Here is a 115,343-nt window from a genome sequence, read left to right on the forward strand (position 1 = left end):
GCGGTGGACTCGCTCGACGGCGAGCCGCTCGAGGTGCTCGCGCGCCTGCACGAGCGCTGGGCGACCCCGCGCATCCCCGGCACGCCGCCGCTCGTCGGCGGCACCGTCGGGTTCATCGGCTGGGAGGCCGTGCGCCAGCTCGAGCACCTGCCGAACGTGCCGCCGGCCGACTTCGACGTGCCGGGGCAGGCGCTCGCGTTCGTGTCCGAGCTCGCCGCGCTCGACCACCGCACCGGGCTCGTCCTGCTCGTCGCCAGCGTGCTGAACGACGGGACCGACGACTCCGACACCATGTGGGCGGACGCGCAGGCCCGGCTCGACCGCATGCAGGGCGATCTCGTCCGGCCCTCGGTCGCGACGGTCGCCGAGGCGTTCGACATCGCCGAGCCGACCCCGACGCACCGCTCCACCCCCGAGGACTACATGGCCGCGGTCGAGCGGTCGAAGGGCTTCATCCGCGACGGCGACGTCTTCCAGGTCGTCATCTCGCAGCGGTTCGACCACGAGGTCACCGCCGACCCGCTCGACGTCTACCGCGTGCTGCGGACGCTCAACCCGAGCCCGTACATGTACTTCCTGTCGCTCGCGGACACCGCCGACGAGCGATTCTGGATCGTCGGCGCATCACCAGAAGCCCTCGTGAAGGTGCAGGCCGGTCGTGCCATCACCCACCCGATCGCCGGGTCGCGTCCGCGCGGTGCGACGCCCGAGTCGGACGTCCGCCTCGGCGAGGAGCTGCTCGAGGATCCCAAGGAGCGCGCCGAGCACCTGATGCTCGTCGACCTCGCGCGGAACGACCTGCAGAAGGTCTGCGAGCCCGGCACGGTCGCCGTGACCGAGTTCATGACGGTGGAACGGTTCAGCCACATCATGCACCTGGTGTCGAGCGTCGAGGGTGCCGTGCGACCGGATGCGTCGGCGATCGACGTGTTCCGCGCGACGTTCCCGGCCGGCACCCTGTCCGGGGCGCCGAAGCCGCGGGCGCTGGAGATCATCGACGAGCTCGAGCCCGCCACGCGCGGCGCGTACGCCGGGGTCGTCGGGTACTTCGACTTCGCCGGCGACGCCGACCTCGCGATCGCCATCCGCAGCGCCCTCATCAAGGACGGCATGGCACGGGTGCAGGCCGGGGCCGGGCTCGTGGCCGACTCCGACCCGGAGACCGAGCACATCGAGGCCGTGAACAAGGCCGCCGCGCCGCTGCGTGCCATCGCGACCGCGAACCGGATGCGCGGGGTGCACTCGTGAGGGCGCGGCGCTCCCGGCCGCTCGTCGTCGTCGCCGGCCTCGCCGTGGCCGGCATCATCATGCTCTCGTGGACCCAGACGTGGTTCACCGTGCACCTGCACCCGGGTGCCGCCGTCGCCGCGAAGGTCGACGCCGACGGTGCCGCGGCGGTGCCGCAGTACACCGCCCTGGCGATCGCCAGCCTCGCGCTCTTCCTCGCGATGACCATCGCCGGACGCGTCGTCCGGATCGTGCTGGCCGCCGTCGAGATCCTGCTCGGCGCCGGCGTCGTGGTGTCCGGGATCACCGCGCTGGCCGACCCGGTCGCCGCGGCCAAGGGTGCCGTGGGCGAGGTCGCCGGCGTGGCCGACCTGTCCGCCGTGCGCCGTGTCGTGTCGACCGTCGACGTGTCGGCGTGGCCGGCCGTCGGCATCGCGGGCGGCGTGCTCGCGGTGCTCCTCGGCGTCGTGGTGCTGGTCGTGCAGCGGTCCTGGCCGGGACCGAGCCGCAAGTACGGCGCCGCGACCGCCGGAGCCGCGGCCGACGCGCGTGCCGCAGCACCCGTCGAACGGGACGCGGTCGTGGACTGGGACGACCTGAGCGCCGGTGTCGACCCGACGTCGGAACCGGTCGCCGGGCCGGACGACACGGCCGGGGCAGCAGCGGACGACACGGTAGGATCGAGGGGACGCCGGTCGAACGACGGCGCCGAAGCAGAACGAGGAGCACCGTGAGCAACACTGAGCCCGCAGAACTCGGCGAAGGCCACTCGCCGGCAGCCTGGACCGCCGTCGTGATCATGTTGATCGGATTCGCGGCCGGCACGCTGTTCTTCTGGTTCGACCAGCCGTGGGGCGTCTGGGCCTCCGCCGGCGTGGTGCTCATCGGCCTCATCGTCGGTGGCGTCATGAAGAAGGCGGGCTACGGCGTCGACGGTCCGAAGTTCGTCCCCAAGCACCACGCGGAGTAGGTCCGGCATGCCGAACGTGCTCGAGACCCTCGTCGCGGGCGCGCTCGAGGACGCCGCGGCCCGTCGCGTCGACCGTCCCTACTCGGACGTCGAACGTGACCTGGACCGCGTCGCGTCCCCGCTCGACGCCCTTGCGTTCCTGGCGCCCGGTGACCGGGTGAAGATCCTCGCCGAGGTCAAGCGCGCCAGCCCGTCCCGCGGGTCCATGGCCACCATCGAGGACCCCGCGGCCCTCGCTGCCGACTACGAACGCGGCGGCGCGTCGACCATCAGCGTGCTGACCGAGGGGCGCAAGTTCCTCGGCTCCCTCGCAGACCTCGAAGCGGTCAAGGCCCGCGTGGGCGTCCCCGTCCTCCGCAAGGACTTCATCGCCGATCCCTACCAGGTGATCGAGGCGCGAGCCGCCGGAGCGGACGTCGTGCTCCTGATCGTCGCGGCGCTCGAGCAGCAGCAGCTGGTCGAGCTCCACACCCTGGCTGAGGAACTCGGCATGCGGGTCCTGGTCGAGGCGCACTCGGCGGACGAGGTCGCACGCGGCCTGGACGCCGGCGCCCGGATCCTGGGGGTGAACGCCCGCGACCTCACCGACTTCTCGCTCGACCGCGACCTGTTCGGCTCGCTCGCCGACCGCATCCCCGACGGGGTCGTGCGCGTCGCCGAGTCCGCGGTCGCCGGCCCCGCCGACATGGCGCACTACCGCGCCGCCGGAGCCGACGTCGTCCTCGTGGGGGAGGCGCTCGTGACGGGCGACGACCCCGCCGCCACACTCGCGTCGTTCATCCGAGCCGCCGACCGCGACTGACGACGACGACCGTCCCCGCCCGGCACCTCCGAGCACCCCGCCCGGCACTGCCGAGCACCCCGCCCGGCACTGCCGGGCATCCCGCCCGGTTCGCCGGGCCCGTCCCAGCCCGGTTCGCCGGGCGTGTCCCGGGAGACCCATCGTGACCTCACTCCGCGACCTGCACGGACCGTACTTCGGCGACTTCGGCGGGCGGTTCGTCCCCGAGTCGCTCGTCCTCGCGCTCGACGAACTCGAAGCGGCGTTCCGCGACGCCTGGGCGGACCCGGCGTTCCGGAAGGAACTCGACGACCTCCAGCGCGACTACACCGGACGTCCGTCGATCATCACCGAGGTGCCCCGGTTCGCCAGGCACGCCGGCGGTGCCCGGGTCATCCTCAAGCGTGAGGACCTCAACCACACCGGCTCGCACAAGATCAACAACGTGCTCGGGCAGGCGCTCGTGGCGAAGCGGCTCGGCAAGACGCGCCTCATCGCCGAGACCGGCGCCGGCCAGCACGGGGTCGCGACGGCCACCGCGGCGGCGCTGTTCGGGATGGACTGCGTCGTGTACATGGGCGCCGTCGACACCGAGCGACAGGCGCTGAACGTCGCCCGCATGCGACTGCTCGGCGCCGAGGTGGTCCCGGTCGAGACCGGCTCGCGCACCCTCAAGGACGCCATCAACGACGCGCTGCGCGACTGGGTCGCGAACGTCGACTCGACGCACTACCTGCTCGGGACCGTCGCCGGGCCGCACCCGTTCCCCGAGATGGTGCGCGAGTTCCACAAGGTGATCGGCGAAGAGGCACGGCAGCAGGTCCTCGACCTCGTCGGACGCCTGCCCGACGCCGTCGCCGCGTGCGTCGGCGGCGGCTCGAACGCGATGGGGATCTTCGAGGCCTTCCTCGACGACGAGTCCGTGGCGCTGCACGGCTTCGAGGCCGGTGGCGAGGGCGTCGAGACCGGTCGGCACGCCGCCAGCATCACGCTCGGCCGCGAGGGTGTCCTGCAGGGCACGAAGTCCTACCTCATGCAGGACGAGGACGGCCAGACCATCGAGAGCCACAGCATCTCCGCCGGGCTCGACTACCCGAGCGTCGGACCGGAGCACGCCTACCTGGCCTCGATCGGGCGGGCCAAGTACTCGCCGATCACCGACACCGAGGCGATGGAGGCGTTCCGGCTGCTCAGCCAGACCGAGGGCATCATCCCGGCGATCGAGTCGTCGCACGCCCTCGCCGGCGCGATGCAGCTCGGCAAGGAGCTCGGCCCCGAGGGCGTCATCCTCGTGAACCTGTCCGGCCGGGGTGACAAGGACGTCGCGTCCGCCAGTCGCTACTTCGGCATCCTCGACGAGAACGCGGTGCAGCTGTGACCACGACCAAGACCGTCGCGACGACGATCGACACCGCCAACGCCGAAGGCGCCGGAGCCGTCGTCGGCTACCTGCCGGCCGGCTACCCCGACCTGCAGACGAGCGTCGACGCCGCCGTGGCCCTGGCCGAGAACGGCGTCGACGTCATCGAGCTCGGGCTGCCGTACTCCGACCCGGTGATGGACGGTCCGGTCATCCAGCGCGCGGCGGAGGAGAGCCTCGCCGGCGGCTTCCGCGTGGCGCAGGTGTTCGATGCCGTGCAGCAGATCACCGAACGTGCCGACGTGCCCGTCCTCGTGATGACCTACTGGAACCCGGTGCTCCGGTACGGCGTGGAGCGGTTCGCCGACGACCTCGTCGCCTCCGGTGCCTCCGGGCTCATCACCCCGGACCTCCTCCCCGACGAGGGCCGCACCTGGATCGACGCGTCCGAGCGCACCGGCCTCGACCGCGTGTTCCTCGCCGCGCCGTCCTCGACCGACCACCGGATGCGGCAGGCCGTCGAGGCGAGCCGCGGGTTCGTCTACGCCGTGTCGACGATGGGCGTGACCGGCGCCCGCGTCGGCGTCGACGTCGCCGCCCGCACCGTCGTGTCCCGGCTCCGCGAGGCCGGCGTCGACCGCACCTGCGTCGGCCTCGGCATCTCGACGGCGGAGCAGGTCCGCGAGGTCCTCGAGTACGCCGACGGCGCGATCATCGGGTCCGCCTTCGTGCGGGCCCTCGCCGACCTCGGGGTGCAGGGCGTCGCCGACCGGGCGGCCGACCTCACCTCCGGCGCGACGCGCCGCTGACCGTCCAGGAGGCGCGGTGCCGGCCGTCCCGTCGGCCCACCCGCACCGCGGTGCGGGGACCTGACGTGTCCGGCCCGCACCGCGCCTCCCGACGGTCACAGTTTCCACAGGACCGCTCCCTCGGTTCCTGCCGCACGCACGTCCCGCGCTACAGTGAGCGGGGCCGACGGCACGTCGGTACCGCGCCCAGCCAGCACCGAAAGGCGACAGCACCTCCATGCCCCTCCTGAGCATCCCGAGCCCGAGCACCGCGTGGCAGTACTTCGACCTGACCGCCTGGCTGCGCGACGTGTTCGGCTGGTCGCTGCCGCTCGACTTCCGCATCCACGCGTACGCGATCTGCATCCTGCTCGGCATCGTCGCCGCCGTGGTCCTCGCGAACCGCCGGCTCAACGCGCGCGGCGTCGAACGCTGGATCATCATCGACATCGCGATCTGGGCGGTCCCGGCCGGCATCATCGGCGGACGGCTGTTCCACGTGTTCACGCACGTCAGCGACTACTTCGGCCCCGGGCGCGACCCGCTCTCCTTCCTCTACGTCTGGGAAGGCGGGCTCGCCATCTTCGGTGCGCTCATCCTCGGGTCGGTCGGCGCCTGGATCGGCTGCCGCCAGGTCGGGCTCCGCTTCACCGCCTTCATCGACGCCGTCGTCCCGGGCGTGCTGCTCGCCCAGGCGTTCGGGCGGCTCGGCAACTACTTCAACCACGAGCTGTTCGGCATGCCGACCAGCCTGCCGTGGGGGCTCCAGATCGAGTCGTCGAACGCGGCGTTCCCGAAGGGGCTGCCCGAGGGCACGCTGTTCCACCCGACGTTCCTCTACGAGATCATCTGGAACGTCGTCGGCGTCGTCGTCATCCTCCTGCTCGACAAGAAGTTCCGTCTGCAGTGGGGCAAGGTCCTGTCGCTCTACCTCATCTGGTACGGCATCGGCCGTTCGGTGCTCGAGTCCATCCGCGTCGACACGAGCGAGACGTTCTTCGGCATCCGGACGAACGTGTGGATGTCCTTCGCAGCGATCCTGCTCGGCATCATCATCTTCCTCGTGCAGTCGCGGCGGCACCTCGGCCAGGAGCCGAGCCCGTACCTGCCCGGTCGCGAGCCGCGCGCGAAGTCCGGGGTAGACTCGGACGACACCTGGTCGGAGCACGACGACGACGCTCCGGCGGCCGTCACCGAATCCGATCCGGTCACCAGCAGCACCGCTGGCCGCGCGTAGGAAGCACCCCTCCTGCGTGACCGATCCCGGATCGGTACCGCGTGCCAGCAGCACCACCCTGGACCCGCCACGAGCTGGTCCGACTCCTCGCACGCCGCCAGGGCAACTCACTGTCGGCGGGCACGGGCACCAGTCCCGCCCACTGCGGGCGGAACGCACCACCGGGCCACCGCTGTCCCTGTTCCACTTCCTCGTGAGGACGGTTCCCCATGGCGCTCCAGCCACCCCAGTCCCCGGCGGCACTCCAGCCGCCGCACCGTCGGTTCTCCGCGATCCCGGACGCCGCCGGCATGTACGACCCGGCGAACGAGAAGGACGCGTGCGGCCTGGCCATGGTCGCCACGCTCCGCGGCACCGCGGGGCACGACATCGTCGACGCCGCCCTCGGTGCGCTGCGCAACCTCGAACACCGCGGTGCGGTGGGTTCGGACGCCGGGACCGGTGACGGCGCGGGCATCCTCTGCCAGGTGCCGGACGACTTCTTCCGTGCCGTGGCGCCGTTCGAGCTGCCGGCCGCGGGGGAGTACGCGGTGGGGACCGCCTACCTGCCGGTCGACGAGGACGACCGTCACGCGGCGAAGGGCGCCGTGGAGCGCCTGGCCCGTGAAGAGGGCCTGCGTGTCATCGGCTGGCGCGAGGTGCCCGTCCGTCCCGAGGTGCTCGGCACCCTGGCACGTGCGGCGATGCCCGCGTTCGAGCAGCTCTTCGTCGCCTCGATCCGCCACGACGTGCACGGCGCGTCCTGGAGCGGTGTCGCGCTCGACCGTCAGGCCTTCCGCCTCCGCAAGCGTGCCGAGCACGACAGCGAGGTGTACTTCATGTCGCTGTCGAGCCGGACCATGGTCTACAAGGGCATGGTCACGACGCTCCAGCTCGAGCCGTTCTACCCGGACCTCAGCGACGACCGCTTCGCGTCGAAGCTCGCCATCGTGCACTCCCGGTACTCGACGAACACGTTCCCGTCGTGGCCGCTCGCCCAGCCGTTCCGGACGCTCGCGCACAACGGTGAGATCAACACCGTCCGCGGCAACCGGAACTGGATGCGGGCCCGCCAGTCCCAGCTGCAGAGCGAGCTCCTCGGGGACATGGCACCGCTGCTGCCGATCGTCAGCCCCGGTGCGAGCGACTCGGCGTCCTTCGACGAGGTGCTCGAGCTCCTGACGCTCACCGGCCGGTCGCTGCCGCACGCGGTCTCGATGATGGTGCCGGAAGCGTGGGAGAACCAGACGGGGATGGACCCCGAGCTCCGCGCGTTCTACGAGTACCACTCGATGCTCATGGAGCCGTGGGACGGACCCGCTGCCATCACGTTCACGGACGGCACGCTGGTCGGCGCGACGCTCGACCGCAACGGCCTGCGTCCCGGCCGCTTCCTCGTGACCGACGACGGCCTCATCGTGATGGGGTCCGAGACCGGTGTCATCGACGTGCCCGCCGACAAGGTGGTCCGCAAGGGCCGTCTGCGTCCCGGCCGGATGTTCCTCGTCGACACCGAGGCGGGCCGCATCATCGAGGACGACGAGGTCAAGCGCGAGCTGGCGACCTCCGGCCCGTGGGGCGAGTGGCTCGACGGCGGGCGGATCAACCTCGCCGACCTGCCCGACCGCGAGCACATCGTGCACACGCCGGCGTCCGTGACCCGTCGTCAGCGCGCCTTCGGCTACACCGAGGAAGAGGTCCGCATCCTGCTGCGTCCGATGGCGCAGACCGGGGCGGAGCCGCTCGGTGCGATGGGTTCGGACACGCCGATCGCGGTGCTGTCCCAGCGTCCCCGCCTGCTCTTCGACTACTTCACGCAGCAGTTCGCGCAGGTGACGAACCCGCCGCTCGACTCGATCCGCGAGCAGGTCATCACCTCGATGGGCATGGGCCTCGGGCCGGAGCGCAACCTGCTCACCGCCGGTCCCGAGCACGCGAAGCAGATCACGCTCGACTTCCCGGTGATCGACAACGACGAGCTCGCGAAGATCCAGCACTTCGAGACCGAGTCCGGTCGGCACCTGACCGTCACGATCAAGGGCCTGTACCGCGTCGACGCCGGCAAGAAGGCCATGCAGAAGCGCATCGCCGCCGTCTGCGACGAGGTCGACGCCGCGATCGAGTCGGGCAAGCAGTTCATCGTGCTGTCCGACCGTGACGGCAACGCCGAGCAGGCCCCGGTTCCGAGCCTGCTGCTGCTCGCCGCGGTCCACCACCACCTCATCCGCACCGAGCAGCGCATGAAGGTCGGGCTCATCGTCGAGGCCGGCGACGTGCGCGAGGTCCACCACGTCGCGACCCTCATCGGCTACGGCGCCTCGGCGATCAACCCGTACCTGGCGATGGAGACCTGCGAGATCCTGGTCCGTCAGGGCATGATCACCGGCATCACCCCGGAGCAGGCCGTCAAGAACGTGATCAAGGCGCTCGGCAAGGGCGTCCTGAAGATCATGTCGAAGATGGGCATCTCGACGGTGTCGAGCTACGCCGGAGCGCAGGCCTTCGAGGCCGTCGGGCTCAGCCAGGAGTTCGTCGACCGCTACTTCACGGGGACGTCCTCGATCCTCGGCGGTGTCGGCATCGAGGTCATCGCCAAGGAGAACGCCGAGCGGCACGCCCAGGCCTACCCGCAGGACGGCGCGGTGCTCTCCCACGAGCGCCTGCAGACCGGCGGCGAGTACCAGTGGCGTCGCGAAGGCCCGCCGCACCTCTTCAACCCGGACACGGTGTTCCGACTGCAGCACGCCACGCGCTCGCGCCGGTACGACATCTTCCGCGAGTACTCGCAGGCCGTCGACGACCAGTCCGAGCAGCTCATGACCCTCCGCGGCCTGTTCCGGTTCGCGCAGGGCGCCCGCAAGCCCGTCCCGCTCGACGAGGTCGAGCCGATCGAGTCGATCGTGAAGCGGTTCAACACCGGCGCGATGTCCTACGGGTCGATCTCGAAGGAAGCGCACGAGACCCTCGCGATCGCGATGAACCGGCTGGGCGGTCGGTCCAACACGGGTGAGGGCGGCGAGGACGTCGACCGTCTGCTCGACCCCGAGCGTCGCAGTGCGATCAAGCAGGTCGCGTCCGGGCGCTTCGGCGTCACGAGCATGTACCTGACGCACGCGACCGACATCCAGCTGAAGATGGCGCAGGGTGCGAAGCCTGGCGAGGGCGGGCAGCTGCCCCCGACCAAGGTCTACCCGTGGGTGGCCCGCACCCGGCACGCGACCGCCGGTGTCGGCTTGATCTCGCCACCGCCGCACCACGACATCTACTCGATCGAGGACCTCAAGCAGCTGATCTTCGACGTGAAGCGGGCGAACCCGTCCGCACGCGTCCACGTGAAGCTCGTCAGCCAGTCGGGCATCGGCGCCGTCGCCGCCGGTGTCACGAAGGCCCTCGCCGACGTCGTCCTGGTATCCGGGCACGACGGTGGTACGGGCGCGTCGCCGCTGAACTCGCTCAAGCACGCCGGCACCCCGTGGGAGATCGGCCTCGCCGAGACGCAGCAGACGCTCATGCTGAACGGCATGCGCGACCGCGTCGTCGTGCAGGTGGACGGGCAGATGAAGACCGGCCGTGACGTCGTCGTGGCCGCGCTGCTCGGCGCCGAGGAGTACGGCTTCGCGACCGCACCGCTCGTGGTCGAGGGCTGCATCCTCATGCGCGTCTGCCACCTCGACACCTGCCCGGTGGGCGTCGCGACCCAGAACCCGGAGCTCCGCAAGCGGTTCAGCGGCAAGCCCGAGTTCGTCGTGAACTTCTTCGAGTTCATCGCCCAAGAGGTGCGCGAGCTCCTCGCCGAGCTCGGCTTCCGGTCCCTCGAAGAGGCCATCGGGCACGCCGACGCCCTCGACGTCGACCGCGCGGTGGAGCACTGGAAGGCCGCCGGCCTCGACCTCGAGCCCGTCCTCAAGGGGCCGCACTTCGACGCCGACGAGCCCCGTCGGCACCTGCGCGACCAGGACCACGAGCTCGAGCAGCACTTCGACGTGCAGCTCATCCAGCAGACGTCCGACGTGCTCGAGCACGGCGGGACGATCGCGCTCGACCTGCCGATCCGGAACACCGAGCGCGCGGTCGGCACCATGCTCGGGCACGAGGTCACGCTGCGGCACGGCGAGAACGGACTCCCGTCGGGCTCGATCGACGTGACGCTGCGCGGGTCCGCCGGACAGTCGCTCGGTGCGTTCCTGCCCGCCGGGATCACGCTCCGGCTCGTCGGCGACAGCAACGACTACGTCGGCAAGGGGCTGTCCGGCGGCGAGATCGTCGTGCGTCCCGACGCCGGCAGCGGGTTCGACCCCGCGCAGAACGTCATCGCCGGCAACGTCATCGGCTACGGCGCCACCCAGGGCAGCATGTTCATCCGCGGCATCGTGGGTGAGCGGTTCCTGGTGCGCAACTCCGGTGCCACCGCGGTCGTCGAGGGGGTGGGGGACCACGCGCTCGAGTACATGACCGGTGGGCTCGCGCTCATCCTGGGCGAGACCGGCCGGAACCTCGGTGCCGGCATGTCCGGCGGGACCGCCTACGTCCGTGGACTCCGCGACGAGCACGTGAACACCGACGCACTCGCGTCCGGCGAGCTCCGGCTCGAGCCGCTCGACAGCGCCGACGTCGAGATCGTGAACGACCTGCTCGCGCGGCACGCCGCCGAGACCGGGTCGACCCTCGCGAGCGAACTGCTCGAAGCCGGTGACCTGAGCGACTTCGTCAAGGTGCTGCCGCGGGACTACGCGGCCGTGCTCGAGACCCGACAACAGGCCGTCGACGAGGGGCTCGACCCCGACGGCGACGTGGTGTGGAACCGCATTCTGGAGGTGACCGGTGGCTGACCCGAAGGGCTTCCTCAAGGTGCAGGAGCGCGAGCTCCCCGCCCGACGACCCGTGCCCGTGCGACTCATGGACTGGAAAGAGGTCTACGAGCAGCAGGAGTCCGGCGCGCTCAAGCGGCAGGCCGGACGCTGCATGGACTGCGGCGTCCCGTTCTGCCACCAGGGGTGCCCGCTCGGCAACCTCATCCCCGAGTGGAACGACCTCACCTGGCGCGGCGAGGGCCGACAGGCGATCGAGCGGCTGCACGCCACGAACAACTTCCCGGAGTTCACGGGTCGGCTCTGCCCGGCACCGTGCGAGGCGTCCTGCGTGCTCGGCATCAACCAGCCCCCGGTGACGATCAAGCAGGTCGAGGTCTCGATCATCGACGAGGCGTTCCAGAACGGCTGGGTCACCCCGCACCCGCCGGAGCGCCTGACCGGCAAGACGGTCGCGGTCGTCGGGTCCGGCCCCGCCGGCCTCGCCGCCGCCCAGCAGCTGACGCGCGCCGGCCACACCGTCGCGGTCTACGAGCGTGACGACCGGATCGGCGGTCTGCTCCGCTACGGCATCCCGGACTTCAAGATGGAGAAGCGCCAGATCGACATGCGCCTCGCCCAGATGCAGGCCGAGGGCACCCGCTTCCGCGCGGGTGTCGAGATCGGGCGCGACATCACGTGGGACGACCTGAAGTCCCGCTACGACGCGGTCGTCGTCGCGACCGGCGCCACGGTGCCGCGCGACCTGCCGATCCCCGGGCGCGACCTGGCGGGTGTGCACTTCGCCATGGACTACCTCGTGCAGCAGAACAAGGCGAACGCCGGCACGACCGTGGACAACCAGGTCACCGCCGAGGGCAAGCACGTCGTCGTCATCGGTGGCGGCGACACCGGAGCCGACTGCATCGGCACCGCGCACCGGCAGGGCGCGCTGAGCGTGACGAACCTGGCGATCGGGAAGCAGCCGCCGCTGGAGCGTCCGTCCGACCAGCCGTGGCCGATGTTCCCGACCGTGTTCGAGGTCACCAGCGCCCACGAGGAGGGCGGTGAGCGGCACTACCTCGCGTCCACCGTCGAGTTCCTCGCGAACGAGGCCGGCGAGGTCCGGGCGCTCCGCGTCGCCGAGACCGAGTACCTGGACGGCCGTCGTGTCCCGAAGTCCGGCACCGAGCGCGAGATCCCCGCTGACCTCGTCCTCGTCGCGATGGGCTTCACCGGTCCCGAGACCGACACGCTCGAGCCGCAGCTCGGGCTGCCGGTGACGGCGTCCGGCGCCGTGGCGCGCCAGGCCGACTACACCACGAACGAGCCGGGCGTCTTCGTCGCCGGTGACGCCGGCCGTGGGCAGTCGCTCATCGTGTGGGCGATCGCCGAGGGCCGCGCCGCCGCCGCGAAGGTGGACGAGTACCTCGAGGGCTCGACGATCCTGCCGGCCCCCGTCAAGGCCACCGACCGTGCCATCTCCGTCTGACGTGGGCGCGCACGTGATGCTCACCCACTCGTGAGCGACCGGCCACCAGCACTCGATAGGGTGCTGGTGGCCTCGCTTCGTTCCGCGCGGCCCCACAGCGCGGAGCCCCAAGCACCATCCACCACCACGAAGGAATCCATTGAGACGCGCAAAGATCGTTTCGACGCTCGGACCGGCTACGTCGGAGTACGAGACCGTCAAGGAGATCATCGAAGCGGGCGTCGACGTCGCCCGCCTCAACCTCAGCCACGGTGACTACAGCGTCCACGAGGCCAACTACGAGAACGTCCGTCGCGCCGCCGAGGAGCTCGGCAAGCCCGTCGCGATCCTCGTCGACCTGCAGGGTCCGAAGATCCGCCTCGCGAAGTTCGCCGACGGCCCGCACGACCTCGCGGTCGGCGACGTGTTCACCATCACCACCGAGGACGTCCCCGGCTCGAAGGAGATCTGCGGCACGACGTTCAAGGGCCTCCCGCAGGACGTCAAGCCCGGCGACCCGCTGCTCATCGACGACGGCCGTGTCCACCTCCGCGTGCTCGACACCGACGGCGTGCGCGTCCGCACCGAGGTCGTCGTCGGCGGCACGGTGTCGAACAACAAGGGCATCAACCTGCCCGGCGTCGCCGTGAACGTCCCCGCGCTCAGCGAGAAGGACGAGGCGGACCTCCGCTGGGGCATCCGTCAGGGCGCCGACCTCATCGCGCTGTCGTTCGTGCGGAACGCCGCCGACGTCCAGCGCGCGCACGAGATCATGGACGAAGAGGGCAAGCGCCTCCCCGTCATCGCGAAGATCGAGAAGCCGCAGGCGGTCGACGCGCTCGAGGAGATCATCGACGCCTTCGACAGCATCATGGTCGCCCGCGGTGACCTCGGTGTCGAACTCCCGCTCGAGGCGGTCCCGATCGTGCAGAAGCGTGCCGTCGAGCTCGCCCGCCGCATGGCGAAGCCCGTCATCGTCGCGACGCAGATGCTCGAGTCGATGATCTCGTCCCCGATCCCGACCCGCGCCGAGACCTCCGACGTCGCGAACGCCGTGCTCGACGGCGCGGACGCCGTCATGCTGTCCGGCGAGACCAGCGTCGGCGAGTACCCGGTGCAGACCGTCCGGACCATGGCGCGCATCGTCGAGTCCACCGAGGACCACGGCCTCGAGCGCATCGCGCCGCTCGGCACGAAGCCGCGCACCCTCGGCGGCGCGATCACGCTCGCCGCGGTCGAGATCGCCGAGTTCACCGAGGCCTCGTACCTCTGCGTGTTCACCGAGTCCGGCGACTCGGCCCGCCGCATGTCGCGTCTGCGTCACGGTCTGCCGATCATCGCCTTCACCCCGAACGAGGCGACCCGTCGCCGCATGGCGCTCACCTGGGGCGTCCGTTCGTTCCTCGTCGAGCGCAAGACCCACACCGACGAGCTCTTCTCGCAGGTGGACGACGTCCTCCTCGAGAACGGTCTCGTCGCGCCCGGCGACCGCGTCATCGTGACGGCCGGTTCGCCTCCCGGCATCGAGGGGTCGACGAACGACCTGCGCGTCCACCGCGTGGGCGACGCCCACGCCGAGGCCGCTCCGGCCTACGTGCGCGACTGACGTCCGTCGCGTCCCGACAGGGCGCGGACGGGAGGCACGGTGCGGCGACGCACGCAGCCTCCGGTCCGCGCCCTGTCGCGTCCCGCCCCGCGGCCGCCGCGACCACGCGGCTCCGTGAGCGGGCAAGATGGCCGGTGTGAGCCTCCAGTCCCGACCCACCGCCCAGCGCGCCGACGTCCGACGCTGGCGCCGGTACCTGGCCGACGAGCGGGCGGAAGCCGCCGTCTACCGCAACCTCGCCGCCAGGCGCGACGGCGAGGAGCGCGAGATCCTGTCCGCCCTGGCCGAGGCCGAGGGGCGGCACGAGCAGCACTGGCTCGACCTGCTCGGTGACGACGTGGGCCGCCCGCAGCGCGGCAGTCTCCGTACCCGCGTGCTCGCCTCGCTCGCGAAGCGGTTCGGGTCGGTGTTCGTCCTCGCCCTCATGCAGCGTGCCGAGGACCGATCGCCGTACGCCGACGACGCCGACGCCACCGCGACCATGGCGGCGGACGAGCGGATCCACGGCGAGGTCGTGCGCGGGCTCGCGAACCGCGGGCGGATGCGCCTGTCCGGCACGTTCCGCGCCGCCGTGTTCGGCGCGAACGACGGCCTCGTGTCGAACCTGGCGCTCATCATCGGTGTCAGCGCGTCCGGGGCCGACCGGCACTTCGTCCTGCTGAGCGGCATCGCCGGCCTCCTCGCCGGGGCGCTTTCGATGGGCGCGGGGGAGTACGTCTCGGTCCGGTCCCAGCGGGAGCTGCTCACCGCCTCCGCCCCGCACCCCGAGGCCGGCCGGGCCGTCGCGGACCTCGACGTCGACGCCAACGAGCTCGCCCTCGTCTACCGGGCCCGGGGGATGTCCGAGACCGAGGCGCAGCAGCACGCCGACGACGTCCTCGGCGGTGCCACGGTGACGGGGACCGCGTCGGTCGACGACCACGAGGCGATCGGCAACGGCATGAGCGCGGCGATCTCGAGCTTCTGCTTCTTCGCGTCGGGGGCGATCATCCCCGTGCTGCCGTACCTGTTCGGGCTCGAGGGGTGGGCGGCGATCGCGGTGGCGGCGGTCCTCGTCGGGATCGCGCTGCTCGGCACCGGTGCCGTCGTGGGGGTGCTCAGCGGGGCGTCGCCGCTCCGGCGGGCGCTCCGGCAGCTCGCGATCGGGTTCGGTGCCGCTGCGGTCACGTACGGGCTCGGCCTGCTGTTCGGGACGGGGAGCGCCTAGCCGACCGGCGCACACGGCCCCCGGCGTACACGACCCCCGGACCGTGCAGCCTCGGATCCCGCGGCCCCGGACCGTGCGGGGCCTGACAGGTGCCCGCTACCGGCGGAGGGCTGCCCGGGGCGGGAGCAGCAGCAGGGCCGCGGCGCCGACGACGATCAGCGCGATCCCGGAGAAGACCATGAAGACGGTCAACGCCAGGCCCGGCGCGACGAGCACGACCACGCCACCGAGGATCGACAGCACGCCGCTGACGACCGACGGGATCCGCGAGGACCCGGGGTGTCCGACGAACGCGCCCACCAGCGACGCGATCCCCTCGACGATGAAGCCGACGCCCGCGAGCACCGCGTAGACGAGGAGCGGGACGGCGGGGTCGAGCAGCGTCACGAGCCCGGCGACGCCGACGAGTCCGCCGACGATGCCGGACGTCCACCGCCACACCGACGGGGTCCCGTGGCCGCGCACGGCGGCGAACACGCGGAGGGCACCGGCGACCACGAGGTACACGCCGAAGAGCAGCGCCACCACGACGAGGGACGGCCTCGGCCAGACGATCGCGACGACGCCGAGCACGACGGCGACGATGGCGGTGACGACGACGAACACCCGGAACGTGCGGACGGCACGAGAATCCACGAGCACTCCTCCCTGTCAGGTCTGCTCGCAACGACGCTACCTCGACCGGCCGGGGTCCGTTCGGGCCGCCGGGTGCAACCGGGATGCAACCGGATGCAACCCCGACGGTCGTAGCGTTCGGGCAGGCGCGGATCCAGCGCCCCGACAGCGTCGTCGAAAGGTGTCCACCATGACCATCGCACCGTCCCCCTCCACCTACGCCGCACCCGGCGAGGAGGGCTCACTCGTCTCGTTCCGCTCCCGGTACGACCACTACATCGGCGGCGCGTACGTCCCGCCGGCCGGGGGTCAGTACTTCGAGAACCCCACTCCCGTCACCGGCAAGGTCTTCACCGAGATCGCCCGCGGGGACTCCACCGACGTCGACCGGGCGGTCGAGGCCGCGTGGAAGGCCTTCCCCGCCTGGGGCCGGACGAGTGTCGCCGAACGCGCCGCGATCCTCAACCGCATCGCCGACCGGATGGAGCAGAACCTCGAGTCCCTGGCCGTCGCCGAGACGTGGGAGAACGGCAAGCCCATCCGCGAGACGATCGGCGCGGACATCCCGCTGGCCATCGACCACTTCCGCTACTTCGCCGGGGCGATCCGAGCGCAGGAGGGGTCGACGGGGGAGATCGACCACGACACCGTGGCGTACCACTTCCACGAGCCACTCGGGGTCGTCGGCCAGATCATCCCGTGGAACTTCCCGATCCTGATGGCGGTGTGGAAGCTCGCACCCGCCCTGGCCGCGGGCAACTGCGTGGTCCTGAAGCCCGCCGAGCAGACGCCGGCGTCCATCCACGTCCTCATCGACCTGATCGGTGACCTGCTCCCCGCCGGTGTGCTCAACGTCGTGAACGGCTTCGGCATCGAGGTCGGCGCACCGCTCGCGCAGCACCCGGACATCCGCAAGGTCGCGTTCACCGGTGAGACGACCACGGGCCGGCTGATCATGCAGTACGCCTCGCAGAACCTCATCCCGGTGACGCTCGAACTCGGCGGCAAGAGCCCGAACCTCTTCTTCGCCGACGTGGCCCAGGAGAAGGACGCCTTCTACGACAAGGCGCTCGAGGGCTTCGCCTTCTTCAACCTCAACCAGGGCGAGGTCTGCACGTGTCCGTCCCGAGCCCTCGTGGCGAAGGAGATCTACGACGGCTTCGTCGCCGACGGCCTCGACCGGGTCCGTGCGGTCAAGCAGGGACACCCGCTCGACCTCGCCACGATGATCGGGGCGCAGGCGTCGAACGACCAGCTCGAGAAGATCCTGAGCTACATCGACATCGGCAAGCAGGAGGGCGCGAAGCTCCTCACCGGCGGCGAGCGGGCCGACCTCGGTGGCGAGCTGTCGGGTGGCTACTACGTCCAGCCGACCGTGTTCGAGGGCGACAACTCGATGCGGATCTTCCAGGAGGAGATCTTCGGCCCCGTCCTCGCACTGACGTCGTTCAGCGGCTACGACGACGCGATCTCGATCGCCAACGACACGCTCTACGGCCTCGGCGCCGGGGTGTGGAGCCGCGAGGCCACCACGCTCTACCGCGCCGGCCGCGACATCCAGGCGGGTCGTGTGTGGGAGAACACGTACCACCAGTACCCGGCGGGCGCGGCGTTCGGCGGGTACAAGCAGTCCGGCATCGGGCGGGAGAACCACAAGATGATGCTGGAGCACTACCAGCAGACGAAGAACCTCCTCGTGTCCTACGCCGAGGGTCCGATGGGCTTCTTCTGATGCCGCACACCGACGACCGGCCCACGACCGCCCGGGTGGCCGTGACACCGGCGGCGGCGGCGCTCCTGGGCTCCCTCGCCGCCCGGCACGGCCCGCTGATGTTCCACCAGTCGGGCGGGTGCTGCGACGGCTCCAGCCCGATGTGCTACCCGGTCGGCATGTTCACCACCGGCTCCGGCGACGTGCTGCTCGGCGCGCTCGAGGTCGACGGCATCGCGCCCGTCGAGGTCTACATGTCCCGCTCGCAGTTCGAGTACTGGAAGTACACCCACCTCACGATCGACGTCGTGGACGGCCGAGGCGCCGGGTTCTCCCTCGAGGTGCCGGATGGCAAGCGGTTCCTCACCCGGTCCCGGATGCTCGACGACGGCGAACTCGCGGATCTCGGCCTCGTCGGCCCTGGCCCGCGCGCGGCACCCGACGTAGGCTGACCGCACCGGTCGCGACGACGCGACGGGGACCGGACAGGAGGGCGCATGCGCGAACCGTCCGGTCTCCGTCCGCTCGTCGCCGCGTCCTGGCGCCGCTCCGCCCGCGTCGACCCGGACGCCGTGCCGACGCCCTCCCTCGGCGAGGACGAGCTCGACGCGCTCCGCCGCGCGGGCCCGCTCGGCACGGCACTGCCGGTCGTCCGTCGGCTCCTGCTCGACGACGTCCGCTCGGCCGGGTGCGTCGTCGCGGTCGCCGACGCGACGGGTCGGCTCGTCTGGGTGGACGGCGCACGGTCCGCCCGGCGCGCGGCGGAGGGCATGGGGTTCGTCCCCGGCGCCGACTGGGCCGAGGACCGAGCCGGGACGAGCGCCCCCGGGACGGCGCTCCGGCTCGGGCGCGCGGTCCAGATCCACGCCGAGGAGCACTACGCGACCGCGGTGAAGGGGTTCTCGTGCACGGCCGTCCCGCTCCGCGACGCCGCCGGCACGGTCGTCGGCGCGCTCGACATCACGGGCGACGACCGCGCGGTCGAGCGCCACACCCTCCCGCTCCTGACCGCGACGGCTGCGGCGGCCGAGGCGGAGCTCGCGCTGGCGGCCCTCTCGGCACGGACCACCCGTCCGGGACCCGTCGCGTCGGCGGAGCTCACCCTGCTCGGCGCCGACACCGCCACGCTGCACGTCGGCACGCGGTCGACCAGGCTGTCCGAGCGGCACTCGGAGATCCTGGCGGTGCTCGCAGCGAGCCCCGAGGGGCTGGCGGCCGCGGACCTCGCGGTCGCGGTCTACGGCGATGCCCGCGCCGTCCAGACGCTGCGCGCCGAGGTGGTGCGCCTCCGGCGCGTCCTCGCGCACCACGGGCTCGACGCGCGGCTCACGTCCAGGCCGTACCGCCTGCAGGGCATCCGCACCGACGTCGAGACGGTGCTGTCCGCGCTCGACCGCGGGGCGCGCCTCCAGGCCGTCGACCGCTACACGGGACCGGTCCTGCCGGGTTCCGCGTCGCCGGGTGTCGACGACCTGCGCGACCGGGTCCGGTCACGGTTCCGTGAGTCGCTCCTGCAGGACGGCGGCGTCGACGCGCTGCAGGCGTGGGCGCGCACCGCGGACGGTGCAGCCGACGAGCAGGTGCTGCTGGCGCTGCTCGCGGCACTGCCGCGTCGATCGCCGCGGCGCGCGAGCGTGGTGGCGGCGATCGAGGCGATCGAGCGTCCCTGAGGGCTCCGCCGGTCGGGAGGCGCGGCACGCGTCGGTCCGTCGGCCGACGGCACGCGCCTCCCGCGGCGGGTGCGGGGTGCTCAGGACCCGGTCGTCGGTTCCGGCGTCGAGGTGGCGTCGGACCCGGGAGCGGCGGGCGGGGTCGGTGCCGTCCCGTCCTTCGGCGGGGTGGGTGCCGTGCCGTCCTTCGGCGGGGTGGGCGCCTTCCCGTCGGCGAGCGGGCCGGCGACGCATCCGGGGGCGGAGCCCGCGGCGCCGTCCTTCGTGCCGGGGCCGGCGGCGGGACCGTCCGTCGGGGCTCCGGTCGGGGCGCCGCTCGGGCCGGCGGTCGGCGCGCCGGTCGCGGCCGAGCTCGGTGCGGCGGGGGCGGCCATCGCCGCGCTGACCCCGATCCCGCCGAGGACCAGCACGGCCGCCGCGGCGGAACCGATGCCGACCGCCCGGAGGGTCCGGCGACGCGTGGTGGGCTGTTCGTCCTGCATGGTGATCTCCTGTTCGTCCGTCGGTCGACCGGGGCGGTCCGCCGACGAGGACGACGGTCGGGTTCGAATCTGAAGCAGGACTGAAGCATCTGCTGCGCACAGGGGTTCTCCAGCTCGTTCCATGCTCCGTGCTGGCGGAACCGCCCTACCGTGGCCGCCGTGAACGCACCCGCACGCATCCTGGTGGTCGAGGACGACGACTCCCTCCGCACCGCCGTCGTGACGACCCTCCGCGCCGAGGGCTTCGCCGTCGCCGAGGTCGCCGACGGCCGCTCCATCGCGGCCGACCTGGACCGCACCGCCCCGGACCTCGTCCTGCTGGACTGGATGCTCCCCGGGCCGAGCGGCATCCTGCTGGCCGCCCGCATCCGCGCCCGCTCGGACGCCGCGGTCGTGATGACCACCGCGCGCGACGAGCTCGACGACCGACTCCGCGGCTTCGCCGAGGGTGCCGACGACTACGTGGTGAAGCCGTTCGCGATGGCGGAGCTCGTCGCCCGCGTCACGGCCGTGCTGCGGCGGCGCGGGCGGGTGCCGTCCGTGATCGAGGTGGGCGACCTCGTCCTCGACCCCGACGGGTCGACGGTCCGGCGTGGCGGCGTGCTGCTCGACCTGACCGCGACCGAGTTCCGGCTGCTCCGGTTCCTCGCTGAGAGCCGGGGGCGGACCGTGTCGAAGGGGCAGATCACGACGCAGGTCTGGGGCTACGAGGACATCGCGCCGAACCTGGTCGAGGTCCACCTGAGCGCGCTGCGGCGGAAGATGGAGGCGCACGGTCCGCGGCTCGTGCACACCGTCCGGGGCCTCGGGTACCGGCTCGCCGTCGACCGGGGTGCAGCGTGATGCGCGACGGTCGGCTGCGCACCACCTCGCTGCGCCTGCGGACGGTGATCGCCATCCTCGTGCTCCTCACCGTCCTGCTCACGGCCCTCGTCGTCGCGGTCGAGGCCGTGCTCGGCGCCCGTCTGACCGCCCAGGTCGAGGACCGTCTGCGCGACCGCGCCTCGGCCGCCGCCGCGCTCGTCGGGGTGCTCGACGCGAGCGACCTCGCCGACCGGTTGTCCGCCCAGGGACTCTCGGTGCGGATCGTCGAGCCCGACGGCGCCGCGGTCGAGGCGGGGCCCAGCCCGGAGCAGCTCCGGAAGGGTCCGCCCGACCCGGGCACACTGCCGGGTCCGGCACCGCGGTCGGCGGGGACGAGCGCGTCGGGGTCGAGCGGCACGGGGTCGTCCGGCTCGGGGTCTTCCGGCACGGCGTCGTCCGGCTCGGGGTCTTCCGGCACGGCGTCGTCCGCCACCGCCGGGGCCACCATCGCGTCGTCGTCGGTGCACGAGGACGACGGGGTGCTCACGCTCCGCTCCGACCTCGCCGACGGAACCCGCATCACCCTGACCGCGGGGACCCGCGACGTGCAGGAGACCCTGACGCAGCTCGGCTGGGTCATGGGCGGGGCGTCGGCCGCATTCCTCGGGGTCGCCGTCGTGGGTGTCGTGCTCGTCGTCCGCCGCTCCCTGAGGCCGCTCGACGAGATGACCCGGGCGGCCCGCTCCATCACCGCGGGCGACCGGGGACGGCGGCTCCGCCCGTCACGCACCGACACCGAGATCGGCCGCGTCGCACTCGCCCTCGACGAGATGCTCGACGCGGTCGAGGGCGCCGAGGCGCAGGCGGTCGCCGCCGAGGAACGGGTCCGCGCGTTCCTCTCCGACGCGGCCCACGAGCTCCGCACCCCCGTCGCCGGCGTCCGCGCGGCCGCGGACACCCTCGTCCGGAACGGACCGGACGACCCCGCGACGAACGAGGTCCTGGCCGTGCACGTCGTCCGGCAGGCCGACCGCGCGGCACGCCTCGTCGACGACATGCTCACGATGGCGCGCCTCGACCGGGGCATCGCCCTCGACCGACGCCGCACCGACCTCGTCGACTGGCTGCGTGCCGAGGCCGATCGGCTCCGGATCCGGCTCCCCGGCGTGGAGCTCGACCTCGACGTCCCGGACCACGCGGTCGACGCCGACGTGGACCCGGACCGGCTCGCGCAGGTCCTCGGCAACCTGGTCGACAACGCCGCGCGGGCGACCGGTGGGACGGGCAGCGTCCGGCTGACGCTCCGCGCGGGGCCGGACGACGCGGTGCTCCGGGTCGAGGACGACGGCCCGGGCATCCCGGCAGCCGACCGCGAGCGCGTCTTCGACCGGCTGGTCCGGCTCGAGGACGCCCGGGACGTCCGCTCCGGTGGGGCGGGGCTCGGGCTCCCCATCGCCCGGGGCATCGCACTCGCGCACGGCGGGTCGCTCGTCCACGGGCCCGACGGGGACCTCGGTGGCGCGGTCTTCGAGTTGCGCCTCGCGACGAGCCCGACGGTGCCGGAGGGTGCGCGTCCGAGGGCGGGCGCCCTGCTAGCCTGATGTCCGCCAGCGAGTGTGGTGGAACGGTAGACACGGGGCACTCAAAATGCTCTGCCTCACGGCGTGCGGGTTCGAGTCCCGCCACTCGTACAACGCGGCTCACGGCGTGCGGGACAGTCCCAGTCCGACCGTCCCGCCACTCGTACAACGCGGCATCCGCCGCCTGACGAACGCGCGTTCCGGTGTCTAGTAGGCTCTTGCGTGTGAGTGACACAGAAGCAACTGCAACAGCACCCCGTCGCGTCGTCGTCGCCGAGGACGAGTCGCTCATCCGCCTCGACATCGTCGAGATCCTCCGCGACAACGGGTTCGACGTCGTCGGCGAAGCGGGTGACGGCGAGACCGCCGTGCAGCTCGCCACCGACCTCCGTCCCGACCTCGTCGTGATGGACGTCAAGATGCCGCAGCTCGACGGCATCTCCGCCGCCGAGAAGCTCTCGAAGAACCACATCGCCCCCGTGGTCCTCCTCACGGCCTTCAGCCAGAAGGACCTCGTCGAGCGTGCGACCGAGGCCGGCGCCCTCGCCTACGTCGTCAAGCCGTTCACGCCGAACGACCTGCTCCCCGCGATCGAGATCGCCCTCTCGCGGCACCAGCAGATCATCACGCTCGAGGCCGAGGTCGCCGACCTCGTCGAGCGCTTCGAGACCCGCAAGCTCGTCGACCGCGCCAAGGGCCTGCTCAACGAGAAGATGGGCCTCACCGAGCCCGAGGCGTTCCGTTGGATCCAGAAGGCCTCGATGGACCGTCGGCTGACCATGCACGACGTCGCCAAGGCGATCATCGAGCAGCTCAGCGCCAAGAAGTAGCGACACCGTCGCTCGCACGAGAGCGCCGTCTCCCCTCGGGGAGGCGGCGCTCTCGTCGTCCGTCGACGGACCGGGTGCGGCGACCGGGCGGCCCGCGGCGGTGGACCCGACCACCTGGCAGGGTGGAACGATGGACGACGTGGTGATCCGTGCCTCCAGGCCCGACGACATGCCGGCGGTGGCCGACCTGCGCTGGCGGTGGAGCGTCGACGAGGACGGCGCCGCTCCGGCGGTCACGCCGGAGGCGTACCGCGAGGCGATGACCGCGTTCGCCGCCGAGCACGCCGACTCGCACCGGTGCGTGGTGGCCGAGCGGGACGGGCGCGTGCTCGGGATGGCGTGGCTCGCCCTGAACCCCCGGCCGCCGGCACCGCACCGCCCCAGGGGCCGGGTGGCCGCCGAACTGCAGACGGTCTACGTGCACCCGGAGCTCCGGGGCGCCGGTGTCGCAGGACGCCTCGTCGAACGGCTGCTCGTCGAGGCGGACGACGCCGGCGCCGAACGCGTCGTCGTGCACTCGAGCGTGGTCGGCGAGACGCTCTACCGCCGCCTCGGTTTCGGCGATGCGCGACTGCTGCTGCAGCGGCCGCCCGAGGACTGACCCGTCACCCGCGCGACGGCAGCTCCTGCAGGGTCCAGGCGTTCCGGTCGGGGTCGGTGAAGAAGACGAAGCGACCCCAGGCCAGCTCGTCCACGCCGATCGCGTCGACGCCGAGCCCCTGCAGGTGCGCGAGCGCCTCGTCGGCGTCCGGCACGACGACCTGGATCGACTTGAGCGAACCCGGGACGACGTCCGGCGACATGATGCCCTCGCCGAACGCGATGGAGCAGGCCGACCCGGGCGGGGTGGCCTGCACGAAGCGGAGCTCGTCGGAGACACGCTGGTCGTGGTCGATCGAGAAGCCGATGCGTTCGTAGAATGCGCGGGATCGGTCGACGTCGCTGACGGGGACGAGGATCAGTTCGATCCTCCAGTCGGTGGCGGGCACGGATCACTCCTTCGTGACGCCCGCCGGGATCAGCGGGCTTCGCGGATCATGTTGGTGATGCGCACGGTGGAGCAGCGCCGCCCCTGGTCGTCGGTGAGGACGATCTCGTGCGTGGTGAGCGTGTTCCCCAGGTGCAGCGCCGTGCAGGTGCCGGTCACCAGGCCGCTCGTGGCGCTCCGGGAGTGCGAGGCGTTCAGCTCGATGCCGACGGCGTACCGGCCGGGACCAGCGTGCACGTTCGCGGCCATCGACCCGAGGCTCTCGGCGAGCACGACGTACGCGCCGCCGTGCAGCAGCCCGACCGGCTGCCGGTTGCCCTCGACCGGGATCGTCCCCACGGCGCGCTCGGCGGAGAGCTCCGTGATGACCATGCCCATCTTCTCGGCGAGCTCGCCCATGCCGCGGTCGGCGAGCCGTCCGTCGACGCCCTTCGTGGAGGTGGCTTCGTCGGTCACGCTGGCGGACTCCCGTGTCGGATGGCGTCGGTAGGCTGTCCGGGTGTCGGACTCCGCAAAGCCTACCCTCATGGTCATCGACGGCCACTCGCTCGCCTTCCGGGCCTTCTACGCGCTGCCGGTCGACAGCTTCGTGAACCGCGAGGGGCAGCACACGAACGCCATCCACGGCTTCATCTCGATGCTGCTGATGCTGCTCCAGCGGGAGAAGCCGACCCACCTCGCGGTCGCGTTCGACATCTCGCGGTTCTCGTTCCGCACCCGCGAGTACGAGGACTACAAGGGCACCCGTTCCGAGACCCCGGCCGAGTTCAAGGGGCAGATCCCGCTGCTGCAGCAGGCGCTCGAGGCGATGGGCATCACGACCGTGACGAAGGAGGACTACGAGGCCGACGACATCCTCGCCACCTTCGCCCGCCAGGGCGCCGAGCAGGGCTACCAGGTGTACGTGGTGTCCGGCGACCGCGACTCCATCCAGCTCGTGAACGACGACGTCACGCTGCTGTACCCGTCCGTCCGCGGCGTCTCCGAGCTCACCCGCTACGACCGCGACAAGGTCTACGAGCGCTACGGCATCGAGCCGCACCAGTACCCCGACATCGCCGCGCTCGTGGGGGAGACCAGCGACAACCTCATCGGCATCGACAAGGTCGGCGAGAAGACCGCCGTCAAGTGGATCACCCAGTACGGTTCGCTCGACGGGGTGCTCGAGCACGCCGACGAGATCAAGGGCGTCGTCGGCAACAACCTCCGCGAGCAGCGGGACCGCGCGATCCGCAACCGCAAGCTGAACCGTCTCGTCAACGACGTCGAGCTCCCCGTGGGTCCGGCCGACGTCGCGCTGCGGCCCCTCGACGAGACCGCGGTGCGCGAGCTCTTCGCCAAGCTGCAGTTCCGCACGTTGCTCGACCGCGTGTTCAAGGTCGCGGGCACCGGCGAGCCGTCCGACGCCACCGAGACCGCGGGGTCGGTCGACAGCGGGGCGCCGACGCCGCCGTCCGTCAAGACCCTCATCGACGAGGAACTCGGCTACTGGCTCGAGCGTCGCAACGCGGCTGAGGCGGCGAACGGCTACGGCGTCGCCGTCGAGGTCATCGACGGACGCCTCAGCGCCATCGGCATCGCGACGCACGACGACGCGGTCCTCGTCCCGGGCGGCAGCGGCGCGAAGGACTACGAGCAGCTCTCAGCGTGGTTCGCGTCCGACGCCCCGAAGCACTTCCACGACGCCAAGACCGCGATCAAGGCGCTGGCCACGGCCGGGTTCGAGGTGAACGGCATCGCCGGGGACGCCCGCCTGATCGGGTGGCTCGCACAGCCGGGCAAGCAGGGACAGCCGCTCGCCGACCTCGTCTACCAGGAGCTCGGCGAAGAGCTGCCGACGGCCGACCCGAACCAGCTCGTCCCCGAGACCGACCCGGTGAACGTCGGCGTGCACGCGTGGTTCGTGCTGCGGGTCACGACGGCGCTGCGTGCCCGCCTCGACGAGTCGTCGCTGCGGGTCCTCGACGACATCGAGCTCCCGCTCGTGCCGGTCCTCGCCGGCATGGAGACCACCGGCGTCGCGATCGACCGCCCCGTGCTCACCGGGCTCTCGCACGACCTCGGGGAGCGCGCGGCCGAACTCGCGCAGCAGGCCTTCGCCGAGATCGGGCACGAGGTGAACCTCGGGTCGCCCAAGCAGCTGCAGGAAGTGCTCTTCACCGAGCTCGCGATGCCGAAGACCCGCAAGACCAAGACCGGGTTCTCGACCGACGCCGCCAGCCTCACCGACCTGCAGGAGCAGCACCCGCACCCGTTCCTCGGCCTGCTGCTGCAGCACCGTGACGCCACGAAGCTCCGTCAGATCGTCGACACGCTGGACGCCGCGGTCGTCGACGGTCGCATCCACACCCGGTACGAGCAGACCGGCAGCAGCACCGGCCGGATCTCGTCGACCGACCCGAACCTGCAGAACATCCCGGTGAAGACCGCGGTCGGGCGTCGCGTGCGCTCGGCGTTCGCCGTCGCCGAGCCCTACACGACGCTCATCACCGCCGACTACTCGCAGATCGAGATGCGCATCATGGCGCACCTGTCCGGTGACCCGGGTCTGATCCAGGCCTTCAACGAGGGCGAGGACCTGCACCGTTTCGTCGGCGCCCGGGTGTTCTCGGTCGAACCCGCCGACGTCACGCCCGAGATGCGCACGAAGGTCAAGGCGATGTCCTACGGCCTCGCGTACGGCCTCAGCCCGTTCGGTCTGTCGAAGCAGCTCCGCATCGAGCAGTCCGAGGCGCGCACGCTCATGAACGAGTACTTCGCCCGGTTCGGCTCGGTCCGCGACTACCTGCGCGGCGTCGTCGAGCAGGCGCGCGAGGACGGCTACACCGAGACGATCTTCGGCCGTCGTCGTCCGTTCCCGGACCTGAAGAGCCCGAACCGCGTCCTCCGCGAGAACGCCGAGCGCGCCGCCCTGAACGCGCCGATCCAGGGATCGGCGGCCGACATCATGAAGATCGCGATGCTCGGCGTGGCCGCCGACCTCCGCGACGGCGGGCTGGACTCCCACCTGCTCCTGCAGGTGCACGACGAGCTCATCCTCGAGGTCGCTCCCGGCGAGCAGGAGCGGGTCGAGGACATCCTCCGCACCCGCATGGGCGGTGCGGCCGAGCTCAGCGTCCCGCTGGACGTGTCCGTCGGCGTCGGCCCGAACTGGGAGGCGGCGGCGCACTGACGCGCGACCGCCTGTCGGCCCGCGAGCTGGGCCCCATCAGCCGGTACCGGCGCGACGCGCCGACGGCGTGACGGCCGTGCCCGGAGGGACGGTGCGGGCTCGCACCGCGCCTCCCGTCCCACGGGTTCCACGTCGTGCGCCGACGTGGATAGGGTCGAGGACATGACCGATGACCGTCCCGTCCGCCAGCCCTCCGCCGTCGACCGGGTCGCCGAGGACTGGGTGGCCACCCTCGTCGACCTCGACCCGACCGTCGCCACGTACATCGGGGTCTCGGGGCGGACGGGGGAGTACGGCGACACGTCGCCCGCCGGTGCTGCGGCCCTCGCCGAGGCGGCCCGGTCCGCGAAGCGCGCGCTGGACGCCGCCGACGCGGTGGACGCCGTCGACCGGGTGACGAAGACGGACCTCGGGGCCGAGCTGGACCTCGTCCAGGAGTCGTTCGACCGGAAGCTGCACCTCCGCGACCTCAACGTCATCGCCAGCCCGGCGCAGTCGGTGCGCGACGTCCTCGACCTCATGCCGACCGCGACCGAGTCCGACTGGCAGGACATCGCGAGCCGTCTGCACGCCCTTCCCGACGCGATCGAGGGCATCCGCGAGACCCTGCTCGAGGGCACGCGTGAGGACGTGACGCCGGCGCGCCGCCAGGTGGCGCTCATCGCCGAACAGGCCACCCGCACCGGCGCCGAGGACGGTGTCTTCCGACAGCTCGTCGACGGTGCCGCGTTCGACGACGGCGGGTCCGTGCCCGAGGCGCTCCGCGCCGAGCTGGCCCGCGGGGCCGAGGTCGCCGCGGCCGCCTACCGGTCGTTCGGGCAGTTCCTCGAGCACGAGCTCATGCCGCTCGCGACGCCCGTGGACGCCGTCGGTCGCGAGGCGTACGAGCTGCACTCCCGACGCTTCCTGGGCGCGGTCGTCGACCTGGACGAGACGTACCAGTGGGGCATCGAGGAGCTCGCCCGGATGCGTGCGGAGCAGGAGCGCATCGCCGACCGCATCGAGTCCGGTGCGAGCGTCGCCCGGGCGATCGAGGTCCTCGACGCCGACCCCGCCCGCGTGCTGCACGGCACCGACGCCCTGCAGCGGTGGATGCAGGAGACCAGTGACGAGTCGATCCGTGCGATGGACGGCAGGTACTTCGACATCGCCGACCCGATCAAGCGCCTCGAGTGCCGGATCGCGCCGACGCAGGAGGGTGGGATCTACTACACCGGCCCGTCCGACGACTTCTCGCGCGCCGGCCGCATGTGGTGGTCCGTGCCGCAGGGCGTCACCGAGTTCGGCACCTGGCGCGAGAAGACGACGGTGTACCACGAGGGCGTCCCCGGTCACCACCTGCAGATCAGCCAGGGCGTCTACAACCGGGGCGAGCTGAACACGTGGCGGCGGCAACTGGCCGGGTCCTCGGGCCACGTCGAGGGCTGGGCGCTCTACGCCGAGCGCCTCATGGAGCAGCTCGGCTTCCTGGACGACGACGGCGACCGGCTCGGCATGCTCGACGGGCAGCGGATGCGTGCGGCTCGTGTGGTGCTCGACATCGGCGTCCACCTGCAGAAGACGAACCCCGACGGCGGGGCGTGGACGTGGGAGTACGCGCTCGACTTCATGCGGCAGAACGTGAACATGTCCGACGAGTTCGTCCAGTTCGAGGTCGCCCGATACTTCGGGTGGCCCGGGCAGGCGCCGTCGTACAAGGTCGGGCAGCGCGTCTGGGAGTCGATCCGCGACGAGGTGGCGGCCCGCGAGGGTGCCGCCTTCGACCTGAAGGCGTTCCACCACCGCGCGCTCGCGCTCGGCAGCATCGGGCTCGACACGCTCCGGAGTGCCCTGCTCGACTGATCCGCCGGGCGTCGTCACGAACCGACACGCCCGGTTGTGGGCGCTCGCCCGCTGCGGTTAGACTTGTGCGGCGCAATCCGCGCTCATCAAACACATCGCCAGGACGGCTCGAACCGGCATCCGGTTCGGACCAGGGGGTCGCTCCCTCGCCGTCTGGCCCGACTCATGTCCGTTCGGAGCAATCTCTACATGACAACCACCACGACCAAGGCTCCCAAGCAGGTCGCCATCAACGACATCGGCTCGGCTGATGACTTCCTGGCCGAGGTCGAGAAGACCCTGAAGTTCTTCAACGACGGAGACCTCATCTCCGGCACCGTCGTGAAGATCGACCGCGACGAGGTCCTCCTCGACGTCGGTTACAAGACCGAGGGTGTCATCCCCTCGCGCGAGCTCTCCATCAAGCACGACGTCGACCCCAACGAGGTCGTCGAGGTCGGCGACGAGGTCGAGGCCCTGGTTCTCCAGAAGGAGGACAAGGAAGGTCGCCTCATCCTGTCGAAGAAGCGTGCGCAGTACGAGCGCGCCTGGGGCGACGTCGAGAAGATCAAGGAGTCCGACGGCGTCGTGACCGGTACGGTCATCGAGGTCGTCAAGGGCGGCCTGATCGTCGACATCGGTCTCCGCGGCTTCCTCCCGGCCTCGCTCATCGAGCTGCGTCGCGTCCGCGACCTGACGCCGTACCTCGGCCAGGAGCTCGAGGCGAAGATCCTCGAGCTCGACAAGAACCGGAACAATGTCGTCCTCTCGCGCCGCGCGCTGCTCGAGCAGACGCAGTCCGAGTCCCGGACCACGTTCCTCAACAACCTCCACAAGGGCCAGGTCCGCAAGGGCATCGTGTCGTCGATCGTCAACTTCGGTGCGTTCGTCGACCTCGGCGGCGTCGATGGTCTCGTCCACGTCTCCGAGCTCAGCTGGAAGCACATCGAGCACGCCAGCGAGGTCGTCGAGGTCGGTCAGGAAGTCACCGTCGAGATCCTCGAGGTGGACCTGGACCGCGAGCGCGTGTCGCTCTCGCTCAAGGCCACGCAGGAAGACCCGTGGCAGGTCTTCGCCCGCACCCACGCGATCGGTCAGATCGCGCCGGGCAAGGTCACGAAGCTCGTGCCGTTCGGTGCCTTCGTCCGCGTTGCCGACGGCATCGAGGGCCTCGTGCACATCTCGGAGCTCTCGAACAAGCACGTCGAGCTCGCCGAGCAGGTCGTCTCGGTCAACGACGAGGTCTTCGTCAAGATCATCGACATCGACCTCGACCGTCGCCGCATCTCGCTCAGCCTCAAGCAGGCGAACGAGGGCGTGGACCCCGAGGGCACCGAGTTCGACCCGGCGCTCTACGGCATGCCGACCGAGTACGACGACAAGGGCGACTACAAGTACCCGGACGGCTTCGACCCGGAGACGAACGAGTGGCTCGAGGGCTACGACACCCAGCGCACCGAGTGGGAGGGCCAGTACGCCGCCGCCCAGGCGCGTTGGGAAGCCCACAAGGCGCAGGTCGCGAAGACCATCGCCGACGAGGCGCAGGGTGGCTTCGACCTCCCGGCGACCGCTTCGTCGTCGTCGTCGACGTTCGCGACCGAGTCGAACGGTCAGGGAACCCTGGCCGACGACGCGTCGCTCGCAGCGCTCCGCGAGAAGCTCAGCTCGACCAACTGATCGAGCAGCGCTCCCGCACCGGAAGCCCGGCATCCCTGAGAAGGGGTGCCGGGCTTCCGGCCGTTCGTGCGGCGTGGGTCGGTACCCTGTCGCTGTGCGCATCATCGGTCTCACGGGCGGCATCGCCGCGGGCAAGTCGACCGTCTCCGGACGGTGGGCCGAGCACGGTGCGGTCGTCGTCGACGCCGACCGGCTCGCCCGGGACGCCGTCGCCCCCGGCAGTCCCGGCCTCGCGCAGGTCGCCGAGCGGTTCGGCCCCGGCGTGATCGCGGCCGACGGGTCGCTCGACCGGCCGGCGCTCGGCGCGATCGTGTTCGCCGACGCCGCAGCGCGGAAGGACCTCGAGGGGATCACCCACCCCGAGGTGTGGCGTCTCGCCCAGGCGGCCTTCGACGCCGCCGAACGCGCGGACCCCGACGCCGTCGTGGTCTACGACGTGCCCCTCCTCGCCGAGGCCCGGGGGAGCCGGCCGCTGCGGTTCGACGCCGTCGTCGTGGTCGACGCCCCCGCGGCCCAGCGCATCGAGCGCCTCGTGGAGCACCGCGGGATGCCCCGGGACGAGGCCGAGCGCCGAGTGGCCGCGCAGGCGAGCGACGCCGAGCGGCTGGCACTCGCCGACCACGTGGTGGACGCCACGGGGAGCCTCGCGGACACGCTCCGCTCCGCCGACGCGGTCTGGGACCGTATCGGCCGATGAAGCACCGGCTGCTCCTCGTCATCGCCGCCGTCGTCCTCGTCGTCATCGGTGCCGCGTCGCTCGTCGCGGCGAACGTCCTCGGCGGGGAACGCGTGGCCGAGCACGGCCGGGTCGCCGCAGCCGATCGACCACGCGGTGACGAGCACGGTCCGGCGGGGGAGTTCCACCGCTTCCGACTCGGCACCATCAACGGGCAGCGGCTCGAGCCGAACCGTGACGACTTCGCGGCACGGACCGACTCGGGTGGCCCGCTGCTGCTCTTCCTGCCGGCGACCCGAGCCCGTCCCGCCGACTACCAGCTGTTCCTGTCCACGGCGCTGCGCGACGGCTACCACGTGCTCGGCCTCGACTACTGGAACCTCGGCAAGACCCTGTCGGGGACCTGCGAGGCGGACCCGAGCTGCTACGGCACGGTGCAGCGCAACCGGTTCGACGGCACCCGTCCGTCCCGGTTCAGTTCGGTGGAGCCGTCCGGGTCGATCGTCTCCCGGTTCCGCGACGCGATCGCGTACCTCGACGACCACGACCCCGAGGGCGGGTGGGGGCGCTTCGTGCAGGGTGACTCCGACATCGCGTGGGAGGACATCGTCGTGGCCGGGCACTCGCAGGGCGGCGGCGAAGCGGCGTACATCGCGCACATCCGCTCGGTCCGAGGAGCGCTGATGTTCTCGTCGCCCGTGGAGTCGCTCGGGAGCGAACACGCGGCCTGGATGGACCGCCCCGGCAGGACGCCGGTCGACCGGATGTACGCGATCGACGACGTCCGCGACGTGTTCGGGCCCCGGATCCGCGGGTCGTGGAAGGTGCTCGGCCTCGACGGCGACACCGGGCCGTTCCGGACCGACACCGCACCCCCGGGTGCCGGCCAAGACCCCCACGCGATCCTCACGGACATCCAGGTCGGTTCGCCGGGCGAGAGCCACTCGCGGACGATCAAGGACTCGACGCCGATCGGTCCGGACGGGCTCCCGCGGATGGAGGGGCTGTGGCAGTGGCTGCTCCACCGGTTCCCTTCGGACCCGTCATAGGATCCCGCAATACTCTGAGTCCGTGCAGCAAGCAGGTGAAGGACCCGACCTGCGCTCGACCATCCGTTCCCGGGCGGAGCAGGACGCCGAGCGCAACTACCTCGAGGACGCGCGCAGCGACCGCGTCCTGACCTACCGTGCGCTCGACGACGCGGTGTCCGCGTGGTCCTCGACGTTCGACGCGATCGGGGTCGCACCGTCCGGAGCGGTTCTCGTCGACCTCGGCGACCCGCTCTCCTTCGCCGTCGTGCACCTCGCCGCCCTCGCGACCGGGCGTCGGGCGATCCCCGTCGACACCGGGCAGCCGACCACGGAACCGGGCCGTCTCGCCGACCTGATCGGCGGCGCCTCAATCGTGGTGACCGACCGTGCCGTGGACGCGACCATCCCGGGCGCGCCCGCGAGCGGGATCGACGCGGCCACGTTCCTCCCGGCCGGCGTGCGCGACGGCGACCTACCGACGGTCAGCCCGGACGCACCCGGCGAGGGGTCGGTCGTGCTGTTCACCTCCGGCTCCACCGGGACCCCGAAGGGTGTCGAGCTGCCCGAGTCGCAGCTGCTGTTCGTCGCCCGCGCGGTCGCGCGGCACAACCGGCTCACCCCCGAGGACCGCGGGTTCAACTCGCTCCCGCTCTTCCACGTCAACGCCGAGGTCGTGGGGCTGCTCGCCACCCTCGTCGCCGGTGCGACCCTGGTGGTCGATCGACGGTTCCGCCGGACCGGGTTCTGGGAGCTCCTCGCCGAGCGTCGGATCACGTGGCTCAACGCCGTGCCCGCGATCCTCGCCGTCCTCGCGAAGACCGGTCCGCTCGACTTCCCCGCGGGGCTCCGGTTCGTCCGGAGTGCCTCCGCACCGCTGCCGGACCCGGTGCGGCAGGCCCTCGGGGACGTGCCGCTCGTCGTCAGCTGGGGGATGACCGAGGGGGCGTCGCAGATCACCGCGACCCCGCTCGACGCTCCGGCGCGGGTCGGGACCGTCGGTGTGCCCGTCGGGTCCGAGGTGCAGGTCCGGGGCGAGGACGGCTCCGTGCTGCCCGCCGACGAGGTCGGTGCTCTCTGGATCCGCGGCGCGGGCATCGTGCACCGGTACCTCTTCGGGCGCGCGGCCGAACGGTTCGACGCGGACGGCTGGCTGAGCACGGGCGACGTGGGCTCGGTCTCGGCGGACGGCTCGGTCTCGCTCGCCGGACGCTCCGACGACGTCATCAACCGTGGGGGCGAGAAGGTCTACCCGTCCGAGGTCGAGGACGTGCTGCTCGGGGACGACCGCGTGCTCGAGGCCGTGGTCGTCGGGCGGCCGCACGACGTCCTGGGCGCGGTGCCGATCGCGTACGTGATCCCGCAGCCGGACGAGGTCGTGGACGCCGATGCCCTGGTCGCCGACCTCACGGCGCGCGCCGAGGCCCGGCTCACCCGGTTCCGACGCCCGGTCGAGATCGTCGTGGTGCCCGACCTGCCGCGGGCGCCGACCGGCAAGGTCCAGCGGGCGAAGGTGCGGACGATGGCCGAGCAGCCGTGACCGGCAGTGCCTCTGTGCCGCGTGCTGCCGCTGTGTCCGGGGGCGCCGCCCCGGCGTCCTCGCGCGCCGTGCAGACGCCGACCCGCACCGCCGAGGGGAAGCCCCGGCACCTCTACGAGGTCGACGTCCTGCGGATCCTGACCTTCGCCTGCGTCATCGGCGTGCACACGACCAGCCACACGGTCGCCGCCGACGACGTGCCGCTGAACGCGCTGCTCGGCCTGCTCCACTTCACCCGGCTCGTGTTCTTCTCGCTCACGGCCTTCGTCCTCGTGTACAGCTACACGCTGCGCCCCCGGCCGATGGCGCAGTTCTGGCCCAAGCGCTTCCTGCTCGTCGGCGTGCCCTACCTGGCGTGGTCGTTCGTCTACGTGGCGGCGTCCTGGCTCCTGAGCGCCACCCGCCGCGGCGACGTCCCCGACCTCGTGCGCACCTACGCCGAGGGCATCGTCACCGGCGTCTCCTGGTACCACCTGTACTTCCTGCTCGTGACCATGCAGGTGTACCTGCTGCTGCCCGTGATCGCGTGGCTCGTGCGGCGGACGCGCGGGCACCACGTCGCCGTCCTCGTCGTGACGCTCGTTGTCCAGCTCGTCGTCTTCGCCGGGTACAAGTACTTCCCGGCCAGCGACGCGTGGATGCAGGGCTACCAGAAGCAGTTCTTCTTCTCGTACGTCTTCTTCATCGTCTCGGGGGCGATCGCCGCCGACCACGCCGACGCCTTCCTCCGGTTCATCCGGGTGCACCGCCGCGCCGTCCTCTGGGGCTTCGCGGGCGTCGGTGCCCTCACACTCGGCGTCTGGGCGCTGCAGGTCGGTCTCGGACAGTCGCTCTACGCCGCGGGGACCCCGCTGCAGCCGATCCAGGTGATCTGGAGCAGCGCCGTGTTCGTCGGGTTCCTGGCCATCGGCGCCCGGTGGGCTGATCGGCGTCGACCCGGCAGCCCGCTCGCGCGCGTGGTCGACTACGGCTCGGACCGGTCGTTCGGCATCTTCCTGAGTCACCCGTTCGCGATCTGGATCCTGCTCTACGGCGACAGCGTGCTCGAGCGGGTCGTCCCGAAGCCGTGGTTGACGCTCGTCACGTACGTGCTGGTGCTCCTGCTGTCGGTCCTCGTCACGGAGCTGTTCCGGTGGACGCCGCTGAGCGTGCCCCTGACCGGGCGGCCGTCGCTGGCGTCGCGTGGGCAGCGGGCGGCGCGGGCGCGGAGACGGGAGGCGGGTGCTCGGCGCGGGGTCGGAACCAGAGGGGGCGTTCCGGCCGCTGGCGGGTCGGGTTCGTCCGAGTCGGCCGTCCAGCAGGTGGAGCCGGTGGAGCCGGTGGAGCCGGTGGAGCCGGACGATGCGCTCGTGGGGGAGACGGACGACGTCGGGAGGCGTCCGACCCGCTGAGTGCGGCCTCGACGGCGACGCTGCCGGGCTGTGTTGCGCGCGGCGGGTGCGCGTGCGCACCGTGCTGGGTCCGCGGCGTGGTGCGGTGCTGCGCGCTGGGTGCGGCGTTGTTGCGGCGCACGGAGCGTGGAACGTCGCACGGGTTGACGGACGGCGCACCGTGCGCTGGCCGGTCGGCTGGCCGGACGGGAGGCGCGGGGCGGGCTGGCACCGCGGCTTCCGCCGGGCGGGTGGCGGTCGGGAGGGACGGGGCGGGCTGGCGCCGTGCCTCCCGTCCGCACGGTGCGGGCGTCGTGACCGTGTGCGGTGGTGTTTGCTGGGTGCGGGGTTGCAGTGGTGCACGGAGCGTGCAACGTCGCACGGGTTGACGGACGGCGCACCGTGCGCTGGCCGGTCGGCTGGCCGGACGCGACGCGCGGGGCGGGCTGGCGCCGCGGCTCCCGCCGTGCGGGTGGCGGTCGGGAGGGACGGGGCGGGCTGGCGCCGTGCCTCCCGTCCGCACCGTGCGGGTCTCGTGACCGGGTGCGGTGCGGCGCGCTGGGTGCGGGGTTGTGGCGGGGCACGGAGCGTGCAACGTCGCACGGGTTGACGGACGGCGCACCGTGCGCTGGCCGGTCGGCTTGCCGGACGGGAGGGGCGGGGCGGGCTGGCACCGCGGCTCCCGTCGTGCGTGGTGGCGGTCGGGAGGGACGGGGCGGGCTGGCATCGCGCGTCACGTCGTGCGTGCTGGCGGACGGGAGGGACGGGGCGGGCTGGCGCCGCGCCTCCCGTCCGCACCGTGCGGGTCTCGTGACCGCGTGCGGTGCTGCGCGCTGGGTGCGGGGTTGCAGTGGCGCACGGAGCGTGCAACGTCGCACGGGTTGACGGACGGCGCACCGTGCGCGGGCGGGGCCGCCCAGGGCGGGCCAGGCAGGGCGGGACCAGGCGGGGCGGGGTGGGGGCCCGCCCCTGCGGCGGTCAGGCGGTGTGCTGCTCGGCCTTCGGGACGCCGATCTCGAGGACGCCGTCCGTCATCGTGAGGCGCTTCGGCTTCATGTACCAGGCGACGACCGCCGCCGCGGCGAGGAGGGCGCAGGACAGCGCGAACGGGAGCTGCCACCCCGAGGCGTCGATCAGCGCGCCGAAGACGATCGGCGAGATCACGCCGGCGATGCCGAACCCGGTGTTCATGAACCCCGAGGCCGTCCCGGACCACTGCGGCGCGACGTCCATCGGGATCGCCCAGAGGTTGGCGTTGCAGAGCTCGAGGAAGAAGAACGACAGCGCGAGCGAGATCGTGGCGACGACGAGGCCCTGCCCGATGACCAGCGGGACGAGGCAGATGAGCGAGCCTCCGAGTCCGGTGACGAGGACGATCCTGCGGGCGTTCCGGCTGTCGCCGCCGCGGTGGATGATGCGGTCGCTGAGCATGCCGCCGACGGTGTCGCCGACGACCCCGGCGAGCAGCACGAGCGTGGTGAAGAGTGCGAACTGGCTGATCGGCAGACCGTAGGTGGAGCTGAGGAAGGTGGGGATCCAGGTGAGGAACACCCAGAGCACCCAGCCGTAGCCGAAGTCGACGAAGGTCACCGGCAGGATCTGGCGCGCGAGCGTGCGCCACGGGACGGGCGGGCGCGTGGCGCGGGTCTCGACGGGCGGGAGCTCGTCGAGTTCGACCTGCCGGATGCCGGCGGTGTCCTCGGGCTTGTCGCGGAACCAGACGAACCAGACGACGGCCCACGCGATGCTCAGCACGGCGGTCGCGAAGAACGCCCACCGCCAGCTGCCGGTCGCACCGATCACCCACGCGACCAGGAGCGGCGCGAGCGCGTTGCCGAGGCGGGCGGCCGAGTGCACGACGCCCTGCGCGAAGCCGTTGCGGTCGCGGGGGATCCACCGGCTCATCGCCTGGGTGGCGGCGGGGAACGCGGCGGCCTCGCTGAGACCGAGGAGCGCGCGGGCGGCGAAGAGGGTCCAGAACCCGACCGAGAAACCGGTCCACAGGGTCGCGACGCCCCAGACGACGGTGATGACGAAGAGGGCCTTCCGCGGTCCGAACTTCTCGGCGATCGTTCCGCCGAACACCTGGAGCAGTGCGTAGGGGAGCGCGAACGCCGAGACGATGAGTCCGGCGGTCGTCTCGTTGAAGCCGAAGTCCTCGGTGATGTGCGGGAGCGCGGTCGAGATGTTGGTGCGGTCGATGTACGAGATCGCGTACATGAAGCAGAGGAGGATGAGCACTCGTCCGCGGATGCGTCCGCGGAACGGGGTGCCCTTCGTCGGTGCGGCGGGGGTCGCCGTCGTCATGGGGCCTCTCCAGGGGAGTGAGAGCGATTCGGGTTGCTGAACGGATCGGAGGCTATGCCGGATCCCTATCAGCGGTCTTTGAGCCAGCCTGGCCTGGACGATACGCCGACGGCGAGCAGTCGGCTCCGGTGTCAGGGGTGCCGACTAGCGTTGTCGGCATGGCAGTGTCAATCGAGCCCACGCGCGCGGTCCGCCCGTTCGAGGTCATCAGCGAGTACTCGCCGAGCGGCGACCAGCCCGCGGCGATCGCCGAGCTCGCCGGCCGCATCAACGCCGGTGAGACGGACGTCGTGCTGCTCGGTGCGACCGGTACCGGCAAGTCGGCGACGACCGCCTGGCTCATCGAGCAGGTGCAGCGCCCGACGCTGGTTCTCGCACACAACAAGACCCTCGCGGCACAGCTCGCGAACGAGTTCCGGAGCCTGCTGCCGAACAACGCGGTCGAGTACTTCGTCTCGTACTACGACTACTACCAGCCCGAGGCGTACGTCCCGCAGACCGACACCTTCATCGAGAAGGACTCGTCCGTCAACGCCGAGGTCGAGCGGCTGCGACACTCGACGACCAACTCCCTGCTCAGCCGGCGCGACGTCGTCGTGGTGTCGACGGTGTCGTGCATCTACGGCCTCGGGACGCCGGAACAGTACATGAACGCCTCGGTCGCGCTCCACGTCGGCCAGACGATCTCGCGCGACCAGCTCGTCCGCAAGTTCGTCTCGATGCAGTACCAGCGCAACGACGTCGACTTCGCGCGCGGCACCTTCCGGGTCCGTGGCGACACCCTCGAGATCATCCCGATGTACGAGGAACACGCGATCCGCATCGAGATGTTCGGAGACGAGGTCGAGGCGCTCTCGTACCTGCACCCGCTGACCGGCAACGTGATCGAGGACATGCCCGCGGTGTCGATCTTCCCGGCGTCGCACTACGTCGCCGACACCGAGGTCATGCACCGCGCGATCGCCACGATCAAGGACGAGCTCGCCGAGCGGCTGACCGAGCTCGAGGGCCAGGGCAAGCTGCTCGAGGCCCAGCGCCTGCGGATGCGGACCACGTTCGACATCGAGATGATGGAGCAGATCGGCTTCTGCTCGGGCATCGAGAACTACTCCCGCCACATGGACGGCCGCGCCGCGGGGGAGCCGCCGCACTGCCTGCTCGACTTCTTCCCGGACGACCTGCTCATCGTGATCGACGAGTCGCACGTGACCGTGCCGCAGATCGGCGCGATGTACGAGGGCGACGCGTCACGCAAGCGCACCCTCGTCGAGCACGGCTTCCGACTGCCGAGCGCCCTCGACAACCGACCGCTTCGGTGGGAGGAGTTCCTCGAGCGCTCCGGCCAGAAGGTCTACCTGTCAGCGACGCCGGGTCGGTACGAACTCGGCGTGACCGACAGCGTGGTCGAGCAGATCATCCGCCCGACCGGCCTGGTCGACCCCGAGATCGTCGTGAAGCCGAGTGACGGCCAGATCGACGACCTGCTCGAGGAGATCAAGCAGCGCGTCGAGAAGGACGAGCGCGTCCTGGTCACCACGCTCACGAAGCGCATGGCCGAGGAGCTCACCGACTTCCTCGGCAACGCGGGGGTCCGCGTCCGGTACCTCCACTCCGACGTGGACACCCTGAAGCGCGTCGAACTGCTCACCGAGCTGCGCCAGGGCGTCTACGACGTGCTCGTCGGCATCAACCTGCTGCGCGAGGGGCTCGACCTGCCCGAGGTGTCGCTCGTCGCGATCCTCGACGCCGACAAGGAAGGCTTCCTGCGCTCGTCGACCTCGCTCATCCAGACGATCGGTCGCGCCGCCCGCAACGTGTCGGGTCAGGTGCTGATGTACGCCGACAAGATGACCGACTCGATGAAGACCGCGATCGAGGAGACCGACCGCCGCCGCGAGAAGCAGGTGGCGTACAACCTCGAGCGCGGCATCGACCCCCAGCCCCTGCGCAAGAAGATCGCCGACATCACGGAGATCCTGGCGCGGGAGAACGACGACACCAAGGCGCTGCTCGAGGGTCGGCCTGGTGCGGACGGTCGACGCTCCCCGACGCCGAACCTCAAGCGGACCGGCATCGCCGGCGAAGGGGCGACCCAGCTCGAGGCCACCATCGGGGACCTCAACGAGCAGATGCTGCAGGCCGCCGCCGAGCTGAAGTTCGAGCTGGCGGCGCGACTCCGCGACGAGGTCCAGGACCTCAAGAAGGCGCTGCGGCAGATGGAGTCCGCCGGACATGTCAACTGACGTCGGGGCGACGGTCCCGGGGCCGTCGCGGACCGTCGTCGTCACGGGGGCGAGCGCCGGCCTCGGGTACTTCGCGGCCGAGCAGCTCGCCGCGGCCGGACACCGCGTCGTGCTGGCGACCCGGGACAGCTCGCGCGCCGCAGCCGCCGAACGGAGCATCCGGCGACACGTGGACGGCGCCGACCTCGCGCACGTGCACCTCGACCTGGCGGACCTCGACAGCGTGCGTGCCGCAGCCGACGAGCTCGCGCACCTGCAGCCGGACGGCGTCGACGCGGTCGTCAACAACGCCGGCGTGGTCGGCGCGAGCACGATGCAGCGGACCGCGCAGGGGACCGAGCTCCAGGTGGGCACGAACCACCTCGGGCACTTCGCGTGGACGGCCCTGACCCTCCCGCTGCTGGAACGCCGTGCCGGACGGGTGGTGCACCTCGGCTCGATCGCGCACCGCTGGGCGCGATTCGATCCGACGGATCCACTCGGCGCGCGCCACTACTCGAGCTACCGCCAGTACGGCCGGAGCAAGCTCGCGGTCATGCTGTTCGGCTTCGAGCTGGCCGAGCGACTGGCGGATGCGGGCTCTTCGGTGGCAAGTGTCGTCGCGCACCCGGGCTTCTCGCTCGACCTGCTCTCGCCCGAGCGGCCGGACGTCGCGTCGTCCCGCTCCGAGCCGGCGTGGACCCGTCCGGCGCAGCGCCTGTACGCACAGGGCAAGGACGCCGGCGCCGACCCGCTCGTGCACGCTGCCGTGGCGGACGACGTCCGCTCCGGCGAGTACTGGGGACCGTCCGGCTGGATGCAGCTCCGGGGTGCGGCGACGGTCGTCCGCGCCGAGCCACGGGCCCACGACCGCACCGAGGCCGCCCGACTCTGGGCCGCCAGCGAGCGCGCCGCGGGGGTCGCGTTCGCTCTCGACGCACTCGTCTGACCGTCCATCGCGGCCGAATGTCGGTCCCGCTTCGTAGAATCGACGACGATGACCATCACCTCTGACCGCGGAACCTCGACGTCGGGCCGGAACGCCTTCGGCGAGCTCGCAGACCTCCACATCCCCGGCGGGACGGCCCCGCACAGTACCTCGACGCTCAGCGTCCGTGGTGCACGTGTGCACAACCTGCGCGACGTCGACCTCGAGATCCCACGCGATTCGCTCGTCGTGTTCACGGGCCTGTCCGGATCCGGCAAGTCGTCGCTCGCGTTCGACACGATCTTCGCCGAGGGGCAGCGCCGCTACGTCGAGTCGCTGTCCGCCTACGCCCGGCAGTTCCTCGGCCAGGTCGACCGGCCGGACGTCGACTTCATCGAGGGGCTCTCGCCCGCGGTGTCGATCGACCAGAAGTCGACGAACCGCAACCCGCGGTCGACCGTCGGCACCATCACCGAGGTCTACGACTACATGCGCCTGCTCTGGGCGCGCATCGGCGTGCCGCACTGCCCCGTGTGCGGCGAGGTCATCAGCAAGCAGAGCGTGCAGCAGATCGCCGATCAGCTCATGGAGTTCGAGTCGGGGACGCGCTTCCAGGTGCTCGCGCCCGTGATCTCGAAGAAGAAGGGCGAGTTCGTCGACCTCTTCCAGGAGCTCGCGGCGTCCGGCTACGCCCGCGCGATCGTCGACGGGGAGCGCATCCAGCTCAGCGACCCGCCCAAGCTCAAGAAGCAGGTCAAGCACGACATCTCGGTGATCGTGGACCGTCTCGTCGCCAACGAGGACATCCTCGGGCGTCTGACCGACTCGCTCGAGACCGCACTGCGGCTGACCGACGGTACGGTCGCGATCGACCTCGTCGACGTCGAGGGGCCCGGTGCGGTCCGGACGTACTCCGAGAACCTGTCCTGCCCGAACAACCACCCGCTGGCGCTCACCGAGATCGAGCCCCGGACCTTCTCGTTCAACGCGCCGTTCGGTGCGTGCCCCGAGTGCTCCGGCCTCGGGACCCGGATGTCGGTCGACCCGGACCTGGTCCTCGGCGACCCCGAGGCGTCCCTGCGCGACGGCGTGCTGCTGCCGTGGACCGGGACGAGCGGGCTCTACTCGTACTTCGAGAAGCTCCTCGCGGGCCTCGGCAAGGACCTCGGGTTCGACCTGGACACCCCGTGGAGCAGCCTCGACCCGTCGGTGCAGGCAGCGATCCTGACGGGCAAGGACTTCCAGGTGTCGGTCTCCTGGCGCAACCGGTTCGGCCGCGAGATGCGGTACACGAGCGGGTTCGAGGGCGTCATGCCGTACATCGAGCGCAAGTTCGCCGAGGCCGAGTCCGACTCGCAGCGGCAGCGCTTCCAGGGCTACCTGCGCGAGGTGCCCTGCCCGGTGTGCGACGGCACGCGACTGAAGCCCGAGGTCCTGGCGGTGACGGTCGACGGCCGTTCCATCGCTGACGTCACGGACATGTCGCTCGACAACGCCTACGGCTTCATGGAGAGCCTCACGTTGACCGAGCGCGAGGCGCACATCGCCGCGGCTGTCCTGCGCGAGATCCGAGCGCGGCTCGAGTTCCTGCTCGAGGTCGGTCTGAACTACCTGACGCTCTCCCGCGGGGCCGGTGGTCTTTCCGGTGGCGAGGCGCAGCGCATCCGCCTGGCGACCCAGATCGGCTCCGGTCTGACGGGCGTGCTCTACGTCCTCGACGAGCCGAGCATCGGGCTGCACCAGCGCGACAACCGCCGACTCATCGACACCCTGGTCAAGCTCAAGGACCTCGGCAACACGCTCATCGTCGTCGAGCACGACGAGGACACCATCCGCACGGCGGACTGGGTCGTCGACATCGGTCCGGGTGCCGGTGTGAACGGCGGCAACGTCGTGCACTCCGGTTCGTACGAGGGGATCATCGAGAACCGCGACTCGATCACCGGCGACTACCTCGCCGGTCGGCGCGCCATCGAGGTGCCGGCCGAGCGTCGGAAGGTCAACCTGAAGCGCACGATCAGCGTGCAGGGTGCGCGGGCGAACAACCTCAAGTCGATCGACGCGGACTTCCCGCTCGGTGTCTTCACCGCGGTCACGGGGGTGAGCGGCTCCGGCAAGTCGACGCTCGTCAACGACATCCTCTACAAGGTGCTCGCCAACCAGCTCAACGGCGCACGGCACATCGCAGGGAAGCACACGCGTGTGAAGGGGCTCGACCAGCTCGACAAGGTCGTGCACGTCGACCAGGCGCCGATCGGCCGGACCCCGCGGTCGAACCCGGCGACCTACACCGGTGTCTTCGACCGCATCCGGCAGCTCTTCGCCGAGACGCCCGAGGCGAAGGCGCGTGGCTACCAGCCCGGTCGCTTCAGCTTCAACGTGAAGGGCGGTCGCTGCGAGAACTGCTCCGGTGACGGCACGATCAAGATCGAGATGAACTTCCTGCCGGACGTCTACGTCGCGTGCGAGGTCTGTGGCGGTGCCCGCTACAACCGCGAGACGCTGCAGGTGCACTACAAGGGCAAGGACATCTCCGAGGTCCTCGACATGCCGATCAGCGAGGCGGCCGAGTTCTTCGAGCCGATCTCCGCCATCCACCGGTACATGGCGACGCTGGTCGATGTCGGGCTCGGGTACGTGCGCCTCGGCCAGAGTGCGACGACCCTGTCCGGCGGTGAGGCGCAGCGTGTGAAGCTCGCGACCGAGCTCCAGCGACGCTCGAACGGCCGCACCGTCTACGTGCTCGACGAACCGACCACCGGTCTGCACTTCGAGGACGTCCGGAAGCTCCTGCTCGTGCTGCAGAGCCTCGTCGACAAGGGCAACACCGTCATCACGATCGAGCACAACCTCGACGTCATCAAGTCGGCCGACTGGCTCATCGACATGGGGCCGGAAGGCGGTTCGGGCGGTGGCACGGTCCTCGCGACCGGGACGCCGGAGCACGTGGCGAACGTGCCCGAGAGCCACACCGGCGTGTTCCTCAAGGAGATCTTCGACGCGCAGGACGCGCGGGTCGGCAAGGAGCAGGCCGTCGGCGCCCGGACCGCGACGCAGAAGCGTCCGAAGGCGAAGCAGAAGGCGGGTGCGCGGTAGGTGGCGGACACCGTCTCCTGGCGACCGAAGGCGGGGGAGATCCCGACCGACCCGGGCGTCTACCGCTGGCGTGACGAAGCGGGTCGGGTGCTCTACGTCGGCAAGGCGAAGAACCTCCGTGCCCGGCTGAGCAACTACTTCGCCCCACTGCCGACGCTGCACGAGCGCACCCGGCGGATGGTGCTCACGGCACGCAGCGTCGAGTGGACCACCGTCGGCTCCGAGATCGAGGCGCTGCAGCTCGAGTACACGTGGATCAAGGAGTTCGATCCGCCGTTCAACGTCAAGTTCCGTGACGACAAGTCCTACCCGTACATGGCGATCACCCTCGGTGAGGAATCTCCTCGGGTGATGGTCACCCGGAACCGGAAGATCAAGGGCGCGAAGTACTTCGGGCCGTACCCGAAGATCTGGGCCGTGCACGACACGATCGACCTGATGATCAAGGTCTTCCCGATCCGCACCTGTTCGGACTCGTCCTACAAGAAGGCGATGCAGACCGGCAAGCCGTGCTTCCCGGGTCAGATCGGCAAGTGCGGCGGTCCGTGCTCGCAGAAGGTCACGATCGCCGAGCACCGTGCGATGGTCGAGGAGTTCGTCCGCTTCATGGCGAGCTACGACCGACGTGTCATCACCCAGCTCCGGCAGCGCATGGCCGCATCGGCCGACGCGATGCAGTACGAGCAGGCGGCGAAGTTCCGCGACCAGGTCGGCGCGCTCGAGGCAGTGCTCGAGAAGTCCGCGGTCGTGCTCCGCGACTCGGTCGACCTCGACCTGTTCGGCATCTCCGAGGACGAGCTCGCCGCGGCCGTGCAGCTGTTCTCGGTCCGCGGTGGGCGCATCCGCGGTGTACGCGGGTGGGTGGTGGACAAGGAGCTCGACATCTCGACCGGCGACCTCATCGAGCAGATCGTGCAGGGGCAGTACGCGACGGGCGACGAGCCTCCGCGCGAGGTGGTCGTGCCCGAGCTGCCCGAGGACGCCGACGCGCTGCAACAGTGGCTCAGCGAGCGCCGCGGTGGCCGTGGGACGAAGCTCAGCACCGCCCAGCGTGGCGACCGTGCCGGGCTCGCCCGGACGGCGGCGCAGAACGCGGCGCAGGCGCTGATGCTCTACAAGACCAAGCGGTCGGCCGACTACACGACCCGGTCGGCGGCGCTGGCGGACATCCAGGACGCCCTCGGGATGACCGAGGCACCGCTCCGCATGGAATGCTACGACATCTCGCACCTGCAGGGGACGAACGTCGTCGCGTCGATGGTCGTGTTCGAGGACGGCCTGCCACGCAAGGACCAGTACCGTCGGTACACGATCGCCGAGACCACGGACGACACCGACAGCATGTACCAGGTGCTGACCCGGCGACTCGCGCGCCTCGACGAGGACGCCGAACTGCCGGACGTGCCCGACGTCACGAGCGACGAGCTGGTCGAGGGCTCGAAGCCGACCAAGCGTTTCGCGTACCGGCCGCAGCTGCTGATCGTCGACGGCGGGCAACCGCAGGTGCAGGCGGCGAAGCGCGCGATGGACGAGGCTGGCGTGCGGGACATCGCCCTCGTCGGGATCGCGAAGCGGCTCGAGGAGCTCTGGCTGCCGGACGACGACTTCCCGGTGATCCTGCCGCGCAACTCCGAGGCGCTGTTCCTCATCCAACGGATCCGTGACGAGGCGCACCGCTTCGCGATCACGCACCAGCGGACCCGTCGCAAGCGCGACGTCCGGTCGCGGCTGTCCGAGATCCCCGGCCTCGGGCCCACCCGCGTGAACGCCCTGCTGAAGCACTTCGGATCGGTGGCGCGGCTCCGCGAGGCCACGGCGGCGGAGATCGGCGAGGTGAACGGCGTCGGCCCGGCGACGGCGGCGGCCGTGGTCAGCAAGCTCGCCCAGACCCCCACGAGCGCGCCGGAAGCGGCCGACGCCGGGTCGCCGACGAGCGCGCCGGAAGCGGCCGACGCCGGGTCGCCGACGAGCGCGCCGGCGACGAGCGCACCGGACGGAGTGGACGGAGACGCCATGGCGGACGCGCCGAGCGCACCCGGCACGGCGCGCCTGCCCGAAGTGACCGACGACGGCCCGCACCTGCCCGCATGAGGCGCACCGCGCCTCCCGGACGGACGACGCACGCACCGGACGGACCGGTCGGGCCCGACCAACGCCACGCACCGCACCGACCGGTCCGACGGCACGGACCGCACCGACCGCACGCATCGCACCGCACCGCACCGACCGCACCCGACCGGATGACGCACCCCGAGCCCCCCGTCCGGGCGGTACCCTTGTCCCGCAGCCGAGACCTCCCCGGGCGACGCGCCCGGGCCGCCACGACGGAGCCCACTCCCAGATGACCGACAGCGACCCAGCGCCGACCCGATCGCCGCAGCAGCACGACATCCTCATCGTCACCGGCATGTCCGGGGCCGGTCGTTCGACGGTGGGGAAGGCGCTCGAAGACCTCGGCTGGTACGTGGTCGACAACCTCCCGACGCAGATGCTCGCGCCGCTCACCGAGCTCGCGGACCGCGCCGGCGAGAAGATCCCGAAGATCGCCACGGTGGTCGACGTCCGCGGCGGGCGGTTCTTCACCGACCCCGAGCAGGCCGTCGAACAGGTGCGCAAGAGTGCGTCGGCACGGGTCCGGGTGCTCTTCCTCGAGGCCACCGACGCCGTTCTGGTGCGGCGCTTCGAGCAGGTCCGGCGACCCCACCCGCTCCAGGGCGAGGACACGCTCCTCGACGGCATCGGCCGCGAACGCAGTCGGCTCGCGGCACTGCGCGAGGCATCGGACCTCGTCATCGACACGTCCGACCTGAACATCCACCAACTCGCGAACGCCGTGACCGAGCAGTTCGCCGAGGACCACTTCACCGGCGTGCAGGTGACGCTGATGAGCTTCGGGTTCAAGTACGGACTGCCCGCGGACGCCGACATGGTGGCCGACGTCCGGTTCCTCCCGAACCCGTACTGGGTCCCGGAACTCCGCCCGCACACGGGCCTCGACCGACCCGTCTCCGACTACGTCCTGGCGCAGCCCGGAGCCCGCTCGTTCGTCGAGCGCTACGCCGACGTCCTCGAGCCGGTGTTCGAGGGGTACCAGCGCGAGAACAAAAGACACGCTACGATCGCCATCGGCTGTACCGGCGGCAAGCACCGCTCGGTCGCCATCGTCGCCGAGCTGGCGAACCTCCTCCGCGGGATGCCCGACGTCGCCGTGCGTGTGAAGAACCGAGACCTCGGCCGAGAGTGACCGTCCCTCCGGCCGCTCCACACGACGTGCGCCGGGCACGCGGACCCCACCAGAAGAAACGTTAGGAATGATGCTGTGCCGTTGACTGCCGAGGTCAAGGACGAACTGGCCCGGGTCGTCGTGAACCGGAACACGGTCCGCGCCGCCGAACTCGCGACCATCCTGCGGTTCGCGGGTGGCCTGCACGTCATCTCGGGCAGGATCGCGGTCGAGGTCGAACTCGACACCCGGATCATCGTGCACCGTGTGCGCAAGGACCTCGCCGAGCTGTACGGCGTGCGGAGCGAGGCGTCGGTGGGGTCGTCCGCGTCCGCCCGTCGTGGCACCCGGTACCTCGTGCGCGTGCTCGAGGCGGGGGAGACCCTCGCCCGGCAGACGGGGCTCATGGACGCCCGTCGCCGTCCGGTCCGCGGGCTGCCGAACCGCCTCACCACGGGCAACCGTGAGGACCTCGCCGCGATCTGGCGCGGGGCGTTCCTCGCCGCCGGTTCGCTGACCGACCCCGGTCGGGCGGCCGCGCTCGAGGTCACGTGCCCGGGCAACGAGGCCGCGATGGCGCTCGTCGGCGCCGCGTCGCGGCTCGGCATCGCCGCCAAGGGGCGCGAGGTCCGGGGCGTGCACCGCGTCGTCATCCGCGACGGCGAGGCCATCGGCCAGATGCTGACCGTGATGGGTGCCGCGCGCACCACCGCCGACTGGGAGGAGATGCGCCAGCGCCGCGAGGTCCGCGCGACCGCCAACCGGCTCGTCAACTTCGACGACGCGAACCTCCGCCGCTCGGCGCAGGCCGCCGTCGCCGCCTGCGCCCGGGTCGAGCGTGCGCTCGAGATCCTCGGCGACGAGGTCCCGGACCACCTCAAGTACGCCGGCTCGCTCCGTCTGGAGCACCGCGACGCGTCGCTCGACGAGCTCGGCCAGCACGCCGAGCCGCCGATGACGAAGGACGCCATCGCCGGCCGCATCCGCCGCCTGCTCGCGATGGCCGACAAGCGCGCGTCGGACCTCGGGATCCCCGGCACCGAGGCGAGTGTCCCCGAGGAGCTCGAAGGGGCCTGATCGCGGTCGCGAGACGTTCCGAGACGGGAGGCGGGGGGGCCCCGCGGCCCCCCCCCCCCCCCCCGGGCCCGGGGGGGGGCGGGGCGGGGGCCCCCGGCGGGGCCGGCCGGGGGCCGGCCCCGGCGCGGGCGGGGGGGGGGGGGGCCCCGGCCCCCCCCCCCCCTCCCGTCCGTCTCGCGGGTGGTCCAGGGCGGTCGTCACGACCGTCCGGACGGACCGTCATCGCGCGCAGGCGCGCAGTGTCCGACTGCTAGGGTCGTTACGGCGACGTTACGGGGCGTATCGTCCACCACACGTGGGCCCGAAGGGCCACACGACTCCGAAAGCAGCGCCCCCTGGGCGCTCCACACCCACCAGGAGATCCATTGACCGTCAAGATCGGTATCAACGGCTTCGGCCGCATCGGCCGTAACTTCTTCCGGGCGGCCCTCGCCAAGGGCTCCGACCTCGAGATCGTGGCCGTGAACGACCTCACCGACAACGCCGCCCTCGCGAACCTGCTCAAGTTCGACTCGATCACGGGTCGTCTCGGCAAGTCCGTCGAGCTCGACGGCGACAACATCGTCGTCGACGGCAAGGCGATCAAGGTCCTCGCGGAGCGCGACCCCGCCAACCTCCCCTGGGGCGAGCTGGGTGTCGACATCGTCATCGAGTCGACCGGCTTCTTCACCAAGGCCGCCGATGCGCAGAAGCACATCGACGCGGGTGCCAAGAAGGTCATCATCTCCGCCCCGGCCACGGGTGACGACGTCACCATCGTGCTCGGCGTGAACGAGGACCAGTACGACCCGGCGAACCACAACATCATCTCGAACGCGTCCTGCACCACGAACAGCCTCGCGCCGCTCGCCAAGGTGTTCAACGACAAGTTCGGCATCGAGCGTGGCCTCATGACGACGGTGCACGCCTACACCGCCGACCAGAACCTGCAGGACGGGCCGCACAAGGACCCGCGTCGTGCCCGTGCCGCCGCGCTGAACATCGTGCCGACCTCGACCGGTGCCGCCAAGGCCATCGGCCAGGTCATGCCCGAGCTCGCCGGCAAGCTCGACGGCTTCGCGCTCCGCGTCCCGGTCCCGACCGGTTCGATCACCGACCTCACCCTCGAGACCAAGTCCGAGGTCACGGTCGACGAGATCAACGCCGCCTACAGGGAGGCCGCCGAAGGCCCCCTCAAGGGCATCCTGCTCTACAGCGAGGACCCGCTGGTGTCGACCGACATCACCACGGACCCGCACTCCTCGATCTACGACTCCGGCCTGACCAAGGTCATCGGCGGCCTCGTGAAGATCACCTCGTGGTACGACAACGAGTGGGGCTACTCGAACCGCCTCGTCGACCTCACCGAGTACGTGGGCGAGCGCCTCTAACCCATGGCGCTCCGCACCCTCGAGGACCTCGGCGACCTCGCCGGCAAGCGCGTCGTCGTCCGCTGCGATCTCAACGTCCCGCTCAAGGACGGCGTGATCACGGACGACGGCCGCGTCCGGGCGTCGCTGACCACCCTGGACACCCTGATCACCGCGGGCGCCCGCGTCATCGTGATCTCCCACCTCGGTCGCCCGGACGGCGAACCGAAGCCGGAGTTCTCGCTGGCACCGGTCGGCCAGCGGCTGTCCGAGCTGCTCGGGAAGCCGGTCACGTTCGTCGGCGAGACCGTCGGCGACGAGGCGACCGCCGCCGCCGAGGACCTCGAGGACGGCGACGTCCTGCTGCTCGAGAACCTCCGGTTCAACCCGGAGGAGACCTCGAAGGACGCCGACGTGCGGAAGGCCTTCGCGGACCGCATCGCGGCCCTCGGCGACGCCTTCGTCTCCGACGGCTTCGGGGTCGTGCACCGCAAGCAGGCATCGGTCTACGAGCTCGCATCGGCACTGCCGTCGACCGCGGGATCGCTCATCGAGGCCGAGCTCGGCGTGCTCGAGCGCCTCACCACCTCCCCGGAGCGCCCGTACACGGTCGTCCTCGGCGGGTCCAAGGTGAGCGACAAGCTCGGCGTGATCGACCACCTCCTGCCCCAGGTCGACACCCTGTGCATCGGTGGCGGCATGCTCTTCACGTTCCTCGCGGCCCAGGGCCACGGGGTCGCGAAGTCGCTGCTCGAGCAAGACCAGCTCGACGTCGTCCGCGAGTACCTCTCGCGGGCGAAGGAGCTCGGCGTGACGATCGACCTGCCGACGGACGTCGTCGTGGCGTCCGGGTTCGCGGCCGACGCGTCGCACGAGACGGTGGCGGCCGACGCGATCGAGTCGTCGTCCTTCGGGGCGGACGGCATCGGCCTCGACATCGGCCCGGAGACGGCGGCGCGGTTCGCGTCCGCGGTGTCCTCGTCGAAGACCGTGTTCTGGAACGGCCCGATGGGCGTGTTCGAGTTCCCGGCGTTCGCCGCCGGCACGAAGACCGTCGCCACGGCCCTGACCGAGGTCGACGGCCTCGGTGTGGTCGGCGGTGGCGACTCCGCTGCGGCCGTCCGGTCGCTCGGGTTCTCGGACGACCAGTTCGGGCACATCTCGACCGGTGGCGGAGCGAGCCTCGAGTTCCTCGAGGGCAAGTCGCTGCCCGGTCTCGAAGCACTGGGGTGGTCCCGATGAGCCGTACTCCGCTGATCGCCGGCAACTCCGGGGAGGATGCAGCATGAACCGCACCCCCTTGATCGCCGGCAACTGGAAGATGAACCTGGACCACCTCCAGGCCATCGCCACGGTGCAGAAGCTCGCCTGGACGCTGAAGGACGCGCGTCACGACTTCGACGACGTCGAGGTCGCGGTGTTCCCGCCCTTCACCGACCTCCGCAGCGTGCAGACGCTCATCTCGGCCGACAAGCTCCCGATCCGCTTCGGCGCGCAGGACCTCTCGCAGCACGACTCCGGTGCCTACACCGGCGACGTGTCGGGTGCGTTCCTGGCTGCGCTCGACGCGCAGTACGTCATCGTCGGACACTCCGAGCGGCGCACCGTCCACGGTGAGACCGACGAGGTGGTCGCCGCGAAGACCGCCGCCGCCGTCAAGCACGGCCTCGTGCCGGTGGTCTGCGTCGGCGAGACGGGTGAGCAGCGCGAGGAGCGCGAGGAGCGCGGAGCCGGTGTCGTGCCGGTCGAGCAGCTGCAGGTCGTCCTCGACGCCGTGCAGCCGTCCGAGATCGTCGTGGCGTACGAGCCGGTCTGGGCGATCGGCTCCGGCCAGGCCGCGACCGCCGAGCAGGCGCAGGACGAGTGCGCGGCGATCCGCCGTGGCATCGCCGCCGCCTGGGGGGACGAGGCCGCTGCGGCGACCCGCGTCCTCTACGGCGGTTCGGTGAAGTCGGGCAACATCGCCGGCTTCCTGCGCGAGCCCGACATCGACGGCGCGCTCGTCGGCGGCGCCTCGCTCGACGTGCAGGAGTTCGCGGCCATCGCGCGCTTCCGGCAGCACGTCGGACTCTGATCCACCGGTCACAGGCCGGTCGCCACGGTGCGGCCGGCCTGTGCCACGCCCAGCCCGAGGCACCTCGGCCGACCACCTGGCCGGTATACTCGGATGGCTGACTGACACGAAAGGTACGTCGTGGCGATTCTCTCCGTCGTGCTGCAGGTCCTGCTCGCGATAACGAGCCTCCTGCTCACGCTCCTCATCCTGCTGCACAAGGGCCGCGGTGGCGGCCTCTCCGACATGTTCGGCGGCGGCGTGACGAGCAACCTCGGGGCGTCCGGCGTCGCCGAGCGAAACCTCAACCGCATCACGGTGATCCTCGGTCTCCTCTGGATCGTGTCGATCATCGTGCTCGGTCTCATCAACAAGTTCACGGCGGGGAGCTGATCCATGGCAACCGGAGGCAGTGCAATCCGGGGTTCGCGCGTCGGCGCGGGTCCGATGGGGGAGCAGGACCGCGGGGTCCAGGCCGAGCGTGTGGCGATCTCGTACTGGGACGCCCTCGGCAACGAGGTCGTGCGGTACTTCGCCGCCGGCCTGCCCGATGACGAGATCCCCGAGACGGTGGACTCGCCGTCGACCGGGCTCCCGGCCGGTCGCGACAAGGACAACCCTCCCGTCGTCGCGAAGACCGAGCCGTACAAGACGCACCTCGCGTACGTGAAGGAGCGCCGCACCGAAGAAGAGGCGGCCCAGCTCCTCGAGGACGCGCTGCAGCAGCTCCGCCAGCGTCGCGGTACCGCGAAGTAGTCGCACACGACGTCCGAAGGCTCCCGCACCGATCCGGTGCGGGGGCCTTCGTCGTGTGGGCAGCGGTGCGCGCCCACCGGCCCGGCGCCGACCGCGGGCGACCGAGGTCGCAGGACGTGCAGCGCGGGCGCCGAGCGGCGCCGCGCGGGCGCCGAGCGGGCGCCGACCGGCCCCCGAGCGGGCCCCGAGCGGGCCCCGAGCGGGCCCCGAGCGGGCAGGACACGCCGCGTGCGTTCCGTGAGCGGGCAGGATGCGCCGCCGGCGCACGCCGAACGGGACGTATTTCGCCCACTCGACCCCACGAGCCCCACGAGGCGGGCCGGCCGCACGGGCCGCACCCACGAACGGACGGGAGGCGGGGGGGCCGGCGGGCCGGCCCCCCCCCCCGGGGGGGTGGGGGTGGGCCGGGGGGCCCGCGGCCTCCCGTCCGTCAGGGGACCGCGTCTAGTACGTCGACGCGATGAGGTTCTCGGGGACGTCGCGAGCGGCGTCCTGGTCCACGAAGAACACCGTGCGCTTGCGACCCTGCACGCCACCGACCGGGACCTCGTCGACCGAGGCACCCGCGAGCGCGAGCCCGAGGACCGAGGCCTTCTCGGCTCCGGACAGGATGACCCAGACCCGCTGCGACGCGTTGATCGCCGGGTAGGTGAGGGTCAGGCGCTGCGGCGGCGGCTTGGGGGAGTCGTCGACCGGCAGCACGACGCGGTCGGTGACGGTGAGCTGCGGGAACTCCGGGAAGAGCGAGGCGGTGTGGCCGTCGGGGCCGACGCCGAGGAGCGTGATGTCGAACCGGGGCGCGATCGCGTCGTCCGGCGCGGCGGCGTGCAGTTCCTGCTCGTAGCGCGTCGCCGCCTCCTCGATCGAGAGTCCCTCGTCGGAGGCGGCGATCGGGTGGATGTTCGACGCCGGGATGTCGACGTGGTCGAAGAAGTCCGTCTGCGTGCCGGTGATGTTGCGATCGGCGTCACCCGCCGGTACCCAGCGCTCGTCGACCCACCACACGTGCACCTTCGACCAGTCGACGCTCTCACGCGCCGGCGACTGGCCGATCGCTGCGAGGACGAGCGACGAGACCGAGCCACCGCTGATGGCGATGTCCGCGCGCTCCTGCTCGTCGAGCACGTCGATGATCTTCGTGATGAAGCGTGCGGCGACCGAAGCGCCGAGGGCCTGCTTGTCCGGGTGCACCAGCACCCGCCGTTCGTTGGTCACGTGACTCCCGTGTTCGTGGTGGTCGAACGGTCGTGCGACCACCTTCGGTCCGGCCGTCCGGTCCGGCCGCCGCTCGCGCTGGACGAGCGACGGCCGGTCCGACCGGTCGTGTGGGGCTTGCTCAGCCGGCGATCGACTCGCGCAGCTGGGGGACCCCGTGCTTGACGACGTCTCCGAAGAGGACGTCCGGGTCGAGTCTACGGAGTTCCTCGGCCAGGCAGTCGCGCAGGTTGCGGCGCGGCAGCGACAGGTCGTGCGTCGGCTGTCCGGGCATCGAGAGCGTCGCGACGTCCACCAGGGACCGCTCGAGCTCGATCGCGCCGGACTCGCGGACGAGCTTGACGCCGTGGATGCCGCTCGAGCCGGTCGCACGCGGCGAGGTGACGACGGCGACCGGCACCTCGAGCTGCAGCTGCAGCCACGCGGCGAGCATGATCGTCGACGGGCTGTCGTACGCACCCGAGACCTCGACGGCGGTGATCGGCTCGTACGGCGGCTGGTCGAGCGCCGCGGCGAGCTGGTTCCGCCACAGGGTCAGGCGGGTCCACGCGAAGTCCGTGTCGCCCGGCACGTACGAGGCACCGAGGGCCTCGATCGCACCGTTCGGGTCCTTCTGCGCGGCCGCGTCGGTGATGCGGCGCTGGGCGATGCGGCCGAGGGCCGAGGCGGAGGGCTGCTCCGGAGCGGTCTGCGGCCACCACGCCACGACGGGCGCGTCCGGCAGCAGGAGCCCCGTGACGAGGCTCTCCTCGTCGGTCGCGGTCTCGCCGTAGGCGCGGAGGACGATGACCTCGCTCGCCCCGGCGTCGCTCCCGACCCGGATCTGCGCGTCGAGGCGACCCGGCGACTTGGTGTCACCGTCGTTCTTCGACACGATGATGACGCGCATCGGGTGCTCGCGCGACGCCTCGTTCGCGGCCTCGATCGCCTCTTCCTCGTGGCCGAGGGCCGTCGAGATGATGAGCGTCAGGACACGACCGAGGGCGACGGCGCCGCCCTCCTCGCGGATGTGGACGAGCTTCTTCTGGATCTTCGAGACCGTGGTGTTCGGCAGGTCGATCTTCATGGACGCCTCCAGGTCCGGCCGTCGCGGGCGAGCAGGGCGTCGGCGGACGCCGGACCCCACGTGCCGGGACGGTACTGCTCGGGCTGGCCCTGCGTGGCCCAGAACTCCTCGATCGGGTCGAGGATCTTCCACGACAGTTCCACCTCTTGGTGACGGGGGAACAGGGGCGGGTCGCCGAGGAGCACGTCGAGGATGAGTCGCTCGTACGCCTCGGGCGAGGCCTCGGTGAACGCGTGGCCGTACCCGAAGTCCATCGTCACGTCACGCACCTGGGTGCCGACGCCGGGGACCTTCGAGCCGAACCGGAGCGTGACGCCCTCGTCCGGCTGCACACGGATGACGAGCGCGTTCTGACCGAGCGGGGACTGCGAGTTGCCGTAGACGTCCTCGGGGACGCGCTTGAAGACGATCGCGATCTCGGTCACGCGGCGACCGAGCCGCTTGCCCGCGCGGAGGTAGAACGGGACGCCCTGCCACCGACGGGTCGCGATGTCGAGCTTGATCGCCGCGTACGTCTCGGTGCCGGACTCGGGGTCCATGCCCGCTTCCTCGAGGAAGCCGAGCACCTTCTCGCCGCCCTGCCAGCCGCCGGCGTACTGCCCGCGGGCGGTGGCGGTCGACAGGTCCTCGGGCAGGCGCACCGCCGAGAGCACCTTCTCCTTCTCGGCGCGGAGGTCCGCGGCCTTGAACGAGACCGGCTCCTCCATCGCGGTGAGCGCGAGGAGCTGCAGCAGGTGGTTCTGGATGACGTCGCGCGCCGCACCGATGCCGTCGTAGTACGCGGCACGCCCGGCGACGCCGATGTCCTCGGCCATCGTGATCTGCACGTGGTCGACGTAGTTCGAGTTCCAGATGGGTTCGTACATCTGGTTCGCGAACCGGAGCGTCAGGAGGTTCTGGACGGTCTCCTTGCCGAGGTAGTGGTCGATGCGGAACACGTCGTCCGGCGCGAAGACGCTCTCGACGATCGCGTTCAGCTCGCGGGCCGTGCGGAGGTCGGAGCCGAAGGGCTTCTCGACGACCACGCGGCTCCACGAGTCCTCGCGCCTCTCGGTCAGGCCGGACAGCTTGAGCTGCTCGGTGACCACGGGGAACATCTTCGGCGGGATGGACAGGTAGAACGCGTGGTTGCCGAGCGTCCCGCGCTCCGCGTCGAGCGTGTCGACGGTGCGCTTGAGCTCGCGGAACGCCTCGGGGTCGTCGAACGATCCCTGGACGAACCGGATGCCCTGTTCGAGCTGACGCCAGACGTCCTCGTCGAACGGGGTGCGCGAGTGCTCCTGGACCGCGTCGTGGACGAGCTGGGAGAAGTCTTGGTCCTCCCAGTCACGCCGAGCGAACCCGACGAGGGCGAACCCCGGGGGCAGGAGCCCTCGGTTCGCCAGGTCGTAGACCGCGGGCATCAGCTTCTTGCGGGACAGGTCGCCCGTCACGCCGAAGATGATGAGGGTGCTGGGTCCCGCGATCCGGTTCAGTCGACGATCCGTCGGCAGCCGGAGCGGGTTGTGCTCCGGGGTGATTGCCACCGGTGACATGAGTCGGTGAACTCCTTCGAGAGTCAGAGGGTGACGACGGCGGTCAGTGCTGCGGTGGCAGCGGCGACGTCCGTCGTCGTGAGGGTCAGGACCGGGCGGCCGTGCTGCGCGAGGACACTCGCGTCGCCGGCGGCCTGGGCCTGGATGAGCTGGCCGAACGTGAACGGACGGCCGGGGATGGCGAGGTCGTCGGGCTCGTCGGCCACGATCTGCAGGAACACACCGTTCGCCGGGCCGCCCTTGTGGTACTGGCCGGTCGAGTGCAGGAAGCGCGGTCCGTAGCCGAACGTGACCGGTCGGCCGGTGCGCGCCGCCAGGTCGTCGCGCAGCGACGCGAGGGCCGGGTTCGCGGTCCGGTCGACGTACGCCTGCACGGCCAGGTAGCCGGTCGGGCCGACGTGGTCCAGGAGGCGCGTCACGGCTTCGGCGAGCGTGGTCCCGACCGCCAGGCCCTCGGTCGCGTGGACGGCGGTGCCGTCCTCGGTGAACGCGGGCACGGTCGGGGCCGGACGGTCGTCCAGGAGCGCACGGGCGGCGGACTTCGCCGCTTCGACGTCGGGCTGGTCGAACGGGTCGATGCCGAGCAGTCGACCGGCGACGGCCACGGCGTACTCCCACACGAGGAACTGGCCGCCGAGCGTCCCGGTGATCTCCACCTCGCCGTCGGCGACGTGGCGCTCGTCCTCGCGGGACCCGACGAGTCGGATCACCTGCAGGTCGGGCAGACCGGCCGTCACCTCGGGGGAGTCGACGTCGAGCACGACGGGCAGCAGGCCGCGCCCGCTCTTGCCGGTCGACTCGGCGATCAGCTGCTCCACCCAGTCGCCGAAGCCGACGATGTGGGTGCCGTCCGCGACGATGCCGATCGTGGAGCGCAGCGGGGCGGTGCCACCGAGGACGGCGCCGAGCACGAGGCCCGGGTTCTCGTCGATGTCGACCGCGAGGAGCGCGGAGATCGCGTCGGCCTCGTCGAGGAGTTCCGCGATGTCGGCGCCCGCGAGGCCGGACGGCACGAGGCCGAACGCGGTCAGCGCGGAGTAGCGGCCGCCCACGTTCGGGTCGGCGGTGAACACGCGGTACCCGGCGTCGATGGCCGCGGCCTCGAGCGGAGAGCCCGGGTCGGTGACGACGACGATCCGCTTCGCCGGGTCGATGCCGGCGTCGCGGAAGGCCTGCTCGTACACACGGCGCTGCGAGTCGGTCTCGAGCGTCGAACCCGACTTCGAGGAGACGACGAGCACGGTGCGGTCCAGCTGGTGCTCCACAGCGGCCCGGACCTGTGCCGGGTCGGTGGAGTCGAGGACCGTGAGCGGCACACCGGCGGTCCGGGTGATGACCTCCGGTGCGAGCGACGAGCCGCCCATGCCGGCGAGGACGACGTGGTCGACCCCCTCGGCACGGAGCGACTCGCGGAGGGCAGCGACCTCGGCGACGAGCGGGCGGGAGACCGAGACGGCCTCCACCCAGCCGAGGCGCTTCGACGCCTCGGCCTCGGCGTCCGGACCCCAGAGCTCGGGGTCCTGGGCCGTGATGCCCGACGCCACCAGGTCGGTGACGAGACGCGGGACCACCTGGTCGATGGCCCGCGCCGCGTCACCGCTGGTGGCGATGGAGACCGTCACTCCTTGGCGCCCTCGAGCGCGGTCTTGACGGTGTCGACGAGCTCGCCCCACGAGACGATGAACTTGTCGACGCCCTCACGCTCGAGCAGCGCCACGACGTCGTCGTAGCTGATGCCCTGGGCGGCGATCTGGTCGAGGACCTGCTGCGCCTCGTCGAACGAGCCGGCGATGGCGTCGCCGTGGATCTCGCCGTGGTCGAACGTGGCGTCGAGGGTCTTGCCCGGCATGGTGTTGACGGTGCTCGGCGCGGCGAGCTCGGTCACGTAGAGCGTGTCCGGCAGCGACGGGTCCTTGACACCGGTCGACGCCCACAGCGGGCGCTGGGTGTTCGCGCCGGCCTCGAGCAGGCCGAGGGCGCGCTCGGAGGCGAACGCCTCGGTCCAGACCTGGTACGCGAGCTGGGCGTTCGCGATGCCGGCCTTCGACTTGAGGGCCTTCGCCTCGTCCGTGCCGACGGCGTCGAGACGCTTGTCGATCTCGGAGTCGACGCGCGACACGAAGAAGGACGCGACCGAGTGGATCTTCGAGAGGTCGTGGCCGGCGGCCTTGGCCTTCTCGAGACCACCGAGGTAGGCGTCGATGACGGCGCGGTAGCGCTCGAGCGAGAAGATCAGGGTGACGTTGACCGAGATGCCGGCGGCGATGACCTCGGTGATGGCCTCGAGGCCCTCGACGGTCGCCGGGATCTTGATGAGCACGTTCTCGCGGCCGACCTTGTCGAACAGGAACTTGGCCTGCTCGATGGTCTTCTGGGTGTCGTGCGCGAGGCCGGGCTCGACCTCGATCGACACGCGGCCGTCGAAGCCCTTGGTCGAGTCGTAGATCGGCTTGAAGATGTCGGACGCGTTCGCGACGTCCTGCGTGGTGATCTCGAAGATCGCGTCGGTCAGCTCGGTGCCGGCGGCCGCGAGCTCCTTGACCTGCGCGTCGTAGCGCTCGCCCTTGGCGAGGGCCGAGGCGAAGATCGTCGGGTTGGTCGTGACGCCGACGACGTTCTTCTCGGCGATGAGGGACTCGAGCTTGCCGGTCTCCAGCAGTTCGCGGGACAGGTCGTCGAGCCAGATGCTCACGCCGACCGCGGAGAGGGCGGCGGTGGGGGTGTTCTCAGCCATGTGTTTCTCTTCTTCTTTCATCGACTGGCCGTCGTCGCGGTGGCGACGGGGGCCGTGGTGTCGGGGTCTCGGGGAACCGGCAGGCGCGGGGCGGGGCCGAGCCGCGCCTCCCGGAAGAAGGGCCGGATCCGGCGAACCGGACCCGGCCCTGTCGGGTCAGGAAGCCGCGAGGGATTCCTTCGCGGCGGCCACGACGTGCTCCGTCGTGAAGCCGAACTCCTTGAAGAGCGTCTGGTAGTCGGCCGAGGCACCGAAGTGCTCGATCGAGACGCTGCGGCCCTTGTCGCCGACGATGTCGCGCCAGCTCATCGCGATGCCGGCCTCGACCGACACGCGAGCGGTGACGTCCTTCGGCAGGACCTGGTCCTGGTAGTTCTCGGACTGTGCGCGGAACCACTCGAGCGACGGGGCGCTCACGACGCGGGCGTTGATGCCCTCGCCCTTGAGCTGCTCGCGCGCGTCGACGGCGATCTGGACCTCGGAGCCGGTCGCGATGAGGATCACGTCCGGGGTGCCGTTCGGCGCCTCGGCCAGGATGTACGCGCCCTTGGCGACGTTCTTCGCCGAGGCGAAGGTCTCACCCGAGGCCTCGCCCTCGCCACGCTCGAAGACGGGGAGGTTCTGACGGCTCAGCGCGATGCCGGCCGGGCGGTCCTTGTGCTTGAGCATCTCGAGCCAGGCGTAGGCGACCTCGTTGGCGTCGGCCGGGCGGACGACGTCCAGACCCGGGATCGCGCGGAGGGCGCTGAGCTGCTCGATCGGCTGGTGCGTCGGGCCGTCCTCGCCGAGGGCGACGGAGTCGTGCGTCCAGACGTAGATCGCCGGCGCCTGCATGAGCGCGGCGAGACGGACTGCCGGACGCATGTAGTCGCTGAAGATGAGGAACGTGCCGCCGAAGGGGCGGGTGTTCCCGTGCAGGACGATGCCGGACAGGATCGAGCCCATCGCGTGCTCGCGGATGCCGAAGTGCAGCACGCGGCCGTACGGGTCGGTGCTCCACGTCTTGGTCGACGCCTCGGCCGGACCGAAGGACTTGGCGCCCTCGATCGTGGTCAGGTTCGACTCGGCGAGGTCGGCCGAACCGCCCCAGAACTCGGGCATGAGCGGCGCGATGGCGTTGATGACCTTGCCGGAGGCGGCGCGGGTCGAGACGGCCTTCTCGGTCGGGAAGACCGGGAGCGCCTCTTCGAGGCCCTCGGGGAGCTCGCCAGCGTTGATGCGGTCGAGGAGCGTCTTCTTCTCCGGGTTGGCCGCGGCCCACGCGTCGAAGGTCTGCTGCCACTCGGCGTGCTCGGCCTGGCCCTTGGCGACGGCGCCGCGGGTGTACTCGAGCACCTCGGGGTCGACGTGGAAGGTCTGCTCGGGGTCGAAGCCGAGCACCTCCTTGAGGCCCTTGAGCTCCTCGCCGCCGAGGGCGGAGCCGTGGATCTTGCCGGAGTTCTGCTTGGTCGGCGACGGCCAGCCGATGATCGTCTTGAGGACGATGAGCGACGGCTTGGTCGTCTCGGCCTTGGCGGCCTCGACGGCGCGGTACAGCTCCTCGACGTCCTCGGAGTACTCGCCGGTCTTCTTCCAGTCGACGTGCTGGACGTGCCAGCCGAGGGCCTCGTAGCGGGCCGCGACGTCCTCGGAGAACGCGATGTCGGTGTCGTCCTCGATCGAGATCTGGTTCGAGTCGTAGAAGACGACCAGGCGACCGAGCTGCTGGCGGCCGGCGAGGCTGGCGGCCTCGTTCGTGACGCCTTCCTGCATGTCGCCGTCACCGGCGATCACGTAGGTGAAGTGGTCGAACGGCGACTGGCCGTCGGCGGTCTCCGGGTCGAACAGACCGCGCTCGAAGCGCTGCGCGTAGCCGAAGCCCACGGCGGACGCGAGGCCCTGGCCGAGCGGGCCGGTGGTGATCTCGACACCGTCGGTGTGGCCGTACTCCGGGTGACCCGGGGTCTTCGAGCCCCACTTGCGCAGGTGCTGGAGGTCCTCGAGCTCGAGGCCGTAGCCGTGCAGGTAGAACTGCACGTACTGCAGGATCGAGGCGTGGCCCGCAGAGAGGATGAAGCGGTCGCGGCCGATCCAGGTGGAGTCGCTGGGGTCGCGACGCATCACCTTCTGGAAGAGGAGGTGGGCGACCGGCGCGAGGCTCATCGCGGTGCCGGGGTGACCGTTGCCGGCGGCCTCGACCGAGTCGGCGGCGAGTACGCGGGCCGTGTCGACGGCCTTCCTGTCGATGGCGTCCCAGGTGAATTCAGCCACTTGGATGTTGACCCTTCTTGATGCGACATGTGCGAGGGCTCGTGCCATCGCACGGACATGATCGCCATCCCGGGGCCTTCGTCAGGTCGCCGTCTCGCGGCGGCCGACCGGCTCTTCGCGGCCGACGTCATCGGGGCACGCACTGCGGGAGGGCGTCTCCAGCATAGTGACCATGCACTCAGAAGGGGTTCAGGTGACGCCGGTTGTTCACTCGTCGCCACGGGGACCCGCCGTCGGCCGGGCGTGTCGGTGGGCGACTTCGGTCCGGATGGCGGGGCGGGGCATCGTCGCAGCGCCTCGATCACGTAAACTGTCGGAGACCCGTGAGCATTCCGGGCCGACGCACGCCCCGACGACGACGGAGCCGTCCACCGAGCGTGCGAGCTGACGCGAACAGACTGAGGTTCCCTTGCCGACTGCCACCGTGACCCGGCCCGACACCGATCGACCCCGCTCGACGCTGTCCCGCAAGGTGCGCGCGTACGTCTCGCTGACGAAGCCGCGGGTCATGGAGCTGCTGCTCGTCACGACGGCACCGACGATGTTCCTCGCCGCGCGCGGGGTGCCGGACCTGTGGCTCGTGTTCTGGACGATGCTCGGTGGTGCCATGTCCGCCGGGTCCGCCTCGGCCTTCAACTGCTACATCGACCGCGACATCGACCGCCTCATGAAGCGGACGAGCACCCGCCCGCTCGTCACCGGTGAGCTCTCCGACCGCGAGGCCCTCGTGTTCTCGTGGGTGCTCGGCATCCTGTCGACGGCCGTCCTCGGCTTCCTGGTGAACTGGCTCGCCGCTGCGCTGAGCGTCATCGCGATCCTCATCTACGTGTTCCTCTACACGCTGTGGCTCAAGCGCCGCACGCCGCAGAACATCGTGTGGGGCGGCTCGGCCGGCTGCATGCCGGTGCTGATCGGCTGGGCGGGCGTCACCGGGTCGCTGAGCTGGGCGCCGGTCATCCTCTTCATGGTGATCTTCCTCTGGACGCCGCCGCACTACTGGCCGTTGTCGATGAAGTACCGCGACGACTACGACGCCGCCGACGTGCCGATGCTCGCCGTGGTCCGCGGGCGCACCGTCGTCGGGCTGCAGGTCGTCCTGTACGCGTGGGCGACGCTCGTCTGCTCGCTGCTGCTCGTCCCCGTGGCGCACATGGGACCGCTCTACACGGTCGTCGCGTTGGCCGGTGGCATCTGGTTCGTCGTCGAGTCGCACCGGCTGTACTCGCGGGCGATCCAGCACGTCGAGCACGTGCAGCCGATGCGGGTCTTCCACAGCTCGATCACGTACCTGACGCTGCTCTTCATCGCGGTGGGCATCGACCCGCTGCTCCCGCAGGTCTTCACCTTCTAGCCCGGGGCTGGCGGGGCGGGGCCGGGGCCGGACCCGGGGCGGGCGGGGGCCGGTCGCGCAGGCTCGGTCGCGCTAGCGCCGCTGCGGGTGCGCGCGCGGTGGTGTCGTCGTGCGGCCGACGTGGAGCGACGAGACCGCTGTCGTGCGACGTCGACGTTGTCGCTCGTTGCGCGCGCGCGGTGGTGTCGTCGTGCAGCCGACGTGGAGCGACAAGGCCGCTGTCGTACGACGTCGACGTTGTCGCTCGTTGCGCTCGCGCGGCGGTGTCGTCGTGCGGCCGACGTGGAGCGACAAGGCCGCTGTCGTACGACGTCGACGTTGTCGCTTCTTGCGTGCGCGCGCGGTGGTGTCGTCGTGCGGCCGACGTGGAGCGACGAGGTCGCTGTCGTACGACGTCGACGTTGTCGCTCGTTGCGTGCGTGCGCGGGCGGTGGTGTCGTCGTGCGGCCGACGTGGAGCGACAAGGTCGCTGTCGTACGACGTCGACGATGTCGCCCCGACTCGCCCCTGGCCGAGTCCGGCCCGGCAGGGCGCACGCCGCGACGTGCGGTGGTCGACGCGACCCACCGACGGCCGGGAGGCGCGGTGGGGCCCGCACCGCGCCTCCAGGCCGTCACGGGGTGACGATGACCGCACCGTGCTGCCCTGATCGGATGCGTGCGCAACGAACGACGCCCCACGAGTCGATCCGACTCGTGGGGCGTCATTGACCGCGTGCGGTGCGCTGCGCGTCAGCCCGCGAGCGGCTCGCGGACGGCCTGGCGACCGGCGGTGCCGCGCGTCGAGAGCGTGACGACGGTCATCGCGCCGACCAGCAGCCCCGCGAGGACCATGTGCGTCCCGACCAGGCCGACCGGCAGGCCCGTGCGCGCCTGGGTGAGCCCCACGGCGATCTGGACGAACTCGACGACGAGGAGCAGCAGCGCCCACTTGCTGGACAGGCGCAGGCGGACCGCACCGACGACGAGTACGAGCGTCAGCGCGAACAGGACGTAGGCGGGCACCGCGTGCAGGTGCTCCATCACGGCCGGGTCGAAGCCCGTACGGTGCAGCCGGCCGCCGTCGACGGCCTCGTCCGCTCCGGCGTGCGGGCCGCTGCCCGTGGTGAGGATTCCGACGAGCACCGTGACGACGACGGCCGCGATCGTGCCGCGGACGACGCCCGTGTACCAGCCGGGGACGAGTCGCTCGCCGGTGCGCGGGCCCCGCATCGCGCGGTAGACCAGTGCGGCGGTGACGGAGGTGAGCGCGGCCGAGACCACGAAGTGCAGTCCGACGACGAAGGGGTTGAGGTTCGTCCAGACGCTCATGCCGCCGATCACGGCCTGCACCGGGATCGCTGCGCCCTGGGCGAACGCGAGCCAGAACAGCTCGGGGCGGGTGCGGCGCATCCGGACGACGAGCAGGAACATCGCGATGGCGACGATGACGAGCACGAAGGTCAGCAGTCGGTTGCCGAACTCGATGACGCCGTGCACGCCCATCTCGGGCGTCGAGACGAGCGAGTCCGCCGTGCACTTCGGCCAGGTCGGGCAGCCGAGGCCGGACGCGGTGAGGCGCACGAGACCGCCGGTGCCGATCAGGATCACCTCGACGACGAACGACGCCCAGGCGAGGACGACGACGCGCTGGTCGACGACACGGGGGAGCGACCACCACCGCGCATCGCGGACGTCCTGGTCGGCGGGGGATGCGACGCGAGTCACGAGCGTGGTGCCTTCCTGTTGTTCCGTGCAGTGAACCTGTAGGATTCGAGGGTTCAGCAGCAGTCAAGTCTAGGCAGGCGCCGGCTCCGAAAGGTCCGAGATCGCCGCTCACGTCCAGGACTGCGTGGAACCATCGACGTTGCGAGGGAGCAACACCGTGGCCGCCTGTCGGCGGTCTGCGGTGGAATGGCGTCCAGACGCCACGGGTTGACACCCAGAACGCTGCCGCGAGAAGGAAACGAGGAGACCATGTCCGACGTGCTCATCGACCGTCCCGAGCTCGAAGGGCTCGGCCAATACGAGTTCGGCTGGTCCGACTCCGACTCGGCCGGCGCCTCCGCGCGCCGCGGCATCTCCGAGGAGGTCGTGACCGACATCTCGAACCTCAAGGGCGAGCCCGAGTGGATGCTCAAGAACCGCCTCAAGGGCCTGCAGCTGTTCGGTCGCAAGCCGATGCCGACGTGGGGTGCCGACCTGACCGGCATCGACTTCGACAACATCAAGTACTTCGTGCGCTCCACCGAGAAGCAGGCGCAGTCGTGGGAGGACCTCCCCGAGGACATCCGCGCCACGTACGAGAAGCTCGGCATCCCCGAGGCCGAGCGCCAGCGCCTCGTCGCCGGCGTCGCCGCGCAGTACGAGTCCGAGGTCGTCTACCACCAGATCCGTGAGGACCTCGAGCAGCAGGGTGTCATCTTCATGGACACCGACACCGCGCTCCGCGAGCACCCCGAGATCTTCGAGGAGTACTTCGGCACCGTGATCCCGGCCGGCGACAACAAGTTCGCCGCGCTGAACACGGCCGTGTGGTCGGGCGGCTCGTTCGTCTACGTCCCGAAGGGCGTGCACGTCGAGATCCCGCTGCAGGCGTACTTCCGCATCAACACCGAGAACATGGGGCAGTTCGAGCGGACGCTGATCATCGCGGACGAGGACTCCTACGTCCACTACATCGAGGGCTGCACGGCGCCGATCTACAAGTCGGACTCCCTGCACTCGGCCGTCGTCGAGATCATCGTGAAGAAGAACGCCCGCGTGCGCTACACGACGATCCAGAACTGGTCGAACAACGTCTACAACCTCGTGACCAAGCGTGCGATCGCCCACGAGGGCGCCACGATGGAGTGGATCGACGGCAACATCGGCTCCAAGGTGACGATGAAGTACCCGTCGATCTACCTCGCGGGCGAGCACGCCAAGGGCGAGACCCTGTCGGTCGCCTTCGCCGGTCCCGGTCAGCACCAGGACGCCGGCGCGAAGATGATCCACATGGCGCCGTACACGACGTCCTCGATCGTGTCGAAGTCGATCGCCCGCGGCGGCGGTCGTGCCGGGTACCGCGGCGAGGTCCGGGTCGACCCGAACGCGCACCACGCGGCGAACACCGTCCGGTGCGACGCGCTGCTCGTCGACACGATCAGCCGGTCGGACACCTACCCGGCGATCGACATCCGCGTCGACGACGTCCAGCTCGGCCACGAGGCCACCGTCTCCCGCGTGAGCGAGGAGCAGCTGTTCTACCTCATGTCGCGCGGCATGCCCGAGGACGAGGCGATGGCGATGATCGTCCGCGGCTTCATCGAGCCGATCGCCCGCGAGCTCCCGATGGAGTACGCACTCGAACTCAACAAGCTCATCGAGATGAGCATGGAAGGATCCGTCGGCTAGATGTCCAGCACCACCCCTCCCCACATCGACCAGCCGATCGAGCCGTCCGCGGCCGCCCAGGCTCCGGCCCAGCACGGCGCCGGCGCGCACACCGACGGCGGCTGGGACGCCCCGGACGCCAAGGTCCCCGTCCAGACCCGTTCGGAGCGCCCGCAGTCCGGCGACATCGACGCGTTCCCGACCGTCACCGGGCGTGAGGTGAACTGGAAGTTCGCACCCCTCACGAAGCTCCAGCCGCTGCTCGACGGCGGGCTCGACGGCTCCGCGTACCCGTTCCTCGCCCGCCAGTCCGACGGTGCCGACGTCGAGTGGGTCCGCAGCGACGACCCGCGTGTCGGCACGGCCGGCCTGCCCGAGGACCGCGCCGCGGCCGCAGCATGGACCGCGCGTGACGCCGTGCTCGCCGTCACGGTCACGGCGACCGAGGCGCACGAGTTCATCACGATCACCCGCTCGGACTTCGGCACGCAGCCCCGCGCGGCGCACACGGTCATCACGGCCGAGGCGCACGCACAGGGCATCGTCGTGCTCGACAACCGCGGTTCGGCACTCCTCAGCGAGAACGTCGAGATCGTCGCCCGCGACGGCGCGCGCCTGACCGTCGTCACCCTGCAGGACTGGGACGACGACGCCGTGCACGTGTCGACCCACTTCGCCGAGGTCGGCCGTGACGCCTTCCTCAAGCACGTCGTGGTGTCGCTCGGCGGCGCGGTCGTCCGCGTGAACCCGTCGACGCACCTCGGGGCGCAGGGCGCCGACACCGAGATGTACGGCGTCTACTTCGCCGACGCCGGCCAGTACATCGAGCAGCAGGTCTACGTGAACCACGACGCGCCCAACACGCGCGGTCGGGTCAACTACAAGGGCGCGCTGCAGGGCCAGGGCGCCCACACGGTGTGGATCGGCGACGTGCTCATCGGCCGTGCCGGTGACGGCACGGACTCGTACGAGCAGAACCGCAACCTCGTCCTCACCGACGGAACGCGCGCGGACAGCATCCCGAACCTCGAGATCGAGACGGGCAACATCGAGGGTGCCGGCCACGCGAGTGCGACCGGCCGCTTCGACGACGAGCAGCTGTTCTACCTGCAGTCCCGCGGGATCCCCGAGGAAGAGGCGCGTCGTCTCGTCGTGCTCGGCTTCCTCGTCGAGGTCATCCAGAAGATCGGCGCGCCCGAGCTCGAGGAACGCCTCATCGCCGCCGTCGAGCAGGAGCTCGCCGAGGGCCGCTCGGTCATCGCCGACGCGGCACCGGAGGCGTCCGCCTGATGTCGACGAAGGTCTGCTCCGAGGCGGACATCCAGGTGGACAGCCCGATGCGTGCCGTGGTCGACGGCACCGCGGTCGCCATCGTGAAGGACTCCGCCGGCACCGTGCACGCGATCGGCGACACCTGCACGCACGGGGACATCTCCCTGGCCGAGGGGTTCGTCGAGGGCGACACGCTCGAGTGCTGGGCCCACGGGTCCCGGTTCTCGCTGGCCACCGGCAAGCCGCAGAACTTCCCCGCCTACGAGCCCGTCCCGGTCTTCCGGGTCGAGGTCCGCGACGGCGACGTCTACGTCGACGTGCACGACCCCGTCCCGGTCGACTGAGCCGCTCCCGTCCCGGCCGACCCCGGCCCCACACACGTCCCGCGGCTGACGCCGCGCACCAGCTGCAACCGAAGGAACGCAATGTCCACTCTCGAAATCCGCGACCTCCAGGTCTCGATCGACACCGATCAGGGCACCAAGGAGATCCTGAAGGGCGTCGACCTCACCATCAACGAGGGCGAGATCCACGCGATTATGGGGCCGAACGGCTCCGGCAAGTCCACCCTCGCCTACACGATCGCCGGCCACCCGCGGTACAACGTCGTCGGCGGCTCCATCACGCTCGACGGCGAGGACGTCCTCGCGATGAGCGTTGACGAGCGTGCCCGCGCCGGCATGTTCCTCGCGATGCAGTACCCGGTCGAGATCCCGGGCGTCACGGTGTCGAACTTCCTCCGCACCGCGAAGACCGCGATCGACGGCGAGGCCCCCGCGCTCCGCAGCTGGGTCAAGGACCTCCGCCAGTCGATGGCCGACCTCAAGATGGACTCGGCCTTCGCCGAGCGCAACGTCAACGAAGGCTTCTCCGGTGGCGAGAAGAAGCGCCACGAGATCATGCAGCTCGAGCTCCTCAAGCCGAAGTTCGCCGTCCTCGACGAGACCGATTCCGGGCTCGACGTCGACGCGCTGAAGATCGTGTCCGAGGGCGTCAACCGCGCCAAGGCCGCGACCGGCCTCGGCGTGCTGCTCATCACGCACTACACGCGGATCCTCCGCTACATCAAGCCGGACTTCGTGCACGTGTTCGTCGCGGGCAAGGTCGCCGAGCAGGGTGGCCCGGAGCTCGCCGAGCGCCTCGAGAACGAGGGCTACGACCGCTACGTGCAGGCCGCGGCCGCCGAGGCGCAGGCCTGATGATCACCGCACTCGCACCGGAGAAGTTCGACGAGGTCGTCGAGGGCCTGAAGGAGGTCCAGGACCCGGAACTCGGCGTGAACATCGTCGACCTCGGGCTCATCTACGACCTCGCCTGGGACGACGAGGCGACCGCGCTCGTCATCAGCATGACGCTGACGAGTGCGGGCTGCCCGCTGACGGACGTCATCGAGGGCGACACGGCGAACGCGCTGGACGGCATCGTCGACGCGTTCCGGATCAACTGGGTCTGGATGCCGCCGTGGGGTCCGGAGCGGATCACCGACGACGGGCGAGAGATGATGCGCGCGCTCGGGTTCTCGATCTAGTCGCGACCCCCTGACGGGCGGGGGGGGGGGGGGCGGGGGGCCCCCCCGCCTCCCGTCCGTCTGTGGCCGGGTCCCGGGCGCGCCCCGAGCGGGCGAAGTACGTCACGCTCGGCGCTGTGGAGCGGCCGGTTCCGCCCGCTCGGCGCGCGGCGCGCGGCGTGTCCTGCCCGCTCGGCGGGCGGCGGACGGCGTGGTCTGCCGATCCGCGCGGGCGGCCGACGGCGTGTCCTGCCCGCTCGCACGCACCCCGCGGACGTCGAAGGGCCCCACACCGGACGGTGCGGGGCCCTTCGAGCAGCGGATTCAGCGGCGGCCGACCAGCTTCCACGCCAGCGGCAGGACGCCGGCGGCGATGAGGGCCTTGGCGATGCCGCCGACGATGAACGGGTACAGGCCGGCGGCGAGCACCGACTGCAGGTCGTTCGGCGCGCCGAGCTGACCCAGGACGACCGCGAGCCAGGGCAGGCCCGTCACGAAGGGGATCGCGCTCGCGAGGGTGAAGGCGACCGCAGCACGGCCGACCTTGCGGTCCCACTGGTGCTCGGCGAGGCGTCCGACGACGGCCGCGGCGATGACGAAGCCGATGACGTAGCCGAAGCTCGGCGTCGCGAGGGCCGCGAGACCGCCCGTGTGCTCGGCGAAGATCGGTGCGCCGGCGAGTCCCGCCACCGCGTACAGCAGCAGCGAGAGGAAGCCGCGGCGCGCGCCGAGGGTCGCCCCGACGAGCACGACGGCCAGGGTCTGGCCCGTGATCGGCACCGGCCACATGGGCACCTGGAGCTGCGCCATGCCGGCGGTGAACAGGGCACCCCCGGCGATCAGGGCGACATCGGTGGCCAGACCGTGGGTGCGCAGACGGTCGGCGAGGACTGTGCGGCGAGCGAACCCGGTGGCGTTCGTCATGGATTCTCCTAGAATGGACTGCTGGTCCCGTTCGGGACCATCGGTCCCGTCAGCGTAGCGGTGCACCTCCCGCACACACCGTTGTGCACATCCACCAACTGATTGGACGTCTGCTGTGCTTGCCGTGCACGACCTCGAGATCCGCGTCGGGGCTCGCCTCCTGATGGAGAACGTGTCCTTCCGCGTCGAGAAGGGGGACAAGATCGGCCTCGTCGGCCGGAACGGCGCGGGGAAGACCACCATGACCAAGGCCCTGGCGGGGGAGACCCAGCCCACCGGGGGCAAGATCGACCGCTCCGGCGAGATCGGCTACCTGCCGCAAGACCCCCGCTCCGGCAACCCGGAGGACACCGCCCGCAAGCGCATCCTCGACGCCCGCGGGCTCGGCGAGCTCGTCGAGGGCATCCGCCAGGCCACGCTCGACATGGCCAGCACGGACACCGCCGTCGCCGAGAAGGCGATGCGTCGGTACAGCCGGCTCGACGACCAGTTCAACGCGCTCGGTGGCTACGCGGCCGAGGCCGAGGCAGCGTCCATCGCCTCGAACCTGAAGCTGCCGGACCGCATCCTCGACCAGCAGCTGAAGACGCTGTCGGGCGGTCAGCGTCGCCGCATCGAGTTGGCCCGGATCCTGTTCTCGGACGCCGAGACGATGATCCTCGACGAGCCGACGAACCACCTCGACGCCGACTCGATCATCTGGCTGCGCGAGCACCTGAAGACCTACCCCGGCGGCGTCATCGTCATCTCCCACGACGTCGAACTCGTCGACGAGGTCGTCAACCGCGTCTTCTACCTCGACGCCAACCGCCAGTCGATCGACGTCTACAACATGGGGTGGAAGCTGTACCAGCGCCAGCGTGCCGCCGACGAGGAGCGCCGCCGCAAGGAGCGCGCGAACGCAGAGAAGAAGGCCGCGACCCTCAAGGACCAGGCCGCCCGCTTCGGCGCGAAGGCCACGAAGGCCGCCGCGGCGCACCAGATGGTCGCGCGTGCCGAGAAGCTCCTCGCCGGACTCGAGGACGAGCGCGCCGTCGACCGCGTCGCGAAGCTGCGGTTCCCCACGCCGACCCCGTGCGGCCGCACCCCGCTCATGGCCGAGGGGCTGTCGAAGTCCTACGGCTCGCTCGAGATCTTCGCGGGCGTGGACCTCGCCATCGACCGGGGCTCGCGCGTCGTCATCCTCGGCTTCAACGGTGCCGGCAAGACGACGCTGCTGCGGATCCTCGCGGGCGCGGACCAGCCCGACACCGGCGAGATCCTCCCGGGGCACGGTCTCCGGATCGGCTACTACGCCCAGGAACACGAGAACATCGACGTCAACCGCACCGTCATCGAGAACATGGTGTCGGCGTCGAACGACCTCAACGAGACCGAGGCGCGGCGGGTGCTCGGCTCCTTCCTGTTCACCGGCGACGACGGCTACAAGAAGGCCGGCGTCCTCTCCGGCGGCGAGAAGACGCGGTTGTCGCTCGCGATGATCGTCGTCTCGGGCGCGAACGTGCTGCTGCTCGACGAGCCGACGAACAACCTCGACCCGGCATCCCGCGAAGAGATCCTCGGCGCCCTCGCCGGCTACGAGGGTGCCGTGGTGCTCGTGTCGCACGACGCCGGCGCGGTCGAGGCGCTCAACCCGGAGCGCGTCCTGCTGCTGCCGGACGGCACCGAGGACCACTGGAACAAGGACTACGCGGAGCTCATCGAGCTCGCGTAGCGGGCGCGCGCGGTGCGCGCGCGGTGCGGGCGCGGGTGGGCGCTCGCGCGAGCACGGTGCGGCGTTTGCCACCTGGTGCGGCGTGGACCGCTCGGTGCGAGGTTGTAGCGCGGCACGGAGCGCGGAAGCTCGCACGGGGGACGGACCGCGCACGGTGCGGTCTGGAGGCGCGGGGCGGGTTGGCGCCGCGCCTCCCGTCCGCCGGGTGCGGCGTTTCTTGTGAGCTGCGGCAGTCCTCGCACGGTGCGGATCTCGCCGTCTGGTGCGGCATTGGCCGCTGGGTGCGCGCTTTCAGCGCGGCACGGAGCGCGGAAGCTTGCACGGGGTGACGGACCGCGCTCGGTGCGGTCTGGAGGCGCGGGGCGGGCTGGCACCGCGCCTCCCGTCCGCCGGATGTGGCGCTTCTTGCGCTGCAGCCGTCGGCGCGGTGCGGGATTGGCCGTCTGGTGCGGCGTCGACCGCTGGGTGCGCCCTTGTAGCGCGGCACGGAGCGCGGAAGCGCGCACGGGGTGACGGACCGCGCTCGGTGCGGTCTGGAGGCGCGGGGCGGGCTGACACCGCGCCTCCCGTCCGCAGGGTGCGGCGCTTCTCGCGAGCTGCGGCAGTCCTCGCACGGTGCGGGACTCGCCGTCTGGTGCGGCGTCGACCGCTCGGTGCGAGGTTGTAGCGCGGCACGGTGCGGGCAAGCTCGCACGGGGCGACGGGGCGCGCACGGTGCGGTCTGCAGGCGCGGGGCGGGTTGGCACCGCGCCTCCCGTCCGCCGGGTGCGGCGCTTCTCGCGAGCTGCGGCAGTCCTCGCACGGTGCGGGACTCGCCGTGTGGTGCGGCGTTGGCCGCTGGGTGCGCGCTTTCAGCGCGGCACGGAGCGGGCAAGCTTGCACGGGGTGACGGAGCGCGCACGGTGCGCCGGCGCCGCCGACGCCGCCGAGCAGCCGACCCCGGCGAGCAGCCGAGACGCGGCGCGCAACGCGCACCGCCCGCCGGGGCGTCAGCGGCCGGCGTTGAGCAGCTCGTCCTCGATCTGGGCGTCCGACTTCGGCTTCGCGTCCTTGCGGCGCTGCCGCTCGAGGGCGCGCTCGCGCTCCTCGGGGTCGTCCTGGTTGAGGTTCCGGAACTCCTGCACCATCAGGTAGGCGAGGAACCCGAACCCTCCCGCGGCGAACATGAACCACTGGATGAAGTAGCTGAGGTGCAGGCCGGTGTCGGCGGTCGGACGCTCCCAGCCGAGCGGGCGCGCCTGGGTCGGAGCGGGGGACTCGGAGGCGAGCTGCCCGTACGCGCCCGTGTAGATCGGCGTGTCGACCTTCTTGTCGACGTCCGACAGCGTCACCGACTGCACCTGGTCGGTGTGCGCCGGGTCGGTGCGGCCGGGGATGCGCGGCTCGCTCTGCTGCAGGCGGACTATCGCGGTCACCTCGCCGGACGGGGGAGCGGGGACGTGGTCGGGGGCGTCCTGCGCGTTGCCGGTGGGGACCCAGCCGCGGTCGACGATGAAGGCCCGGCCGTCGGCGGTGACCAGGGGCGTGAGGACCTCGAAGCCGGGCTGTCCGTTGTGCACGCGGTTTCGGACGAGGAGCTGGTCGGCGGTGTCGTAGCGGCCGGTCACGCTGACCCGGAGCCAGGTCTTCGCGTCGTCCCAGCTGGACGCCGTCGGGAGGGCTTCGTCGAGGGGCACCGGGGTGTGCTCGTAGTTCTGCGCGACCTGCTCGTTCTGGCGCACGGCCTCGTTCCGGCGGTCCCACTGCCACATGCCGAACAGGGTGCACACGATCGCGAACGCCACGGCGATGGCGAAGTAGCCGAGCCACCGTCTGCTGCGGACGAACCGCCAGCCGACGAACGGTTCGTCGGGGTCACGTTCGGCGACGGCGCTCCCGCTGCCGCGCTCGGGCGAGGCTGCCGCGGCGCGCTCGAGCTTCTGCGCGTGCCGTCGGCCGTACCGGGAAGTCGGGTCGAACTGCTGGCTCACCGACGGTCACCGGCTGCGCGTGCACCGACGTCGTTCTTCGGGGCGTCGGCCGGATCGCGTTCGTCGTCGAGTCGGTCCACGTCCTCGTGCATGTCCGTGACCCGGACCGGGAAGGAACGGGACCGCAGGTAGTCGGCGAGGAAGTCCCGGTGCTCGTCACACGCCGCCCAGATCTTCACGCGGTCGATGGCGTGGATCCGGGGGTTCCGCCAGTTCACGCGCCAGGCGGCGGTGGACACGCAGCCGGCGCGCGAGCACACGGGGGTCGAGCCGGGTTCGGTGACGAGGTCGAACGTCGCCCCCATCAGCGCCGTCCCCAGACACGGGAACGGTCGCCGCTCCGCTGCCACTCGGCCTGCGCGTCCTGCGCCTGCTCGCGCAGTCGGTCCTGCTCGGCACGGTACGCCTCGGCCCGGGCGTCCTCCTGCTGTTCGCGGAGTCGGGGGTCCACGGCGTCGTACAGCTGGATCGCACCGGCCGGCGTCACGATGTCGCTCTCGGCGCGGCTGCCGGCGTTCGCGATGATGACGGCGACCCACGGGATCACACCGGCGAGCACGATCGGGATGACCGCGAGCCACGTGTGCCAGATCGACCAGACGACGACCGCTCCGATGAAGAAGACCACGCGGAGGGCCATCTGCCAGACGTACCGGGACAGGCGATGTGCACGGTCCTGCTCCGGAGAGTCCGGGAGGGTGGTGATGCTGTGCGTCGTCTTCATCCGATGTTCTTTCCTCTGCCCGAGAGCAAGCCTAACTCCGTGGGGGCCGAACCGGTTCCGCCGCGCGCGGACACGGTGCGCGTATCGGCTCCGGTACGCTCTTCCGGGCGTGTCCGACCCGGTCCGGGTCCGGCGCGCCGTGCACCCACACCGAACGGAGCGACCATGAGCACCCCCCGTACCGTCCTCGTCACCGGCGGCAACCGCGGCATCGGCCACGCCCTCGCCGAGCGCTTCGTCGCAGCCGGCCACCGTGTCGCCGTCACCTCCCGGAGCGGGCAGGGCGGACCGGAGGGGGCACTCACGGTCCAGGCGGACATCACGGACACCGCCAGCGTCGACTCCGCCTTCTCGCAGGTCGAGGCCGAGCTCGGTCCGATCGAGGTCCTCGTCGCCAACGCCGGCATCACGAACGACCAGCTGCTGCTCCGCATGTCGGAGGAGGACTTCACGAGCGTGATCGACACGAACCTCACGGGCACGTTCCGGGTGGTCAAGCGCGCCACGAAGGGCATGATGAAGGCCAAGTTCGGCCGCATCGTGCTCATGTCCAGCGTGGTCGGCGCCTACGGCCAGGTCGGGCAGGTCAACTACGCGTCCTCGAAGGCCGCCCTCGTCGGGATGGCCCGGTCGATCACGCGTGAGCTCGGCTCCCGTGGCATCACCGCGAACGTCGTCGCCCCCGGGTTCATCCAGACCGACATGACCGCGGCGCTGCCGGACGAGCTCGTCGCGGAGTTCAAGAAGCAGATCCCGGCGTCGCGGTACGGCACGGTGGACGACGTCGCGGACGCCACGCTGTTCCTCGCGGGCGACGGTGCCGGCTACATCTCGGGCGCGGTCATCCCCGTCGACGGCGGCCTCGGGATGGGCCACTAGGCACCAGTCGGCCGATCCACCAGTCGGCCGATCCACCGGTCGGCCGATCCACCGGTCGGCCGACCCACCGGTCGGCCGACCCCCGGGCCAGCCGACCCCCGGGCCAGCCGACCCCCGGTCGGCCGACCCCAGTCGGGCGACCGCCGAGCACCCAGCTCCGCCGGTCAGGCGCGCGGCACCTGGCCGGCACGCAGCATCGCCCGCTCCAGGAGCTCGAGGTCGATCCCCACGTGCCGCCGTGCGAGCTGCCCGGCGGTGACGGGGTCCCCGCCGCAGACCGCGTCGACGATCGCCTCGTGCTCGTGGAGCGCCCGGTCCTCCATCGCGGCCATCCCGTCGGCGACACCCCAGAGGTGCGCGGGCGCCGCGATCGACACCTGGCCCTCGAGGTCGGCGAGCACCGCCGCGAGCACGTCGTTGCCCGCCGCGTCGATGATCGTCCGGTGCAGCACCGCATCGGCCTGCTGCTTGGCGAGCCCGGACGACGCGGCCCGGAAGTCCTCGAGGCGCTCCCGGACCCGTGCCGCGTGTTCGGTGTCGATCCGTTCAGCGGCCGCGGTCGCGAGGGCGCTGTGCAGCAGGGCGATCGCGTCCGTGGTGGCTCGGATGGCGTCCCACCGTGCCAGGAGGGTGCGTCCGACCGCGTCGGAGGAGGAGTCCGGCCACTGGGTCCTGACGAAGGTCCCGCCACCGCGCCCGCGCCGGGTCTCCAGCAGTCCGCGGTCGACGAGTCGAGCCAGCGCGGCGCGCACCGTGACGCGCCCGACCCCGAGCAGGATCGCGAGTTCTCGCTCGGGTGGGAGCCGTGACGCCGGGAGGTACTCGCCGACCGCGACGGCCGTGACCAGCCGGTCCTCGACCTCGTCGACCCGGCTCTCGGTCGTCCGTTCCGCCACCGGGTTCCCCTCGTTCGTTTCGTCCACGTTAAAGGACCAGAAAAGGTCTTGCACGGGACCTTTGCGCGGTCCATGCTGTGCGACATGTCCCGCATCACCGAAGGCTCGATGCCGTTCCAGGACGGGCACACCTGGTACCGCGTCACCGAACCCGATCACCCCACCCCGGGGGCGCTGCCCCTCGTCGTCCTGCACGGCGGTCCGGGCATGGCACACGACTACCTCCGGAACCTCGCCGCCCTCGCGGACGAGACCGGGCGCACGATCGTGCACCACGACCAGTTCGGCTGCGGTCGGAGCACCCACCGCCCGGACGCACCGGTCTCCACCTGGGTGCCGCAGCTCTTCGTCGACGAGTACTTCGCCCTGGTCGAGCACCTCGGACTCGGTGCCCACCACCTGCTCGGGCAGTCGTGGGGCGGGATGCTCGGCGCCGAGATCGCGGTCCGGCGCCCGGCGCACCTGCGGAGCCTCGCGATCTGCAACTCGCCGGCGTCGATGCAGCTCTGGGTGGAGGGCGCCGCCGAACTCCGCGCCCAGCTCCCCGCAGACGTGCAGGACGCGCTGACGCGCCACGAGGCCGACGGCTCCGTGGACGACCCGGAGTACCTCGCCGCCACGCAGGTCTTCTACCAGCGCCACGTCTGCCGCACCGTGCCGATGCCGCAGGACTTCGTCGACTCCGAGGCCCAGATGGAGGCCGAGCCGACCGTCTACCACACCATGAACGGTCCGAACGAGTTCCACGTGATCGGCACCATGCGCGACTGGACGATCATCGATCGGCTCGACGCCGTGACCGTCCCCACGCTCGTGGTCGCCGGCGAGCACGACGAGGCGACCCCGGCCACCTGGCAGCCCTTCGTCGAGCGCATCGCCGACGTCGAGCAGCACGTCTTCCCGGGGGCGAGCCACTGCTCGCACCTGGAGCAGCCCGAGGAGTTCCGTCGCGTGGTCGCGGCGTTCCTCGCCGGGCACGACGACCCCGTCGACTGAGCGCGTGGCCGGCCCCACCGGGCCGGCCACAGGGACCAGCCGGCGGTCCGCCGGACGGGAGGTGCGGCTCACCCCCGCACCGCGCCTCCCGTCCGTCCTTCCCCCCTCCACGCACCGTCTCCCCGAACGGAACCACCATGTCGCAGCAGCACAGCGAGCTCTCCGCACAGCAGCAGCTCGAGGCCTACGGCTACAAGCAGGAGCTGAAGCGCTCCGTGTCCACCACCGACCTGCTCGTCTACGGGCTGGTCTTCATGGTGCCGATCGCTCCGTGGGCGATCTTCGGCACCGTCTACAACTCGTCCCGCGGCATGGTGCCGCTCGTCTACATCGTCGGCCTCGTCGCGATGATCTTCACGGCACTCGCCTACGCCCAGATGGCGAGGTCGATCCCGCTCGCCGGGAGCGTCTTCTCGTACGTCGGCCGCGGCATCCACCCCACCGCCGGCTTCTTCGCCGGGTGGGCGATCCTGCTCGACTACCTGCTCGTCCCGACGCTCCTCTACGTGTTCGCGGCGGAGAGCATGGTCGGCATCTTCCCCGGGACGCCCCGGTGGCTCTGGGCACTGCTGTTCGTCGCGATCAACACCGTCATCAACCTGCTCGGTGTCTCGTCGTTGAAGATCGCGAACCGCCTGTTCCTCCTCGTCGAGCTCGTGTTCGTCGTGATCTTCGTCGTCATCGCGGTCGTGGCCCTCACCGGCGGAACCGTGCCGGGCGCCGCGTTCTCGACCGACCAGGTGTGGGACCCGGCGAAGGTCTCTGCTCCGCTCATCGCCGGCGCGCTGTCCATCGCGGTGCTCAGCTTCCTCGGGTTCGACGGCATCTCGACGCTCTCGGAGGAGTCCACCGGGCGCCGAGGCGGAGCGGGCACGGCAATGATCCTCGCGCTGGTCATCGTCGCGTTCCTGTTCGTCCTGCAGACCTGGCTCGCATCGGCCCTCGCCGCCGGACGGGACTCCTTCTCGGACTCCGAGGTGGGCAACGCGTTCTTCACCGTCGTCGAACAGGCATCGTCGAGCGGGTGGGCCACGGCCTTCTTCGCGGTGAACGTGCTCGCGGTCGGGATCGCCAACGCGATGGCCGCGCAGGCGGCGACGAGCCGACTGCTGTTCTCGATGAGCCGCGATCGGCAGCTGCCGGCGTTCCTGCACCGGCTGAACCGCCGCCAGGTCCCGTCCGCCGCGATCATCGTCGTGTCGGTGCTCTCCGCGATCCTCGTGCTGTTCTTCGTCGGCCAGATCGACACGATCTCGTCGCTCGTGAACTTCGGGGCGCTCTTCGGGTTCATGCTGCTGCACGTCTCGGTGTTCGTGCACTACGTCGTCAAGGGGCGGTCCCGGAACTGGCTGCTCCACCTCGTGGTCCCGCTGGTGGGGTTCCTCATCATCGGCTACGTGCTGCTGAACGCCGCGGTCGAGGCGAAGGTCGGTGGGATCGTGTGGCTCGTCGTCGGTGCCGTCGTCTTCCTCTACTACCGACGGACCGGACGGTCCACCGCGGTCGGTTCCGAGGAGCCGCAGGCGCCGCAGGAGGCCGAGGCGCGATGACACCCGACCACTTCCTGCCCAACACCCTCGGTCGGCCGGGCTTCTCGGCGGACCGCGAGCCGGTGCTCACCGTCCGACCCGGCACCGGCGAGACGATCGGGTTCGAGACGACCGACGCCGTCTACGCCGAGCTCGACCAGCACCACGATCTCGGGCGACTGCGGGCACCGATCAACCCGGTGACCGGCCCGGTGTTCGTCGAGGGCGCCGAGCCCGGCGACACCCTGGCGGTGACGATCCACGACATCGAGCTCACGACGCACGGGTGGTCGGTCTCCCTGCCGGGCTCCGGTGCACTGCAACACGTCATGCCCGAGGGGGTGTTCGCACGCCGGTGTCCCATCGAGGGCGGCGTGGTGCACGTCACCGATCGGCACGCGTTCCCGGTGCGGCCGATGATCGGCTGCATCGGCGTGGCGCCGGCGTCGGGGGAGCACTCGACGATCATGCCCGCCTACCCCGAGGGCGGGAACATGGACGTCACCGAGGCGCGCCCCGGCTCGACCGTGTACCTGCCCGTCCGGGTGCCCGGTGCGCTGCTGTCGATCGGTGACGTGCACGCGCTGATGGCCGAGGGGGAGTCGTCCTTCGTCGCGATCGAGGCCCAGGGGACGGCGATCGTGTCGGTCGACCTCGTGCGCGGCGGCCCCGAGCTCCGGGCGCCGCGCATCGAGACGGCCGACGAGTGGCTCTTCGTCGGCCTGGGCGACCCCGTGCAGGAGAGTGTCCGACGCGGCTACGAGGACGCGTTCGCGTTCCTGGTCGGCACGCACGGTTTCACCGCGGAGGACGCCTACGCGGTGCTCAGTGCGGTGGGCGACTCGAAGCTCGGCGGTCCGACGGGCTCCGGCGACCCGCATCCGCTGCACCCGTTCGCCGCAGTCGGGGCGGTCACGCTCCACCGGGTGCCGAAGGCGGTGCTGCCGGGCGGCTGATCTGAGCCGAGCCGCCGGTGCGGCCTCGGGATGGGCAGCTGACCCGGTCGGGTCGCGCCGACGCCATGCGCTGCGCGACACCTCACGCCACCGGTCGGCCGTGAGGTGTCGCTGAGCCCGTGACGTCCGCGCGGCAGCGGAGCGAGTCAGCCGCGCGCGTCGGCCGCGCGCCGGCGCCGCGTGTCAGCCGCGCAGGCCGAGCGTCGCCAGCACGCTCGACAGGTCGCGGTCGACGACGGCCACGTCGGCCTGCTCGCGCACGAGCGGCTTCGCGTCGAAGGCCACCGACAGCCCGGCGACCCGCATCATCTCGAGGTCGTTCGCACCGTCGCCCACCGCGACGGTGCGGACGATCGGCACGGCGTCGGCGCCGGCCCACTCCCGGAGCGTCACGGCCTTCGCGTGCGCGTCCACGACGTCACCGAGCACGCGCCCGGTGAGGACGCCGTCCACCACCTCGAGCCGGTTGGCCCGGCAGTGGTCGAGCCCGAGTCGCTCGGCGAACGGGTCGAGCACCTCGTGGAAGCCACCCGAGACGACGCCGACGGTGCCGCCTGCGGCGTGCACGCCACGGACGAGTTCGTCGGCGCCCCGCGTTACGCGGACCGCCTGCTGCGCACCCCGGAAGACGTCGTCCTGGAGGCCCGCCAGGGTGGCGACACGCTCGCGGAGGCTCTCGGTGAAGTCGATCTCGCCGCGCATGGCACGCTCCGTGATCGCCTGGACCTGTGGTCGGGTCCCGGCGGTGTCCGCCAGGAGTTCGATGACCTCGTCCTCGAGGAGCGTGGAATCGGCATCGAGGACGACGAGGAAGCGGGGCACGGACCAACGGTACCGACTCAGGAGGCGCGGCCCGCCTCCATGACGTCAGCCGCGCCTCCTGGACCGCTGGTCGCTGGTCGCTGGTCGCTCCGAGCGCGACGCTACGCGTCGACGCGGACGCCCTTGCCCACGACCGTGATGCCGGACTCGGTAACGGTGAAGCCGCGTGCCTCGTCGACCTCACGGTCGACGCCGACCTGGGCGCCTGGTGCGATCACCACGTCCTTGTCGAGGATCGCCCGGTTCACGACGGCGCCCGCGCCGATCGACGCGCGTTCGAAGACGATCGAGTCGAGGACCTTCGCACCGGAGTCGATGCCGCACCACGGACCGATCATGCTGCGCTCGACCTGCGCGCCGGAGACCAGGCAGCCGAGCGAGACGAGCGAGTCGACGGTGGACCCGGTGTTGCCGTTCGCGTCGCGGACGAACTTCGCCGGGGGCAGGTTCGTCTGCTGGTTGAAGATCGGCCAGTCCTGGTTGTACAGGTTGAACACCGGGACGGGCGCGATGAGGTCCATGTGCGCGTCGTAGAACGAGTCGATCGTCCCCACGTCGCGCCAGTAGTACCGGTCGCGCTCGTTCGACCCAGGGACGTCGTTGCGCTTGAGGTCGTAGACGCCGGCGTCGCCGCGGGCCACGAAGTCCGGCACGATGTCGCCGCCCATGTCGTGGTTCGAGGTCTCGATCTGCCCGTCGCGGAGGACCGCGTCGACGAGGGCGTCGGCGTCGAAGACGTAGTTGCCCATCGACGCGAGGATCTCGCCGGGGGAGTCCGCGAGGCCGACGGCGTCCTTCGGCTTCTCGAGGAAGGCCTCGATCTTGGTCGGGTCGTCGTCGGCGACCTGGATGACGCCGAACTGGTCGGCGAGGCCGATCGGCTGGCGGATCGCGGCGACGGTGGCGCTGCGGCCGGAGGCGATGTGCGCCTCGACCATCTGGTGGAAGTCCATCCGGTAGACGTGGTCGGCGCCGACCACGACGACGATGTCGGGGCGCTCGTCACGGAGGAGGTTGAGGGACTGCAGGATCGCGTCGGCCGACCCGGCGAACCACCGCTTGCCGAGTCGCTGCTGCGCCGGGACCGAGGCGACGTAGGAGCCGAGCAGCCCCTCCATGCGCCAGGTCTCGGCGACGTGACGGTCGAGGCTGTGGGACTTGTACTGCGTCAGGACGACGATCTTCTGCAGGCCGGAGTTCACCAGGTTCGACAGCGCGAAGTCGATGAGCCGGAAGTTGCCGCCGAACGGGACTGCTGGTTTCGCACGGTCCGCCGTGAGCGGCATGAGGCGTTTGCCCTCTCCGCCGGCGAGGACGATGCCGAAGACCTTCTTTGGTGCCATAGCGCTCACAGTATGCGTCCGGACCGGTGAACGGTTACGTTGAACCCGTGCGAGTCGATCTGTTGACCAGGGAATACCCACCAGAGGTGTACGGCGGGGCGGGCGTCCACGTCGCCGAGCTCACCGTAGCGCTGCGGTCGGGCACCGACACCGAGGTGCGTGTCCGAGCTTTCGGGGCCCACCGTGACGAGGCGGGCGTGTCGTCCTACGGCACCCCCGACACGCTCGGGCAGGCGAACGGCGCACTCCAGGCGCTCGGGACCGACGTCGCCATCGCGGCGGACGTCGAGGGCGCCGACCTCGTGCACTCGCACACCTGGTACGCGAACGCGGCCGGCCGGATCGCGCAGCTGACCTACGGCATCCCGCACGTCGTCACGGCGCACAGCCTCGAGCCGCTGCGCCCCTGGAAGGCCGAACAGCTCGGCGGCGGCTACCGGCTCTCGAGCTGGATGGAGCGCGAGGCGTTCGAGCAGGCCGACGGCGTGATCGCCGTGTCCAAGGCCATGCGTGCCGACATCCTCCGGTCGTACCCGTCGATCGACCCGTCGAAGGTGCACGTCGTCTACAACGGCATCGACATCGACGAGTGGAAGCCGACCGTCGACGAGGACGCCGTGCGTGCACTCGGGATCGACCCGACGCGCCGCTCGGTCGTGTTCGTCGGACGGATCACCCGGCAGAAGGGCCTGCCCTACCTGCTCCGCGCGGTCTCGACGCTGCCGGAGGACGTGCAGATCGTCCTCTGTGCCGGCGCGCCGGACACGCCGGAGATCATGGCCGAGGTGACCGGGCTCGTCGAGTCGCTGCGGTCCACGCGCCAGGGTGTCGTCTGGATCGACCGGATGCTCGCCCACCAGGAGATCGTCAACGTGCTGTCGTCCGGCACCGTCTTCGTGTGCCCCTCGATCTACGAGCCGCTCGGGATCGTCAACCTCGAGGCGATGGCGTGCGGGATCCCCGTCGTCGGCACCGGCACCGGTGGCATCCCCGAGGTCGTCGCCGACGGGCTGACCGGACGCATCGTGCCGATCGACCAGGCGCAAGATGGCACCGGCACCCCGACGGACCCGGACCGGTACGTGGCGGACCTCGCCGCGACCCTCGACGAGGTGCTCGCCGACGAGGGGCTCGCGAAGCTCATGGGCCGCGCCGGACGGCTCCGCGTCGAGACCGAGTTCACCTGGGACGCGATCGCCCGTCGGACACGCCAGGTCTACGACGAGGTGCTCGGGCAGAACCCCTAGGCTGGTCGCATGCCCTCGGTCGTGCGCTTGTCAGACGTCTCCGTGGTCCGCAACGGGGCCACCATCCTCGACGGGATCTCGTGGGAGGTGCAGGACGACGAACGCTGGGTCGTGCTCGGTGCCAACGGCGCCGGCAAGACCACGCTGCTGCAGGTCGCCGGTGCCCAGACGTTCCCGACCTCGGGTGACGTCGAGGTGCTCGGCACCGAGCTGGGCGGTGCCGACCTGTTCGAGCTCCGACCCCGCATCGGCTTCGCGTCGACCGCGCTCGCCCGTCGCATCCCGGTGACCGAGAAGGTCATCGACGTCGTGCTCACCGCGGCGTACTCGGTCACGGGTCGCTGGAACGAGGAGTACGAGGAGCTCGACGTCCGCCGTGCCCAGCGCGTGCTCGACGAGTGGGGCCTCGGTGCGTTCACCGACCGCACCTTCGGCGAGCTCAGCGACGGCGAGCAGAAGCGGGTCCAGATCGCCCGTGCCGTGATGACCGACCCGGAGATCCTGTTCCTCGACGAGCCGGCGGCGTCGCTCGACCTCGGCGCACGCGAGAGCCTCGTCCGGACCCTCGGCGGCTACGCCCAGAGCGAGGACTCGCCGGCGATCGTCATCGTCACCCACCACGTCGAGGAGATCCCGGCCGGGTTCACCCACGCGCTGGTGCTCGCCGACGGCCACGTGCAGGCTGCCGGACCCATCGACGACGTCCTGACCGCCGAGACCCTGACCGAGGCGTTCGGCATCGAGCTCACGGTCTCGAAGGACGCCGGGCGGTACACAGCACGCGCCGCCTGATCATCCGCGTGTCCGTCCTGCGCCTGCTGCACTCCGGGCCGCCGATCTGGTAACGTAGACGGCTGGCGCAAGCCGCAGACTTCCGGCGTCGTGCTCGTACGAGTGCCGCGCACATCCCACCACCGCAACCGAGGAATCTCCATGAAGACCGACATCCACCCCGAGTACCGCGCCATCGTCTTCCGTGACCTGGCTTCCGGTGAGACGTTCCTGACGCGTTCGACCGCGAACAGCGACAAGACCATCGAGCTCGACGGTGCGACCTACCCGGTCATCGACGTCGAGATCTCGTCCGCGTCGCACCCGTTCTACACGGGCAAGCAGCGCATCCTCGACTCGGCCGGCCGCGTCGAGAAGTTCAACCAGCGCTTCAAGGGCTTCGGCAAGTAAGCAGTCGTCCACGACGCTCGAACGGGCGGTCCTCCTGCGGGAGGGCCGCCCGTTCCGTCGTTGTCGGGTGCGCGGGTGGCAGGTCGGGTGGAGCGGCCGGTGGTTCGGGCGTCCGGTGCAGGCGGTGCCGCCGGGGTGTGGCATGTTGGGCGGGCGGGCGGGCGGTGCGCGTTGCGGCCGGCCGGTGCGGGGCGTGGCCGCGGCGACGGTTCGAACCACGGAACCGACGTCGAACCAGGCGAACGGCGTGGTTCGACGTCGGAAGCGTGGTTCGACGTCGCGTCACGCTCGGCCGGGCGGCGCGGGCGGCGTGGTGCGGCCGGCCCGGGCGGACCGAGTGGTGCGGCCGACAGAGCGCAGGGGTGGTCGGCGGTCGCGGATTGCCGGCGCACACCGCAAGTGCGTTCGCGCCGCGGCATTGCGCGGCTCGGGCGGACTGTGGTTGTGCGGCCGTGCGGGAGCGGCGCGGGCGTCGGTGCGCGGCGCGGGCGGGCCAGCCGGCGCGCGCGTCGAACCACGGATCCGACGTGGAACCAGGCGAGCGGCGTGGTTCGACGTCGGATTCGTGGTTCGGAGCCCGGCGGGCGCCTCAGCCGGCGTTGCGGTGGGGCCAGCGGCCGTCGGCGGTGAACGACGGGTCGCGCTGCTTCCGCATGTACTCCTGGAACGAGGAGGCCTGGTCGGCGCACCAGCCGACCTGCTTGCGGTGGAGTTCCTCGGCTGAGACGCCGAGCTCCTCGGGGTACTTCGCCGCGATGGCCTGCGCGACACGCCCGGCAGCGATGGCATCGGCGCCGGCGTCGTGGGCATCGGACAGGGTGACGCCGTAGAGCTCGGACGCGGCCTCGAGCGTGCGCTTGCCCTTGCGGTAGGTGTCCAGCGCCTTGTCGATCACGAGCGGGTCGACGACGTTCCCGATGACGGGGGAGGCGATGCCGTGCCGCTTGGCCTCGCGGTCGAGGACGGTGAGGTCGTACGGGGCGTTGTAGATGACCAGGGGGATGCCGCGGGCGAACACGGCCTCGACCGCGGCGATGATCTCGGCGACGACCTCGGCAGCGGGACGGCCGTCGGCGCGGGCGCGCTCGGTCGTGATGCCGTGCACGGCGGCGGCGCCCTCGGGGATCTCCACACCGGGGTCGGCGAGCCAGGCACCCTCGACGATGGAGCGTCCGGTCATGTCGATCAGGCCGACGTGGGCGGTGACGATTCGGGCGGTCTCGACGTCGACGCCGGTGGTCTCGAGGTCGAACACGCCGAGCGCGTGCCACCACGGGCGACCCGAGAGGTCCTGGGTCGGAGCGGGGGAGTCGAGCTGCGCTGTGGGGAACGTCACGCGGTCAGGCTAACCGGACGTACCGACACGCCGAGACGCGACCCGCCCACCGGTGCCGACCCGCGCCTCCCGAACCGCCCGACCGGACCGCCGCCCGACCGGACCGCCGCCCGACCGAGCCGCGCGACCAGGGGGCGGCGCGACCGAGCCGCGCAGCCGCGCGGGGGCGCGGTAGCCCTACCGGGGCCGACCCGCGCCTCCTGGACACCCCTACCCGACCGGCGCACCCACGTGCAGCCAGTAGAACGACTGCGTCCCCATGGTCAGCGTCACCTCGCCCGACTCGTCGAACGACGGGAACGACCCGCCGCCGAACAGGTCGTACAGCGGCCGCCCCGCGTACTCGGGCGCCGAGATCGTGACCGACGTCGGGTTGGTGGCGAAGGAGAAGACGCACAGGACGTCCTCGGCGGAGGGCCCGAACTGGTGGCCGGAGCCGGAGCCCTCCCACGACCGGACGAACGCGAGCACCGAGTCGTTCGAGGTGTCCTGCACGGCCAGGGTGCCGAGGCCGAACACGGGGTGCGCCTTCCGGACGTGGATGACGTTCCGGACCCAGTGCAGGAGCGAGCGGGACTGGGCGAGCTGCGCCTCGACGTTGACCTGTGCGTAGTTGTAGACGAGCGACTGGACGACCGGCAGGTAGAGCTTGCCGGGGTCGGCGGTGGAGAACCCGGCGTTGCGGTCCGGCGTCCACTGCATCGGTGTGCGCGAGGAGTCGCGGTCCGGGAGCCAGATGTTGTCGCCCATCCCGATCTCGTCGCCGTAGTACAGGAACGGCGACCCCGGGAGCGAGAACAGCAGCGCGTGGATGAGTTCGAGCTCGGCGCGGGAGTTGTCGAGCAGGGGAGCGAGGCGGCGACGGATGCCGATGTTCGAGCGCATGCGCGGGTCGTAGCCGTACCAGCCGTACATGGCCTGCCGGTACTCCTCGCTGACCATCTCGAGCGTGAGTTCGTCGTGGTTGCGGAGGAACACGCCCCAGGCGGCGGAGGACGGCACGTCGAGCGTCTCGGACAGGATCGCCTTGAGCTCGGCCGCGTGCTGCGCACGGAGCGAGTAGAAGATGCGCGGCATCACCGGGAAGTCGAACGCCATGTGGCACTCGGGCTCCTCGTCGGTGCCGAAGAACGCGGCGGTCTCGCGCGGCCACTGGTTCGCCTCGGCGAGCAGGACGCGCCCGGGGTACTCGTCGTCCACCATCGCGCGGAGCTTCTTGATGAACTCGTGCGTCTCCGGTTCGCCTTCGCCGTTGCCGTCCTCGGACTCGAACAGGTAGGGGATGGCGTCGAGCCGCAGCCCGTCGACGCCCAGATCGAGCCAGTGCCGGACGACGTCGTACACGGCCTCGACCACGGCGGGGTTCTCGAAGTTGAGGTCCGGCTGGTGCGAGAAGAACCGGTGGAAGAAGAACTGGCGGCGCACCGGGTCGAACGTCCAGTTCGACTCCTCGGTGTCCACGAAGATGATCCGGATGTTCTCGTACTCGGTGTCCGTGTCCCGCCACACGTAGAAGTCGCCGTAGGGGCCGTCCGGGTCCTCGCGTGACTGCTGGAACCACTCGTGCTGGTCGCTCGTGTGGTTGATCACCATGTCGATGACGATGCGCATGTTGCGTTCGTGCGACTTGGTGACGAGTTCGCGGAAGTCGTCGAGGGTACCGAACTCCGGCAGGATCGCCTTGTAGTCGGCGATGTCGTAGCCGCCGTCACGCATCGGCGACTGGAAGAACGGCGGGAGCCACAGTGCGTCGACGCCGAGCCACTGCAGGTAGTCGAGCTTGCCGATCACCCCCTGGATGTCGCCGATGCCGTCACCGTTCGAGTCGACGAAGGAACGGATCATGCACTCGTAGAACACCGAGCGCTTGTACCACTGCGGGTCCAGTGTCAGGCCTGGGAGCTGGATCGGGGCGGTGAACGTCACCGTGGACACGCTAGGCCGCGGCGCATGGAGTTGTCCGGAGATCGCAGCGACCCGGCAGGGCCGGGTGCGTCTGGAGGGGCCTGGAGGCGCGGCTCGTCCCGCGCGGACGGGTCGCGTTCGCGGGTGGTCCGGTCCTCCACGGACGGGTCGCGTTCGCGGGTGGTCCGGTCCTCCACAGCGGGGTCGCCTCTGCGAGTTGTCCACGATTCCGGGTGGGGCAGCCCGGGCGCACCGGCTCGCGTTCGTAGACTGGCCCGGATGCAACCGCCCGTGCTCTCCCCGTACCAGTCGCTGATGGCCGCCACCCCGGTCGTCCACCGCTCCGTGCAGGTCGACGGCCGCACCACGCACTACTGGGAGTACGGGCCGTCCGACGCCGACGAGACCGTCCTCGCGGTGCACGGCTTCCGCGGGGACCACCACGGCCTCGAGACGATCGCCGCGCACCTCGTCGGGGTGCGCGTGATCGTGCCGGACCTGCCGGGCTTCGGCATCTCGGACCCCCTGCCGGTCTCCGAGATCGACTCCTACGTCGCGTGGTTGCAGGGCTTCCACGCGGCACTCGGCCTCGGCCCCGACACCGTCGTGCTCGGGCACTCGTTCGGGTCGATCGTGGTCGCCGCGACGGTGGCCGCGGGGCTCGCGACGCGGCTGCTCGTGCTCGTGAACCCGATCGCCGCCCCGGCACTGCAGGGCCCCCGGGCGGTGGGCACGGCGATCGCGATCGGGTACTACCGCGCCGGTGCGGTGCTCCCGAAGCCGCTGGGCCTCGGGCTGCTCCGGAACCCGGCCATCGTCCGCGTGATGAGCCTGGCGATGGTGAAGTCGCACGACCGCGACCTCCGGCGGTGGGTCCACGACCAGCACGACCGGTACTTCTCGGCCTTCGCGAACCGGACGAGCGTGCTCGAGGCGTTCCGCACCTCGGTCACCCACGACGTGTCCGAGTACGCCGACCGCATCGGCGTGCCGGTGCTCATGATCGCGGCCGAACGCGACGACATCACCGCCGTGCCCGAGCAGCGCGCCCTGGCCGCCCGACTGCCCGCCGCCGAACTCGTCGTCGTGCCGGACGTCGGGCACCTCGTGCACTACGAGACCCCGGGGGCCGCGGCGTCCGCGGTACTGCGGCGGATGGCGGACGCCCCGAAGCGGGGCCGCAAGGGCGGGCCGTCGGGCACGAAGCGTGCGCCGCGGTCGTCGGCCGCGGCGGACGGCGCGGCGTCGTGACCCGGCTGCGCATCGGGATCGACTGCCGGTACGTCCGCATCGGGCGCCACGACGGCATCAGCCGGTTCACCGCCGGTGTCGTCGCGCACCTGCCGGAACGGCACGACTACACCCTGCTCGTGCACGACGAGCGACAGCTCGAGTCCCTGCCGTCGGACCTGCCGTGGGAGCTCCTGCCGGCACCGACCGAGCCGGGCGAGCCGTTCGTCGCCCGGAGGGTCAACCGCCTGGGGTTCGACGCCGTGTTCTCGCCCATGCAGACCATGGGCTCGCGCGGCCGGCGGTACGCCCTCGTGCTGACGCTGCACGACCTCATCTACTACCGGAACCGCACGCCCCCGCGCGAGTTCTCGTGGCCGCTCCGGCTCGGTTGGCGTGCCTTCCACCTCAGCTGGGTGCCGCAACGCGTGCTCCTGAACGGTGCCGACGGGGTCGTGACGGTCTCCGAGACGACCGCCGGCCTGATCGCCGAGCACCACCTGACCAAGCGGCCCGTCACGGTCGCGTACAACGCCGCCGACCCGGCGACCCCGCGCCTCGGCGGCACGCGCGAGAAGTCCCTCGTCTACATGGGCTCGTTCATGCCGTACAAGAACGTCGAGACGCTGGCGGCCGCGCTGCCGTTGCTCGGCGCGGACTGGGTGCTGCACTGCATGTCGCGCGTGTCCGTCGCCGATCGCGCTCGTCTGGAGCGGCTCGCGCCCGCCGGTTCGATCGTGTTCCACGACGGCGCCTCGGACGACGAGTACCTGTCCGTGCTGCGGTCGGCGACCGCGCTGGCGACGGCGTCGTACGACGAGGGCTTCGGCATCCCGCTCGTCGAGGCGATGGGCGTCGGCACACCGGTGGTGGTCAGCGACATCCCGATCTTCCGTGAGATCGGCGGGGACGTCGCCGAGTACTTCGACCCGACGTCGCCGTCGGCGGTCGCCGCCGCGGTCCGCCGGCTCGAGGCGCGGTGGGACGACGCGTCACGGGCGTCGATCGCGCAGGCGGGTCGGTTCCGGTGGGAGTCGTCGGCCGAGCAGGTCGTCCGTGCGGTGGAGCAGGCGGTCGCCCGGCGCGAGGACCGCGGGACCGACTGACGCTGGCGGTGCGCACCCGCGGCCGGTCATCCGGGCGGTGCGCGCCCGTGACCGGTCACGTGGTCGGTGCGCGCCCGCGACCGGTCACGAGGACGGACGGACCGCCGTCACGAGGACGGACGGACCGCCGTCACGAGGACGGACGGACCGCCGTCACCGTCGCCCCGGGGAACACGGCGTGCGCCTCCGCGGTCGCCTTCGCCACCACGGCGCCGAGTGCGGCACCACGACCGATCGTCTCGACCGTGATCGTCTGATCCGCCGGGTCGTCCGACGGGCCGTCGTCGCCCCACGAGCACCGGACCGCGGACACACCCCCGATGGCGTCCAGCTGCCGGGCGAGCTCGAGTCGTTCCCGGGTGACCTTCGCGTCGGTCGAGATCCCGACCTCGAGTGCGCCGAGGTCGGCGACGGCGAACACCCGGACGCCGTTCCCGCTGGCGTCCTCGGTCGCGGTGCGGAGTCCCTCGACGACCGCGGTGCGGTCTTCGTCGGACAGGGTCGGGGTCACCGTGACGGTCGACTCGACGTCGTAGCTCGCGAACGAGGTCTTCTCCGGCTCGTGGTCGCGGACCCCCTCGACCCCGTCGAGTGCGCGTGCTGCGCCGCCGAACCGGTCGAGGGCGGCCCCGGGCTGCGGGAACACCCCGCCGACGCCGTTCTGTACGCTCCCGACGATCGTGACGAGCACGACCGCGATCACACCGACCGCGACGACCACGCCGAGGCCCACGAGCGCACCGCGTCCGACCCGCTGCCGCGGCGTGCGCACCGGGACCGATGCGGTGTCCGGACCGAACGCGCGGTCGAGGTCGTCCGTCTCGGGGCTCTGGGGCCGTCCGGGCCGAGCGCCCCCACCACCGGATCCGTCGACGGTCATGTCAGCCCCCCTCACACGCTCGGGTCTGCGAGTGCATCGGAGCCTAGTACGGTGCCCTCGGCTACGCCCGACGCTCGAGGGGGTTCTGGTCCGCGAACGCCGAGCGGCCCTCGGCGTCGGACACCTCGTCGATCGGGTCGTCGAACCGGACGAGCTCCGCACGGAAGCGCTCGGGGTCCCACCGGAAGGAGTGCACCGACCCGTTCCGGATCGGGGTGCCGTGCCGGTCGGCCGTCCCCGGGGCCGCGGCGTTGACGACGGTGCGGATGACGGCGCCGTGCGTGGCGACGACGACGCAGCCCGCGTCGTACCGCACCGCGATCTCGCCGAGCGTCTCGGTCACCCGGGCGAGCAGCGCGCTGCGGGACTCGCGGCCGGGGATGTCATCGTGCGGGTACCGCGCCCGGACCTCGTCGTCGGTCAGGCCCTCGGCCTCGCCGTAGGCGCGCTCGGCGAGTCCGGGGTACGTCGAGGGCTCGGGCAGGTCGAGGTGGGCCGCGATGACGGCACCCGTCTCGAACGCCCGGGACAGCGGGGACGCGACGACGGCGTCGAACCGGCGTCGCCCGAGCAGGGTCGCGGTGGCGCGGGCCTGCCCGCGTCCGGTGTCGTTGAGCGGGATGTCCGTCGAGCCCTGGATGCGCCGTTCGGCGTTCCAGTCGGTCTCGCCGTGCCGGACCAGGTACAGGAGCGTCGTCACCGCTCGATCATCGCAGACGCGCCGCGAGGGCTTCGAGGGTCTCGGTCGTGCCCGCGTCGATCTTGACCGCGGCCCGCGCGTCGCTCCGGGTCGCACCGCGGTTGACGATGACGACGGGGTGCTTCCGGCGGGCGGCGTGGTCGACCAGTCGGACGCCGGAGTTCACGGTGAGCGAGGAGCCGACGACGAGCAGTGCGTCGGCCTCGGCGACGATGGAGACGGCCTCGCGGAACTTCTCGGCCGGCACGAACTCGCCGAAGAACACCACGTCGGGCTTCAGCACCCCGCCGCACACCGAGCAGTCCGGCACCCGGAAGCGGTCGACGTCGGTGATCTCGACGTCGCCGTCGGGCTGGAGCTGCACCGACCCGGGTTCGTCGATCCACGGGTTGTCGCGGTCGAGCACGGCCGCGAGGTCGGCCCGCGAGAACACCTGCCCGCAGGTGAGACAGACGGCACGGTCCATCGACCCGTGGATCTCGACGACCCGCCGGGACCCGGAGCGGAGGTGCAGTCCGTCGACGTTCTGCGTGACGATGCCCGTGACGACACCGTCGCGTTCGAGCGCGGCGAGCGCCTGGTGCCCGGGGTTCGGACGGGCCGCCGCGAAGGTCCGCCACCCGAGGTGCGAGCCGGCCCAGTAGCGCTGGCGCTTGGCTGGGTCGGCGCGGAACTCCTGGAAGGTCATCGGCTTGCGGACGACGCGGCCGGCACCGCGGTAGTCGGGGATGCCCGAGTCGGTGCTCAGCCCGGCGCCCGAGAGCACCGCGATGCGCTTGCCCGCGAGGAGCTCGACGGCGCGGTCGAGGTCGAGCGCGGACGCGGTCGCGCCTTGGGGGCTGGTCGGTTCGCTCGTGGCCATCGTGTTCACGGTACCCTCAACAGCCGACCGACCCGGTCACTTCCCTCCCGCCGTGCGAGGCCCCACGGCGTCGCGGGCGACACCCTCCCGACACCGAATCGAGCCCCGTGCACGCCGTCCGCATCGACTCCCTCGACGACCCCCGTCTCGACGACTTCGCCCGGCTGACCGACGTCGCCCTGCGCCGCGTGTCCGAGCCCGAGGGTGGGCTCTACATCGCCGAGTCGAACACCGTCATCGAGCGTGCCGTGCGGGCCGGTCACGTCCCGCGCAGCGTGCTCGTGCAGGAGAAGTGGCTGGACAGCGTCCTGCCGGTCGTCGCGGACCACGACGGCCCGGTGTTCGTCGGTCCTGACGACCTGCTCGAGGACCTCACAGGGTTCCGCATGCACCGTGGCGCCATCGCCGCGATGCACCGTCCGGAACTGCCGAGCGTCGCGGACGTGGTGCGCGACGCGAAGGTCGTGGTCGTGCTCGAGGACATCGTCGACCACACCAACGTCGGCGCCGTCTTCCGGAGCGTCGCCGGCCTCGGGGCCGACGCGGTCCTCGTCAGCCCGCGCTGCGCCGACCCGCTCTACCGCCGCAGCGTCCGGGTCAGCATGGGCACCGTGCTGCAGGTCCCCTGGACCCGCATCGGCGACTGGCCGGCCGCCGGCGAGGAGCTCCGGGCGCAGGGCTTCCACCTCGCCGCGATGGCGCTCACGGACCGCTCGGTGGACCTCGACGCCTTCGTCGCCGACGTGCCGGAGCGCGTGGCGCTCGTGATGGGCACCGAGGGGCAGGGCCTCACGCCCGCGGCGATCGCCTCGGCCGACACGACGGTGCGGATCCCGATGGCGCACGGCGTCGACTCGTTGAACGTCGCCGCGGCGAGCGCCGTCGGCCTGTGGGCGGTCACCCACGCCCAGCGGCTCGCCACCGAGCGCGCCTGAGTCGCGTCCAGGAGGCGCGGCTCGTCCCCGTCGGTCGGGCCGGGGGACCGGGTGGTCGCGTCCCGCCTCCACCGTTCCGCCGCCCGTGGCGCCGCACCGCGTCGGGGTGACCGACGACCCGGGACCGGGGTCCCGCCGGACGCGACCGTCCGTGTCGGGGCCGAGCCGCGCCTCCCGTCCGCCGTCCCGCTGTCCGCGCGTCCTCGCAGCCCCGCGGGAGCCGCCCCCGGTACGCTCGGTTCCCGTGTCACGAGTCGTCCGCCGCCCCCGTTCCGCCGTCCGGAGGCCGGTGACCGTCTCGGTCGTCGCCGTGCTCGTGCTGGCGGTCGGCTACCTCGTGGCCGCGGCCGTCGTGCCGTTCGCCCCGGCGAGCGCGTCGACGACGACCTACTCGGCGCCCACGTCGTCGGTGCCGGACCTGACGTTCCCCGGCTACGGCGCGACCGCGGTCGAGGCCACCGACTTCCCGGAGAGCCTCCGCACGAGCGGCGACACGAAGCCACGGTCGATCGCGAGCATCTCGAAGGTGGTCACGGCGCTCGTCGTCCTCGACGCGAAGCCGCTGGAGCAGGGGGAGTCCGGGCCGACGATCACGTTCGGCCCGGGGATGCAGGCGCTCTACGCGAAGTACCTCGCGGTGAACGGCGAGGTCGCGCCGATGCCGGCCGGCCTGCGGCTGTCGGAGTACCAGACGCTCCAGGTCATGCTCATGAAGTCCGCGAACAACTACGCCGGTGCGCTGGCGCTGTGGGCGTTCGGGTCGATGGACGCGTACCGCTCCGCGGCGGACACCTGGCTCGACGAGCACGGACTCGACCACACCACGATCCACGAGCCGACGGGCCTCGACGCCGGCAACACCTCGACCGCGACCGACCTCGTCACGCTCGGGCAACTGGCCCTCGCCGATCCGGTGGTGAAGGAGGTCGTCGGGACGAAGCAGGTCACGGTCCCCGGTGCCGGAGCGATCGAGAACTCGAACAAGCTGCTCGGGCTCGACGGCGTGGAGGGCATCAAGACCGGCACGCTCGACGAGGCCGGGGCGTGCCTGCTGTTCGCCGCGACCTACGAGCGGGGCGGCCGGCAGGTGACGGTGGTCGGGGCGATGCTCGGCGGCGTCGACCACGAGTCGCTCGACGACGACGTCCAACGGCTGCTGCGGTCGGTCGCCGACAACTTCCAGGTCGTGACGCTCACCCACGCCGGCCAGACGTTCGGGACCTTCTCGACGCCGTGGCAGGACGAGGCCGACGCGGTGTCCGGCCGGGCGGCCGAGGTGCTCGTCTGGGGGAGGACGACGGTGTCCGCGTCGACGCACCTCGACCGGATCACGCTCGGCACGAAGGGGGAGCGGGTCGGCCGGGTCCGGTTCACGATCACCGACCACGACGCGGTGACGGTCCCGCTCGTGCTCGAGCGGTCGATCGACGACCCGGGCGTCTGGTGGCGGTGGACGAACCCGTTCCAGGGCGCCTGACGACCGACGGCGTGCTCGAGGGGCTCAGCGCCCGACGGCGTGCTCGATCATCGAGCAGGGCACGACCGCGTCCCACCCGGCGAGCCGTGGCATCCCGCCGATCCGGACGGTGTCCCCGGGGTGCGCGGCGCAGTGGGCCGCACGGTGCTCGACCTGGGCGGCCCACACGGGGCCGTCCGCGCGGAGCGGTGTCGCTCCACTCCCGGCGACGAGGGCGGCGACCGTCACGACGACGAGCGCCCCGCCGGCCGCACGCCAGGGCCACCGTCCGCGGGCGAGCAGGACGTCGGCGGCGAGGACCACGGCCGCGGTGAGGAACATCGACGCCGCCGCCGCGTAGCGCAGGGGCTCGCTGCCCGCCCAGGCCGACGGGGTGAACGTCGACCACGTGGTGCCGGGCGTCCGGTTCACGATCAGTGCCGCGTACCAGACGAGGCCAGCGCCGACCGTGGTGGCGAGGAGCATCCACCTGGCCGGCCAGGGTGCCCGCACGAGCGCGGTCACCACGGCGGCGACGAGGAGCGCCGCGGGCACGGCGACGACCCACCAGCCGTGCGCCGCGACGGAGGCACCCACGGCGCGGACGTCGGCGTCCCAGCTGCCGCCGACGACCTGCGCGAGGAACCCGGCGGTCATGTCCCGGAACGAGGTGATGCCACCCTGGTGCGTCGCGGAACGGGGGTGCGTCAGGGCCGCGGTGGCCTGCGCCGCGACACCGAGCACCGCGGTCGCGGCGACGGGCAGCACGCGCACCTGCCGACGGCCGAGCAGCAGCAGCGGGAGGAACACGGCCGCCTGGATCTCGCTCGTCGTCACGACGCCGACGGCCGCGGCGGTGGCACCGGCCGCCCACCAGCTCCGCGGACGGTGGGCGAGGAGCCAGGGTGCCGCGAACAGGAGGTACCAGTGCAGGTTCGCCGCGGTGCCGGCGATCTCGACGGGTGCGAGGGGGATCACCGCCGGGACGACCGCGAGCAGGACGCGCAGCGGCCAGGACCGCACGACGTCGCGGGCGAGCGCGAAGACCGTGCCGCAGACCGCGCCGAGGACCGCGCACGACAGCGCCGAGACCGTCAGGGCGTACAGGTCGATGCGCCCGGTCGCGACGGCGGCGTCGACGACGAGGCGGGGCAGGACGTGCAGGTACCCGTCGTACGGGTGCCAGACGGACCGGACCGGGCCGAGGACGAGCCGGTCGGTGAGGAAGCGCCCGGAGTCCTCGGCCCAGGCGACGCCGCGGGCGGGGACGCCGATGCGGACCCATGCGAGCACGGCCGCGGCGACGGCGACGAGCACCGTCGACAGCGCGGGCACCGTCCACCGCGCGGGCACCGCCGCCGACACCCGCCCCGGGCGGACCGCTGCCGTCATCGGGCCCCCTCGTGCTGTGGTGCAGTCGTACCGGGGGATCATTGCGCAGGAGCGTGGACGGCGGCCGTGACCCGGATGCCGTGCCTCTCAGGCTCGTCCCGGGTTCCGTCCGACGCACCGGTCGACCGCACGCGTAGGGTCGGTGGTGTGACGACGACGTTCCCCACCGCTGCCCCGTCCGCCCTCGGCATCGACGCCGGCGGTGTCGACCGGTTCCTCGACGCCCTCGGGTCCACACCGGGGGTCGAGCCGCACAGCATCGTGCTGCTCCGCCACGGTCAGGTGGCCGCCGCGGGGTGGTGGCACCCCTACGCCGAGGACCGGGTCCACCTGCTCTACTCGCTCAGCAAGAGCTTCACGGCCGCAGCCGTCGGGATCGCCGTCCGCGAGGGGCTGATCGACCTCGACGCCACCGCGCTGTCGTACTTCCCCGAGCTCGACGCCGAGATCACCGACGAGCGCAGCCGCCGGATCCGCGTCCGGCACCTGCTCGCGATGGCGAGCGGGCACCGCGAGGAAGCCCTCGACCGGGCCCGTGCCGCCGACCCGGACGACCTCGTCCGCGGCTTCCTGCTCACGCCGCCCGACGAGGAGCCCGGCAGCGTCTTCGCCTACAACCAGCCGTGCACCTACACGCTCGGTGCCATCGTCCGGCGGGTCAGCGGCGGCACGCTGGTCGACTACCTGCGCCCGCGGCTGCTCGACCCGCTCGGCATCGACGACCTCGCTTGGCGACGCGACGAGACCGGCGCGGAGCTCGGCTTCAGCGGCTGCTACGCGCCGACCTGGGCGATCGCGCGGCTCGGACAGCTGTACCTGCAGCGTGGCGTGTGGGACGGCGAGCGGATCCTCGACGAGGACTGGGTCGCGCAGGCCACGAGCACGCAGGTCGAGAACCCGGGCGAGGAGAACCCGGACTGGTCGCAGGGCTACGGTTTCCAGTTCTGGATGGCCCGCCACGGGTACCGCGGCGACGGCGCCTACGGCCAGTTCTGCGTCGTCCTGCCCGAGCAGGACGTCGTCCTCGCGCTCACCGGGCAGAGCCTCGACATGCAGGCCGTCCTCGACGCGGCCTGGCAGCACCTCCTGCCCGCCCTCGACGCAGTGGACGTCGACGCGGCCGCGGACGCCGGCCTGGAGGCGCGGCTCGCCTCCCTGGGGCTGCCACCGGTGGCGGGTGGGCGCCTCCCCGAGCACCTCGCCGACGTCTCCCTGCGGTCCCGCCCGGGTGGGATCCTCGACGCGGTCACGTTCGCGCGCGACGGCGACGGGATCCGCATGACCGTGACCGACGACGGACGCTCGGACTCGGTGCCGCTCGGCGAAGGACGATGGGCCGTCGACGGCGCCCTCGCGGCGAGCGCCGCGACCGAGCCGGACGGGACGGTTCGCGTCGCCTTGCGGTTCGTCGAGACGCCGCACCTGCTGCACCTGCGCGTCGACCTCGACCGGGGCACGGTCGGGGCGAGGTGGGGGACCGAACCCCTGCACGACGGGCCGATGACGCTCCGGCGCCCCGCCGACTGACCGGGCCTAGGGGATGTCGGAGCGGTGCTCGACGACGTCCTGGAGCTCGGGCCGCTTCGCGGTCACGCCGTCGCCCGAGGACGTGTGCTTGATCCGCCGCACCACCCACGGCACGAGGTACTCGCGCGCCCAGCCGAGGTCCTCGGCGCGGGCCTCGCGCCACGGCCGGGCCTCGAGCGGCTCCGGGTTGAACGGTTCGAGGCCGTGCTCGACACCGAGCGCGTCCAGCACCGCGGCGGCGACGGTGGCGTGGCCCATGGGGGAGTGGTGCAGTCGGTCGGGCGCCCACATGCGCGGGTCGCGGAGGACGCGCAGCGCCCACATGCTCGCCACGATCGCACCGTGCTTCAACGCGATCGCGTGCAGGTTCTCGTTGTAGATCGCCGTCTTGCCGCGGACCATCCCGAGGACCGGGGTCATGCCGACGTCGGGCCCGGTGAAGAGCACCACGGTCGCGCCGTCGCTCCGGAGCCGGGCGACCATCGCGTCGACGCGCTCGGCGAGCTCGTCGGGGTCGGAGCCCGGGCGGATGATGTCGTTGCCACCCGCGGACACCGTCACCAGGTCCGGGTGCAGCGCCAGCGCCGGCTCGACCTGCTCGTCGATGATCTGCTGGAGCAGCCGTCCGCGGATCGCGAGGTTGGCGTAGGCGAAGTCCTCGGACTGGTGCGCGAGGACCTCGGCCACCCGGTCCGCCCAGCCGCGGTTGCCGCCGGGCACCGTGGGGTCGGGGTCCCCGATCCCCTCGGTGAACGAGTCACCGATCGCGACGTACCTGGACCACGGATGACGATCTGACACCCCTCGGACCATAGTCTCGTGCCATGACGAAGGCCAACCCGTCCCGGAGCCTGCCCGACGAGCTGCTCGACCGGATCGCCGCGCGTGCGCCCGACTACGACGCCCGGAACGCGTTCTGCGCCGAGGACCTCGACGAGCTGCGGGCGGCGGGCTACCTCCGACTCGGCGTCCCCGTCGAGCGCGGCGGCGCCGGGCTCGGGCTCGCCGCGACGGCAGCGGTGCAGCAGCGGCTCGCGCAGGCCGCACCGGCGACGGCGCTCGGACTCGGGATGCACCAGGTCTGGGTGCAGGCGGCGCGCGCCGTCACCGCGCGAGGCGAGTCGTTCCTCCAGTCCGTCACCGACCACGCGGCGGACGACCGCCTGCTCGCGTTCGGGGTGAGCGAACCCGGCAACGACGCCGTGCTGTTCGACTCGACGACGTCGGCGGAGCCGGACGGCGACGGCGGCTACCGGTTCACGGGCACGAAGGTGTCGACCTCGCTCGCACCCGCGTGGGACGTCCTGAGCGTGTTCGGGAAGGACAGCAGCGGCGCGGAACCGCGACTGGTGCACGGCTTCGTGCTGCGGTCGGACGGCGACGTCGAGCACCTGGACGACTGGGACACCCTCGGGATGCGGGCGACGCAGAGCCGGACGACGCTGCTGCACGGGGTGCACGTGCCGGCCGACCGGATCGTGCGGAGCCTGCCGGTGGGGCCGAACCAGGACCCGCTCGTGTTCGGGGTCTTCGCGGCGTTCGAGCTCCTCGTCGCGTCGGTGTACGTCGGGATCGCCTCGCGGGCGGTGTCGCTGGCGGTGTCGGCGGTGCACGCCCGGACCGCCCGGGACGGGACTCCGCGTTCGGCCGACCCCGACGTCCGGCGGGCGATCGCGGACGTGCAGGGCGCCGTCGACGCGGTCGAGCTGCAGGTCTCGTCGCTCGCGCGGTCGGTGGACGAGCTCGACGACCTCGGGGCGCGGTGGTTCCCGCTGCTCGTGGGGACGAAGGCCCGGGCGGTGGACACGGCGGCGCACGCGGTGGACGAGGCGATGCGCGTGGTGGGTGGGAGCGCCTACCGGGCGGGCAGCGAGTTGGCGCGGCTGGCGCGGGACGTCCGGGCGGGGCAGTACCACCCGTCGACGCGGGACTCGGCGGCGCGGACGATCGCGGCGTCGGTGCTCGGGCCGCTCGCCTGACGGGCGAGGGCGGGGGCGAGGCGCGGGCGCGGGCGGGGGCGGACGGCTCGCACGGTGCGGGTTTCGTCGCCCGGTGCGGGTTTCGTCGCCCGGTGTGGCGCTGCCCCCTCGGTGCGAGGTTGTAGCGCCGCACGGAGCGGGCAACCCGGCACGCGGTGACGGGAGCCGCACGGTGCAGCCGGGCGATCGCCGACGCCGCACGGTGCGGGGACCGTCGGCCGGTGCGGCGCTGCCCGCTCGGTGCGAGGTTGTAGCGCCGCACGGGGCGGGCAACCCGGCATGCGGTGACGGGAGCCGCACGGTGCTGCCGGGTGATCGCCGACGCCGCACGGTGCGGGGTCCGCTGGCCGGTGCGGCGCTGCCCGCTCGGTGCGAGGTTGTAGCGCCGCACGGAGCGAGCAACCCGGCACGCGGTGACGGATGCCGCACGGTGCCGCTCGCGCCGCTTCGTGCGGCGTTGCCCGGCTAGCGCCCGGCCGCCGCCGCCCCTCGAACCGCGATGTCGGTAGCTGGTGGCATCATCGGCGCGTGAGCAAACAGGACGGACGTAACCGGCTCGTCTCCGACGCACCGGTGGACGACGTCACGGCGACCGTGCTGCACGTCGACATGGACGCCTTCTTCGCCTCGGTCGAGCTGCTGGACCGGCCGGACCTCCGCGGCCTGCCCGTGATCGTCGGGCACGACTCCGACCGCTCCGTCGTGACGGCCGCCACGTACGAGGCACGCAAGTACGGCGTGAACTCCGCGATGCCGATGGCCGTCGCCAAGCGTCGGTGCCCGAACGCGATCATCGTCGAGCCGCACTTCGAGAAGTACCGGGCGAAGTCTGACGCCGTGATGCACGTCTTCGACCGGTTCACGCCGCGCGTCGAGAAGCTCGGCATCGACGAAGCGTTCCTCGACGTCGCCGGAGCCATCCGGCTCTACGGCACCCCGTGGGAGATCGGCCGGGCGATCCGCGCCGCCGTGTTCGCCGAGACCGGGCTGCACTGCTCGGTCGGCGCCGCGTCGACGAAGTTCGTGGCGAAGCTCGCATCGAGCCGGTCGAAGCCGGACGGGCTCCTCGTGGTGCCGGCGGCCGACACCGTGGCGTTCCTCCACCCGCAGCCGGTCTCCGCGCTGTGGGGCGTCGGCGGCAAGACGCAGGAGACCCTCGAGCGCCGCGGCATCCGGACGGTCGGTGACCTCGCGACCACGCCCCTCGGCTCGCTCGTCTCCGCGCTCGGACCCGCCGGTGGCCAGCGGCTGCACGACCTCGCCTGGGGCCGCGACCCGCGGACGGTCGAGGCCGGCGTCGGCGAGAAGTCGATCGGGCACGAGGTCACCTTCGGCCACGACCTCACCGAGCGCGACGACGTCGCCCGTGAACTCCTGCGCCTGGCCGACAAGGTGGCCGTGCGACTCCGGCGCGCCGACGTGCAGGCACGGACGGTGGCGCTCAAGGTCCGCTACACGGACTTCAGCACGCTGACCCGGTCCCGCACCCTCGCGGAACCGACCGACGTCGCGAAGCGCCTGCACCGCGAAGCCGTCGAGCTGTACGACGTGCTGCACCGGCCGGGCAACCGGATCCGCCTCATCGGGGTCCGTGGTGAGAACCTCGTGCCGGCGGCGGCGAGCAACGCGCTGTGGGACGACGACGCGCCGTGGCGCGAGACCGAGACGACGATCGACGCGGTCGCCGCTCGCTTCGGCGCCGGCGTGCTCCGACCGGCGTCCCTGGTGCGCGGCACGCCCGAGGGGCACGTCCCGCCCGCTCGGCAGGACGAAGGGTGACGGTAGAATCTCGTGCAGTGAGCGCAGCCGAGTACACCGATCAGCCAGGGGCGGGGGACCAGCCCGCGGCTCTGTGGGACGACGGTACCGCGGCACCCGAGCACGCGGTCGTCGCCCACGACGAGGCCGTCGCCGCTGCCGAGGCAGCGGGTAACTCGGCCGTGCAGAACCTGTCGCCGGCGTTCCCGGACCGTGCCGCCTGGGGCACCGCCTCGAAGCTCCGCGCTTGGCAGGTCGAGGCGCTGACGAAGTACTTCGAGACCGAGCCGCGCGACTTCCTCGCCGCGGCCACGCCCGGCGCCGGCAAGACCACGTTCGCGCTTCGGCTCGCCACCGAGCTCCTTGCCCGCGGCACCGTCGACCGCATCGTCGTCGTCGCCCCGACCGAGCACCTGAAGCGGCAGTGGGCGGACTCGGCGGACCGTGTCGGCATCCGGATCGACCCGATGTTCAAGAACGGCGACGGCATGTTCGGCCGGCACTACCAGGGCGTGGCGATCACGTACGCCCAGGTCGGCATGAACCCTGAGGTCCACCAGAAGATCACCGCCGGCGGCAAGACGCTCGTCATCCTCGACGAGGTCCACCACGGCGGCGACGCCCTCACCTGGGGCGACGGCATCAGGGAGGCGTTCTCGAAGGCCACCCGTCGCCTGTCCCTCTCCGGCACCCCGTTCCGCTCGGACACCGCGCCGATCCCGTTCGTGCAGTACGCCCCCGACGAGCAGGGCATCCGCACCTCGATCTCCGACTACAACTACGGCTACGGGCGCGCCCTCAAGGACGGCGTCGTCCGTCCGGTGCTCTTCATGGCGTACGCCGGGCAGATGCGCTGGAAGACCCGCATGGGCGACGAGATGTCGGCGTCGCTCGGCGAGCAGGTCACGAAGGACATCACCGCCCAGGCGTGGCGGACCGCCCTCTCGCCGGAGGGCGAGTGGATGCCGGCCGTCCTCTCTGCGGCGGACAAACGCCTGACCGAGGTCCGCCGTGGTGTGCCGGACGCCGGCGGCCTCGTCATCGCCACCGACACCACCACGGCCCGCGCCTACGCCCGGATCCTGCAGCAGATCACCGGCGAGCGGCCCACCGTCGTCCTCTCGGACGAAGCCGCGGCGTCGAGCCGGATCCAGGCCTTCGCCGAGGACACCTCGCGCTGGATGGTCGCCGTCCGGATGGTGTCCGAGGGCGTGGACGTCCCGCGACTGTGCGTCGGCGTGTACGCGACGAGCGCCAGCACCCCGCTCTTCTTCGCCCAGGTGATCGGCCGGTTCGTCCGAGCCCGACGGCGCGGCGAGACGGCGTCGGTGTTCCTGCCGAGCGTGCCCGGCCTGATGGCGCTGGCTGCCTCCCTCGAACTCGAGCGCGACCACGCCCTCGACCGGCCGAAGGACGCCGACGACGGGATGTACAACCCCGAGGACGCGATGGTCGCCGAGGCCAACAAGGAGGACCGCGCGTCGGAGAGCCTGCTCGAGGTCCAGCCGTTCGAGGCGCTCGACTCGCAGGCCTCCTTCGACCGGGTCCTCTACGACGGCGGCGAGTTCGGCACCGGCGGCGAGGTCGGATCGCTCGAGGAACTCGACTTCATCGGCATCCCGGGGCTGCTCGAGCCCGACCAGGTGCGCGACCTGCTCCGCGCGCGGCAGGCGACCCAGGCGAAGCGGGCGAAGGGGCGCACCCCGAAGGACGGCATGCCCAAGGCCGCAGCCGCCACCGAGGACCGCCCGATGTACCAGACGATCAAGGAGCAGCGGTCCGAACTGCACCGGCTCGTCTCGATCTGGTCGCGGCACGCGAACGAGCCGCACGGCGCGATCCACGCGGAGCTCCGCCGCATCAGCGGGGGTCCGGCGGTCGCGCAGGCGAGCATCGAGCAGATCCAGAAGCGCATCGACGTGCTGCGCTCCCGCATCGGCGGGCGTCGGTGAGCACCGCGTGATCGAGGCCGTCGACGAGCGCACCTGGTACGTCAAGCGCGACCCCGAGTCCTCGCCCGAGGCCATCATCGACCGCTTCGGCGGCGGCTACCGCCTCCGCCGCTTCTCGCTCACCGAGTCCCGTCGGACCCCGCACGGCGTCTACACCGGCGTCGAACTCGCCGAGACCGCCTGGTGGCGGCTCCGCGACAGGCCGCGCGGCACATGACATCACAAGCCGAAGTCGGGTAGACCGGGGGAATGGCAGACTCCATCCCTCACGTCCTCGTCCTCGGCGGCGGCTCCGCTGGCTACACCACCGTCAAGCAGCTCCAGAAGCACGCCGCGACCGTGCCGATGCGCATCACGCTGGTGGACCAGAACACGTACTACACGTACCTGCCGTTCCTGCCCGAGGTCGCCGGTGGCCACATCGCCCCGAAGGACGTGACCTTCGAGCTGCGCCGCGCGCTCCGCAAGACGCGGGTCATCCAGGGCAAGGTCACCGGGATCTCGTCGGCTGACAAGACCGTCTCGATCGCCACGGCGGGCGGCGACGACCGCACGCTCGGCTACGACCAGCTCGTCGTCGCCCTCGGCTCCGTCACCCGCACCTTCCCGACCCCCGGGCTCGAGGAGTACGGCGTCGGCTTCAAGAGCGTGGAAGAGGCTGCCTACGTCCGCGCGAAGCTCCTCGACAACATCGCCAAGGCCGCTGCCACGCGTGACGAGGACGAGCGCCGCCGCCTGCTCACGAGCATCTTCGTCGGCGGTGGCTACACCGGCGTCGAGGCGATCGGCGAGCTGTTCGACGTCTCGCAGGCCGCCATCAAGACGTACCCGTCGCTCGCCGGCGAGCACCCCCGCTGGGTCCTCATCGACGCGCTCGACCGCGTCGCGCCCGAGGTCGGCCCGGAGCTGTCGAAGTGGACCCTCGAGTCCCTCCGCGCCCGTGGCATCGACGTCCGTCTGAAGACCACCATGCCGAGCGCCGAGGGCGGCGTCATCAAGCTCTCCGACGGCGACGAGTTCGCGGCCGGCCTGCTCGTCTGGACCGCCGGCGTGAAGCCGAACCCGCTCCTCGACGCCTCCGACCTGCCGCGCGGTCCGAAGGGCCACCTCGCCGCGAACGCGAAGCTGCAGGTCGAGAGCGAGGACACGCACGAGGTCGTCCCGGGCGTCTGGGGGCTCGGCGACGTCGCGCAGGTCCCCGACCTGACCGCCGAGAAGCAGCCGGCGTACTACCCGCCGAACGCGCAGAACGCCGTCCGCCAGGCCGTCGTGGCCGCGGAGAACGTGGTCGCGACGATCACCGGCAAGCCGCTCGAGGAGTACCGCCACCCGTCCATCGGCACCGTCGCCTCGTACGGTGTCGCGAAGGGTGCGGCGAACATCAAGGGCATCAAGATGACCAACCTGCTCGCCTGGCTCGCACACCGCGCCTACCACGTGTACGCGATGCCGACGCTCAACCGCAAGGTGCGCATCGTGATCGGGTGGATCACCGGTGCCGTCTCGGGTCGCGACGCAACGTCGCTCATCAAGGAGACCGACCCGCGCCGCACCTTCGTCGAGGCGTCGAAGTCGTAGACGCCAGACCCTGACGGACAGGAGGCGGGGTGCCGGCGGGCACCGCGCCTCCTGTCCGTCGTCCGGTCGCGCCGACGCGCGTGGTGCGGCAGACTGACTCCCTCGGTGCCGCCGCACGGAGGTCCTGGAAGAGGCCGCACGTGACCACCACCATCTCCTGCCCCCGCTGCGGTGCCGCTCGCCTGCCCGCGGCCGTCCACCGGTGCCCCGGCCCCACGGACCCCGAGGACGCGCTCGGCGTGACCGGTGCCGTCGCTGCGCTCCTCGCCGTCCTCGGGAGTGTCGGCCGCCCGCTCCTCGTCGGCGGGATGGTCCGTGACGCCGTGTTCCGCGAGACCGGGCGGTCGGGCACCGACCCCGAGCACGACGTCGACGTCGAGGTGCACGGCACCCAGACGGCTGCGGTGATGGACGCCCTCCGCGCGGCCGGGGCCGTCGTCGTCCTCGCCGGCACGCGGTTCGAGGTGCTCAAGGTGGTGTTCCTCGGCGTGCAGGCCGACGTCGCCGTGCTCCCGAGCGGCAGCGACGACGCGGCCCTCGTCCGGGCAGCCGCCCGTCGGGACTTCACCGTGAACGCGATCGCCTGGGACCCGGCGACGAACGAGTACGTCGACGCGTTCGGCGGGATCGAGGACGCCGCTCGGGGGATCCTCCGGCACACCTCGGAGCAGTTCGGCGACGATCCGCTGCGGGTGCTGCGGGCCGCCCAGCTCGCCGCGCGCTTCGACCTCACCGTGCACCCCGCCACGGTCGCCGTCGCCCGGTCACTGGTGGACGCGTTCCCCGCCGTGGCACCGGAACGCACCTGGCCGGAGGTGCGCAAGGTGACCAGGGGCGACCACCCCTCGCGGGCCCTCGACGTCCTCCACGCCACGGGGTGGGAACGGCACTTCCCGGAGCTCGCCGCGGTCCGCGACGTGCCGCAGGACCCGCACTGGCACCCGGAGGGTCCGGTGCACGTGCACCTGGGGCTCGCAGCGGACGCCGCGGCGGCATCCTGCACGGCCGACGGGGTGACGGGGGAGGACCGGACGGTCGTCGTGCTCGCCGCGCTCCTGCACGACCTCGGCAAAGCAGGGGACGGCACGCAGCGGGTGCGGGGCGAGGACGGCACCGTCCGGATCCGGAGCCTCGGACACGAGGTCAGCGGTGCCCGTGCCGCGCGGTCACTGCTCCGCCGCATCGGTGCGCCGAGGGCCGTCGTCGACCGGGTGGTCCCCGCGATCCGGGAGCACATGGTGGCGCACTCGACGACGGGCGCGCCGCCGTCCGTCCCGGCCGTGAGACGACTCCGGCGCCGACTCGGCGGTCCGCTGTCGGCCGTGGAGGTCTGGGCACGGGTGTGCGAGGCGGACTCGCGGGGTCGTGGCCCGGCGTCGGGGCCGTCTCCGGCGTGGGCGTGGTTCGAGGTCGTGCTGGCGGACGAGGTGTCGGGGCCGCGGCCGCGCCTCGTGACGGGCCGCGACCTCATCGACGCGGGGCTCGTCCCGGGGCCGCGGTTCCGTGCGCTCCTCGACGCAGCGGCGGACGCGCAGGACGACGGGCGCTTCGTCGATGCGGAGGGTGCCGCGCGGTGGGTGCGGGAGGCGATCCGACACTGACCGCGGGTCCGTGTCGCCGCCGCGGCCGGAACGGGAGAAGCCCCCTGGCCGATGACCAGGGGGCTTCTCCTTCGTGTGTCCGAGGGGGGACTTGAACCCCCACGCCCTAATACGGGCACTAGCACCTCAAGCTAGCGCGTCTACCATTTCCGCCACCCGGACAGGGTGTCTGGTGTCCGTTTCCCGGGTTTTCCCCGGCGTTCCTGCCGAGAGAAGACACTAGCACGGGTCTGAACGCGCGATGAACACGGCAACGCATCCCGGGCGCGTCCCGCCGTGACGCCGGGCACCGGGCACGTCGGACCCGACCGGTAGCGTGGGGCCATGACGAACCCGGAGGCCACGCCGACCGACCTCGAGGCCACCGCGGCGATCGCCCGCGACCTCATCCGCATCGACACGACGAACTGGGGCGAGGGGAAGTCCCGCGGCGAGACCGAGGCGGCGCACTACGTCGAGGCGGAGCTCCGAGCACTCGGACTCGAGCCGCAGCTCTTCGAGTCCGAGCCCGACCGGGTGAGCGTCGTGGCCCGGGTGCCCGGACGCGACCGCGACAAGCCCGCCCTGGTCGTGCACGGCCACCTCGACGTCGTACCCGCGGACCCGGCGAACTGGTCGGTGGACCCGTTCGGCGGCGAGGTCCGTGACGGCATGCTCTGGGGTCGCGGCGCCGTGGACATGAAGAACATGGACGCGATGATGCTCACGTCGCTGTCGGACGTCATCGAACGGCAGGGCGCACCCGAGCGGGACCTCGTGATCGCGTACTTCGCCGACGAGGAGGCCGGGGGCGTGCTCGGCTCCCACCACGTCGTCGAGCACCACCCCGAGGTGTTCCGGGGCGCGAGCGCCGCCATCAGCGAGGTCGGCGGCTACTCGATCACGCTCGGCGACCGTCGTGCCTACCTGCTGCAGACGGGCGAGAAGGCGCTCATGTGGATCAAGCTCGTCGCGACGGGGACGGCGGCGCACGGCTCGCACGTCATCCACGACAACGCGGTCACGAAGCTCGCCGCCGCGGTCGCCCGGATCGGCAGCGAGGAGTGGCCCGTCCGGCTGTCGGCGACGACGGACGCGATGGTGGCCGAGGTCGCGCGGTTCCTCGGCGTGGACCCCACGGTGACCGGCCCGGACGAGGTGGCGCTCGCGACGGGCTCGGCCTCGCGGTTCATCCACGCGGCGCTCCACACGACGACGAACCCGACGGTGCTGACGGCGGGGTACAAGCACAACGTGATCCCGGACCGTGCCGAGGCCCTCGTCGACATCCGGTGCCTGCCCGGCGACGAGGACGCGGTGCTGGCGCGGGTGCGGGAGCTCGCGGGCGACGACGTCGAGGTGGTGATGTCCTTCCGCGACATCGGCCTCGAGCAGGACTTCGGCGGGCCGCTCGTCGACGCGGTGCGCGACGTCCTCGGCCGCCACGACCCCGGTGCCCCGGTCCTGCCGTACCTGCTCTCGGGCGGCACGGACAACAAGGCGCTCTCGACGCTCGGCATCGCCGGGTACGGGTTCGTCCCGCTCCAGCTGCCGGCGGGGGTGGACTTCCCGGCGATGTTCCACGGCGTGGACGAGCGGGTGCCGCTCGACGCGCTCGCGTTCGGTCGGCGGGTCCTCGGAGACCTCCTCGCCACGTACTGATACCGTGCGTGGTCGCCTCCGTGGCGGTGTCCTGACCGACTTCCCCGAAAGGCCCGTGCGTGCACATCCTCGAGGCGATCTTCCTCGGCTTCGTCCAGGGGCTCACCGAGTTCCTGCCGGTCTCGTCCAGCGCCCACCTGCGCATCGTCGGGCTGTTCCTGCCGGACGCGCAGGACCCGGGCGCGGCGTTCACCGCCGTGACGCAGCTCGGGACCGAGACCGCGGTGCTCATCTACTTCTGGAAGGACATCGCCCGGATCGTCGGCCGGTGGTTCCGCTCCGTCGTCCGGCGTGACGTGCCGAAGGGCGACCCGGACGTGCGCCTAGGCTGGCTGGTGATCCTCGGCACGATCCCGATCGGTGTCGCCGGGCTGCTGCTCAAGGACTCGATCGAGACCACCTTCCGGTCGCTCTGGATCGTCGCGATCGTGCTCATCGTCTTCGGCATCGTGCTGGGCGTCCTCGACGTCGTCGGCAAGAAGGTGCGCCGCCTCGAGCACATGACGTTCGGCGGCGGGATCCTGATCGGCCTCGCGCAGATGCTCGCGCTCGTGCCGGGGGTGTCGCGCTCGGGGGCGACGGTGTCGATGGGGCTCGCGCTCGGATACACCCGCCCGGCGGCCGCCCGGTTCGCGTTCCTGCTCGCCGTGCCCGCCGTCTTCCTCTCCGGGCTGTACGAGGCGGCGACGAGCCTCGGCGACACCGGAGCGCCCTTCGGCGTCGTCGACACGCTCATCGCGACCGTCGTCGCGTTCGTCGTCGGTTTCGTCGTCATCGCCGCGTTCATGAACTACATCAGCAAGCGCAGCTTCATGCCGTTCGTCGTCTACCGCATCGCACTCGGTATCGTTCTCATCGTGTTGTTGTCGCTCGGAGTGATCCAGCCGTGAGGGCCTGGCAGGTCCCGTCCGTCCCCGATGTCCCGGGCTCCGCGCCCCGCCCGGTCGTGCACGACACGGCGAGCGGCAAGCCCGTCGACCCGACCGGCGGCGAGGAGCGGGCGGCGCTCTACGTCTGCGGCATCACCCCGTACGACGCGACCCACCTCGGCCACGCCGCGACCTACCTGGCGTTCGACACGCTCGGACGCGTGTGGCGCGACGCCGGGCTCGAGGTCGAGTACGCCCAGAACACGACCGACGTCGACGACCCGCTCCTCGAACGCGCCGCCCGTGACGGTGTCGACTGGCGGGACCTCGCCGCGTCGCAGATCGACCTGTTCCGGCGTGACATGGAGGCGCTGCGCATCCTGCCGCCGGACGACTACGTGGCCGTCACCGACGAGGTCGAGCGCGTCGCCTCGGCCGTGGCGTTCCTGCAGGAGACCGGCTACGCCTACGACGTGCCGACCGACGACTCCGACGGCGACGACGTCTACTTCGACGTGAACCGTCCGACCGAGTCGTGGACCCTCGGCGACGAGAGCCGGCTCGACCGCGAGACGATGCTCGCCCTGTCGGCCGAGCGGGGCGGCGATCCCGACCGCCCGGGCAAGCGCGACCCGCTCGACCCGCTGCTCTGGCGTGCCGCCCGCGACGGCGAACCGAGCTGGGACACCGAGCTCGGCCCTGGTCGTCCGGGGTGGCACATCGAGTGCAGCGTGATCGCCGGCGACAAGCTCGGCCTGCCGATCAGCGTGCAGGGCGGCGGCAGCGACCTCGTCTTCCCGCACCACGAGATGAGCGCGGGCCACGCCGCGGCCCTCGCGCACCAGCCGTTGGCGCACGCGTACGTGCACACCGGGATGATCGCCTACCAGGGCGAGAAGATCTCGAAGTCGCTCGGCAACCTCGTGACCGTCCGCGGGCTGCTCGACAGCGGCGCCGACCCCCGCGCGATCCGGCTCGCGCTGCTGTCGCACAAGTACTCGGACGACTGGGAGTGGTTCGACGCCGAGCTCACGAGCGCGACGACGCGTCTGGCGACCTGGGACGCGTGGGCGTCCGGCAGCGATGCCGGACACGCCGACGACGCGGCCGACGTCGTCGCGCGCGTCCGGGCCCGTGTCGCGGACGACCTCGACACGCCCGGTGCCGTCGCGGCGGTGGACACCGCCATCGCGGGCGGGACGGCGGTCACGCCGGAGCTCGTCGACCTCGTCGACGCGCTCCTCGGCATCCGCCTGGGCTGACCCCGAGGCCGCCGCGCGGGGGCCGAGCGGGCAGGACGTGCCGCTCGGATTCGCCGAAAGGGCGGAACGGGCCGGATCCGCGCGCCGAGCGTGACGGACCGCGCCCGTTCGGTGCGCGGCCGCGCGCCCGGAACGTCCCCAACGGACGGACGGGAGGGACGGTGCCAGCTGGCACCGCGCCTCCCGTCCGTCCGTTGGTCGCGTCTACTGCGCGGGAGGCGGCGGGCGGAAGCCCTCGCCGCCGGCGGTACCGCCGTCCTTGCCGTCCTTGCGCTCGCGACGGCGCAGGTACTGCTCGAACTCCTGCGCGATGGCGTCGCCCGAGGCCTCGGGGGAGTCGACCGTGTCGCGCGCCTGCTCGAGCTGGCCGATGTAGGACGCCATGTCCTCGTCGTCGGCCGCGAGGGCGTCGATGCCCTCCTCCCACTCGGTGGCGTCGTCGAGCAGCGATCCCCGCGGGACGGTGACGTCGGTGAGCTCCTCGATCTTGTCGAGCAGCGACAGCGTGGCCTTCGGCGACGGCGAGTTGTGCACGTAGTGCGGCACCGAGGCCCAGAGCGACAGCGTGGTGAGCCCGGCGGTGTCCATGGCGTCGGCGAGGACGCCGAGGATGCCGGTCGGCCCCTCGTAGGACGAACGGTCGACGTCGAACGCGGCACGGACGCCGGCGTTCTCGCTCGACACGAAGACCGAGATGGGCCGGGTGTGCGGGACGTCGGCGAGCATCGCACCGACGAAGACGACCGCGTCGATCGAGTAGACGTCGGCGAGGTCGATGATCTCGGCGCAGAAGCCGCGCCAGGTGCGGGAGGGCTCCGGGCCGACGAGCACGAACACGTCGCGCTCGGACGGGGAGCCGGTGGCGCCGATCACGGGTCGGCCCTCGGCGCCGGGGCCGTGCAGGACGATCCGCGGCCACTGGATGCCGCGCTCGCCGTTCTCGTCCGTGCCGACGTTCGGCCGGTTGAACTGGTAGTCGACGTACCGCTCGCCGTCGAGCTCACGCAGCTCGTCGAGCTCGAGCGACTCGACGATGCGCCTGGCGAGACCGCTCGCCGCTTCTCCGGCGTCGTTCCAGCCCTCGAAGGCGACGACGAGCAGTCGACCGTCGCTGAAGGGGGAGTGCTGTGGCACGGACGGGACCTCCTGGTGGTGGAGCGGGGCGAGCGCGGTGCGGGACCGCCCTCGGCCGGACACGAATCGCAGCAACAAGGATAGGGCCGCTCGACCGCAGTGCGTCCATGCGTCCGCGGTGAGCGGAAAGCGGGTCCGGCCGCCCCGGTAGACTCGTCGCCCGTGACCGCCCAGCACCCCGACCGAGTCCTGCCCGCAGCCGTGCTGTGGGACATGGACGGCACGATCATCGACACCGAGCCCATCTGGCAGCAGTCCCAGGTCGAGCTGACGGCGCGGTACGGCGCCGAGTGGACCCACGAGGACGGACTGTCCCTCGTCGGCAGCGGTCTCGAGCGCTCCGGCGAGCTCCTCCGCGACAAGGGCGTCGACATGGAGGTCGAGGAGATCATCCAGTGGATGACCGACTACGTCATGGAGCGACTGCGCGACGGCGAACTGCCGTGGCGACCGGGCGCCCGAGAACTCATCGAGGGGCTGCACGACCGCGGCATCCCGACCGCGCTCGTGACGATGTCCCGCCGCAAGATGGCGCTCGTCGCCGCCGAGGCGATCGGCGACCGCGGCTTCCGTGTGGTCGTCGCCGGTGACGACGTCGAGCGGCCGAAGCCGTACCCGGACGCCTACCTCTCCGCCGCGGCCCAGCTCGGCGTCGACGCCACCGCCTGCATCGCGATCGAGGACTCCGCCACCGGCGTCGCCTCGGCCGTGGCCTCCGGCGCGGTGACGGTCGCCGTCGAGCACATCGTGCCGCTGTCGGACATCACGGGCGGCGACGTCCACCTGACCACCCTCGCGGACGTCGACGTCGACCGGCTCGTCGAGCTGACCGGCCCGGCCCTCGCCGCCCGCACCCAGGAGGTCGCGCGATGACCGACGCCGTCCCGAACCCGACCGAACACCTCCCGCACACCGCCGGGGGAGCGCCGCACACCCCGCCGCGCGGACCCTTCCGCGCCGGTGACCGCGTGCAGCTGACCGGCCCCAAGGGCAAGCTCACGACCCTGTCGCTCGAGGTCGCCGGTGAGTACCACACGCACCGCGGCGTGCTCCGGCACGACGACGTCATCGGGCAGCCCGACGGCTCGGTGATCCGGGCGAGCACCGGCGACGAGTACCTGGCGCTCCGCCCGCTGCTCAACGACTACGTGATGTCGATGCCCCGCGGTGCGGCGATCGTCTACCCGAAGGACGCGGCCCAGATCGTCGCGTTCGCCGACGTCTTCCCCGGCGCCCGCGTGGTCGAGGCCGGTGTCGGCTCGGGGGCGCTCTCGCTCTTCCTGCTCCGGGCGATCGGCCCGACCGGGCAGCTGCGGTCGTTCGAGCGTCGCGAAGAGTTCGCGGCCATCGCCAGGGGCAACGTCGGCACCTTCCTCGGTGCCGTCCCGGACAACTGGTCGGTCACCGTCGGCGACCTCGTCGAGGAACTGCCGGGCGCCGTCGACGAGCAGAGTGTCGACCGGGTCGTCCTCGACATGCTCGCGCCGTGGGAGTGCGTCGACGCCGCGGCCGACGCCCTCGTCCCCGGCGGCCTCATCGTCTGCTACGTCGCAACCGTCACGCAGCTCTCCCGCACCGCCGAGGCGCTCCGGGACACCGGTCGGTTCACGGACCCCCAGTCGAGCGAGACGCTCGTGCGCACCTGGCACGTCGAGGGCCTCGCGGTCCGACCCGACCACCGCATGGTGGGGCACACCGGGTTCCTCGTGACGGCACGCCGGCTGGCGGACGGCGTCGTGCTCCCCAACCTGAAGCGTCGCGCAGGCAAGGCCGAGTTCTCCGACGAGGACGTCGAGGCCTGGACCCCCGGCGCGGTCGGCGAGCGGTCGGCCAGCGACAAGAAGCTCCGCAAGGTCGCGCGGCAGGCGGCGGCGCAGGCCCGCAAGGTCGCCGCTGCCGAGGCCGGCCCCGCGACGTCCGACGCGGACGGCCCTGCTGAGGACGACCGGTAGGCTACGCGTCGTGCCCGTCCTGCATCGAACGGAAAGAGGGTCCGTGCGCACCATCCCCGCACTCCTGGTCACCATCGGCCTCGCCGCAGCACTCACCGGGTGCGCGGCGAGCGGGGCCGGTTCCACGCCGTCGAGCTGTGCCGCTCCCGGCGCCGCGTCCGAGGCGGTCACCGCGACGGGTGCGTTCGGCAAGGAGCCGAAGGTCAGCGTCCCGAGCGGCCTCACCACGAAGGGCACGCAGGTCTCGGTCCTGAAGACGGGCGACGGACGCGAGATCGAGGACGGCACGCCGGTCCTCATCGAGTACACGCTCGTCGACGGTTCGACCGGCGAGGTCGCGCAGACCAGCGGGTACTCCGGCCAGACGGCCCCGATCACGGCCGGCGCCGACAACTACGGTGCCCTCGGCGCCTCGCTCGAGTGCGCGCACGTCGGGGACCGCCTCGCCGTCGCCCTGCCGAAGAGCGCGCTCAACTCGTCCACGACCGGCGACACCGGCACGACCTCCGGCAAGACCGAGGACGCCGTCATCGCGGTCATCGACGTCAAGCGCGCCTACGACGCCCGCGCCACCGGCACCCCGCAGCTCGCCGGCGACGGCATGCCCGCCGTCGTGCTCGCACCCTCCGGCGCCCCCGGCATCACGATCCCGTCGTGGAGCGCGCCGTCCTCGGACGAGACGCACCTGCTCCGCAAGGGCAGCGGCGCCGTGCTCACCGAGAAGGACACCGCCCTCATCAAGTACACCGCCGTGTCCTGGGGCACGGACGGCGCCGACTCGTCGGTCGCCGGTTCGAGCTGGACCGACGGGTCGGGCGCGCAGAGCGTCCCGCTCGCCAAGGGCCAGGTGCAGGAGGGCGTCCGGAACGCCATCGTCGGCCACCGCGTCGGCGACCAGGTCCTCGCGATCGTGCACCAGCAGGGACAGGCGTACGCGTACGTGATCGACGTCCTCGGGAAGGTCTCGGCCTGACCTTCCCGGACCGTCCACCGACCGCGGCGCGGGTGCACTCCGGTGCACCCGCGCTGCCGTAGGATCGGCTCGTGCCAGCGACCCGTGTGCCCCGAGTGCCTGCCGAGGAACGGCTCTTCAGCCTGGTGCTCGCGCTGCTCTCGACGGAGTCCGGGCTGACGAAGTCCGAGATCCTGGCGAACGTCCAGGGCTACCGACAGCGGTTCACGACGGGCGGCGACAACGCCTCGCTCGAGCGACAGTTCGAGCGCGACAAGGACGACGTCCGCGAGCTCGGCATCCCGCTCGAGACGATCGAGACGCCTGGGGCGGCCGGCAACAACCAGACGCTCCGGTACCGGATCCCGAAGGGCGAGTACGACCTGCCGGTCGACGTCCGCTTCACGCCGGACGAGTCGGCGCTGCTGTCGCTCGCGGCGATGGCCTGGCGCGAGGGCGCGCTGTCCGCCGACTCCCGTCGTGGCCTCCTCAAGGTCCGCTCCGCCGGGTCCGAGGACGACGCGGCCGGGGCCATCGGCGTCGACGCGTACGCCCCGCGGCTCCGCGCCCGCGACGTCGCGTTCGAACCGCTGCGCTCGGCGCTCGACCGGGCCGCGGCGGTCCGGTTCGACTACATCACGCCCGGTCAGCACGAACCCCGTCGTCGGGAGGTCGCGCCGCTCGCCCTCGTCCAGCACGGCGGCCGGTGGATGCTCGCCGCACACGAGTTCGCGACGGGCAGCGAGAAGAACTACCTCCTGGCCCGGATCGTCGGCCCCGTCACGCAGTTCGAGGTCGGACGGCACCCGGCTCCGGCCGGCGCCGGCGAACGCGCCCTGGCCGAACTCGAACGGGTCTGGGCGGCCCGCACCGCACGGATCCGCGTCGCACCGGGGTCCGACGCCGCGCGCCGGCTCGCGCGACGTCGCGACACCGAGACCGACGACGACGGCGTCCTCGTGCTGCACCACGTCGACCCGCAGATCCTCGCCGAGGAGCTCGCCGCGTTCGGCCCCGAGGTCCGTGTGCTCGAGCCGGAGGACCTGCGCGACCGGGTGACCGCGCGCCTGACGGCCCTCGTGGCCGACCACACCGACGACCACGACGGGAGCACCCGTGGCTGAGCAGCAACCGCTCCAGGCACAGGACAAGCTCGCGTTCCTGCTCGCCCTCGTGCCCTACCTGATCGACCGCGAGCGGGTCTCCGTCGCCGAGGCCGCGCGGCACTTCGGCGTGCCCGAGACCCGGATCCGCCGCGCCGTCGAGCTCATCGCGGTGTCCGGCGTCCCCGGCGAGACCATGCAGTACCAGCACGGCGACCTGTTCGACATCGCCTGGGACGACTTCGACCAGAACGACATGATCGTGCTGACGAACCTCGTCGCGATCGACGACTCGCCCCGGCTCTCGGCGCGCGAGGCGTCGGCGCTCATCGCCGGGCTGCAGTACCTCTCCGCCCTGCCCGAGGCCGCCGACCGCGACG

The 115,343-nt window shown here is 71.6% G+C and carries 96 protein-coding genes and 2 tRNA genes (2 of these 98 running past the window's edge); 70 read left to right on the forward strand and 28 right to left on the reverse strand.

Features of this window, described 5'->3' with window-relative positions:
• From ACNQOV_RS03340 to ACNQOV_RS03390, 11 genes are all read left to right on the forward strand, one after another.
• Positions 1-1,248, forward strand: the 3' portion of a protein-coding gene (locus ACNQOV_RS03340) for an anthranilate synthase component I (RefSeq protein WP_416393433.1). Its footprint begins 285 nt before the window's first position; 1,248 of the gene's 1,533 nt are visible here — the last part of the coding sequence; its start codon lies off the left edge, out of view; the stop codon is at positions 1,246-1,248.
• Complete coding sequence (locus tag ACNQOV_RS03345) at positions 1,245-1,961, forward strand: Trp biosynthesis-associated membrane protein (protein WP_416393376.1); 717 nt, start codon at positions 1,245-1,247, stop codon at positions 1,959-1,961. Before ACNQOV_RS03340 ends, ACNQOV_RS03345 begins: the two co-directional genes overlap by 4 nt.
• The gene (locus ACNQOV_RS03350; RefSeq protein WP_022906930.1) at positions 1,958-2,197 is read left to right on the forward strand and encodes an HGxxPAAW family protein; all 240 of its coding nucleotides are present in this window, start codon (positions 1,958-1,960) and stop codon (positions 2,195-2,197) included. Before ACNQOV_RS03345 ends, ACNQOV_RS03350 begins: the two co-directional genes overlap by 4 nt.
• A gap of 16 nt (positions 2,198-2,213) precedes the next feature.
• Positions 2,214-2,999, forward strand: coding sequence for an indole-3-glycerol phosphate synthase TrpC (gene trpC, locus ACNQOV_RS03355; RefSeq protein ID WP_416393434.1), 786 nt, complete (start codon positions 2,214-2,216; stop codon positions 2,997-2,999).
• A 142-nt stretch (positions 3,000-3,141) separates the two neighbouring features.
• Positions 3,142-4,356, forward strand: coding sequence for a tryptophan synthase subunit beta (gene trpB / locus ACNQOV_RS03360; protein ID WP_416393377.1), 1,215 nt, complete (start codon positions 3,142-3,144; stop codon positions 4,354-4,356).
• Positions 4,353-5,147, forward strand: coding sequence for a tryptophan synthase subunit alpha (trpA, locus tag ACNQOV_RS03365; RefSeq protein WP_416393378.1), 795 nt, complete (start codon positions 4,353-4,355; stop codon positions 5,145-5,147). Before trpB ends, trpA begins: the two co-directional genes overlap by 4 nt.
• A gap of 217 nt (positions 5,148-5,364) precedes the next feature.
• The gene (gene lgt, locus ACNQOV_RS03370) at positions 5,365-6,363 is read left to right on the forward strand and encodes a prolipoprotein diacylglyceryl transferase (RefSeq protein WP_402263158.1); all 999 of its coding nucleotides are present in this window, start codon (positions 5,365-5,367) and stop codon (positions 6,361-6,363) included.
• 290 nt (positions 6,364-6,653) lie between these two features.
• Positions 6,654-11,171 carry a glutamate synthase large subunit gene (gltB, locus tag ACNQOV_RS03375; RefSeq protein WP_416393435.1) on the forward strand — a complete coding sequence of 1,506 codons (4,518 nt, stop codon included), beginning with the start codon at positions 6,654-6,656 and terminating at the stop codon, positions 11,169-11,171.
• Positions 11,164-12,621: a glutamate synthase subunit beta gene (locus tag ACNQOV_RS03380; protein ID WP_402263155.1), complete on the forward strand. Its 1,458-nt coding sequence runs from the start codon at positions 11,164-11,166 to the stop codon at positions 12,619-12,621. Before gltB ends, ACNQOV_RS03380 begins: the two co-directional genes overlap by 8 nt.
• Before the next feature lie 139 nt (positions 12,622-12,760).
• Positions 12,761-14,206, forward strand: coding sequence for a pyruvate kinase (gene pyk / locus ACNQOV_RS03385; protein ID WP_416393379.1), 1,446 nt, complete (start codon positions 12,761-12,763; stop codon positions 14,204-14,206).
• 127 nt (positions 14,207-14,333) lie between these two features.
• Entirely contained in the window at positions 14,334-15,413 is a 1,080-nt protein-coding gene (locus ACNQOV_RS03390) for a VIT1/CCC1 transporter family protein (protein WP_416393380.1), read from the forward strand.
• A gap of 96 nt (positions 15,414-15,509) precedes the next feature.
• On the opposite strand, the gene ACNQOV_RS03395 is transcribed toward ACNQOV_RS03390, so the two are convergent.
• Positions 15,510-16,049 (reverse strand): HdeD family acid-resistance protein, encoded by a 540-nt coding sequence (locus ACNQOV_RS03395; RefSeq protein ID WP_187290445.1) that lies wholly within the window; start codon positions 16,047-16,049, stop codon positions 15,510-15,512.
• A gap of 169 nt (positions 16,050-16,218) precedes the next feature.
• Between ACNQOV_RS03395 and ACNQOV_RS03400 the strand changes: the two genes are divergently transcribed.
• From ACNQOV_RS03400 to ACNQOV_RS03410, 3 genes are read left to right on the forward strand one after another with little or no spacing between them, the layout of a single operon-like run.
• Positions 16,219-17,760 (forward strand): aldehyde dehydrogenase family protein, encoded by a 1,542-nt coding sequence (locus ACNQOV_RS03400; RefSeq protein WP_402263146.1) that lies wholly within the window; start codon positions 16,219-16,221, stop codon positions 17,758-17,760.
• Complete coding sequence (locus tag ACNQOV_RS03405; RefSeq protein WP_416393381.1) at positions 17,760-18,191, forward strand: DUF779 domain-containing protein; 432 nt, start codon at positions 17,760-17,762, stop codon at positions 18,189-18,191. Before ACNQOV_RS03400 ends, ACNQOV_RS03405 begins: the two co-directional genes overlap by 1 nt.
• Before the next feature lie 45 nt (positions 18,192-18,236).
• A complete protein-coding gene (locus ACNQOV_RS03410) occupies positions 18,237-19,409 on the forward strand; it encodes a GAF domain-containing protein (protein WP_022905558.1) in 1,173 nt (390 codons plus the stop codon).
• Positions 19,410-19,489: 80 nt separating this feature from the next.
• On the opposite strand, the gene ACNQOV_RS03415 is transcribed toward ACNQOV_RS03410, so the two are convergent.
• The gene (locus ACNQOV_RS03415) at positions 19,490-19,891 is read right to left on the reverse strand and encodes a hypothetical protein (protein ID WP_416393382.1); all 402 of its coding nucleotides are present in this window, start codon (positions 19,889-19,891) and stop codon (positions 19,490-19,492) included.
• 159 nt (positions 19,892-20,050) lie between these two features.
• Here ACNQOV_RS03415 and ACNQOV_RS03420 point away from each other — a divergent pair, with 159 nt between their 5' ends.
• The 5 genes from ACNQOV_RS03420 (at position 20,051) to ACNQOV_RS03440 (ending at position 23,706) form a co-directional block, all read left to right on the forward strand.
• Positions 20,051-20,734: a response regulator transcription factor gene (locus ACNQOV_RS03420; RefSeq protein WP_416393383.1), complete on the forward strand. Its 684-nt coding sequence runs from the start codon at positions 20,051-20,053 to the stop codon at positions 20,732-20,734.
• Positions 20,734-22,296, forward strand: a complete 1,563-nt coding sequence (locus tag ACNQOV_RS03425; protein WP_416393436.1) for an ATP-binding protein — start codon at positions 20,734-20,736, stop codon at positions 22,294-22,296. The genes ACNQOV_RS03420 and ACNQOV_RS03425 overlap by 1 nt, the downstream gene beginning before the upstream one ends.
• A gap of 9 nt (positions 22,297-22,305) precedes the next feature.
• A tRNA-Leu gene (locus tag ACNQOV_RS03430) sits at positions 22,306-22,386 on the forward strand.
• Positions 22,387-22,499: 113 nt separating this feature from the next.
• Entirely contained in the window at positions 22,500-23,105 is a 606-nt protein-coding gene (locus ACNQOV_RS03435; RefSeq protein WP_022905562.1) for an ANTAR domain-containing response regulator, read from the forward strand.
• Between the two features lie 130 nt (positions 23,106-23,235).
• Positions 23,236-23,706 carry a GNAT family N-acetyltransferase gene (locus ACNQOV_RS03440; protein WP_416393384.1) on the forward strand — a complete coding sequence of 157 codons (471 nt, stop codon included), beginning with the start codon at positions 23,236-23,238 and terminating at the stop codon, positions 23,704-23,706.
• Positions 23,707-23,710: 4 nt separating this feature from the next.
• On the opposite strand, the gene ACNQOV_RS03445 is transcribed toward ACNQOV_RS03440, so the two are convergent.
• Positions 23,711-24,094, reverse strand: coding sequence for a VOC family protein (locus ACNQOV_RS03445; RefSeq protein WP_022905564.1), 384 nt, complete (start codon positions 24,092-24,094; stop codon positions 23,711-23,713).
• Between the two features lie 29 nt (positions 24,095-24,123).
• Positions 24,124-24,492: a PaaI family thioesterase gene (locus ACNQOV_RS03450; protein WP_148286828.1), complete on the reverse strand. Its 369-nt coding sequence runs from the start codon at positions 24,490-24,492 to the stop codon at positions 24,124-24,126.
• Between the two features lie 100 nt (positions 24,493-24,592).
• Between ACNQOV_RS03450 and polA the strand changes: the two genes are divergently transcribed.
• The 7 genes from polA (at position 24,593) to ACNQOV_RS03485 (ending at position 35,398) form a co-directional block, all read left to right on the forward strand.
• Positions 24,593-27,265, forward strand: a complete 2,673-nt coding sequence (gene polA, locus ACNQOV_RS03455) for a DNA polymerase I (RefSeq protein ID WP_416393385.1) — start codon at positions 24,593-24,595, stop codon at positions 27,263-27,265.
• A gap of 162 nt (positions 27,266-27,427) precedes the next feature.
• Complete coding sequence (locus ACNQOV_RS03460) at positions 27,428-29,107, forward strand: DUF885 domain-containing protein (protein WP_416393386.1); 1,680 nt, start codon at positions 27,428-27,430, stop codon at positions 29,105-29,107.
• Between the two features lie 189 nt (positions 29,108-29,296).
• Positions 29,297-30,763, forward strand: a complete 1,467-nt coding sequence (rpsA, locus tag ACNQOV_RS03465) for a 30S ribosomal protein S1 (protein ID WP_022905568.1) — start codon at positions 29,297-29,299, stop codon at positions 30,761-30,763.
• 94 nt (positions 30,764-30,857) lie between these two features.
• Positions 30,858-31,460, forward strand: a complete 603-nt coding sequence (gene coaE / locus ACNQOV_RS03470; RefSeq protein WP_416393387.1) for a dephospho-CoA kinase — start codon at positions 30,858-30,860, stop codon at positions 31,458-31,460.
• Complete coding sequence (locus ACNQOV_RS03475) at positions 31,457-32,488, forward strand: BPSS1187 family protein (RefSeq protein ID WP_416393388.1); 1,032 nt, start codon at positions 31,457-31,459, stop codon at positions 32,486-32,488. The genes coaE and ACNQOV_RS03475 overlap by 4 nt, the downstream gene beginning before the upstream one ends.
• Positions 32,489-32,510: 22 nt before the next feature.
• Complete coding sequence (locus tag ACNQOV_RS03480; protein ID WP_416393389.1) at positions 32,511-34,007, forward strand: class I adenylate-forming enzyme family protein; 1,497 nt, start codon at positions 32,511-32,513, stop codon at positions 34,005-34,007.
• Positions 34,008-34,075: 68 nt separating this feature from the next.
• On the forward strand, positions 34,076-35,398 hold the full coding sequence (locus ACNQOV_RS03485; RefSeq protein ID WP_416393390.1) for an acyltransferase: 1,323 nt from the start codon (positions 34,076-34,078) through the stop codon (positions 35,396-35,398).
• A gap of 957 nt (positions 35,399-36,355) precedes the next feature.
• Here ACNQOV_RS03485 and ACNQOV_RS03490 read toward each other — a convergent pair.
• On the reverse strand, positions 36,356-37,684 hold the full coding sequence (locus ACNQOV_RS03490) for an MFS transporter (protein ID WP_416393391.1): 1,329 nt from the start codon (positions 37,682-37,684) through the stop codon (positions 36,356-36,358).
• Between the two features lie 170 nt (positions 37,685-37,854).
• Here ACNQOV_RS03490 and uvrB point away from each other — a divergent pair, with 170 nt between their 5' ends.
• The 11 genes from uvrB to ACNQOV_RS03545 all read left to right on the forward strand — a co-directional run bounded on the left by uvrB (position 37,855) and on the right by ACNQOV_RS03545 (position 52,388).
• Positions 37,855-39,927, forward strand: coding sequence for an excinuclease ABC subunit UvrB (gene uvrB, locus ACNQOV_RS03495; protein ID WP_416393437.1), 2,073 nt, complete (start codon positions 37,855-37,857; stop codon positions 39,925-39,927).
• A complete protein-coding gene (locus ACNQOV_RS03500; RefSeq protein ID WP_416393392.1) occupies positions 39,917-40,855 on the forward strand; it encodes an SDR family NAD(P)-dependent oxidoreductase in 939 nt (312 codons plus the stop codon). Before uvrB ends, ACNQOV_RS03500 begins: the two co-directional genes overlap by 11 nt.
• Positions 40,856-40,903: 48 nt before the next feature.
• Positions 40,904-43,930 (forward strand): excinuclease ABC subunit UvrA, encoded by a 3,027-nt coding sequence (uvrA, locus tag ACNQOV_RS03505; RefSeq protein ID WP_416393393.1) that lies wholly within the window; start codon positions 40,904-40,906, stop codon positions 43,928-43,930.
• Positions 43,931-46,021, forward strand: a complete 2,091-nt coding sequence (gene uvrC / locus ACNQOV_RS03510) for an excinuclease ABC subunit UvrC (protein ID WP_416393394.1) — start codon at positions 43,931-43,933, stop codon at positions 46,019-46,021.
• Between the two features lie 250 nt (positions 46,022-46,271).
• Positions 46,272-47,174: an RNase adapter RapZ gene (gene rapZ / locus ACNQOV_RS03515; protein WP_402263109.1), complete on the forward strand. Its 903-nt coding sequence runs from the start codon at positions 46,272-46,274 to the stop codon at positions 47,172-47,174.
• Positions 47,175-47,249: 75 nt separating this feature from the next.
• A complete protein-coding gene (gene whiA / locus ACNQOV_RS03520) occupies positions 47,250-48,230 on the forward strand; it encodes a DNA-binding protein WhiA (RefSeq protein WP_416393395.1) in 981 nt (326 codons plus the stop codon).
• A gap of 365 nt (positions 48,231-48,595) precedes the next feature.
• Entirely contained in the window at positions 48,596-49,600 is a 1,005-nt protein-coding gene (gene gap / locus ACNQOV_RS03525; RefSeq protein WP_416393396.1) for a type I glyceraldehyde-3-phosphate dehydrogenase, read from the forward strand.
• 3 nt (positions 49,601-49,603) lie between these two features.
• Positions 49,604-50,821 carry a phosphoglycerate kinase gene (locus tag ACNQOV_RS03530; RefSeq protein ID WP_416393397.1) on the forward strand — a complete coding sequence of 406 codons (1,218 nt, stop codon included), beginning with the start codon at positions 49,604-49,606 and terminating at the stop codon, positions 50,819-50,821.
• Between the two features lie 43 nt (positions 50,822-50,864).
• The gene (tpiA, locus tag ACNQOV_RS03535) at positions 50,865-51,653 is read left to right on the forward strand and encodes a triose-phosphate isomerase (RefSeq protein ID WP_416393398.1); all 789 of its coding nucleotides are present in this window, start codon (positions 50,865-50,867) and stop codon (positions 51,651-51,653) included.
• A gap of 120 nt (positions 51,654-51,773) precedes the next feature.
• On the forward strand, positions 51,774-52,025 hold the full coding sequence (gene secG / locus ACNQOV_RS03540; RefSeq protein WP_056124375.1) for a preprotein translocase subunit SecG: 252 nt from the start codon (positions 51,774-51,776) through the stop codon (positions 52,023-52,025).
• A 3-nt stretch (positions 52,026-52,028) separates the two neighbouring features.
• Positions 52,029-52,388 (forward strand): RNA polymerase-binding protein RbpA, encoded by a 360-nt coding sequence (locus ACNQOV_RS03545; protein ID WP_402263098.1) that lies wholly within the window; start codon positions 52,029-52,031, stop codon positions 52,386-52,388.
• 444 nt (positions 52,389-52,832) lie between these two features.
• On the opposite strand, the gene pgl is transcribed toward ACNQOV_RS03545, so the two are convergent.
• The 6 genes from pgl to tkt form a co-directional block, all read right to left on the reverse strand.
• A complete protein-coding gene (pgl, locus tag ACNQOV_RS03550) occupies positions 52,833-53,603 on the reverse strand; it encodes a 6-phosphogluconolactonase (RefSeq protein ID WP_416393399.1) in 771 nt (256 codons plus the stop codon).
• A 121-nt stretch (positions 53,604-53,724) separates the two neighbouring features.
• Positions 53,725-54,669, reverse strand: a complete 945-nt coding sequence (locus ACNQOV_RS03555) for a glucose-6-phosphate dehydrogenase assembly protein OpcA (protein ID WP_402263092.1) — start codon at positions 54,667-54,669, stop codon at positions 53,725-53,727.
• Positions 54,666-56,204, reverse strand: a complete 1,539-nt coding sequence (gene zwf, locus ACNQOV_RS03560) for a glucose-6-phosphate dehydrogenase (RefSeq protein ID WP_416393400.1) — start codon at positions 56,202-56,204, stop codon at positions 54,666-54,668. Before zwf ends, ACNQOV_RS03555 begins: the two co-directional genes overlap by 4 nt.
• Positions 56,205-56,227: 23 nt before the next feature.
• The gene (locus ACNQOV_RS03565) at positions 56,228-57,826 is read right to left on the reverse strand and encodes a glucose-6-phosphate isomerase (RefSeq protein ID WP_416393401.1); all 1,599 of its coding nucleotides are present in this window, start codon (positions 57,824-57,826) and stop codon (positions 56,228-56,230) included.
• Positions 57,823-58,938, reverse strand: a complete 1,116-nt coding sequence (gene tal / locus ACNQOV_RS03570; protein ID WP_402263087.1) for a transaldolase — start codon at positions 58,936-58,938, stop codon at positions 57,823-57,825. The genes ACNQOV_RS03565 and tal overlap by 4 nt, the downstream gene beginning before the upstream one ends.
• Positions 58,939-59,094: 156 nt before the next feature.
• Positions 59,095-61,188 (reverse strand): transketolase, encoded by a 2,094-nt coding sequence (tkt, locus tag ACNQOV_RS03575; protein WP_416393402.1) that lies wholly within the window; start codon positions 61,186-61,188, stop codon positions 59,095-59,097.
• Positions 61,189-61,612: 424 nt separating this feature from the next.
• Here tkt and ACNQOV_RS03580 point away from each other — a divergent pair, with 424 nt between their 5' ends.
• Positions 61,613-62,539, forward strand: a complete 927-nt coding sequence (locus ACNQOV_RS03580; protein WP_022908200.1) for a heme o synthase — start codon at positions 61,613-61,615, stop codon at positions 62,537-62,539.
• Between the two features lie 731 nt (positions 62,540-63,270).
• Here ACNQOV_RS03580 and ACNQOV_RS03585 read toward each other — a convergent pair.
• A complete protein-coding gene (locus ACNQOV_RS03585; RefSeq protein ID WP_416393403.1) occupies positions 63,271-64,245 on the reverse strand; it encodes a COX15/CtaA family protein in 975 nt (324 codons plus the stop codon).
• A gap of 249 nt (positions 64,246-64,494) precedes the next feature.
• Between ACNQOV_RS03585 and sufB the strand changes: the two genes are divergently transcribed.
• The 5 genes from sufB (at position 64,495) to ACNQOV_RS03610 (ending at position 68,692) form a co-directional block, all read left to right on the forward strand.
• A complete protein-coding gene (gene sufB, locus ACNQOV_RS03590) occupies positions 64,495-65,913 on the forward strand; it encodes a Fe-S cluster assembly protein SufB (RefSeq protein WP_402263078.1) in 1,419 nt (472 codons plus the stop codon).
• Entirely contained in the window at positions 65,914-67,182 is a 1,269-nt protein-coding gene (gene sufD / locus ACNQOV_RS03595; RefSeq protein ID WP_416393404.1) for a Fe-S cluster assembly protein SufD, read from the forward strand.
• Positions 67,182-67,508: a non-heme iron oxygenase ferredoxin subunit gene (locus ACNQOV_RS03600; RefSeq protein ID WP_022906027.1), complete on the forward strand. Its 327-nt coding sequence runs from the start codon at positions 67,182-67,184 to the stop codon at positions 67,506-67,508. Before sufD ends, ACNQOV_RS03600 begins: the two co-directional genes overlap by 1 nt.
• 81 nt (positions 67,509-67,589) lie before the next feature.
• Complete coding sequence (gene sufC / locus ACNQOV_RS03605; RefSeq protein WP_402263069.1) at positions 67,590-68,363, forward strand: Fe-S cluster assembly ATPase SufC; 774 nt, start codon at positions 67,590-67,592, stop codon at positions 68,361-68,363.
• Positions 68,363-68,692 carry a metal-sulfur cluster assembly factor gene (locus tag ACNQOV_RS03610; RefSeq protein ID WP_022906025.1) on the forward strand — a complete coding sequence of 110 codons (330 nt, stop codon included), beginning with the start codon at positions 68,363-68,365 and terminating at the stop codon, positions 68,690-68,692. Before sufC ends, ACNQOV_RS03610 begins: the two co-directional genes overlap by 1 nt.
• Before the next feature lie 303 nt (positions 68,693-68,995).
• On the opposite strand, the gene ACNQOV_RS03615 is transcribed toward ACNQOV_RS03610, so the two are convergent.
• On the reverse strand, positions 68,996-69,595 hold the full coding sequence (locus ACNQOV_RS03615; protein WP_416393405.1) for a biotin transporter BioY: 600 nt from the start codon (positions 69,593-69,595) through the stop codon (positions 68,996-68,998).
• 115 nt (positions 69,596-69,710) lie between these two features.
• On the opposite strand from ACNQOV_RS03615, the gene ACNQOV_RS03620 reads away from it, so the two are divergent.
• Positions 69,711-71,309, forward strand: coding sequence for an ABC-F family ATP-binding cassette domain-containing protein (locus tag ACNQOV_RS03620; protein WP_031261586.1), 1,599 nt, complete (start codon positions 69,711-69,713; stop codon positions 71,307-71,309).
• A gap of 989 nt (positions 71,310-72,298) precedes the next feature.
• On the opposite strand, the gene ACNQOV_RS03625 is transcribed toward ACNQOV_RS03620, so the two are convergent.
• The 3 genes from ACNQOV_RS03625 to ACNQOV_RS03635 are packed head-to-tail and all read right to left on the reverse strand — an operon-like array spanning position 72,299 to position 74,003.
• Positions 72,299-73,279 (reverse strand): SURF1 family protein, encoded by a 981-nt coding sequence (locus tag ACNQOV_RS03625; protein ID WP_416393406.1) that lies wholly within the window; start codon positions 73,277-73,279, stop codon positions 72,299-72,301.
• On the reverse strand, positions 73,276-73,584 hold the full coding sequence (locus ACNQOV_RS03630) for a hypothetical protein (RefSeq protein ID WP_416393407.1): 309 nt from the start codon (positions 73,582-73,584) through the stop codon (positions 73,276-73,278). Before ACNQOV_RS03630 ends, ACNQOV_RS03625 begins: the two co-directional genes overlap by 4 nt.
• Positions 73,584-74,003 (reverse strand): DUF3099 domain-containing protein, encoded by a 420-nt coding sequence (locus tag ACNQOV_RS03635; RefSeq protein WP_022905876.1) that lies wholly within the window; start codon positions 74,001-74,003, stop codon positions 73,584-73,586. The genes ACNQOV_RS03630 and ACNQOV_RS03635 overlap by 1 nt, the downstream gene beginning before the upstream one ends.
• Before the next feature lie 165 nt (positions 74,004-74,168).
• Between ACNQOV_RS03635 and fabG the strand changes: the two genes are divergently transcribed.
• A complete protein-coding gene (gene fabG / locus ACNQOV_RS03640) occupies positions 74,169-74,882 on the forward strand; it encodes a 3-oxoacyl-ACP reductase FabG (RefSeq protein WP_416393408.1) in 714 nt (237 codons plus the stop codon).
• A 164-nt stretch (positions 74,883-75,046) separates the two neighbouring features.
• On the opposite strand, the gene ACNQOV_RS03645 is transcribed toward fabG, so the two are convergent.
• The gene (locus tag ACNQOV_RS03645; RefSeq protein WP_416393409.1) at positions 75,047-75,805 is read right to left on the reverse strand and encodes a FadR/GntR family transcriptional regulator; all 759 of its coding nucleotides are present in this window, start codon (positions 75,803-75,805) and stop codon (positions 75,047-75,049) included.
• A 57-nt stretch (positions 75,806-75,862) separates the two neighbouring features.
• Here ACNQOV_RS03645 and ACNQOV_RS03650 point away from each other — a divergent pair, with 57 nt between their 5' ends.
• From ACNQOV_RS03650 to ACNQOV_RS03660, 3 genes are all read left to right on the forward strand, one after another.
• Entirely contained in the window at positions 75,863-76,774 is a 912-nt protein-coding gene (locus ACNQOV_RS03650) for a proline iminopeptidase-family hydrolase (RefSeq protein WP_416393410.1), read from the forward strand.
• A gap of 137 nt (positions 76,775-76,911) precedes the next feature.
• Positions 76,912-78,324, forward strand: coding sequence for an APC family permease (locus ACNQOV_RS03655; protein WP_416393411.1), 1,413 nt, complete (start codon positions 76,912-76,914; stop codon positions 78,322-78,324).
• Positions 78,321-79,259: an acetamidase/formamidase family protein gene (locus ACNQOV_RS03660; protein ID WP_416393412.1), complete on the forward strand. Its 939-nt coding sequence runs from the start codon at positions 78,321-78,323 to the stop codon at positions 79,257-79,259. The genes ACNQOV_RS03655 and ACNQOV_RS03660 overlap by 4 nt, the downstream gene beginning before the upstream one ends.
• Positions 79,260-79,442: 183 nt before the next feature.
• On the opposite strand, the gene serB is transcribed toward ACNQOV_RS03660, so the two are convergent.
• Positions 79,443-80,081, reverse strand: a complete 639-nt coding sequence (serB, locus tag ACNQOV_RS03665) for a phosphoserine phosphatase SerB (RefSeq protein WP_416393413.1) — start codon at positions 80,079-80,081, stop codon at positions 79,443-79,445.
• Positions 80,082-80,182: 101 nt separating this feature from the next.
• The gene (locus ACNQOV_RS03670) at positions 80,183-81,424 is read right to left on the reverse strand and encodes a glucose-1-phosphate adenylyltransferase (RefSeq protein ID WP_022905884.1); all 1,242 of its coding nucleotides are present in this window, start codon (positions 81,422-81,424) and stop codon (positions 80,183-80,185) included.
• Between the two features lie 47 nt (positions 81,425-81,471).
• Here ACNQOV_RS03670 and glgA point away from each other — a divergent pair, with 47 nt between their 5' ends.
• The 3 genes from glgA to ACNQOV_RS03685 all read left to right on the forward strand — a co-directional run bounded on the left by glgA (position 81,472) and on the right by ACNQOV_RS03685 (position 83,853).
• A complete protein-coding gene (gene glgA / locus ACNQOV_RS03675; RefSeq protein WP_416393414.1) occupies positions 81,472-82,671 on the forward strand; it encodes a glycogen synthase in 1,200 nt (399 codons plus the stop codon).
• A 9-nt stretch (positions 82,672-82,680) separates the two neighbouring features.
• Entirely contained in the window at positions 82,681-83,463 is a 783-nt protein-coding gene (locus ACNQOV_RS03680; protein ID WP_022905886.1) for an ABC transporter ATP-binding protein, read from the forward strand.
• A 141-nt stretch (positions 83,464-83,604) separates the two neighbouring features.
• A complete protein-coding gene (locus ACNQOV_RS03685) occupies positions 83,605-83,853 on the forward strand; it encodes a type B 50S ribosomal protein L31 (RefSeq protein ID WP_022905887.1) in 249 nt (82 codons plus the stop codon).
• A gap of 589 nt (positions 83,854-84,442) precedes the next feature.
• On the opposite strand, the gene ACNQOV_RS03690 is transcribed toward ACNQOV_RS03685, so the two are convergent.
• Together ACNQOV_RS03690 and treS are read right to left on the reverse strand one after the other, a co-directional pair.
• Positions 84,443-85,189: a 3'-5' exonuclease gene (locus ACNQOV_RS03690; protein ID WP_402263036.1), complete on the reverse strand. Its 747-nt coding sequence runs from the start codon at positions 85,187-85,189 to the stop codon at positions 84,443-84,445.
• Between the two features lie 210 nt (positions 85,190-85,399).
• Complete coding sequence (treS, locus tag ACNQOV_RS03695) at positions 85,400-87,115, reverse strand: maltose alpha-D-glucosyltransferase (protein ID WP_031261495.1); 1,716 nt, start codon at positions 87,113-87,115, stop codon at positions 85,400-85,402.
• Positions 87,116-87,373: 258 nt separating this feature from the next.
• Here treS and ACNQOV_RS03700 point away from each other — a divergent pair, with 258 nt between their 5' ends.
• Together ACNQOV_RS03700 and ACNQOV_RS03705 are read left to right on the forward strand one after the other, a co-directional pair.
• Positions 87,374-88,345 (forward strand): alpha/beta fold hydrolase, encoded by a 972-nt coding sequence (locus ACNQOV_RS03700; protein ID WP_416393415.1) that lies wholly within the window; start codon positions 87,374-87,376, stop codon positions 88,343-88,345.
• Between the two features lie 5 nt (positions 88,346-88,350).
• Positions 88,351-89,430, forward strand: coding sequence for a glycosyltransferase family 4 protein (locus ACNQOV_RS03705; protein ID WP_416393438.1), 1,080 nt, complete (start codon positions 88,351-88,353; stop codon positions 89,428-89,430).
• Positions 89,431-89,560: 130 nt separating this feature from the next.
• Here the strand turns inward: ACNQOV_RS03705 and ACNQOV_RS03710 are convergent, their stop codons facing one another.
• The 3 genes from ACNQOV_RS03710 to ACNQOV_RS03720 all read right to left on the reverse strand — a co-directional run bounded on the left by ACNQOV_RS03710 (position 89,561) and on the right by ACNQOV_RS03720 (position 91,872).
• On the reverse strand, positions 89,561-90,310 hold the full coding sequence (locus ACNQOV_RS03710) for a hypothetical protein (RefSeq protein ID WP_022905891.1): 750 nt from the start codon (positions 90,308-90,310) through the stop codon (positions 89,561-89,563).
• A gap of 61 nt (positions 90,311-90,371) precedes the next feature.
• Positions 90,372-91,010 carry a histidine phosphatase family protein gene (locus tag ACNQOV_RS03715; RefSeq protein WP_416393416.1) on the reverse strand — a complete coding sequence of 213 codons (639 nt, stop codon included), beginning with the start codon at positions 91,008-91,010 and terminating at the stop codon, positions 90,372-90,374.
• Between the two features lie 7 nt (positions 91,011-91,017).
• Entirely contained in the window at positions 91,018-91,872 is an 855-nt protein-coding gene (locus tag ACNQOV_RS03720) for a Sir2 family NAD-dependent protein deacetylase (protein ID WP_022905893.1), read from the reverse strand.
• Positions 91,873-91,979: 107 nt separating this feature from the next.
• On the opposite strand from ACNQOV_RS03720, the gene ACNQOV_RS03725 reads away from it, so the two are divergent.
• Both ACNQOV_RS03725 and ACNQOV_RS03730 read left to right on the forward strand, forming a co-directional pair.
• On the forward strand, positions 91,980-92,807 hold the full coding sequence (locus ACNQOV_RS03725) for a TrmH family RNA methyltransferase (protein ID WP_416393417.1): 828 nt from the start codon (positions 91,980-91,982) through the stop codon (positions 92,805-92,807).
• Between the two features lie 244 nt (positions 92,808-93,051).
• Positions 93,052-94,284 (forward strand): D-alanyl-D-alanine carboxypeptidase family protein, encoded by a 1,233-nt coding sequence (locus ACNQOV_RS03730; protein WP_416393418.1) that lies wholly within the window; start codon positions 93,052-93,054, stop codon positions 94,282-94,284.
• A 24-nt stretch (positions 94,285-94,308) separates the two neighbouring features.
• Here ACNQOV_RS03730 and ACNQOV_RS03735 read toward each other — a convergent pair whose 3' ends face one another.
• Positions 94,309-95,655 (reverse strand): hypothetical protein, encoded by a 1,347-nt coding sequence (locus ACNQOV_RS03735; protein ID WP_416393419.1) that lies wholly within the window; start codon positions 95,653-95,655, stop codon positions 94,309-94,311.
• Between the two features lie 147 nt (positions 95,656-95,802).
• Between ACNQOV_RS03735 and ACNQOV_RS03740 the strand changes: the two genes are divergently transcribed.
• The gene (locus ACNQOV_RS03740) at positions 95,803-97,182 is read left to right on the forward strand and encodes a serine hydrolase domain-containing protein (RefSeq protein ID WP_416393420.1); all 1,380 of its coding nucleotides are present in this window, start codon (positions 95,803-95,805) and stop codon (positions 97,180-97,182) included.
• Positions 97,183-97,188: 6 nt separating this feature from the next.
• Here the strand turns inward: ACNQOV_RS03740 and ACNQOV_RS03745 are convergent, their stop codons facing one another.
• Complete coding sequence (locus tag ACNQOV_RS03745) at positions 97,189-97,983, reverse strand: SGNH/GDSL hydrolase family protein (protein ID WP_416393421.1); 795 nt, start codon at positions 97,981-97,983, stop codon at positions 97,189-97,191.
• A 23-nt stretch (positions 97,984-98,006) separates the two neighbouring features.
• Between ACNQOV_RS03745 and ACNQOV_RS03750 the strand changes: the two genes are divergently transcribed.
• From ACNQOV_RS03750 to ACNQOV_RS03775, 6 genes are all read left to right on the forward strand, one after another.
• On the forward strand, positions 98,007-99,161 hold the full coding sequence (locus tag ACNQOV_RS03750) for an acyl-CoA dehydrogenase family protein (protein WP_416393422.1): 1,155 nt from the start codon (positions 98,007-98,009) through the stop codon (positions 99,159-99,161).
• A gap of 528 nt (positions 99,162-99,689) precedes the next feature.
• The gene (dinB, locus tag ACNQOV_RS03755; RefSeq protein ID WP_416393423.1) at positions 99,690-100,940 is read left to right on the forward strand and encodes a DNA polymerase IV; all 1,251 of its coding nucleotides are present in this window, start codon (positions 99,690-99,692) and stop codon (positions 100,938-100,940) included.
• 17 nt (positions 100,941-100,957) lie between these two features.
• Positions 100,958-102,871, forward strand: a complete 1,914-nt coding sequence (locus tag ACNQOV_RS03760) for a DEAD/DEAH box helicase (RefSeq protein WP_022906232.1) — start codon at positions 100,958-100,960, stop codon at positions 102,869-102,871.
• A 7-nt stretch (positions 102,872-102,878) separates the two neighbouring features.
• Positions 102,879-103,088 carry a hypothetical protein gene (locus tag ACNQOV_RS03765; protein WP_416393424.1) on the forward strand — a complete coding sequence of 70 codons (210 nt, stop codon included), beginning with the start codon at positions 102,879-102,881 and terminating at the stop codon, positions 103,086-103,088.
• 32 nt (positions 103,089-103,120) lie between these two features.
• Positions 103,121-104,449: an NAD(P)/FAD-dependent oxidoreductase gene (locus tag ACNQOV_RS03770; protein ID WP_416393425.1), complete on the forward strand. Its 1,329-nt coding sequence runs from the start codon at positions 103,121-103,123 to the stop codon at positions 104,447-104,449.
• Between the two features lie 140 nt (positions 104,450-104,589).
• Positions 104,590-106,050 (forward strand): HD domain-containing protein, encoded by a 1,461-nt coding sequence (locus ACNQOV_RS03775; protein ID WP_416393426.1) that lies wholly within the window; start codon positions 104,590-104,592, stop codon positions 106,048-106,050.
• A gap of 76 nt (positions 106,051-106,126) precedes the next feature.
• Here the strand turns inward: ACNQOV_RS03775 and ACNQOV_RS03780 are convergent.
• Positions 106,127-106,212: transfer RNA gene (locus ACNQOV_RS03780), tRNA-Leu, on the reverse strand.
• 162 nt (positions 106,213-106,374) lie between these two features.
• Here ACNQOV_RS03780 and ACNQOV_RS03785 point away from each other — a divergent pair.
• The 3 genes from ACNQOV_RS03785 to mshC are packed head-to-tail and all read left to right on the forward strand — an operon-like array spanning position 106,375 to position 109,822.
• On the forward strand, positions 106,375-107,691 hold the full coding sequence (locus ACNQOV_RS03785) for a M20/M25/M40 family metallo-hydrolase (RefSeq protein ID WP_022906236.1): 1,317 nt from the start codon (positions 106,375-106,377) through the stop codon (positions 107,689-107,691).
• A gap of 59 nt (positions 107,692-107,750) precedes the next feature.
• Complete coding sequence (locus tag ACNQOV_RS03790; RefSeq protein WP_402262995.1) at positions 107,751-108,581, forward strand: undecaprenyl-diphosphate phosphatase; 831 nt, start codon at positions 107,751-107,753, stop codon at positions 108,579-108,581.
• A complete protein-coding gene (mshC, locus tag ACNQOV_RS03795) occupies positions 108,578-109,822 on the forward strand; it encodes a cysteine--1-D-myo-inosityl 2-amino-2-deoxy-alpha-D-glucopyranoside ligase (protein ID WP_416393427.1) in 1,245 nt (414 codons plus the stop codon). Before ACNQOV_RS03790 ends, mshC begins: the two co-directional genes overlap by 4 nt.
• Positions 109,823-110,026: 204 nt before the next feature.
• Here mshC and ACNQOV_RS03800 read toward each other — a convergent pair whose 3' ends face one another.
• On the reverse strand, positions 110,027-110,956 hold the full coding sequence (locus ACNQOV_RS03800) for a proteasome assembly chaperone family protein (RefSeq protein ID WP_416393428.1): 930 nt from the start codon (positions 110,954-110,956) through the stop codon (positions 110,027-110,029).
• A gap of 162 nt (positions 110,957-111,118) precedes the next feature.
• Between ACNQOV_RS03800 and ACNQOV_RS03805 the strand changes: the two genes are divergently transcribed.
• From ACNQOV_RS03805 to ACNQOV_RS03825, 5 genes are all read left to right on the forward strand, one after another.
• The gene (locus ACNQOV_RS03805) at positions 111,119-111,829 is read left to right on the forward strand and encodes an HAD family hydrolase (protein ID WP_022906240.1); all 711 of its coding nucleotides are present in this window, start codon (positions 111,119-111,121) and stop codon (positions 111,827-111,829) included.
• Entirely contained in the window at positions 111,826-112,908 is a 1,083-nt protein-coding gene (locus ACNQOV_RS03810; RefSeq protein WP_022906241.1) for a tRNA (adenine-N1)-methyltransferase, read from the forward strand. The genes ACNQOV_RS03805 and ACNQOV_RS03810 overlap by 4 nt, the downstream gene beginning before the upstream one ends.
• A gap of 43 nt (positions 112,909-112,951) precedes the next feature.
• Positions 112,952-113,881: a hypothetical protein gene (locus ACNQOV_RS03815; RefSeq protein WP_022906242.1), complete on the forward strand. Its 930-nt coding sequence runs from the start codon at positions 112,952-112,954 to the stop codon at positions 113,879-113,881.
• A gap of 71 nt (positions 113,882-113,952) precedes the next feature.
• Positions 113,953-114,984, forward strand: a complete 1,032-nt coding sequence (locus ACNQOV_RS03820; protein ID WP_416393429.1) for a helix-turn-helix transcriptional regulator — start codon at positions 113,953-113,955, stop codon at positions 114,982-114,984.
• The coding region annotated (locus ACNQOV_RS03825; protein WP_416393430.1) for a helix-turn-helix transcriptional regulator crosses the window boundary (this coding region is incomplete at its 3' end): on the forward strand, positions 114,977-115,343 show 367 of its 942 nt. Its footprint extends 575 nt past the window's final position. The genes ACNQOV_RS03820 and ACNQOV_RS03825, both read left to right, overlap by 8 nt.

The sequence above is a fragment of the Curtobacterium sp. LFS084 genome (genome assembly GCF_047977705.1).
Classification (GTDB): domain Bacteria; phylum Actinomycetota; class Actinomycetes; order Actinomycetales; family Microbacteriaceae; genus Curtobacterium.

What these genes read in the sequence shown, in the direction of transcription:
- ACNQOV_RS03735 (WP_416393419.1), bottom strand. Translation starts at nt 95,655, where the DNA reads ATGACGGCAGCGGTCCGCCCGGGGCGGGTGTCGGCGGCGGTGCCCGCG.
- sufC (WP_402263069.1), top strand. Translation starts at nt 67,590, where the DNA reads ATGTCCACTCTCGAAATCCGCGACCTCCAGGTCTCGATCGACACCGAT.
- lgt (WP_402263158.1), top strand. Translation starts at nt 5,365, where the DNA reads ATGCCCCTCCTGAGCATCCCGAGCCCGAGCACCGCGTGGCAGTACTTC.
- sufB (WP_402263078.1), top strand. Translation starts at nt 64,495, where the DNA reads ATGTCCGACGTGCTCATCGACCGTCCCGAGCTCGAAGGGCTCGGCCAA.
- gltB (WP_416393435.1), top strand. Translation starts at nt 6,654, where the DNA reads ATGTACGACCCGGCGAACGAGAAGGACGCGTGCGGCCTGGCCATGGTC.
- ACNQOV_RS03685 (WP_022905887.1), top strand. Translation starts at nt 83,605, where the DNA reads ATGAAGACCGACATCCACCCCGAGTACCGCGCCATCGTCTTCCGTGAC.
- ACNQOV_RS03610 (WP_022906025.1), top strand. Translation starts at nt 68,363, where the DNA reads ATGATCACCGCACTCGCACCGGAGAAGTTCGACGAGGTCGTCGAGGGC.
- ACNQOV_RS03785 (WP_022906236.1), top strand. Translation starts at nt 106,375, where the DNA reads ATGACGAACCCGGAGGCCACGCCGACCGACCTCGAGGCCACCGCGGCG.
- zwf (WP_416393400.1), bottom strand. Translation starts at nt 56,204, where the DNA reads ATGTCACCGGTGGCAATCACCCCGGAGCACAACCCGCTCCGGCTGCCG.
- tpiA (WP_416393398.1), top strand. Translation starts at nt 50,865, where the DNA reads ATGAACCGCACCCCCTTGATCGCCGGCAACTGGAAGATGAACCTGGAC.
- ACNQOV_RS03500 (WP_416393392.1), top strand. Translation starts at nt 39,917, where the DNA reads ATGTCAACTGACGTCGGGGCGACGGTCCCGGGGCCGTCGCGGACCGTC.
- ACNQOV_RS03410 (WP_022905558.1), top strand. Translation starts at nt 18,237, where the DNA reads ATGCGCGAACCGTCCGGTCTCCGTCCGCTCGTCGCCGCGTCCTGGCGC.
- ACNQOV_RS03710 (WP_022905891.1), bottom strand. Translation starts at nt 90,310, where the DNA reads ATGACCGTCGACGGATCCGGTGGTGGGGGCGCTCGGCCCGGACGGCCC.
- ACNQOV_RS03770 (WP_416393425.1), top strand. Translation starts at nt 103,121, where the DNA reads ATGGCAGACTCCATCCCTCACGTCCTCGTCCTCGGCGGCGGCTCCGCT.
- ACNQOV_RS03660 (WP_416393412.1), top strand. Translation starts at nt 78,321, where the DNA reads ATGACACCCGACCACTTCCTGCCCAACACCCTCGGTCGGCCGGGCTTC.
- ACNQOV_RS03600 (WP_022906027.1), top strand. Translation starts at nt 67,182, where the DNA reads ATGTCGACGAAGGTCTGCTCCGAGGCGGACATCCAGGTGGACAGCCCG.
- ACNQOV_RS03700 (WP_416393415.1), top strand. Translation starts at nt 87,374, where the DNA reads ATGCAACCGCCCGTGCTCTCCCCGTACCAGTCGCTGATGGCCGCCACC.
- ACNQOV_RS03750 (WP_416393422.1), top strand. Translation starts at nt 98,007, where the DNA reads ATGACGAAGGCCAACCCGTCCCGGAGCCTGCCCGACGAGCTGCTCGAC.
- ACNQOV_RS03630 (WP_416393407.1), bottom strand. Translation starts at nt 73,584, where the DNA reads ATGGGGGCGACGTTCGACCTCGTCACCGAACCCGGCTCGACCCCCGTG.
- tal (WP_402263087.1), bottom strand. Translation starts at nt 58,938, where the DNA reads ATGGCTGAGAACACCCCCACCGCCGCCCTCTCCGCGGTCGGCGTGAGC.
- ACNQOV_RS03720 (WP_022905893.1), bottom strand. Translation starts at nt 91,872, where the DNA reads ATGGCCACGAGCGAACCGACCAGCCCCCAAGGCGCGACCGCGTCCGCG.
- ACNQOV_RS03555 (WP_402263092.1), bottom strand. Translation starts at nt 54,669, where the DNA reads ATGAAGATCGACCTGCCGAACACCACGGTCTCGAAGATCCAGAAGAAG.
- ACNQOV_RS03400 (WP_402263146.1), top strand. Translation starts at nt 16,219, where the DNA reads ATGACCATCGCACCGTCCCCCTCCACCTACGCCGCACCCGGCGAGGAG.
- rapZ (WP_402263109.1), top strand. Translation starts at nt 46,272, where the DNA reads ATGACCGACAGCGACCCAGCGCCGACCCGATCGCCGCAGCAGCACGAC.
- ACNQOV_RS03545 (WP_402263098.1), top strand. Translation starts at nt 52,029, where the DNA reads ATGGCAACCGGAGGCAGTGCAATCCGGGGTTCGCGCGTCGGCGCGGGT.
- ACNQOV_RS03655 (WP_416393411.1), top strand. Translation starts at nt 76,912, where the DNA reads ATGTCGCAGCAGCACAGCGAGCTCTCCGCACAGCAGCAGCTCGAGGCC.
- ACNQOV_RS03810 (WP_022906241.1), top strand. Translation starts at nt 111,826, where the DNA reads ATGACCGACGCCGTCCCGAACCCGACCGAACACCTCCCGCACACCGCC.
- ACNQOV_RS03650 (WP_416393410.1), top strand. Translation starts at nt 75,863, where the DNA reads ATGTCCCGCATCACCGAAGGCTCGATGCCGTTCCAGGACGGGCACACC.
- ACNQOV_RS03405 (WP_416393381.1), top strand. Translation starts at nt 17,760, where the DNA reads ATGCCGCACACCGACGACCGGCCCACGACCGCCCGGGTGGCCGTGACA.
- ACNQOV_RS03460 (WP_416393386.1), top strand. Translation starts at nt 27,428, where the DNA reads ATGACCGATGACCGTCCCGTCCGCCAGCCCTCCGCCGTCGACCGGGTC.
- sufD (WP_416393404.1), top strand. Translation starts at nt 65,914, where the DNA reads ATGTCCAGCACCACCCCTCCCCACATCGACCAGCCGATCGAGCCGTCC.
- ACNQOV_RS03425 (WP_416393436.1), top strand. Translation starts at nt 20,734, where the DNA reads ATGCGCGACGGTCGGCTGCGCACCACCTCGCTGCGCCTGCGGACGGTG.
- ACNQOV_RS03440 (WP_416393384.1), top strand. Translation starts at nt 23,236, where the DNA reads ATGGACGACGTGGTGATCCGTGCCTCCAGGCCCGACGACATGCCGGCG.
- ACNQOV_RS03680 (WP_022905886.1), top strand. Translation starts at nt 82,681, where the DNA reads ATGCCCTCGGTCGTGCGCTTGTCAGACGTCTCCGTGGTCCGCAACGGG.
- ACNQOV_RS03670 (WP_022905884.1), bottom strand. Translation starts at nt 81,424, where the DNA reads ATGGCACCAAAGAAGGTCTTCGGCATCGTCCTCGCCGGCGGAGAGGGC.
- ACNQOV_RS03490 (WP_416393391.1), bottom strand. Translation starts at nt 37,684, where the DNA reads ATGACGACGGCGACCCCCGCCGCACCGACGAAGGGCACCCCGTTCCGC.
- uvrA (WP_416393393.1), top strand. Translation starts at nt 40,904, where the DNA reads ATGACCATCACCTCTGACCGCGGAACCTCGACGTCGGGCCGGAACGCC.
- ACNQOV_RS03615 (WP_416393405.1), bottom strand. Translation starts at nt 69,595, where the DNA reads ATGACGAACGCCACCGGGTTCGCTCGCCGCACAGTCCTCGCCGACCGT.
- rpsA (WP_022905568.1), top strand. Translation starts at nt 29,297, where the DNA reads ATGACAACCACCACGACCAAGGCTCCCAAGCAGGTCGCCATCAACGAC.
- ACNQOV_RS03530 (WP_416393397.1), top strand. Translation starts at nt 49,604, where the DNA reads ATGGCGCTCCGCACCCTCGAGGACCTCGGCGACCTCGCCGGCAAGCGC.
- ACNQOV_RS03450 (WP_148286828.1), bottom strand. Translation starts at nt 24,492, where the DNA reads ATGGGCGAGCTCGCCGAGAAGATGGGCATGGTCATCACGGAGCTCTCC.
- ACNQOV_RS03475 (WP_416393388.1), top strand. Translation starts at nt 31,457, where the DNA reads ATGAAGCACCGGCTGCTCCTCGTCATCGCCGCCGTCGTCCTCGTCGTC.
- fabG (WP_416393408.1), top strand. Translation starts at nt 74,169, where the DNA reads ATGAGCACCCCCCGTACCGTCCTCGTCACCGGCGGCAACCGCGGCATC.
- ACNQOV_RS03390 (WP_416393380.1), top strand. Translation starts at nt 14,334, where the DNA reads ATGGCCGGTGTGAGCCTCCAGTCCCGACCCACCGCCCAGCGCGCCGAC.
- ACNQOV_RS03635 (WP_022905876.1), bottom strand. Translation starts at nt 74,003, where the DNA reads ATGAAGACGACGCACAGCATCACCACCCTCCCGGACTCTCCGGAGCAG.
- ACNQOV_RS03415 (WP_416393382.1), bottom strand. Translation starts at nt 19,891, where the DNA reads ATGCAGGACGAACAGCCCACCACGCGTCGCCGGACCCTCCGGGCGGTC.